Below are 115,343 nucleotides of genomic sequence, written 5' to 3'. Positions count from 1 at the left end.
CGCCTGCAGCGGGCCGCCAACGCCGGTCAGTTCACAGCGGGTGCGATCTTCAGACAGGGTATAGCGCACGCCTAACGCGCTGAGTGCGGTAAGCATATGACGCACGTCATCGCTGTCGAGCAGGTTCGTCAGCACCGTGGTGCCGTGGGCCAGTGCCGCCAGCAGCAGCGCGCGGTTAGATACGCTTTTTGAACCGGGAAGATTGATGGTGCCGTCGACCAGCGCGATGGGGTGTAACGTCAGGGATTCCTGCATGAAAAATGTCTCAACTCAACAAAATAACAACCCCGCAGCCGGGCCGCGGGGAGAGAAAAAAGAAAGGGTTTCTTAACCGTGACGGCGTTCGAACTCTTTCATAAAGTCAGTCAGCACCTGCACGCCGGCCAGCGGCATTGCATTGTAGATTGAAGCGCGCATCCCACCGACCACGCGGTGGCCTTTGAGCGCGTGCAAACCCGCCGCAAAAGATTCCTCAAGGAACAGCTTATCGAGGTTGCTGTCCGCCAGCTGGAACGGCACGTTCATCCGCGAGCGGTTAGCCGGGGCCACGTCGTTGCGGTAGAAATCGCTGGTATCAATCACGCCATACAGCAGGTCAGCTTTTTGCTGGTTAATGCGGTTCATCGCTTCCACGCCGCCCTGCGCTTTCAGCCACTTAAACACCAGCCCTGACAGGTACCAGGCGAATGTTGGCGGGGTGTTGAACATCGAATCGTTTTCGCTCAGCACGCTGTAATCAAGAACTGACGGACAGGCAGTATGTGCCTTGCCGAGCAGGTCGTCGCGCACGATCACCAGCGTCAGACCGGCCGGGCCGATATTCTTCTGCGCGCCGGCGTAAATGACGCCGAAACGGCTGATATCAAGCGGGCCGGAAAGAATGGTGGAGGAGAAGTCAGCCGCAACAATGGCGTCGCCAAAATCCGGGGTTTCGTCGATAGCGATACCATCGATGGTTTCGTTCGGGCAGTAGTGAACGTAGGCGGCGTTATCAGAGAGCTGCCACTCGCGCATCGGTTTCAGCGCTCGCAGGCCATCTACCGTCACTTTGGCGTCAATTACGTTCGGCTGGCAATATTTTTTGGCTTCTTTAACTGCGCTCGCCGCCCAGTAGCCGCCGTCAACGTAATCGGCAGTCGTACGATCGCCAAGCAGGTTCAGGGGCAACGCCGAGAACTGGCCGCGTCCGCCACCGTGGCAGAACAGCACCTTATAGTTGGATGGGATCTGCAGCAGGTCGCGGAAATCTTTTTCCGCCTCTTCGGCAACGTGGATAAACTCTTTGCTACGGTGACTGATTTCCATCACCGAGGTGCCGAGCCCCTGCCAGTTGACTAACTCTTCCTGAGCCTGACGGAGCACATCCGTCGGTAACATTGCCGGACCAGAACTGAAATTGTAGACCTGAGTCATTTCCCCTCACCACGCTTGAAGCAATAAGTTTTTTCTGTGGCTATCGGTTTTATCATTGCCTGGCAGAGCAAGCAACGGGTAATCCTGCCCGGCGCGAAAATGTGCGTAAAATCACACAACAGATTGTTCCGGCTACGCTGCGCCGGGGGCGTTAAATACGCTGTCAGGTGATGCGCTTCGCCACGCTTGCTTTCACCCACACGTGGTTTCCGCAGCGCGGACAAGGCTCTTTCGCCCCTGCGCGTAGCATCAGCACTTCGCTACAGCGGATGCAGGCGTAGTGACCATCCACCGGCGCGACCCGGAAACGCTCATTGCAGTACTCAGGCAGAATCGACAGCCCGGGTCGCACTTCGTCGTCAGGGTAATAGTAAACGCTTATCTGTCCGCTTGTTTCCAGAATGGCCAGCCGCACCTGCCCGAGATGCTCTACCCCGCAGCCGCGCATCTCCATGAAGAACTCAAATTCGGTAAGATTTTCCGCGTTAAGCTTGTCCCAGGCCAGTTCACCCTCTTCGACGATAATGACGGGTTTACCCTCAAAGAAATTTTCCATGCGCTCGCTGTGGGTCATCAACCAGATCACTAACCGGTAGAGCAAGGCCAGGGTCATAAATACGACAAACACCGGGATCATCGGCACGTCGTCATAAAACGCCACGTCCCCCGCCGCCGAGCCGAGCGTCAGAATGATCAGCACCTCAAACAGCGACATCTGACGCACGCTGCGCCGACCGGTCAGTTTCAGAAACGCGAAAACGAGGATGAAGGTATACAGACTGCGGGTTGCCACTTCCCATAAAAAGTCCGGCGGCGCCTTGTCGAAGGCCATGCGCTGGAGGTCGAACGTTTTCATATTTTTAGCTGCCATTACAGTAGGTTATTCAGCTTAATAATAGCCTGAAGATTTATTTTCGCCTGTACGGCCGGGAGGATAGCGCCTGTCAGCTAAAACCCGTATCATTGCGCACTTTGCGTACGACTAAAGTGAAACCCTCATGAATCAAACTTTCATCCCTGGCAAAGATGCCGCCCTGGAAGACTCCATAGCTCGCTTTCAGCAACAGCTGAGCGATCTCGGTTTCAACATTGAAGAGGCGTCCTGGCTGAACCCGGTGCCGAACGTCTGGTCGGTTCATATTCGCGATAAAGAGTGCGCCTTGTGCTTTACCAATGGTAAAGGCGCAACCAAAAAAGCGGCGCTGGCTTCAGCGCTGGGCGAATACTTTGAGCGTCTTTCCACTAACTATTTCTTTGCTGATTTCTGGCTGGGCGACGCCATCGCCAATGGCCCGTTCGTGCACTACCCGAACGAGAAATGGTTCCCGCTGACCGAGGATGATTCACTGCCCGAGGGGATCCTCGACGCCCGTCTGCGTGCGTTTTACGATCCGGAGAACGAGCTGGCTGCCAGCATGCTGATCGACCTGCAGTCCGGAAATGAAGAGCGTGGCATCTGCGCCCTGCCCTTCACCCGTCAGTCTGACGAGCAGACCGTCTATATTCCGATGAACATCGTCGGTAATCTCTACGTCTCTAACGGCATGTCGGCGGGCAACACCCGCAATGAAGCGCGCGTGCAGGGGTTATCTGAAGTATTCGAACGCCACATCAAAAACCGCATTATCGCGGAAAGCATCAGCCTGCCGGAAATTCCGCAGGAGGTGCTGGCGCGCTATCCGGGCGTGGTAGAAGCCATTGCGAAGCTCGAAGCGGAAGGCTTCCCGATTTTTGCCTACGACGGCTCGCTGGGCGGCAAATACCCGGTGATCTGCGTGGTGCTGTTCAATCCGGCAAACGGCACCTGTTTCGCTTCTTTCGGTGCTCACCCGGACTTCGGCGTGGCGCTTGAGCGTACCGTTACCGAACTGCTGCAGGGCCGCGGTCTGAAAGACCTCGACGTCTTCACTCCGCCCACCTTCGATGACGAAGAAGTGGCTGAGCACGCCAACCTGGAAACCCACTTTATCGACTCCAGCGGTCTTATCTCCTGGGATCTGTTTAAGCAGGACGCCGACTATACGTTCGTGGACTGGAGCTTTGCCGGCACCACCGAACAAGAGTTCGCGACCCTGATGGCGATCTTCAAAAGTGAAGATAAAGAAGTCTATATCGCCGACTATCAGCATCTGGACGTGTACGCCTGCCGTATCATCGTTCCGGGCATGTCTGATATCTATCCGGCGGAAGATCTGTGGCTGGCAAACAACAGTATGGGTGCGCACCTGCGCGAAACGCTGCTTTCTCTGCCGGGAAGCGAGTGGGAAAAAGAGGACTACCTCAATCTCATTGCCCAGCTGGATGAAGAAGGCCATGACGACTTTACCCGCGTGCGCGAGCTGCTGGGCATTGCTACCGGAAAAGACAACGGCTGGTTTACCCTGCGCATCGGCGAGCTGAAAGCGATGCTGGCGCTGGCGGGCGGCGACCTCGATCAGGCGCTGATCTGGACTGAGTGGACCATGGAGTTCAACGCCTCGCTGTTCAGCCCGGCGCGTGCCAACTACTATCGCTGCCTCCAGACGCTGCTGTTGCTGGCGATGGAAGATGAGCGCGATCCGCTGCAGTACCATCACGCGTTTGTACGCATGTACGGTGCTGACGCGGTCGAAGCGGCAAGCGCGGCCATCAGCGGTGAAGAGCCGTTCTATGGCCTGCAGCCAGCCGACGGCTCGCTGGAAGCCTTCCCGGCGCATCAGGCACTGTTGGCGGCCTACGAAAAATTACAGCGCGCCAAAGCGGCATACTGGAAAACAAACTAAGCGGTAATTAAATAACGTTAATTTCCGTTCATGTTAACGCATCATCAAGGGGCAAAATGTTGCCCCTTTTTTATTAATAAAAATGAAACTAATCTGGTTTGTAATAGATAAGTTAAATGATGGTTGTTGATATTTATTTTATTAGGCTAAATTGCAACTTTCAGTCGTGAATACTCCATTCTAATTAACCAGAACAGACGTATCAAAAGCTATTAATTCAACTCATTTTGTAAATATTAAAATTTATTTTTTATTTATATTACAATTAGTTATCCGAAAAATTACCTATAACCCCACCTGATAAAGGGCTATAAATCTGGCGCTTTATGATCCAAGTCAAATTTTGCCCTATAATGCTTTGTTAGTATCTTCATGCCGACTTAATAAAAGAGAGAGTTAGTGTGAAAGCTGACAACCCTTTTGATCTTTTACTTCCAGCTGCCATGGCAAAAGTTGCCGAAGAAGCGGGAGTTTATAAAGCAACGAAGCATCCGCTGAAAACCTTTTATCTGGCGATTACCGCGGGCGTCTTCATCTCCATAGCCTTTGTTTTTTATATCACGGCCACAACCGGCACTGCCGCAATGCCTTTCGGGATTGCAAAGCTGATTGGCGGCATCTGTTTTTCCCTTGGTTTGATTTTATGCGTTATCTGCGGCGCGGATCTCTTTACCTCAACGGTGTTGATTGTGGTGGCGAAAGCCAGCGGTCGTATCACCTGGGGCCAACTGGGTCGCAACTGGCTTAACGTTTATGTGGGCAACCTGATTGGCGCGCTGCTGTTCGTGCTGCTGATGTGGTTATCCGGCGAGTATATGACGGCCAATGGCGGCTGGGGGATGAACGTCCTGCAGACCGCGGATCACAAGCTACACCATACCTTTATTGAGGCAGTCAGCCTCGGTATCCTGGCGAACCTGATGGTGTGCCTTGCGGTATGGATGAGCTACTCCGGTCGTAGCCTGGTCGACAAAGCATTTATTATGGTCTTGCCAGTGGGCATGTTTGTTGCCAGCGGCTTTGAGCACAGCATCGCAAACATGTTCATGATCCCGATGGGCATCGTGATCCGCCACTTTGCAAGCCCGGAGTTCTGGAGCGCGGTTGGCTCTTCTCCGGAAAGTTTTCCTCATCTGACTATCATGAACTTTATTACCGACAATCTGATACCGGTGACTATCGGCAACATTATCGGCGGCGGTTTGTTAGTTGGGTTGACGTACTGGGTAATTTACCTGCGTGGCGACGATCAACACCGTTAATGTCGCGCAGTAATAAGAAATCCACTTAAGAAGGTAGGTGTTACATGTCCGAGCTTAATGAAAAATTGGCCACAGCCTGGGAAGGTTTTGCGAAAGGCGACTGGCAGAATGAAGTAAACGTCCGTGACTTCATCCAGAAAAACTACACCCCGTATGAGGGCGATGAATCCTTCCTGGCCGGTGCAACCGAGGCAACCACTACCCTGTGGGACAGCGTAATGGAAGGCGTGAAGCTGGAAAACCGCACTCACGCCCCGGTAGACTTCGACACTGACCTCGCCTCCACCATCACCTCTCACGACGCGGGTTATATCAACAAGAAGCTGGAAAAAATTGTTGGTCTGCAGACCGATGCGCCGCTGAAACGCGCCATCATCCCGTTCGGCGGCATCAAAATGGTCGAAGGCTCCTGCAAAGCGTATAACCGCGAGCTGGACCCGTCCCTGAAAAAAATCTTCACCGAATACCGTAAAACTCACAACCAGGGCGTGTTTGACGTTTACACCAAAGACATCCTGAACTGCCGTAAGTCTGGCGTGCTGACCGGCCTGCCGGATGCCTATGGCCGTGGCCGTATCATCGGTGACTACCGTCGCGTGGCGCTGTACGGTATCGACTTCCTGATGAAAGACAAATACGCCCAGTTCCAGTCCCTGCAGGAAAAACTGGAAAACGGCGAAGATCTGGAAGCAACTATCCGTCTGCGTGAAGAGATTGCCGAGCAGCATCGCGCGCTGGGCCAGATCAAAGAGATGGCTGCTAAATATGGCTGCGACATCTCCGGTCCGGCAACTACTGCGCAGGAAGCGGTACAGTGGACCTACTTCGGCTACCTGGCTGCGGTTAAATCTCAGAACGGTGCAGCGATGTCCTTCGGTCGCGTTTCCACCTTCCTCGACGTGTACATTGAACGCGACCTGAAAGCGGGCAAAATCACCGAGCAAGACGCACAGGAAATGATTGACCACCTGGTCATGAAACTGCGTATGGTGCGCTTCCTGCGTACGCCTGAGTACGATGAGCTGTTCTCCGGCGACCCGATCTGGGCAACCGAATCTATCGCCGGTATGGGCGTAGACGGCCGTACCCTGGTGACCAAAAACAGCTTCCGCTTCCTGAACACCCTATACACCATGGGGCCGTCTCCGGAGCCGAACATCACCATTCTGTGGTCTGAAAAACTGCCGCTGAGCTTCAAGAAATACGCCGCGAAAGTGTCCATCGATACCTCGTCTCTGCAGTACGAGAACGACGACCTGATGCGTCCAGACTTCAACAATGACGACTACGCTATCGCCTGCTGCGTAAGCCCGATGGTTGTGGGCAAACAGATGCAGTTCTTCGGTGCCCGCGCTAACCTCGCGAAAACCATGCTGTATGCTATCAACGGCGGCGTGGACGAAAAACTGAAAATGCAGGTGGGTCCGAAATCTGAACCAATCAAAGGCGATGTCCTGAACTTCGACGAAGTGATGGAACGCATGGATCACTTCATGGACTGGCTGGCTAAACAGTACGTCACCGCACTGAACATCATTCACTACATGCATGATAAATACAGCTACGAAGCGTCTCTTATGGCTCTGCACGACCGTGACGTGGTTCGCACCATGGCTTGCGGTATCGCGGGTCTGTCGGTTGCTGCCGACTCCCTGTCCGCTATCAAATACGCGAAAGTGAAACCGATTCGTGACGAAGATGGCCTGGCTATCGACTTCGAAATCGACGGTGAATACCCGCAGTTTGGTAACAACGATGCCCGCGTCGATGACATGGCGGTTGATCTGGTTGAACGTTTCATGAAGAAAATTCAGAAACTTACTACCTACCGCAACGCTATCCCGACCCAGTCTGTTCTGACCATCACCTCCAACGTGGTGTACGGTAAGAAAACCGGTAACACTCCGGATGGTCGTCGCGCCGGTGCGCCGTTCGGCCCGGGTGCTAACCCAATGCACGGTCGTGACCAGAAAGGTGCGGTTGCCTCTCTGACCTCAGTTGCGAAACTGCCGTTCGCCTACGCGAAAGATGGTATCTCCTATACCTTCTCCATCGTGCCGAACGCGCTGGGTAAAGACGACGAAGTGCGTAAAACCAACCTTGCCGGTCTGATGGATGGTTACTTCCACCATGAAGCCAGCATCGAAGGCGGTCAGCACCTCAACGTTAACGTCATGAACCGCGACATGCTGCTTGACGCGATGGAACACCCGGAAAAATATCCGCAGCTGACCATCCGCGTATCGGGTTATGCCGTGCGTTTCAACTCGCTGACTAAAGAGCAGCAGCAGGACGTTATCACCCGTACCTTCACTCAGACCCTGTAATTCACGGTCTGCCTGAAAAGGCGTACAATAAAGGCTCCACAACCGTGGGGCCTTTTTACCAACCCCTTCTCCATAGCCTGTTTTGCCAGTTATCTACAGTAATGGGTATCCGCCAAAACAGACTCGACACAACCTGTAGCCTCGGGCTAAGAGGCGTTGTGCATATACAAGGTCATGGACGGCCCTTCCTGGAGAACCACCGCAATGTCAGTTATTGGTCGCATACACTCATTCGAATCCTGTGGCACCGTCGATGGCCCCGGCATCCGCTTCATCACCTTCTTCCAGGGCTGCCTGATGCGCTGCCTCTACTGCCACAACCGTGATACCTGGGACACCCACGGCGGTACCGAAATCACCGTGGAAGAACTCATGAAAGAGGTGGTAACCTACCGCCACTTTATGAACGCATCCGGCGGCGGCGTGACCGCGTCCGGGGGCGAAGCCATCCTGCAGGCCGAGTTTGTGCGCGACTGGTTCCGCGCCTGCCGTCAGGAGGGTATTCATACCTGCCTCGACACCAACGGATTTGTCCGCCGCTACGATCCGGTTATCGATGAGCTGCTGGAGGTTACCGACCTGGTAATGCTCGATCTAAAGCAGATCAATGATGAGATCCACCAGAATCTGGTGGGCGTCTCCAACCAGCGCACGCTGGAGTTCGCGAAGTATCTCTCTAAGAAAAATATCCGCGTCTGGATCCGTTATGTGGTGGTGCCGGGCTGGTCAGATGATGATGATTCCGCACATCGCCTTGGCGAGTTCACCCGTGATATGGGCAACGTCGAAAAAATCGAGCTGCTGCCCTATCACGAGCTGGGCAAACATAAATGGGTGGCGATGGGCGAAGAGTACAAGCTTGACGGCGTAAAACCACCGAAAAAAGAGACGATGGAGCGCGTGAAAGACATCCTTGAGCAGTACGGTCACAAAGTAATGTACTAAGCGCTCCGCGTAATAAAAAAGCCTGTCATCGACAGGCTTTTTTTCGTTGGCGCAAAACATTCGTTACGCGTGAGCCACCGGGGTCGGATGCTCACCGGCTTTACGCAGCAGCATCAGCAGGTAGATAAACGACACGCTGGCGATCATGATGAAAAGCAGGTTGTCAGAGTAATTCTGCATCAGCATGGCGGTAAAGGTCGGCCCCAGCAGGCTGCCGATGGTGTAGCTCAGCAGCAGCGCCTGGTTCATGGCGACCAGCTGATGATGTTCAACTTTTTCGCAGGCCCAGGCCATCGCCACCGGATAGAGCGTAAAGCCCGCAGCGCCAAGGATAAACAGCGCCGGCCCCATCGCCGCATTGCTGAGCATTGCCATACAGCCCATGATCACCACGAAGACCTGGACACGTAGCACCAGCAGACGTCCGAAACGATCTGCCAGACGACCAATCGGCCACTGCCCGACGATACCGGCGCTCACCATCACCGCCATCCAGAAACCAATGCCGGAATCGCTGAACCCCTGATGATTGAGATAAAGCGGCATCAGCCCATACAGTGAGCCCAGCACAATTCCGGAAATGATGCAGCCGTTAACCCCGAGACGCGCCTGGCGCAGACGCAGCATCGGCCAGATCTGTACCGCGTCCTGATGTTCGCTGTGTTCGTTAACGATACGCGTAAACAGCAGCGGCAGAATGGCGGCCAGCACCAGGCCCGTTACCCACGGCAGCACGTCCATCAGACCGGTCGGGGCTTTGCTGACCAGCAGCTGGCCCAGCACCGTACCAACGTAGTAGACCATCATATATGCGGCCAGCAGGCGTCCACGGTTGCGCGAGGTGCCGCTGCACATCAATGCGCTCTCCACCACGACCCAAATCATGGCGCAGCCGACGCCAGCGATGAAGCGCCAGGCCAGCCAGCTCCAGAACCCCACAGTAATCCCCAGCCCAACGCAGCCTGCGGCAAAAATCGCCGAAGCAATGTAGTAGCTGTAATTAAACCCGAAGCGCTTAATCAGCGCGCCGGTTAACAGCGTGCCGAGCAGATTGCCGGTGAAATAAGAGGAGCTGACCATCCCCACCTGCCATGTCGGCAGATTTTCATGAGCGAGCCAGAGCGGTACCAGGGTGTTTAGCACCGCGATAGCAAGGGTCAACAAAAGCAGGCCACAGAGCAAAAGCAGCACTGGCCGGGTGTATGTGGTCATGGATAAAAACCGTGAGGAGAGTCAGAATTCGTGCGCATCATGCCACCGCCAAAAACATTGTCAATCCGCCAGAAATCACGCCTGAGGCGTTTTTCTGCTTCACGATTCGATTCATTCATCCTCGTAACGAAGCGCCAGCACAGCGTTACGTTTATCTTATTGATTACATGAATTTTTAAGCGGCAGAGGATGCCAGATATCAGTTGAAAAATTTCATCAATCTTTCAGCGTCTGATAAAGCGATACCAACAGGAAAAGGGCGAGAGATGAAGGGATAACAGGGAAAAGAAAAAGCGCCCGCAGGCGCTTTTTACGATTAACCGATGAACTCAAGCCCTTTCATATAAGGGCGCAGCACGTCGGGGATCTGGATACGGCCATCAGCCTGCTGGTAGTTTTCCAGCACCGCCACTAGAGTACGCCCCACCGCCAGGCCGGAGCCGTTCAGGGTGTGCATCAGGCGCGGCTTCTTATCAGCCTTGCTGCGGCAGCGAGCCTGCATGCGGCGCGCCTGGAAATCCCCTACGTTAGAGCAGGAGGAGATTTCACGGTAGGTGTCCTGCGCCGGTACCCAGACTTCAAGATCGTACGTTTTGCAGGCGCCGAAGCCCATATCGCCGGTGCACAGCAGCACTTTACGATACGGCAGACCGAGCAGCTGCAGGACTTTCTCTGCATGGCCGGTCATCTCTTCCAGCGCATCCATGGAGTCTTCCGGACGCACGATCTGCACCATCTCTACTTTATCGAACTGGTGCATGCGGATCAGGCCGCGGGTATCACGCCCGTAGGATCCCGCTTCAGAGCGGAAGCACGGCGAATGCGCGGTAAACTTCAACGGCAGCGACTCTTCGTCAACGATCTCGTCGCGCACGAGGTTAGTCAGCGGCACTTCAGCGGTTGGGATCAGCGCGTAATTGCTGCTGTCGGACTCTTCTTCCAGCGGACGCGTGTGGAACAGATCGCCGGCAAATTTCGGCAGCTGGCCAGTACCGTACAGGGTGTCGTGGTTAACCAGATACGGAACGTAGGTTTCGCTGTAGCCGTGCTGTTCGGTGTGCAGATCGAGCATGAACTGCGCCAGAGCGCGATGCAGATGGGCAATCTGCCCTTTCATTACCACGAAACGAGAGCCGGTCAGTTTTACGGCGGCGGCAAAATCCAGCCCGCTGTGCATCTCACCGAGGGTAACGTGATCGCGCACGTCGAAGTCAAACTTGCGTGGGGTGCCCCAGCGGCTAACTTCAACGTTGTCATGTTCGTCTTTACCTGGCGGTACGCTGTCGTCCGGCAGGTTGGGGATCGCCAGTGCAATCTCGCGGATGTCCGCCTGCAGGGTTTCCAGCTCCGCTTTCGCGGCATCGAGCTCTTCACCCAGCTTGTTCACTTCCAGACGAAGTGGCTCAATATCCTCGCCGCGCGCTTTCGCCTGGCCGATGGATTTCGATCGTGCGTTGCGCTCCGCCTGCAGATTCTCGGTGTTCACCTGAAGAACCTTGCGACGCTCTTCAAGAGCGCGCAGCTTATCTACGTCCAGCTTAAAGCCCCGGCGTGCCAGTTTTTCAGCGACTGCGTCTGGCTCGGTACGCAGCAGATTGGGATCGAGCATGCTTATCCTGTGCTTATCGAATAAAAGTGAATATGGCCACAGCCTGCGGCCATACAAATGATTGAGTTACGTGTCATCTTCGGGCTGAATGGTTAGCATCCCACGCCGGTTAAGACGCTGATAATCAGGGATACACCGGGAGCAGCGCCGATGAGCGCGCGTCCGGTAACCTTACCGCAAGGCCTGCGCTAACGGTAGCGTTTTGTGGGGCTTTTCTGATCCTGTTCAGCAAGCCAGGCGAGCTTTTCGCCAATTTTGCCTTCAAGACCCCGGTTTGTCGGGCGATAGTAGCGCGTTTGTGCCATTTCAGCGGGGAAATAGTCTTCGCCAGCGGCATAGGCGTTTGGCTCATCATGCGCGTAGCGGTACTCATCGCCATAGCCCATCTCTTTCATTAGCTTCGTCGGCGCATTTCGCAGGTGCACAGGCACATCGTAATCCGGCCGGTCCCGCGCGTCGCGCAGAGCTGCTTTAAAAGCGGTATAGACAGCATTACTTTTTGGGGCACAGGCGAGGTAGACAATCGCCTGCGCAATCGCCCGCTCGCCTTCTGCCGGGCCAACCCGGGTAAAGCAGTCCCAGGCGGAAATCGCTACCTGCATCGCACGGGGGTCGGCGTTGCCGACGTCTTCCGAGGCGATCGCCAGACAGCGGCGCGCCACGTAGAGCGGATCGCCACCGGCGGAGATAATGCGGGCGTACCAGTAGAGCGCGGCATCGGGAGCCGAGCCGCGTACCGATTTATGCAGGGCGGAGATCAGATCGTAGAAACGGTCGCCTTTATTATCGAAACGGGCGCTGCGCTCGCCGGCAATTTCCGTCAGCAAAGCCGGGAGCAGCACGCGCTTGCCACTGTCGTCGGTTTCCGCCATGTCCGCCATCATTTCCAGCGTGTTCAGCGCCCGGCGCGCATCGCCGTTGACCAGCTCAGCGATAGCCAGCCGCGTCTCATCCGGCAGCACGATATCCTGACCGCCGTAGCCGCGCTCTTTATCGTTCATCGCCTGATCCAGCACCTGCTCAATATCCTGCGTGGTAAGTGATTTCAGCAGGTAGACGCGCGCCCGTGAAAGCAGCGCCGAGTTCAGCTCGAATGAGGGGTTTTCGGTGGTCGCGCCAATGAAGGTGATAGTGCCGTCTTCAATATGCGGCAGGAATGCGTCCTGCTGGCTTTTGTTGAAGCGGTGCACTTCGTCGACAAACAGAATGGTGCGGCGACCGGCATTGCGGCTCTGACGCGCGCGCTCAATGGCTTCGCGGATCTCTTTCACCCCGGAGGTCACCGCGGAAATGCGCTCCACGTCGGCATCGGCATAACGGGCGATCACTTCCGCCAGCGTGGTTTTCCCGGTGCCAGGCGGCCCCCAGAGGATCATCGAATGGAGATGCCCTGCTTCGATTGCGCGCGGCAAAGGCTTACCCGGAGCCAGCAGATGCTGTTGCCCGATGTACTGCGCTAAATTTTCTGGCCGCATACGCGCGGCCAGAGGTTGAAAAGTATTGTCGGAAAAATCGAGCGTCAGGTTGCCCACTCAGACCTCTACTTACGTTGATCGTCCACTGTTACGCCCTGCGGCGGGGTAAACGTAAATTTGCTCGCGTCTACGGCGCCGTTCTGCTGGGCTTTCAGCGTATAGCTGCTGCGCTGATCGTCCTGCTCTACGGCGCTGAACTGATTGATGGTGCCGTTGCTGCTCACGTTAATGGTGAACTGCTTCAGGTTACCGCTGCCGGATTTCGGCGTCAGAACAAAGTCATCACCGTTTTGTTTGATGTTGTACTGCTGCCAGTCGCTGCTCTGGTTACGGGCGATCAGCATGAACGGCGTATTGCCGGTGGCGTCTTTCAGCCAGGTGGCGCTCGCCTGCTCAACAAACGGGTTATAGAACCACAGCGTTTTACCATCAGAGATCAGTACGCTCTCATCGGGCTGGGTCATGTGCCAGTTGAACAGGTTCGGGCGTTTCACCCATAAATCGCCCTGTCCTTCCTGTACCGCCGCGCCGCTGCCGTCGGTGACCTTCTGGGTGAAGCTGGCGTGGAAGCTGCCAACTTTATCAAGACGGCTTTTCAGGTCGCTTGCCGCATCTGCCCAGACGCTGGTGGCGACGAAACCGGAAAGCAGTGCGCAGGTCATTACCAGGTTTTTCATTGTTATTCTCCAGTGTTTAACGACCCTGTCGCGGGCCTTCTGTCGGAAACTGTAGACCGTCATGGCCATCGTTCGACAGGAGAAAAGACTGATTTTTCGATTGCTTACCCTTCTTTGCAAAAGGGTAAGCGGCATTATTCAAACGGTGGCGGGGCCAGTACTTCGCGGTTGCCGTTGTGGCCCTGCTCGCTGACGATGCCCTGATTTTCCATCTGTTCGATGATGCGTGCCGCACGGTTGTAACCGATGCGGAACTGACGCTGAACGCCGGAAATGGACGCCTTACGTTTCTCGACCACGAATGCCACGGCCTGATCGAACAGGGCATCAAGCTCTTCACCGCTGTCGAAACCACCGCCGCCGCCTTCGCTATCGCTGTCGGAGGTGATGCCGTCAACATATTGCGGACGTCCGCGCGCTTTCCAGTCCTGCACCACGGCATGTACTTCTTCATCCCGAACAAACGCGCCGTGTACGCGCACCGGCATGGTGGAGTTCGGGCCTGAGAACAGCATGTCACCCATTCCGAGCAGCGATTCAGCACCGCCCTGGTCAAGAATCGTGCGGGAGTCGATTTTGCTCGATACGGTAAAGGCGATACGGGTCGGGATATTCGCTTTGATCAGACCGGTAATAACATCCACCGACGGACGCTGGGTCGCCAGCACCAGGTGAATACCGGCGGCACGCGCTTTCTGCGCCAGGCGGGCAATCAGTTCTTCAACTTTCTTGCCCACTGTCATCATCAGATCGGCGAACTCATCCACCATCACCACGATGTATGGCAGCTTCTGCAGCACCGGATGTTCGGCATCCATGCTGTCACCCGGCTTCCAGTAAGGATCAGGGATCGGGCGGCCCATGCGCTCGGCTTCGAGGATCTTCTCGTTATAGCCCGCAAGGTTACGCACGCCGAGGGCAGACATCAGCTTGTAGCGGCGCTCCATCTCATTCACGCTCCAGCGCAGAGCATTGGCCGCGTCTTTCATATCGGTAACCACTTCGGTTAACAGATGCGGAATGCCTTCATAGACCGACAGTTCAAGCATTTTCGGGTCGATCATGATAAAGCGCACCTCTTCCGGAGTCGCTTTATAGAGCATGCTGAGGATCATGGCATTGACCCCCACCGATTTACCCGAGCCGGTAGTCCCTGCCACTAGCAGGTGCGGCATTTTCGCCAGATCGGCTACTACCGGATCGCCGGCGATATCTTTACCCAGCACCACCGACAGCGGCGATGGACTTTCGGTGAACTTCGGACAGTCGAGAACCTCACGCAGGTAGACGGTCTGGCGCTTCTTGTTCGGCAGCTCCAGCCCGACGTAAGGTTTGCCAGGGATCACTTCCACCACACGCACCGCCACGGTAGAGAGCGAGCGAGCCAGATCCCGGGACAGGTTAGATATGCGCGCCGCTTTGACGCCCGGGGCCAGATTCAGTTCGAAACGGGTAATCACCGGCCCCGGCGAGTAGTTCACCACGTCAGCTTTAATGCGGAAGTCCGCCAGACGCGCTTCAACCAGGCGCGCCATCTGCTGCAGTGCAAAGCTGTCAACCGGTTCCACTTCGGACGGCGGCGAGGTCAGCAGATCCAGCGACGGCAACGGCGTGCTCGGCTTGTGCACCGGGCGGTCATCGCCGTTGCGCATCAGCAGCGGATGGATCAGGCTTTCGCGCGGCTGAGCGGCGTGCTGCGGTGGCGGTGCATACTGCGGTTGCGGTACTGGTTGCTGCGGCTGCGCGTATTGTGGTTGCTGCACCGGCTGCTGCGGCTGTACGTATTGTGGTTGCTGCACCGGTTGCTGCGGCTGTGCGTACTGCGGCTGCTGTACTGGCTGCTGCGGCTGTGCGTATTGTGGTTGCTGCACTGGCGGCGGCTGCGGCGGTGCGTACTGCGGTTGCGGTACTGGTTGCTGCGGCTGCGCGTATTGTGGTTGCTGCACCGGCTGCTGCGGCTGTGCGTATTGTGGTTGCTGCACTGGCTGCGGGGGCGGTGTGTACTGCGGGGTGTCATCCGCATCCGGCATAAACAGCGGGGCAGAAGGCGCGCTGTCGGTCAGTTTTTTCAGACCCGCGTAATCCTCGTCGTCCGCGTGACCTGCATGAGAAGTTGGATGCGCTTCATAACGTTGCTGCTGCTGGCTGGCGAACTGTCGCGCCAGCTCGGCCTGCTCAGCGGCAAATTCCGCATCTTCATCGTGCGCCTGTGGCCCCGGTTCACCGTAGCGCTGGTGCTGCTGGGCGGCAAACTGACGGGCCAGTTCATCCTGCTGGAATACGTCGGCTTCTTCATCGCTGCCCGGCGCATGACGCTCTGCTTCACGCGACTTTTCTTCGGCCATGCGCTGCGATGGCAGTTTAATGCCATAGGAAGCCAGTTCACGACGGGTCGGTACCCGGACCGGATTAGGACGCGGGAGCTGAGGACCTACCCCTTCTTTTACTTGTGGACGCGGTGCGTCGCCCGCCAGCCCGAACACCGGGGTAAAGGCGGCGGCAGTCGCGGCAGCCTGAGCAGCACTTTGCGTGCCCGCAGCAACGGTGCCGGCGTCCGGCATGCCGATGCTGCCAGCGTCTGGCTGAGGTGCAGCTGGTGCGCTACCGACTTCATGCGCAGCGGCAGCGTGAGTCGATACCGGCTGTGCGGCAACCGGACGCGCAGGCGCTTGCTCATCCTGTGGCTCAGGGATCGGGCGATACCAGGCAGCGAGCTGTTCACGCTCGCGAGCACGCTGCGCCTCCACCTCTTCAAAATGCCACAGCGGTGGACGAGCTGGCTTGCTCTCTTCTGCTGGCTGCGCCTCCTGCAGGTCAGCCGCTGGCTGCGCGTAAGGCTGTTGGTATGGCTGTTCGTATGACGGCGCATCGTATGACTGCGCAGACGCAGGCGTCTGATAAGCGGGATCTGCGGCAGGCTGAGGGCGGTTATGCCACTCCTCTTCTGCCGGATGAGCCATGTGGAACGGCTGGAATGCATCGGCCGGTGCTGGCGCAACATAGCTGGCTGGCTCCGGGGCCACAGAAGGCTCCGGTGTATGTACGGTAGGGGCAGCCTGCCACTCTACCGGCGCAACCTGAGGTTGCGGCGCAGCGGTCACGGCAGATGCCTGAGGCATCACCGCTTCTACCGGAGCAGCAAAGGCATTGGATGCCGCCGCGGTGGCTGCACCTGCCGCGGCGATCGGCGCGGCGATGGAACGGCCGCTGAACAGCGGATCGTCCGGGTCAAGTTCAGGTTGTTGCAGGCTATGGCCAGAGAACAGTACGTCATCCGCATCGGCATCAACGCCGCGCGCGCTGAACAGCACGTCATCCGGGTCATCCATACGCTTACCGGAGAACAGCGCTTCGTCGGTTTTGCGCCCCATCGGATTGGCAAACTTTTCGGCCACGCGCTGCTTGCGTGCCAGCGCACCGCGCAGAATACGCGCCCGGCGCGACTCTTTTTTCTCAACCGGAAGATCGTCCTCTTCCTCATCGTCGTACTCGTCTTCTTCATACTCGTCGTCCTGCCAGGTGTCATCCCGGCGGGTACGGTTGCTGGCGAAGGTCAGTACGCTGAGCACGACGCTACCAATTTTTTCCGCGATGCTGACCCAGGACCAGCCGGTGAACAGCGTCAGGCCCGCCGCCCAGATGCAGAGCAGTGCAATGGTGCCGCCAGTACTGTTGAGCAGCGGCATCATAGCGGTACTCAACAGGCTGCCGATGACCCCGCCCGAGGCGAAGTACCAGATATCGTCGGCGTTGATGGCGGCCAGGCCACAGGAGGTCAGGATCAGCGCCAGCACGCCAATCAGACGCAGGGCAACAGCGAAATAGTCGATGTAATCTTCATTGGCGCGGTGGCAATACGCAAACCAGCAGCCGCCGACGATCATCACCGGTATGGTGTAGGCCATCACCCCGAAAATAAAGAACAGGGTATCGGCAAGCCAGGCGCCCGGCATACCACCGAGGTTGTGAATAGGCTCGTGCCACGCGGTTTGCGACCAGCTGGGATCGGACGGATTAAAACTGAGTAAGGCGGCCATCAGCCACACGGCAAACAGCGCCACAAGGATCAGCAACGCTTCTAAAACGCGGCGTCCGCTGCTTAATTTGGTCAGTGTTACTTCTTTGTCTTCAGTGTATTCCTGGCTCAAGACAGGCACTCCAGATCCGTGATGCTAAAATGGCAAACAGCGCCGGGTTGCCCCGGCACTGCTGCTGTATGGATTAACAGGAGTGTAATCAAAATACGGTGATTTTGCACCTGATCCGTCTTAGCGGGTCTTAATAACCAGACGATTACTCTGCTTCACTTCTTCCATCACCACGTAGGTGCGGGTGTCGTTTACGCCCGGCAGGCGCAGCAGGGTTTCGCCCAATAGCTTACGGTAGGCGGACATGTCCGGTACGCGGGTCTTCAACAGGTAGTCGAAATCACCGGATACCAGATGACACTCCTGAATTTCTTCAAGTTTTTGCACTGCAGCGTTGAACTGCTCAAACACATCCGGCGCACCGCGATTCAGAGTAATCTCAACGAACACCAGAAGGGAGGCATCCAGATAATGCGGATTCAGCAGCGCGGTATAGCCCTGAATGAATCCTTGTCTCTCCAGCCTGCGCACACGCTCAAGGCATGGCGTAGGGGAAAGCCCCACTCGTTTTGAAAGCTCGACGTTGGAAATGCGCCCATCCTTTTGCAGCTCATTCAGAATGTTACGATCGATACGGTCGAGATCTTTGCCAGGGCGCTTCTTGCTATCTACCATTATTATTGTCTCTCTGTATTCCTTCCCTACACCTGCCATTACCCTGTTCACATCACTGTTCAGGGTCTATTTTGAGAAGACCGGGGTGCCGGAAGGCGGTATCGATATCACGCATGGCGTCTGTCCACGCCATGCGTAGATGTCAATTACCCGGTAAAAATGCATTGTTCAGCGTGACGTTGCGCCACTCCCGGAGCAAATGCGCTTTTTCTTCATCGAATGTTTTCGCAAAAGCGCAGGGGATTGTCAAAGTAAAACATCGTTTTTTAGTAGAACGTGCCAGTAATTAGTAACCAGTAGCGATTATTCCTCATTTTACCCCCTGAATAGCGCTCTTTTTTCAGCGCAACTTGTTATGCCTGAATGGCTTATCCATTGGCTTACGCTATTACATGTATTGTTAACAAAATCGCTACGCCCTTTTTTTACCGTCACAAATTACCTACAATCCAGCCCATTGTTTGCCAATCAACAATGAGGATCTCATGGGCACGGCGAAACACAGTAAACTGTTAATTCTTGGCTCCGGCCCGGCGGGCTATACCGCTGCGGTCTATGCTGCGCGCGCAAACCTGAATCCGGTACTGATTACCGGTATGGAAAAAGGCGGTCAGCTGACCACAACCACCGAAGTCGAAAACTGGCCGGGCGACCCGCACGATCTGACTGGTCCGCTGTTGATGGAGCGCATGCACGAGCATGCCGCGAAGTTTGAAACGGAAATCCTGTTCGACCATATCACCCGCGTCGATCTGCAAAATCGTCCGTTCCGCCTGATCGGTGACAACGGCGAATACACCTGCGATGCGCTGATTATCGCCACCGGCGCCTCAGCCCGTTATCTGGGTCTGCCGTCTGAAGAAGCGTATAAAGGCCGCGGTGTTTCCGCCTGCGCCACCTGCGACGGATTCTTCTACCGCAACCAGAAAGTCGCGGTCATCGGCGGCGGTAACACCGCGGTGGAAGAAGCGCTGTACCTGGCGAATATCGCTTCGGAAGTGCATCTGATTCACCGTCGCGATAGCTTCCGCGCAGAGAAAATCCTGATTAAGCGTCTGATGGACAAAGTCGAAAGCGGCAATATCGTGCTGCACACCCACCGCACGCTGGAAGAGGTGACCGGCGATCAGATGGGCGTGTCAGGGCTGCGCCTTCGCGATACCGAAAACGCCGACAACGTGGAAACGCTGGAGGTAGCCGGTCTGTTTGTGGCTATCGGCCACAGCCCGAACACGGCGATTTTCGACGGTCAGCTGGAGCTGGAAAACGGCTACATCAAAGTGCAGTCCGGTATCCACGGTAATGCGACTCAGACCAGCATTCCTGGCGTGTTTGCCGCCGGCGACGTGATGGACCATATCTATCGTCAGGCGATCACCTCTGCGGGCACCGGCTGTATGGCGGCGCTCGACGCGGAACGCTATCTTGACGGTCTGGCGCAGGGCATCAAATAAGCGCTGTAAATAAAATACCCTTGTGAGTCAATCACAAGTAAAGAAGGCGACAATGTGTCGCCTTTCTTTTTGGCTCGTTGTAACATTCGGTGCAAATTCACCCCCGGGCAGCCGTTTCCCGTAATTGCATAGCACCCCATGAACAAAACCCGTCAACAAGAACTTACCCGCTGGCTGAAAGCGCAGAGCGCCCTTTCCCGCCGCTGGCTCATGCTTTCTCGTCTGCTTGGTCTTATCAGCGGTCTGCTGATCGTGGCGCAGGCCTGGCTGCTGGCGCACCTGCTGCACAACCTGATTATGGAAGACATTCCACGCGAAGCGATGCTGCTGCCGTTTGCCTTGCTGGTGATGGTGTTCGTGCTGCGCGCCTGGGTGGTGTGGATGCGTGAAAAGGTAGGGTTCCGTGCCGGACAAAAGATCCGCTATGCCATTCGCCGCCAGGTGCTGGATCGCCTGCAACAGGCCGGGCCGGCATGGATCCAGGGTAAACCCGCCGGTAGCTGGGCGACGCTGATCCTTGAGCAAATCGACGATATGCATGACTACTATGCCCGCTACCTGCCGCAGATGGCGCTGGCGGCAATGGTGCCGCTGCTGATCGTGATTACCATTTTCCCGGTCAACTGGACGGCGGCCCTGATCCTGCTGGGCACCGCGCCGTTGATCCCGATGTTTATGGCGATGGTTGGTATGGGCGCTGCGGACGCGAACCGTCGTAACTTCCTCGCACTGGGCCGTCTGAGCGGGCATTTTCTCGATCGCCTGCGCGGCATGGAAACCCTGCGTCTGTTTTACCGGGGCGACGTCGAACGGGAGAATATTCGCCGCGCCTCGCAGGATTTCCGTAAGCGCACCATGGAAGTGCTGCGCCTGGCCTTTTTATCCTCCGGCGTGCTGGAGTTCTTTACCTCGCTGTCCATTGCGCTGGTGGCGGTCTATTTCGGTTTCTCCTATCTGGGCGAGCTTAACTTCGGCCATTACGGCACCGGCGTCACGCTGTTTGCTGGTTTCCTGGCGCTTATCCTTGCGCCGGAATTTTTCCAGCCGCTGCGCGATCTCGGTACCTTCTATCATGCCAAAGCCCAGGCGATTGGTGCTGCCGACAGCCTGAAAACCTTCCTTGAAACCCCGCTTCAGCAGCCGCAGCGCGGCACTGCCATCCTGAGCAATCACGAAGCGCTGGAGATCAGCGCCCGGGATCTGGTGATCCTCTCGCCGGATGGTAAAAAGCTGGCCGGGCCGCTCACCTTTACCCTGCCCGCCGGCAAACGCGTGGTGCTGGTCGGCCAGAGCGGGGCGGGAAAAAGCTCGCTGCTGAATGTGCTGTCAGGTTTTCTGCCGTACGATGGCGAGCTGCGCATCAACGGTATTGAGCTGCGCGAACTGGAGCCGGATCGCTGGCGCGAACAGCTGAGCTGGGTGGGGCAGAATCCACAGCTTCCCGGCGCGACTATTCGTGAAAACCTGCTGCTGGCTGGCGGCGATCCCGGGGAAGCCCAGCTCCAGGCGGTACTCGACCAGGCCGGCGTCAGTGAATTCCTGCCGCTACTGGATAACGGTCTCGATACGCCGCTCGGTGATAACGCCGCGCGTCTCTCTGTCGGCCAGGCGCAGCGCGTGGCGGTGGCTCGCGCCCTGCTCTATCGCTGCCGCCTGCTGCTGCTTGACGAGCCGGGTGCCAGCCTGGATGCCAGCAGTGAACAGCACGTGATGCAGGCGCTGACCGATGCATCCACCCGGCAGACCACGCTGATGGTCACCCACCAGCTGGATTACATTGCCGACTGGGATGAAATCTGGGTAATGCGTGACGGCGCTCTGGTTGAACGGGGTAATTTCACCACTCTGAGTCAGACGAAGGGCCATTTTGCCGCCCTGCTTGCCCATCGTCAGGAGGAGATTTAAATGCGCGCACTGCTTCCTTATCTCGCGCTCTGGCGCCGCCACTTCTGGCTGCTGACCCTGGGCGTGGTGCTGGCGATCGTCACGCTGCTGGCCAGTATCGGCCTGCTGACACTCTCCGGCTGGTTCCTCTCCGCCTCGGCGCTGGTCGGCTTTGCCGGTATCTACAGCTTTAACTTTATGCTGCCTGCGGCAGGCGTGCGCGGGTCGGCGATCACCCGTACCGCCGGGCGTTACTTTGAACGACTGGTGAGTCACGATGCCACCTTCCGCGTACTGCAACACCTGCGGGTGAGCACCTTCAGCAAGCTGCTGCCGCTCTCGCCGGCGGGTCTGGCGCGCTTCCGGCAGGGCGAACTGCTTAACCGCATGGTGGCCGATGTCGATACCCTCGATCACCTTTATCTGCGCGTCATCTCCCCGCTGGTGGGAGCGCTGGTTGTGATCCTGGTGGTGACCTTTGGCCTGAGCCTGCTGGATGTCACCCTGGCGCTGACGCTGGGTGGCATTATGCTGCTCACGCTGCTGCTGCTCCCGCCGCTGTTTTACCGCGCGGGCAAACCCGGCGGGGAAGCCCTGACCCGGCTGCGCGGCCAGTGGCGTCAGCAGCTCACCGCATGGTTGCAGGGCCAGGCAGAGCTGACCATTTTCGGGGCCAGCACCCGCTATCGTGAGGCGATGGATGATACCGAGCAGGCGTGGCACGACGCCCAGCGCCAGCAGTCATCCCTGACCGCGCTCTCCCAGGCGGCGATGCAGCTTATCAGCGGCGCGGCGGTGGTGATTGTGCTGTGGATGGCAGCCGGCAGCGTCGGCGGCGACACCTCTCCCGGCGCGCTGATTGCCTTGTTTGTATTCTGCGCTCTGGCCGCATTTGAAGCGCTGGCGCCGGTCACCGGCGCGTTCCAGCATCTCGGCCAGGTGATCGCCTCCGCGACCCGGGTGTCGCAGATCACCGAGCAGCAGCCTGACGTGACCTTCCCTGCTAACACACAGCCGGTGCCGCCCCAGGTGGCGCTCAGCCTGCAGAATGTCAGCTTCAGCTATCCACACCAGCCGCAGCAGGCGCTGTCGGATATCACCCTGACGGTGGAGCCAGGCGAGCATATCGCAATCCTTGGTCGCACCGGCTGCGGGAAATCGACGCTGCTGCAGCTCATCACCCGCGCCTGGAACCCAGCTGCCGGCACGCTGCAGATCAACGGAACACCCATCGAGAGCTTCGACGAAGCGGCCCTGCGCGCCACCATGAGCGTGGTCACGCAGCGCGTACACCTGTTCAGCGCCACGCTGCGCGACAACCTGCTGCTGGCGCGCCCTGAGGCGAGCGATGCGCAGTTGAGTGATGCCCTCACCCGCACCGGGCTTGAGAAATTACTCGATGATGCCGGGCTGAACGCCTGGCTCGGCGAGGGTGGCCGCCAGCTCTCCGGCGGCGAACTGCGCCGTCTGGCGATTGCCCGCGCGCTGCTGCACGATGCGCCGCTGATGCTGCTGGATGAACCCACCGAAGGGCTGGATGCGGAAACCGAAGGGCAAATTCTTGATTTGCTGGCTGACGTCGCCCAGGGGAAAACGGTTCTGCTGGTCACGCATCGCCTGAAGGGGCTGTCGCGCTTCAACCGCATAATTGTAATGGACAACGGTCAGATTATTGAGCAAGGTACTCACGCTACTCTGATGGCGAACCAGGGGCGTTATTATCAGTTCCATCGCCGTGTTTAAACTATGATTGAACGGTTACTTGCCGCGTAGTGGAGCATTGTCGTCATGCGCCTGGTTCAGCTTTCTCGTCACTCTATTGCCTTTCCGTCGCCCGACGTGGCGCTACGCGAGCCTAACGGACTGCTGGCGCTGGGCGGCGATCTCAGCCCGGCGCGGCTGCTGATGGCCTACCAGCGCGGCATTTTCCCCTGGTTTTCTCCCGGCGATCCCATTTTATGGTGGTCGCCCGACCCGCGTGCGGTGCTGTGGCCCGAAGCTTTTCACCTCAGCCGCAGCATGAAGCGCTTTCATCAGCGCTCGCCTTATCGCGTCACGCTTAATCACGCCTTCAGCCAGGTGATCGCCGGCTGCGCTGCCGATCGTGATGAAGGCACCTGGATCACCCAGGATATCGTGTTGGCCTATCTTCGTCTCCACGAGCTGGGTCACGCTCACTCAATTGAGGTATGGGAAGGCGATGCGCTGGTAGGAGGCATGTACGGCGTTGCTCAGGGCGGACTGTTCTGCGGTGAGTCGATGTTCAGCCGCCGCGTTAACGCCTCAAAAACCGCCCTGCTGGTATTTTGTGACTATTTTGCGCGCAGCGGCGGCAAGCTCATCGACTGCCAAGTGTTAAATCCGCATACGGCGACCCTGGGCGCGGTAGAAATTCCGCGCCGTGAATATCTTCATCACCTTGATTCAATGAGACATTTACAGCTAAACAGCCACTGTTGGGTGCCGCAAGTGCTGTTTAAGCGAAGCGAGTGAATGTTTTCGGCACATTTTTTATCAGGGTGTTATAATTATGCGCGCAGAGAATAGTCTGCTGATTGCCCGCCGCCGTCTGGGACTGATCGAATCCGGTAACGCCCATCGTTTATCTCATCGTTCCCCCCATACACTGCTTGTGCTGCACTGCGGTTTAACGACGTGCGCCGGGTAATGCGCAGACAAACTTTGTTGTGATTTCAACCCGAAATCTTTACTTAACAGACAAATTTCGGCATTATCTTGCCGGTTCAAAACTACGGTAGTGATACCCCAGAGGATTAGATGGCCAAAGAAGACAATATTGAAATGCAGGGTACCGTTCTTGAAACGCTGCCTAACACCATGTTCCGCGTTGAGCTGGAAAACGGTCACGTGGTAACTGCTCACATTTCCGGTAAAATGCGCAAAAACTACATCCGCATTCTGACGGGTGACAAGGTGACGGTGGAACTGACCCCGTACGACCTGAGCAAAGGCCGCATTGTCTTCCGTAGCCGATAAGCTTTTTTCATCGCGCCTGCGTGGGGCGACCTGATTGTAAAGGCCGGGTAATTCCCGGCCTTTTCTTTGCTTATCGCGCGGGATGCTGAGTTAACGCTTAAGCGGCGCAAAAAAAAACCGGGCACTGCCCGGTTTTTTATTTAAGATTTGCACTCAGTGCGCCGCTTCCGGCTTGTGCTTCTGGGCGCTCTGGAAGCTATAGGTGAGCTTGTCACCCTCTTTATCCAGCGCGACGGTCACCTGTCCACCATCCACCAGCGAACCAAACAGCAGTTCGTTGGCCAGCGGTTTCTTCAGGTTGTCCTGAATCACACGCGACATCGGGCGAGCGCCCATTGCGCGGTCATAGCCTTTCCCGGCCAGCCAGTCGCGTGCTTCCTGACTGACTTCCAGCGACACGCCTTTCTGATCCAGCTGCACCTGCAGTTCGACAATAAACTTGTCCACGACCTGGTGAATCACGTCGGTTGACAGATGGTTGAACCAGATAATGTTGTCGAGACGGTTGCGGAACTCCGGCGTAAACACCTTCTTGATCTCTTCCATCGCGTCGGTGCTGTTGTCCTGACGGATCAGGCCAATCGACTTACGTTCGGTCTCGCGCACCCCGGCGTTGGTGGTCATCACCAGCACCACGTTGCGGAAGTCCGCCTTGCGGCCGTTGTTATCGGTCAGTGTACCGTTGTCCATCACCTGCAGCAGCAGGTTAAAGACGTCCGGATGCGCCTTTTCGATTTCATCGAGCAGCAGCACCGCGTGCGGATGCTTGATCACCGCATCGGTCAGCAGCCCGCCCTGGTCGAAGCCGACGTAGCCCGGAGGCGCACCAATCAGGCGGCTGACGGTATGACGCTCCATATACTCGGACATATCAAAGCGCAGCAGTTCGATACCCAGCGCTTTCGCCAGCTGTACCGTTACCTCGGTTTTCCCGACGCCGGTCGGACCGGCAAACAGGAAGGAGCCTACCGGCTTGTGATCCTGACCCAGCCCTGCCCGGCTCATCTTGATGGCTTCGGTTAACGCCTCAATGGCTTTATCCTGGCCAAACACCAGCATTTTCAGGCGATCGCCGAGGTTTTTCAGGGTATCGCGATCGCTCTGGGAGACGCTTTTCTCCGGGATACGCGCAATGCGCGCTACCACGGATTCGATGTCTGCCACATTGACCGTTTTCTTACGTTTGCTGACCGGCATCAGACGCGCGCGCGCGCCCGCTTCGTCGATAACGTCAATCGCCTTATCCGGCAGGTGACGATCGTTGATGTATTTCACCGCCAGCTCCACCGCCGCACGCACCGCTTTCGCGGTATAACGCACGTCGTGATGCGCTTCGTATTTGGTTTTCAGGCCGTTGATGATCTGTACCGTTTCGTCAACGCTCGGCTCGGTGATATCGATCTTCTGGAAGCGACGCGCCAGAGCGCGATCTTTTTCGAAGATGTTGCTGAACTCCTGATAGGTGGTGGAGCCCATCACCCGGATCTTGCCGCTGGAGAGCAGCGGTTTGATCAGGTTCGCGGCATCCACCTGCCCACCAGACGCAGCCCCCGCACCAATGATGGTGTGGATCTCATCGATAAACAGAATGCTGTCGGTGTCCTGCTCAAGCTGTTTCAGCAGCGCCTTGAAGCGTTTTTCAAAATCGCCGCGGTATTTAGTCCCAGCCAGCAACGAGCCGATATCCAGCGAGTAAATGGTGCAGTTGGCGATCACTTCCGGGACGTCGCCCTGCACGATACGCCAGGCCAGGCCTTCGGCGATGGCTGTTTTACCCACGCCAGATTCACCCACCAGCAGCGGGTTGTTTTTACGACGGCGGCACAGCACCTGAATGGCGCGCTCCAGCTCTTTATCGCGACCGATCAGCGGGTCGATTCCGCCCACGCGCGCAAGCTGGTTAAGATTGGTGGTGAAGTTCTCCATACGCTCCTCCCCGCCTGCTGCCTGCTCATCGTTGACCTGACTGCTGGAGTCAGAGGATGGATTCGATTCTTCTTTGCGCGTGCCGTGCGAAATAAAGTTCACCACGTCAAGGCGGCTGACTTCATGCTTACGCAGCAGATAGGCGGCCTGCGATTCCTGCTCGCTGAAAATCGCCACCAGCACGTTAGCACCGGTCACTTCGCTGCGACCGGACGACTGGACATGAAACACCGCGCGCTGCAGAACGCGCTGGAAGCTGAGCGTCGGCTGAGTGTCGCGCTCCTCTTCGCTGGCTGGCAGCACAGGTGTGGTTTGTTCGATGAAGGCTTCAAGTTCCTGACGCAGCGCCACCAGGTCTACGGAGCACGCCTCAAGCGCCTCGCGTGCCGATGGGTTACTGAGCAGAGCCAGTAACAGATGCTCGACGGTCATAAACTCGTGTCGGTGCTCGCGCGCTCTGGCGAAAGCCATGTTTAAACTGAGTTCCAGTTCCTGATTGAGCATAGGGCACCCCCCTCAAAAGTTTGCCTGTATTCAGGCTTTTTCCAGCGTACACAGCAACGGATGCTCGTTCTCCTTTGCATACTCGTTCACCATGGCGACTTTCGTCTCGGCAACCTCGGCGGTAAAGACACCGCAGATGGCCTTGCCCTGATAGTGAACCGTGAGCATCAGTTGCGTTGCACGTTCAACATCATAAGAAAAGAACTTTTGTAGCACGTCAATAACAAATTCCATTGGCGTGTAATCATCGTTCATTAATATAACTTTATACATAGATGGCGGTTTTAGCGCTTCGTGAAGCTTATCTTCCGCCATTTGGTCAAAATCGAACCAGCTGTTTGTCTTACCCATTGCCCGTCATCATCATTGGTTAACGTTACGTGAGATCCCTGACCCGCCTCATGGATGAGCAAATTGCCATCCTGAATCTACCCGATAAGCGCTATAACTATCATCTATTGCTGCCATACGCGAGCCTCGTCACAACTTCGCCCAATAGCGTTAACTGCTTCAAAATTTGATTCATCCAACCCCGTCTGCGCCCGACGATTGCTTGACGACCTGCCTGATTTCTCTAAATTGTACAAGCGTGAGCTGGCGAGGTTTTGAACAGCCCGGGCTCACTTCCGGTTGATTCCATCTCACTTAATAAGAGTTACGAAGGATGTCGAAGCATGGAAACGGGTACAGTTAAATGGTTCAACAACGCTAAAGGGTTTGGATTTATCTGCCCTGAAGGCGGCGGCGAAGATATTTTCGCTCACTATTCCACTATCCAGATGGATGGTTACAGAACGCTTAAAGCCGGACAACTCGTCAGGTTTGATGTACATCAGGGGCCAAAAGGCAACCATGCGAGTCTCATTGTGCCTCTGGTTGAGGTCGAGACCGTCGCCTGACGCGCTTTTTTATTGTGTACATCCCCTCGTCAAAATGCCAGCCCTCGTGACTGGCATTTTTATTAGCCCGCCGTTATTCCCGCGCCAGCGCATCCACCGGATTTAGCCGTGCGGCGTTGCGCGCCGGCAGCCAGCCAAAGACAACGCCGGTCACCGTGGAGCAGATAAACGCGGTCGCCAGCGCCACCGGCGAGAAACCAATCTCCCAGCCCGGTAAAAACAGCTGCAGCGTGAAGGCGATAAGCAGCGACAGGGTAATGCCTAACGCGCCCCCCACCAGACACACCAGCACCGCTTCAATCAGGAACTGCTGCAGCACATCGCTGGCCCGCGCCCCGACCGCCATGCGGATACCGATCTCCCGGGTGCGCTCGGTCACCGACACCAGCATGATGTTCATCACGCCAATCCCGCCGACCAGCAGCGAGATCACCGCCACCAGAGTAAGAAACAGCTGAAGAGTACGTGTGGTCTTTTCCGCCGTTTTCAAGACGCCGTCCATATTCCAGGTGAAGAAATCCTGCTTGCCGTGGCGCAGCGTCAGCAGGCGCGTGATCTGCTGCTCCGCCTCGGCGCTCTGGTAACCGTCCTTAACGCGCACGGTGATGGAGTTGAGCCACGACTGGCCCATAATGCGCCCGGACATAGTGGTATAAGGCAACCAGACGCGCAGCACCTTGCTGCTGCCAAACATCGACTGCTTCTCCTCGGCCACCCCGATGACCGTGGCTGGCATATTCCCCACCAGCACCACTTCCCCTACCACCGACGGCTTGTCTTTGAACAGCTGGCGGCGGCTGTTGCTGTCGAGGATCACCACCTGGGCGCGCCCGGCAAGCTGGCTGTCGTTGAAGGTGCTGCCTTCGCTGAAGGTCATGCCGTAAACGTTAAAATACTGGCCGCTGACGCCGTTGGCGCTGGCGGCGACATCCACGTTGCCGTAGCGCAGACGCAGATTCTGGGAAACCGCCGGCGTGGCGGATTCAACCCACGGCTGCTTCTGAATCGCCGTCAGATCGTCATATTTCAGCGACTGCTGATACTGCGGATCGTCATCGCCGAAATCTTTACCGGGGTAGACGTCGATGGTGTTGGTGCCGATGGAGCGGATATCCGCCAGCACCAGCTGTTTTGCCGCATCGCCGACCACCACAATCGACACCACCGATGCGATGCCGATGATGATGCCCAGCATGGTCAGCAGAGTGCGCATTTTGTTGGCGATCATCGCCAGCCAGGCCATAGTGAGCGCTTCCTTAAAGCCGCCGATAAACTGCTGCCAGGCCGAACTGTCCTGTGGCTTATCAGCAATCGGCTGGGCGTTCACCGCCGTTGCGGTGGGCGGTGGATTGGCGATGATCTCACCGTCGCGGATCTCAATCACCCGCTCGGCCTGGGCGGCGACGTTAAGATCGTGCGTGACGATAATAATGGTGTGGCCGCGATCGCGCAGCTGCTTAAGCGTCGCCATCACCTCTTCGCCGGAGTGGGTATCCAGCGCCCCGGTGGGTTCATCGGCGAGGATCACCTGGCCGCCGTTCATCAGGGCGCGGGCGATACTTACGCGCTGCTGCTGGCCGCCCGAGAGCTGCGAGGGCGAATAGTCGACGCGCTCCGCCAGCCCCAGCCGGGTCAACAGTTCGGTGGCGCGCTGGCGGCGTGCTTTCGGGCTGACCCCGGCATAGACGGCGGGAACTTCCACGTTCTGCGCCGCGCTGAGGTGCGACAGCAAATGGTAGCGCTGAAAAATAAAGCCGAAGTGCTCGCGGCGCAGCTGTGCGAGGGCATCGCCATCCAGCGTCGCCACATCGGTGCCCGCCACGTGATAGCTGCCGCTGCTGGGCTTATCGAGACAGCCGAGAATATTCATCAGCGTCGATTTCCCGGAGCCGGATGCGCCGACGATGGCCACCATCTCACCGGCGTGGATCGCAAGGTTGATGCCCTTCAGCACCTCAACCTGCTCCTCGCCGGAGGGATAGCTGCGGCGAATATCCTTCAGCTCAAGCAGCACGGTCATTGTTCGCCTCCGGCGAGTTTCTGACCGGTTACCACCTCTTCACCCTCTTCCAGCCCTTTTACCACCTGCACCTGGGTATCGTTGCGCGCGCCGATAACGATCTCACGCTCGCGCACTTCCCCATTGCGCAGCACGCGAATTTTGTAGCGGTTCTCCCCCACCGGATCGCCCAGCGCCGACAGCGGTATGGTCAGGACGCCCTTCACATTGCTGAGCTGGATGTGCACCTGAGCGGTCATATCAAGACGCAGCACCCGCTTCGGGTTCGGCACTTCAAAACGCGCGTAATAGAAGATGGCATCGTTCACCTTCTCTGGAGTCGGCAGAATGTCTTTCAGGGTGCCTTCGTAGCGGGTGAGCGGATCGCCTAACACCGTAAACCACGCCTGCAAACCCGGTTTCAGGTGGATAACGTCGGCCTCTGACACCTGGGCTTTCACCAGCATGGTGCCGAGATCCGCCAGCGTCAGAATGTTGGGTGCCTGCTGCGCGGCAATCACCGTCTGGCCCTGCAGGGTGGTGATCTGCGTTACCTCCCCGGCCATCGGGGCAATAATTTTGGTGTAATCGAGGTTGGTTCTGGCGGTATCCAGCGAGGCCTGATTGCGCTGAATTTGCGCCTCGATGGTGCCAGTCTGCGCCTCTTTCACCGCCAGCTCGGTGGCTGCGGTATCCAGATCCTGGCGCGACACCGCCTGGGTTTTCGCCAGCTGCTGCTGGCGCTGTAAGGTGACGCGGGCCAGCGCCGCCTCTGCCAGAGCCTGACGCCGCTGGGCGCGCAGCTCCATCAGCGTCGCCTCAACCTCTTTGATCTGGTTCTCGGCCTGCTCGGGATCGATAACCCCCAGCAGCTGATCTTTTTTCACCCGGTCGCCGATATTTACCGACAGCGTTTTCAGCTGCCCGCTGACCTGGGCACCCACGTCCACCTTACGCAGCGCATCGAGCTTGCCGGTCGCCAGCACGCTCTGCTGCAGGTCATTTTTACGCACGATCATCGTCTGGTACTGCGGCGGTGGGGCATTCAGCGTGGACCAGATCCAGGCCCCCGCCAGCAGCACGATAACCAGCAGCAACAGATAGCGCTTTTTAAATTTTCCCTTGGTTAACATGAGATTCCTGTGTCGTTCGACGATAAGTTCGGCATTGGGGCAAAGCTAAACGTCAGCTCAACAAACGGCAGATAGCCCGCGAGGTGACGGCGTGATTGACGTGCCGTTGAGTTTACCGGTGATGAAATGCCAGGGTCTATTTTCACCTGAGTAAACATCATGTCGCACGTCATTGAAAACAACACCCCGCAGGCGCTGGACCGCAGTAGCTGGCAGCTCTTTGTAGCGCTGACAACGGGGGCATGGCAACCTGCTAAATTCTGGCGTAAGGCCAGCTTTCGCCGCAAGTTTATGCTGCGCTCGCTGCTGATGCCATTTTCTACACGCAAACTGCTCAACGTGCTGACAGCGCATCCAGACTCGCAAAGCCTGCTGATGCGCCAGCCGCGCCTGCCGTGCCGTCTGCATCGCCCCTATATGGCCGCTAATCTTAACCGCAAAGCCGCGCTCGACGCGCTCTGTTTTCACTATCAGACGCTTTCTGCGGCCTTAACCCCGGCGCAGTTCGCCGCGCACCTCAGCCAGTATGGAATGCGGCTGGCGACCCTGGAAGGCCGCGACGGTGCACACTACTTTATTGATTTTGTGACGCTGGTATCACTGGATAAAGAGGGTGAAAGCACGCTGGTACTGCGCGATGAGAGCCAGACGATCATTGCCGAACTGACGTTTACCTTCTGTCAGATGCAGGGCCGCAAAACGTTGTTTATCGGCGGCCTGCAGGGACCAAAACCCGAGGTGCCGCACAGCGTTATTCAGCAGGCGACCAAATCCTGCCACGGCCTGTTTCCCAAGCGGCTGGTGGTGGAAGCGGCCTGCGCGCTGGCGCAGCACTTCGGGATGGAAGCGCTGCTGGCAGTCAGCAACGAGGCCCACGTTTACCGCAGCCTGCGCTATCGCGATAAAAAGGCGCAGCTGCATGCCGACTACGACAGCTTCTGGGAATCTACCGGCGGCGTGCGGACACCGGAGGGATACTATCGCCTGCCCCGGGCCATTGCCCGCAAGCCGATGGAGGAGATCGCCAGCAAGAAGCGCGCCGAGTACCGTCGTCGCTATGACCTGCTGGATGGGATGCTGACAAAGGTACAGGACGCGCTGTAGAGCGTCAGTCGGCGCGTCCGCGCGCCAGCCACAGCACCCGGGAGAACATGCTGCGCAGCAGCGGCGGGATCGACTCCACACCGCGCCGTCCGGCTTCCAGCGCCACCTCAATCTCCAGATCGGGCTTTGAGGAGCGGTGGATCGCCTTGCCGATGATGCGCCGCATGTTCATCGGCACCTTGTCCGGGAGCTGGGCGACGCGATGAAACACGTCGGCGAAGCCTTGCCGGTACATAAAATGCTCCATATCGAGTGCCGGCAGCGCCGTGAGACGATCGCGCTCGTGGTCGTTATGCAGCAGTCCGCGCACCGTGGCGGCATATTTTTTCCCCGCCTCGTCGCCGTCCACCAGCACGTGCCACTCAATACCCATGCGGCGGGCGAACTTGATCAACGGTTTTAACCCCGACTGAGCAAACTCAATCACCTTCACCCCTTCCGCATCAAAATGATACCCGCACTGACGCGCCAGCTCGTTCATCACCCACACTTCGGTTTCACCTTCCACCAGCAGCCAGCAGCGCGCAAACAGCGAGGCGGGGCGATTGGTGCGGATATGAAAGGCGATACGGCGGCTGTCCTCGGCATTCATCCCCCCGGTCCGAGACGCCAGGCCGCCACTTTCGACGACTCGCGCACCAGCCGGCACACCTGCTCAACCGGGGTCATCGACAGCAGCTCCCCGGAGTTGGTGGTGGTGATCTTTTGCAGCGGCAATAGGTTGAGCAGGTTCCAGGCCACCGACAGCATTATCGGGTGCAGGCGCGTCTCGGGATCTTCCACCAGTAGCAGCGGGCGGGCATCCGGGTCGAGGCGCAGCGTGCCTTTGGCCTGCAACAGCGTGGAAAACAGGCCGAGGAGGATCATGCGGTACGAGCGGCCGCCGGGGATGTCAATCATGCGATTAATGACGTCAAGATAGCGCCAGCTGCGCTGTTCATCGTGTGAGCGCCGACGCAGCAGCCGGGTGCGCGCCTCGCCGCTGCCCTGCTCGGCGAAGTAATGCTCCAGTAGCTGCACCATAGCGGTCAGTCCCTGGCGGATTTGCGCATCGGTCAACTGCTGCGGGCGCGCCACCAGCTCCCGCGCCAGGTAATCCAGTTCGCGAGCGGTGACCTCAACGTCCGGGGTTTCCGGCACCGTGCCGTTGCGGATACGGCGCATAAAACGCGCATCGCGCAGCCGCAGCACCGGGTGCAGGCGGATGAGTTGCCGGGCCAGGCGTTCACTCTCCTCCATCGGCCGCGATTCACCCCGGGCATCAAGAAAACTACGCCGGGTGGTTACCTGACCGCTATCGTCGCTCTCGCCTTCCAGCCGGTAAAACAGACGCGCATGACCGTCGTCGCTCTTTACCCAGCCCTCCGCCAGGCTGCGATAGCGTGGCGCCTGATGCTCACCCGGCACGGACTCGCGAAAGGTCAGAATAATATGCAGATGACGCTCGCGCCCGTTCACCTGTCCGGGCGGAAACCAGAAGTCGTTGCGGGTAAACTGATACAGATCGGGCTGCGGAGAGAGCAGCAGCGTCAGGGCATCCAGCAGGCTCGACTTTCCCCAGGCATTTTCGCCGATAAGCACGTTGTTATGCTCAAGCATGAGCGACAGGCGGTTAATTCCACGAAAGCCAACGATCTCAACGCGCTCAAGAAACATCACTCCTCCGGACTGAAACTGGCAGGTATTTGCCAGGCAAGTATAACGCCAGCTGTCGGCGCCCGCGGTGAATACGGTAAAAATTCCCACTTGCCGCACCGGGCGCCCTTAATTCCAGGAATATTCAGCGATAAATAATCTATTTTTATCGCTTATTTTGCATCGCTTGTTTTAAATCAATAAATACCCTTATGGCTATAGCAATACCGCTGCCTGAAAACTAGAATCGCCGCGCTAAAAATACCGGGGCATTTATTCACCCCGGCATAAAAATATGATGGATTATTTGAGGTTGTTATGTTCAGAAAATTAGCAGCAGAGTGTTTCGGTACTTTCTGGTTAGTCTTTGGCGGCTGCGGCAGCGCGGTACTGGCAGCGGCTTACCCGGCGCTGGGCATTGGTTTTGCCGGTGTGGCGCTGGCCTTCGGCCTGACGGTATTAACCATGGCTTATGCCGTGGGGCATATTTCCGGCGGCCACTTTAATCCGGCGGTCACGCTGGGATTATGGGCCGGCGGTCGTTTTCCAGCCCGGGAAATTATCGGGTATATCGTCTCTCAGCTTATCGGCGGTATTATCGCCGCTGCCGTATTATGGGTGATTGCCAGCGGGAAAAATGGCTTTGACGCAGCCCTGGGGTTTGCCGCAAATGGTTACGGCGAACATTCCCCGGATCATTATTCCATGCTGTCGGCTATCGTCATTGAAATAGTATTAACCGGCTTTTTCCTGATTATTATTCTGGGCGCCACCGATCGTAAAGCGCCGGCGGGTTTTGCGCCGCTTGCCATTGGCCTGGCGTTAACCCTGATCCACTTAATCAGCATTCCGGTAACCAATACCTCGGTCAACCCGGCGCGCAGTACTGCGGTCGCGCTGTTCCAGGGTAGCTGGGCGCTGGAGCAGCTGTGGCTGTTCTGGGTCATGCCGCTCATCGGTGGCCTTGCCGGCGGGGTAATCTACCGCACGCTGCTGGAAAAGCGTTATTGATTGCTTATGGCCCGCTAACCCGGGCCATTGACTTTATTGCCTTGCATAAACACCCCTTTTTTTTGCAGCTTTACTCACCGTCGCGCTTTCGGTAGTGTGTTAATGCTTTGTTTCTTTGCAAGGATTTCCTGATTTCATGCTGTCCGGACTGCTTATTATTCTCGCTCCGCTTATCGTCGGCTACCTCATCCCCCTGCGTCACACTGGCGCGCTCAGGCTGATCAATCGTCTTTTAAGCTATATCGTCTATCTGATCCTGTTTTTTATGGGTATCAGCCTCGCGTTTCTCGATAACCTGGCGGAGAACCTCGTCGCGATTGCCCATTACAGTGCGGTCAGCGTGGTAGTGATCCTGCTGTGCAACTGCGCCGCCCTGCTGTGGCTGGAGCGCAGCATGCCGTGGCGGCACAACCACCATCAGGAAGCGCTGCCTTCCCGGCTGGCGATGGCGCTGGAGTCGCTAAAGCTGTGCGGGGTAGTGGTGCTCGGTTTTCTGCTGGGCCTGAGCGGGCTGGGCTGGCTGCAGCACGCCACCGCCGCCAGTGAGTACACGCTCATCTTCCTGCTGTTCCTGATTGGTATTCAGCTGCGCAATAACGGCATGACCCTGCGTCAGATTGTGCTGAACCGCCGCGGTATGATTGTTGCGGTGGTGGTGGTTGCCAGTTCGCTGGCGGCCGGGGTGATTAACGCCTTCCTGCTTAATCTGCCGCTGAAAACCGGGCTGGCGATGGCCTCCGGGTTCGGCTGGTACTCGCTCTCCGGCATCCTGCTGACCGACGCTTACGGCCCGGTGATCGGCAGTGCGACCTTCTTTAACGATCTGGCGCGCGAGCTTATCGCCATCATGCTGATCCCGGGCCTGGTTCGCCGCAGCCGCAGTTCCGCGCTGGGCCTGTGCGGTGCCACCTCGATGGACTTCACCCTGCCGGTGCTGCAGCGCAGCGGCGGGATTGAGATGGTGCCTGCCGCTATCGTGCATGGTTTTATTCTTAGCCTGCTGGTGCCCATTCTGATGGCGATTTTCACTGCCTGATACTCCTCTGGCGGTAGCCCGGCTGCCGCCAAAATTGCGCTAAATCAATTCCGATTTAACTAGCCGGTAAATCCTCTTTTCATCCCCCGGACCCTGCCTTAACCTTAAACATGCATATTAAATACAACTTATAAGGCATCAACATGTTCTGTGTGCAATGTGAACAAACTATTCGTACTCCGGCAGGCGACGGCTGCGCGTATGCGCAGGGCATGTGCGGGAAAACCGCGGAAACCTCAGATCTGCAGGATCTGCTGATCGCTGCGCTGCAGGGGCTGTCAGCCTGGGCGGTGAAGGCGCGTGAGTATGACATCATCGATCACGACGTGGACAGCTTCGCGCCGCGCGCGTTCTTCTCCACCCTCACCAACGTTAACTTCGACTCGACGCGCATCGTTGGCTATGCGCGTCAGGCGATTGCCCTGCGCGAGCAGCTGAAAGCCCGCTGCCTCACGGCTGATGCCAGCGCCCGGGTAGAAAACCCGATGGCAGAACTGCAGCTTATCAGCGACGACCTCGGCGACCTGCAGCGGCAGGCGGCAGCATTTGCCCCCAATATCGATAAAGCGACCATCGGCGACAACATTCTTGGCCTGCGCCTGCTCTGCCTCTACGGCCTGAAGGGCGCAGCGGCCTATATGGAACACGCCCACGTGCTGGGCCAGTATGACAATGACCTTTACGCGCGCTATCACCAGATTATGGCGTGGCTCGGCACCTGGCCGGCAGACATGAATGCGCTGCTGGAGTGCGCGATGGGTATTGGTCAGATGAACTTCAGCGTGATGAGCATTCTTGATGCAGGCGAAACCTCGCTCTACGGCCACCCAACCCCGACACAGGTCAACGTCAAACCGGTGGCGGGAAAGTGCATCCTGATTTCCGGTCACGATCTGAAAGATCTCTACAACCTGCTGCAACAGACCGAGGGCACCGGGGTAAACGTCTACACCCACGGCGAGATGCTGCCGGCGCACGGTTATCCGGAACTGCGCAAGTTTAAACACCTGGTGGGGAACTACGGCAGCGGCTGGCAGAACCAGCAGACCGAGTTCGCCCGCTTCCCCGGCCCGATTGTCATGACCTCCAACTGCATCATTGACCCGCACGTCGGCAGCTACAACGATCGCATCTGGACCCGCAGCATCGTCGGCTGGCCGGGGGTGAATCACCTTGAAGGCGACGACTTCGCCCCGGTGATTACCCAGGCGCAGCAGCTGGGCGGTTTCCCCTGGAGCGAAATTGAGCATCTGATCACCGTCGGCTTCGGGCGTCAGACCCTGCTTGGCGCGGCGGATACCCTGATCGATCTGGTGAGCCGCGAGAAGCTGCGCCACATCTTCCTGGTCGGCGGCTGCGACGGCGCGCGCGGGGAGCGTAGCTACTTCACCGATTTTGCCACCAGCGTGCCGGATGACTGCCTGATCCTGACGCTGGCCTGCGGTAAGTACCGCTTCAACAAGCTGGAGTTTGGCGATATCGAAGGCCTGCCGCGTCTGGTGGATGCCGGACAGTGCAACGACGCCTACTCGGCGATAATCCTCGCGGTGACGCTGGCCGAGAAACTCGGCTGTGGCGTAAACGATCTGCCGCTGAGCCTGGTGCTCTCCTGGTTCGAACAGAAAGCGATCGTCATTCTGCTGACCCTGCTGTCGCTCGGCGTGACCAACATCATTACCGGCCCGACCGCGCCCGGCTTCCTGACCCCGGACCTGCTGGCGATCCTGAATGAGAAGTTCGGCCTGCGTCAGGTCACCACGGTCGAGCAGGACATGCGTGAATTACTGAGCGCGTAAGGAGCAGAACATGACAATGCCAACCCCCCTCTGCCCGTGGCGGATGCAGGTGCACCACATTACCCAGGAGACGCCCGATGTCTGGACGCTGGCGCTGCTGTGCCACGACCAGTACCGCTGGCGTGCCGGGCAGTACGCGCTGGTGAGCATCAATAACAGCCCGGATATCCTGCGCGCCTACACTATTTCCGCCACGCCGGGCATCAGCCCGTTTATCACCCTGACCGTACGGCGCATTGATGACGGCGTGGGCTCTGGCTGGCTGACGCAGCAGGTCAAACGCGGGGATTATCTCTGGCTTTCGGATGCTCAGGGCGACTTCACCTGCGATACGGAAGCGAACGACCGCTTCCTGCTGCTGGCGGCGGGCTGCGGCGTGACGCCGATTATGTCGATGCGCCGCTGGCTGGCAAAACACCGCCCCGCCGCCGACGTAGCCGTGATCTATAACGTGCGCACGCCGCAGGATGTGATTTTCGCCGACGAGTGGCGCGACTACCCGGTGACGCTGATGGCGGAGCAGCAGGCCACCCTCGGTTTTATCGAGGGGCGTATCACGCCGGAGATACTGGCCGCGGTGCCGGACATCGCCGCGCGCACCGTCATGGTCTGCGGCCCGGCGCCCTATATGGACGCGGTTGAACAGCATGTGAAAGCGCTGGGCGTGACGCGCTTCCATAAAGAGAAGTTCTTTACGCCGGTGGCGGCCCCGGTCGCCTCCGGGCTGAAATTTACCACCCTGAGTCCGGCGCGGGAGTTCTATGGCCCGGTGGGCACCACGCTGCTGGAGGCGCTGGAAAGTAATAAGGTAGCGGTTAACGCCGCATGCCGCGCCGGGGTGTGCGGTAGCTGTAAAACGCGGGTGCTTTCCGGAGAGTACACCACCACCAGCACCATGACCCTGACGGAGCGCGAGGTGGCTGACGGCTACGTGCTGGCCTGCTCCTGCCATCCGCAGAGCGATCTGGTCCTGGCGTGATCGTCATTCGGGAAAAAAAGGGCGGTAATCACCGCCCTTTTTTATTATCGCCACGCCCCTTTGCCGAAGGCGTAGCGCCCGGCACCCAGGCAGGCCACTGCCAGCGCGCCGATGAAGAAGTACATCAGATTTTCAATCGCCCAGGCGCCGGTTTTATCCAGCAGCCAGGTTTTTCCAGTGCCCACCATCAGCCAGGCCACCACCATGGTAAACGCCAGTACCAGCGCCGCCGGCCGGGTGACGATACCGAGAATAATCAGGCACGGCGCGACCACTTCCCCCACCAGCACACCGTAGGCAATAAAGCCCGGCAGTCCCTGCGCGGTGAGCATCCCGACGATGCCGTCCACCCCGTCGATAAGCTTGTGTACGCCGTGAAACAGCATCAGCCCGCCGACGGCAAGTCGTAACAAAAGCTTTCCGAAGTCCTCATGGGCGAGCGCCCGGTTAATTGCAGCCAACATCGATGTAACCATCTGATTGATTTCCTTTTTGCCCAGAAAAAAACGCAACGATGCGTCGAAAAAAAGCAGCCTGAAACCCGCATAAACTACGGGGTTAAACGCGGGGCGTCACGGAAATTGGACTAAGCTTGTAAGCGTTATCACAAACAGGGTATGGAGGACCGATGAAACAGACCGTTGCCGCTTATATTGCAAAAACGCTGGAACAGGCCGGGGTGAAACGCATCTGGGGAGTCACCGGCGACTCCCTGAATGGCCTGAGTGACAGCCTGAATCGCATGGGCACCGTTGCGTGGATGCCGACGCGACATGAAGAGGTTGCGGCCTTTGCTGCAGGCGCTGAGGCGCAGCTTACCGGCGAACTGGCGGTTTGCGCCGGCTCCTGTGGGCCGGGCAATCTGCACCTGATTAACGGTCTGTTTGACTGCCATCGCAATCGCGTGCCGGTGGTCGCCATTGCGGCGCACATTCCGTCGAGCGAGATTGGCAGCGGTTATTTCCAGGAGACGCACCCGCAGGAGCTGTTCCGCGAGTGCAGCCACTATTGCGAACTGGTTTCCACCCCGGAACAGATCCCGCAGGTGCTGGCTATCGCCATGCACAAAGCCATTCTTAACCGCGGCGTATCGGTGATTGTCCTGCCGGGTGATGTGGCGTTAAAACCCGCCCCGGAAGAGGCAACCACCAGCTGGTACGCCCCTTCCGCGCCGGTGGTGACCCCTAATGATGAAGAGCTGAAAAAGCTGGCGCAGGTGCTGCGCTACTCCAGCAATATCGCCCTGATGTGCGGCAGCGGCTGCGCCGGCGCGCACGAGGAACTGGTCCAGTTCGCCGCGACGCTGAAAGCGCCCATCGTCCACGCCCTGCGCGGGAAAGAGCACGTTGAGTATGACAACCCGTATGACGTCGGTATGACCGGGCTGATTGGCTTCTCGTCCGGGTATCACACCATGATGAATGCCGACACCCTGCTCCTGCTCGGCACCCAGTTCCCGTATCGTGCTTTCTACCCAACCGATGCAAAGATCATCCAGATCGACATCAATCCCGCCAGCCTCGGCTCGCACAGCAAAGTCGATATGGCGATGGTGGGCGATATCAAAGCCACCCTGCGCGCCCTGCTGCCGCTGCTGGAGGAGAAAACCGACCGTCGCTTCCTCGACAAGGCGCTGGACGATTATCGCGAGGCACGTAAAGGGCTGGACGACCTCGCTAAACCGGGCAAAGAAATTATTCACCCGCAGTATCTGGCGCAGCAGATCAGCCACTATGCCGATGAGGACGCGGTGTTTACCTGCGATGTCGGTACCCCGACCGTCTGGGCGGCGCGCTACCTGAAAATGAACGGCAAGCGTCGTCTTATCGGCTCGTTTAACCACGGCTCAATGGCGAACGCCATGCCGCAGGCGCTGGGCGCGAAAGCTGCCGATCCGTCGCGCCAGGTGATTGCTATGTGCGGCGACGGCGGCTTTAGCATGCTGATGGGGGATTTCCTCACCATCGCGCAGATGAAGCTGCCGGTAAAAATCGTGGTGTTTAACAACAGCACGCTGGGCTTCGTGGCGATGGAGATGAAAGCCGGAGGCTATCTGACCGACGGCACCGAGCTGGGAGAAAATAATTTTGCCCGCATCGCCGAGGCCTGCGGCATTACCGGGATCCGCGTTGAGAAATCAGAGGATCTGGATGCCGCCCTGCAGCGCGCCTTTACCATCGACGGGCCGGTGCTGATCGACGCGGTGGTCGCGAAGGAAGAGCTGGCGATGCCGCCGCAGATCAAGATGGAGCAGGCCAAAGGCTTCAGCCTCTATATGCTGCGCGCCATCATCAACGGGCGCGGCGATGAGGTGATGGAGCTGGCGAAAACCAACTGGTTCAGGTAAATAAGGAGCAAACCCACTCACGACAGGAACGCCCGTGATCGATTTGCGCAGTGATACCGTAACCCGCCCGAGTGCGGCGATGAAAGCGGCAATGATGGATGCCCCGGTTGGGGACGATGTGTATGGTGACGACCCGACGGTCAATGCGCTGCAGGAGTACGCTGCAGCGCTGGCCGGCAAAGAGGCGGCGCTGTTTTTACCTACCGGCACCCAGGCCAATCTGGTGGCGTTGCTCAGCCACTGCGAACGCGGGGAAGAGTACATTGTGGGTCAGCTGGCCCACAACTATCTCTACGAAGCCGGCGGCGCGGCGGTGCTGGGCAGTATCCAGCCGCAGCCGATTGAAGCCAGCCGTGACGGCACCCTGCCGCTTGATAAGGTGGCGGAGAAGATCAAGCCCGACGATATTCACTTCGCCCGCACCCGCCTGCTCAGCCTCGAAAACACCCATAACGGCAAAGTGCTGCCGCAGGGCTACCTGCGCCAGGCGTGGGAGTTCACCCGGGAACGTGGGCTGGGGCTGCACGTTGACGGAGCGCGCATCTTTAATGCGGTGGTGGAGTACGGCTGCTCGCTGAAAGAGGTGGTCCAGTACTGCGACACCTTCACCATCTGCCTGTCGAAAGGGCTGGGTACGCCGGTGGGCTCGCTGCTGGTGGGTAGCGCGGCGTATATCCGTCGCGCCAACCGCTGGCGCAAGATGACCGGCGGCGGTATGCGCCAGGCGGGCATGCTGGCGGCTGCCGGGCAGTACGCGCTGGAGCACAACGTTCAGCGCCTGAAAGACGACCACGACAACGCCGCCTGGCTGGCCGCGCAACTGCGCGAGATCGGTGCCGACGTGATGCGTCAGGACACCAACATGGTGTTCGTGCGCGCCCCGGAAGGAGCCGCTGGCGCACTGGGCGAGCATATGAAGGCAGCAGGCGTGCTGATCAACGCCTCGCCGGTGGTGCGTCTGGTGACTCACCTCGACGTCAGCCGTGCGCAGCTTGAACAGGTCGTTGCCCACTGGCAGCGCTTTCTGACGCGCTGAGTGCTGCCTCATAGCGCGCTTCGGGCGCGCTATTCCCCTTCCTGCCGCTTTCCCGGCACGGTTTATTCTCTTTAGCCCTCCCCACCCATTGCATCCGCATTGATTTCACGAAAGAATGCGCAGCGACATGTCACCACCACAGCGGGTTGTTATGAAGGTACTGGTAACGGGTGCCACCAGCGGCTTAGGCCGGAACGCAGTCGAGTATTTGTTAAAGCGCGGGGTCCGCGTGCGCGCCACCGGGCGCAACGAAGCCATGGGCCGCCTGCTGCAAAAAATGGGTGCGGAGTTTATTCCTGCGGATCTTACCGAGCTGGTGTCATCCCAGGCGAAGGTGCTGCTGGCGGATATCGACACGCTGTGGCACTGCTCCAGCCTGACGTCGCCCTGGGGCAAGCAGGAGGCGTTCGACCTCGCGAACGTGCGCGCCACCCGCCGCCTCGGCGAGTGGGCCGTGGCCTGGGGGGTGCGCAACGTGGTGCATATCTCGTCGCCCTCGCTCTATTTTGATTTCCATCACCATCGCGATATCGACGAAAACTTTCGTCCGCCGCGCTTCGCCAATGAGTTCGCTCGCAGCAAAGCCGCCAGCGAAGAGGTGATCGGTCTGCTGGCGCAGGCCAACCCTAATACCCGCTTCACCATTCTGCGTCCGCAAAGCCTGTTCGGGCAGCACGATACGGTGTTTTTCCCGCGCCTGATGCACCTGATGCGTCACTACGGCAACGTGCCGCTGCCGCGCGGCGGCGAGGCGGTGGTGGACATGACCTACCATGAGAACGCGGTGCACGCCATGTGGCTGGCCAGCTCCAGCGCCTGCGACGCGCTGCCTTCCGGCCGGGCCTATAACATCACCAACGGCGAGCCGCGCCCGCTGCGCACCATCGTGCAGAAGCTGATCGACGAGCTGGAGATGCCCTGCCGCATTCGCTCCGTGCCCTACCCAATGCTGGATATGATAGCGCGCAGCATGGAGCGGCTGGCGAATAAGTCTGACAAGGAGCCGGTGCTGACGCATTTCAGCGTCTCGAAGCTGCATTTTGATTTTACGCTGGACATCACCCGCGCCCGGACAGAGCTGGGCTACGAACCGGTGATATCGCTCGACGAAGGCATCGAGCGCACCGCGCTATGGCTGCGCGATCACGGCACCTGGCACTGCTAGCCAATTGCGGATGCGCGGTAAACGGTGGGTGCACTTCGTTTACCCACCCTACAAAATTCTGCCATCCCGTAGGGTAGGTAAGCGCAGCGCACCCACCACAAAACCAAATAACCCATGCCAGAGAGATGGCCCCGTCCGGCATCAAAACCGCCGCGGCGCAGGCGTTGAGTCCGGGCTGGCGGTCGGGAACCGCCAGAGGGCGCGAGCCCCGGGATGGGGTATCGCGCCCGACCGGAAGCGAAACGCCGGAGGCAAGGGCAGCCCGTAGGGCCGGTTTTACTGGCCGGGAGCCGGGATGGTGAAGGGGGTGGCGGCGAACCCCCTTCACCCGTTCACGTGCGGCGGCATTCCCATGTAAGCGCGGTGCCCCGGTGAACGGAACCCTTGCCGAATTCACATAGACGTGATGTAAAAACGGCGAATGCGCGGTAAACGGTGGGCGCCCCCCGTTCACCCCTGCCCATACTTCTCCAGCAACGCATTCGCGATAGCCAGACTTTCGGCATCGGCAATTCCGTTCCACAGCGCCGGGCGGAAATGCATCTGGAACACCTGAATCACCCGCTTTTGCTGGGCCGGGGTCATCTCCGGCGTGACCGGATAGCCATAGCGCGCCAACGCATCCAGCAGCAGCGCGCTGTCTACCGGCGCAAACGGGTCGCGGCCATTCAGGTAGAACGCCACCCGCGGCGCATCAGGCCAGGCGCCAATGCCCTGGGCAGCCAGCTGCTGCCACGGGAACAGCGGGCCGGGGTCATCCTTGCGCTGCGGTGCGATGTCCGCGTGGGCCACCACGTTTTGCGGTTTGATGTCGTAGCGGGTAATGATGTCGCGGGCCAGCTTCGCCAGCACCTGAATCTGCGCCGGGTTGAACGGTGCAAACTGCTTCGCGCCGTTGACCTTGATCCAGCCACGGTTCTCCAGCTCAATACCAATTGAGGTGTCATTGATGCGGCTCGCCCCGCGCCAGAAACTGGCCCCGGCATGCCAGGCCAGCTCCCGCTCCGGTACCAGCTGCCAGATAAGCGGTTTTCCGCCCGACTGCGGCGGGTTGTCAGGGATCAGATAGTGGGAACTGACGTGCTTATCGGTGAGGGTCGCCAGCGAGGTGTCGAAGTCGTCGGCGGTATAGTGAATCACCAGCACCTTCACGCGCGGATACGCCGCCTGCGCCTGGCGGCGGGTATCCACTTTATAGTCGCCCTTATCAACGATGCCCTTTTCACCCGCGCACCCGGCCAGCAGAGCCACCAGCGCGCACAGCCACAGCAGGCGCTTCATCGGCGGGTTTTCACCGCGGTACCGGTGACGCTCACCATCAGCATGCTGCTCTCTTTGCCGACGGTTTCGTAGTCGATATCAATGCCGACCACCGCATCGGCGCCGAGGGCTTTTGCCTGATCGCCCAGCTCGCGAAACGCGATTTCACGCGCCTTACGCAGCTCCTTTTCATAGGCGCCGGAGCGGCCACCGACGATGTCGCGAATGCCGGCAAAGAAATCACGGAAGATGTTTGCCCCGAGAATCGCTTCCCCGGTGACAACGCCGCAGTACTCAACAATCACCTGCCCTTCGAGCGTTGGGGTGGTAGAAAATTGCATAAAACCTTCTCCTTCTTTGGCTATCAATGCGTTAGCGCACAATATCACAGCCATATTCCTGTGCTATACGCTATGCTGAAAAAGTCCTCTGACAAGAACCGTAGTAGACAAATAAGGAAATAAAAATGCGCCACTTCGCGAAGACTTTACTTTTACCCTGCGCGCTGGCTCTCAGCGCCTGTACCACTGTGACGCCTGCCTTTAAGGATATCGGCACCCGCAGCGGTCCATGCGTGGACGGCGGCCCGGACAGCGTGGCACAGCAATTTTATGACTACCGTATCGAGCATCGCGGCCAGAACGCGGGCGATGTCGCGGCGCTGCGCCCTTATCTCAGCGACTCCCTGTGGCAGACGCTGCAGAAAGCGCAGCAGACGCATCCTGAGCAGGCGGTATTCCTGAAAGGCGATATCTTCTCCAGCCGCACCACCACCGCCGATAACGCCGTGGTTGCCAGCAGCTCGCGCATCCCGAACACCGACGCGCGTAACATTCCGCTGCGCGTTGAACTGTCTCAGGGCGAACAGCGCTGGCAGGATGAAGTGCTGATGATCCGGGAAGGCCAGTGCTGGGTAGTGGACGATGTGCGCTACCTCGGCGATGCCACCCATGCGCCCGCCGGCACCCTGCGTCAGTCGCTGGAAAAACGCGGTAGCTAAGCAAAGCGCCGCAGCGGAAGAGGGTAACCCCCGTAAATAGTCTGGCATTTACCTTCATATGCCGATATTTATTCTTACCTCCCTTCCGCTGCACTATTTTGTGCTAAGTTTAAGAGCTGACAGGCGTTGTTTTTAGGTTTTGACGCAGAAATATTGCATAACTATTCTGCCAACGTTACTATTTGCGGCCTCAATAGCTATTCGACTGTTTCGCATGAGTATTCAATTAAACGGCATTAACTGCTTCTACGGCGCGCATCAGGCGCTGTTTGATATCAACCTCGAATGCCCTCAGGGCGAAACGCTGGTGCTGCTTGGTCCGAGCGGCGCGGGTAAAAGCTCCCTGCTGCGGGTACTCAACCTGCTGGAGATGCCGCGCTCCGGTACGCTGGGCATCGCCGGTACCCGGTTCGACTTTGCAAAAGCCCCCTCCGACAGCGCGATCCGCGAGCTGCGCCAGAACGTCGGTATGGTGTTTCAGCAGTACAATCTCTGGCCGCACCTGACGGTGCTGCAAAACCTTATCGAAGCGCCCTGCCGTGTACTCGGCCTGACGAAAGACGCGGCGCGCGAGCGTGCCGGCAAGCTGCTGGAGCGCCTGCGCCTGACGCCGTTCAGCGACCGCTTCCCGCTGCACCTTTCCGGTGGCCAGCAGCAGCGCGTGGCGATTGCCCGCGCCCTGATGATGGAGCCGCAGGTTCTGCTGTTCGATGAGCCAACCGCGGCACTGGATCCTGAAATCACCGCCCAGGTGGTGAGCATTATTCGCGAACTTTCGCAAACCGGTATTACCCAGGTCATCGTGACACATGAAGTGGAAGTGGCGCGCAAAACCGCGAGCCGCGTGGTGTATATGGAAAACGGCCATATCGTTGAACAGGGTTCCGCGAGCTGCTTTGCCAGCCCGCAGACCGACGCGTTTAAAAACTACTTATCTCACTGATGTCTATCGGGAAATGACAATGAAAAAAATTCTGATTGCCGCGCTGCTTGCCAGCGTCAGCCTGTCCGCTACCGCCGCGCAGACCATCCGTTTTGCCACCGAGGCTTCCTACCCTCCGTTTGAATCGATGGACGCCAACAATAAAATCGTCGGCTTCGACGTGGATCTGGCTAACGCGCTGTGTAAAGAGATCGACGCTACCTGCACCTTCACCAATCAGGCGTTCGACAGCCTGATCCCGAGCCTGAAATTCCGCCGTTTCGATGCGGTGATGGCCGGCATGGACATCACGCCGGAGCGTGAAAAACAGGTGCTGTTCTCCAAGCCTTACTACGACAACTCAGCGCTGTTCATCGGCCAGAAAGGCAAGTTCACCAGCATCGAGGCGCTGAAAGGCAAGAAAGTGGGCGTGCAGAACGGGACGACCCATCAGAAATTCATTACCGATAAGCACCCGGAAATCACCACCGTCTCCTACGACAGCTACCAGAACGCGCGTCTCGACCTGCAGAATGGCCGTATCGATGCCGTGTTTGGCGACACCGCCGTGGTCACCGAGTGGCTGAAAGCTAACGACAAGCTGGCCGCTGTGGGCGATAAAGTCACTGACAAAGCCTACTTCGGTACCGGCCTCGGCATCGCCGTGCGTCAGGGCAACACCGATCTGCAGCAGAAGTTCAACACCGCGCTGGAGAAGGTAAAACAGGACGGCACTTACGATGCCATCTACAAAAAATGGTTCCAGAAGTAAGCGCCTGAATGAACGATATGTTTCCCTTAGCAAGCGCCGCCGGGATGACCGTCGGCCTTGCCGTTTGTGCACTGGTCATCGGGCTGGCGCTGGCGATGCTGTTTGCCGTCTGGGAGTCTGCAAAATGGCGCCCGGTCGCCTGGCTCGGCACCGGTATCGTCACATTGCTACGCGGCCTGCCGGAAATTCTGGTAGTGCTGTTTATCTATTTTGGCGCATCGCAGCTGCTGCTCCTGCTCTCTGACGGCTTCAGCATTAATCTCGGCGTTATTCAGATCCCGGTGCAGATGCAGATCGACAACTTCGACGTCAGCCCGTTTCTGTGCGGGGTGATTGCGCTGTCGCTGCTCTATGCCGCCTACGCGTCCCAGACTCTGCGCGGCGCGCTTAAAGCCGTGCCGCTCGGCCAGTGGGAATCCGGCCAGGCGCTGGGCCTGTCGAAAACGGTGATTTTTTTCCGCCTGGTGATGCCCCAGATGTGGCGTCATGCCCTGCCGGGGCTGGGCAATCAGTGGCTGGTGCTGCTGAAAGATACCGCGCTGGTCTCGCTTATCAGCGTTAACGACCTGATGTTGCAGACCCGCAGCATCGCGACCCGCACCCAGGAGCCGTTTACCTGGTACATTATCGCGGCGGCGATTTACCTGGTGATCACCCTGCTCAGCCAGTACGTCCTGAAACGCATTGACCAGCGCGCCACGCGTTTTGAACGGAGACCCGGCTGATGCTCGACTATTTACCCGAACTGCTGAAAGGCCTCCATACCAGCCTGACGTTGACCGCTGCGTCTATTGCCGTGGCGCTGGTGCTGTCGCTGCTGTTCACCATTGTGCTGACCCTGAAAACGCCGGTGCTGGTGTGGATTGTGCGCGGTTACATTACGCTGTTTACCGGTACGCCGCTGCTGGTGCAGATCTTCCTTATCTATTACGGTCCGGGGCAGTTCCCGGCGCTGCAGCAGGTGCCGTGGCTGTGGAGTTTGCTCTCTGAGCCCTGGCTGTGTGCGCTGATTGCGCTCTCGCTGAACAGCGCGGCCTATACCACCCAGCTGTTTTACGGCGCGATCCGCGCCATCCCGGAAGGGCAGTGGCAGTCGTGCGGCGCACTGGGTATGAGCAAGAAGGATACGCTGGCGATCCTGCTGCCTTACGCCTTCAAGCGCGCGCTCTCCTCCTACTCCAACGAAGTGGTGCTGGTGTTCAAAAGTACCTCGCTGGCCTACACCATCACGCTGATGGAAGTGATGGGCCACGGGCAACTGCTCTACGGACGCACCTACGACGTGATGGTGTTCGGTGCCGCCGGGTTGATCTATCTGGTGGTCAACGGTCTGCTGACGCTGATGATGCGCCTGATCGAGCGCCGCGCGCTGGCATTCGAACACCGCAGTTAATCCCCCTGAAGATGCGCACCTGCTCACTGGCGGGTGCGCTGTAAACGGTGGGTGGGTGGTAAACGGTGGGTGCACTTCGTTTACCCACCCTACAAACTTCCGCCATCCCGTAGGGTGGGTAAGCAACGCGCACCCACCATGAACGCATAAGCCGAGGCGTGGCCTTATCCGGCATCAAAACCGCCGCGCCGCAGGCGTTGAGTCCGGGCTGGCGGTCGGGAACCGCCAGAGGGCGCGAGCCCCGGGATGGGGTATCGCGCCCGACCGGAAGCGAAACGCCGGAGGCAAGGGTAGCCCGCAGGGCCGGTTTTACTGGCCGGGAGCCGGGATGGTGAAGGGGGTGGCGGCGAACCCCCTTCACCCGTTCACGAACGGCTGTGTTTGCATGTGAGCGCGGTGCCACAGTGAACGGAACCTTCACCGCAATCCCATAGACTTCATGCCCTAACGGTGGGTGCACTGCGTTTACCCACCCTAAAAACCCACCCTGACACTGCCACAAAACATATATTTATACATTTTTATTGAATATAAATTCACTTAATGGCAAAGTCACTCCCACGCAACAGCACATCTATAATAACAAAATTGACAGACGGGAGTTCAGAAATGAAAAAGTTATTACTGGTCGCTTTACTCGCCAGCGCCTTCAGCGCCACGGCTGCAGAAAAAATCAGCTTTGCGTCATCCGCGACCTATCCGCCGTTCGAATCCCTGGATGCCAACAATCAGATCGTCGGTTTTGATATCGATCTGGCGAAAGCGTTATGCAAACAGATGCAGGCCGAGTGCACCTTTACCAACCAGGCATTCGACAGCCTGATCCCGGCCCTGAAATTCAAAAAATATGACGCGGTGATCTCGGGTATGGACATCACCCCGGAGCGCAGCAAGCAGGTGGCGTTCAGCGCCCCCTATTACGCCAACTCGGCGGTGGTGATCGCCAAAAAAGGCGCGTTCAGCTCCTTCGACCAGCTGAAAGGCAAGCGCATCGGCATGGAAAACGGCACCACGCACCAGAAATACCTTCAGGACAAGCATCCGGAAGTGAAAACCGTCGCCTATGACAGCTACCAGAATGCGATTATCGATCTGAAAAATGGCCGTCTCGATGGCGTGTTCGGCGACACCGCCGTGGTGAATGAGTGGCTGAAAACCAACCCGCAGCTGGGGACCGCCACCGATAAAGTGACCGATCCGCAGTACTTCGGCACCGGCCTCGGCATTGCCGTGCGCCCGGATAACATTGCGCTGTTGAAAAAACTGAATGATGCACTGGAAGCCATCAAAGCTGACGGTACCTATCAGAAAATCAACGACCAGTGGTTCCCGCAGTAATCGCTTTTCCGGCGGCGCGCCCGGCGTGCCGCCCCGCTGTTACCCCTTCCCCGTTACCTCCTCCCCCGACAGCTGCTTGCGGTACTGCAGCGGCGTTTCCCCTATTCGTTTCTTAAAGCAGCTAATGAAGTAGGTGGTATCCGAGAAGCCAACGCGTTGCGCGATGTCGCTGATGCTTAAGGCATGGTGGCGCAGCAGCTCGCAGGCTTTTCGCAGGCGAAAGCTGGTGAGGTAGTCGTGGATCTGCTCCCCGGTCTCCTGCTGAAAGCGCCGCGACAGGTAGCTCGCCGAGCGATTCAGCTCGTTAGCCATCTCGGCCAGCCTGAATTTGCGCCCGTAGTGCTCCTCGACCCAGAACATCACCTGGGTTGACAGCGCAGCGCTGGTGCGCGGCGGCCGGGAGGCGCTCTCCGGCATAAAGCGCAGCAGCTGCAGCATAAAGCAGACGACATCCTCATGGTCGCACTGACCGCGATTGAGCAGTGGCTCGTAGTCGGCAAAAAAGTGGTCGAGGTGCGGGTGGCTGTCAGCCAGATCGTACACCTGCGCCCGGCTGCCGCGCTGGCTCAGGGCCGCGAACCGCGCCTGACGGCGGGCAAACGGAGCCAGCAGACGATCCACCGCCCAGGGATCGAGATGGATCACCGTGCGCCGGTAGCTATCGCGCACGCTCTCCTCCACCATCACCTTATGCAGCGACAGCGGCGGAAACAGAAACAGCCGGCCCGGCCGCATGGTGTAGTGCTGGTTATCCACGATCACCACCCCGTAGCCCTCTTCCACATACAGCAGCTCCATACATTGATGCCAGTGATGGTAGCGAATCGAATTAGCGTACAGGCGACTGAACGACAGAATGGTGTCATTCAGGGGGATCAGCTCCAGCAGGGATTTTTCGCAGTCGTTTTTCACAGGACAACCGTTTTCAATTTTTGTCTCTACCCGACGAGTTATAAACCATAGTTTTAAATTTTCCTGAACAACGTGCTGGCAAATGTGTCGCCCTGTGACCCAGCTAACGTTTGCCGTACGGCTCCGTTGCCTATTCTCAATGCCATTCGTCGTCCCGCGTCCCCGGTGCAAGGAACAGAGAGGCATATAAGATGGCTTACGGAGAGTGGCAAAACGCAAATCCATTGACCACCCGCCAGCAGGTGGCAGACCTGGTAAAAGGACTGCTGCAGGCGCTGGATACGCAGTTCGCTGCCGGGGAAACCGGCATCACGCTCGGGAATACCTGCGCCCACTACGGGCCGGATATTGCCCGCATGGAGGGCCTGTCGCGTGCGCTGTGGGGCGTGTTTCCTCTGCTGGCCGGGGGCGATACGCTACCGGAAGCGGAGAAGTACCTGAACGCGATCCGTTACGGCACCGACCCGCAGCATCCGGGCTACTGGGGCGATACCGGGCCGTACGATCAGCGCTTAGTAGAGATGGCGGCCTATGGCTACGGGCTGGCACTGCTGGACGGCAGGCTGACGCGTCATTTTTCCGCCCGCGAGCTGGAAAACCTGATTAACTGGCTGAGCCAGATCGACGACGCGCAGATGCCGGACAGCAACTGGAACTACTTCGCCATTCTGGTGCAGATGGGCTTTAAGTGCGCCGGGCTGCCGTGGCAGCGAGAAGCGGTGGAGCGCCGCTTTGCGATGATGGAGGCGTACTACCTGGGCGACGGCTGGTATTCCGACGGGCCGGGTCGGCCAAAGGATTACTACATCTCGATGGCATTTCACTTCTACGGCCTGCTCTACGCCACTCTGATGGCCGACGACGATCCGCAGCGCGCCGCCCTGCTGCGCAGCCGCGCCAGCCTGTTTGCCGCCGACTTTATTCACTTCTCCGCCGCCGACGGCGCGTCGATCCCGTTCGGGCGCAGCCTGACTTACCGTTTCGCTATGGTGGCGTTCTGGAGCGCGGCGGCGTTTGCCGGGCTGGACACCTTTGCTCCCGGCGTGATGAAAGGCATTGTGCTGCGTCACCTGCGCTGGTGGTTCGATAAGCCGATCCTCGATCGCGACGGTATTCTGACGCTCGGCTATGCGTACCCAAACCTGGCGATGTGCGAGGACTATAACTCCCCCGGCTCGCCCTACTGGGCGCTGAAAACGTTTCTCATCCTCGCCCTGCCGGACACGCACCCGTTCTGGCAGGCCGATGAGCTGCCGCTGCCTGCCCTGCCCGCTGTCCGGGCCATAACGCCCGCCGATCAGCTGCTGGTTCACAGCGAAGGCTCCCGCCACGCCTGGCTGCTGACGTCCGGGCAGCTGGAGCTGAACAACTACGTCAATACCGAGGCGAAATACACCAAATTTGCCTACTCCTCGGCCTTCGGTTTCACCATCGAGCGCGGGCGCTACGGGATCAAGCACGCCGCCTGCGACTCAATGCTGCTGCTGAGCGAAGGGGACGGCTACTATCGCGGCCGCCGCGGCTGCGACAGCGTGCAGACCAGCGACACGCACATCTTTTCGCGCTGGTCGCCGTGGCGGGACGTACAGATCTCAACCTGGCTTATCCCCTGCGGGGCCTGGCATCTGCGGGTACACCACATCGACAGCGCCCGGGCGCTGCATGCGGTTGAAGGCGGGTTTGCGGTGATGCACCAGCCGGGGATCACCGCCGTTGACGAACGCGACGGTGCCACGCTGATCGCCAGCGCTGTCGGCAGCAGCTGCATCGTTGAGCGCTCGCCGCGGGCGCGCCTGGCGGGCCACGTCATCACCCCGCCGAACAGCAGCATCATGTTTGCCGAATGCGCGGCCATTCCGCAGCTGAGCGGCGAGTTGCCACCCGGCGAGCACTGGCTGTGCTGCGCGGTGGCTGCCGGGGTCAGCGAACCGCTGTCACCCGATAACGCCCCGCGCCTGACCCTGACTGCCACCAGCCTGCACGTGTCCGGGGCCGACGGCGAAACGACGATTCTCATTTAATAACAAACACAACATCTTCCCTGTCGAGGCTTGTATGAAAAACATTACTGCCGCCAACAAAAAAGAGTACGTCAAGATCAGTAGTTTTATCTTCCTCTACTTCTTCACCTGGTCCGCCAGTATCGGCCTGCTGGCGATCTGGCTCGGGCAAAAAACTAACCTCAGCGGCTCGGTGATCGGGACGGTCTTCGCGGTCAACGGCATCTTCTCGGTGATCCTGAAGCCGGTCTACGGCTACATTCTCGACAAGATCGGCATGAGCAAATATCTGCTCTACTTCGTGGTCGGCATGTCCGCCCTGATGGCACCGTTCTTCATCTACGTCTACCAGCCGCTGCTGATCTCCCACACCATGCTGGGGATTATCGTCGGGGCTATCTATCTCAGCTTCGCCTGGTACGCCGGCGTGGCGGCCTGCGAATCCTATACCGATCGCTACAGCCGTCTGAACGGGATGGAGTTCGGCCAGATCCGCATGTGGGGTTCGCTCGGCTGGGCGGTGGCGTCGTCGTTCTCCGGCCTGCTGTTTAACCTCTCGCCGTCGTGGAACTTTATTCTCGGCAGCGTCACCTCAGTGGTGATGCTGATTGTGCTGCTGAGCCTCAAAGTCAATGCCAACACCGGCAACGCCGATGAAGTGCTGTCGAAGCAGAAAATTGTATTCAGCGATGTGGTGGAGCTGATGCGCAGCCGCAAATTCTGGGCCTTCTGCCTCTATGTGGCAGGCGTGGCCTGGATGATGTTTATCGCCGAACAGCAGTTCTCGCGCTACTTCGTCACCTTCTTCGATGACGTCCAGCAGGGCAACGCGGTGTTTGGCTACCTCGGTACGGTGCAGTCCGGGATGGAATTCCTGATGTACATGGTGATCCCGCTGTTTGTGAACTACGTCGGGGCGAAAAAGGGGCTGCTGATTGTCGGGCTGGTGGTTGGCGCGCGCCTGATCATCTCCGGGCTGTGCGATTCGCATCTGCTGATCTCAATCCTCAAGCCGCTTTACGGGCTGGAGATCTGTCTGCTGCTGGTGTCGGTATTCAAGTACATCGCTGAGCATTTCGACAAGCGCGTCAATGCCACCATGTACCTGCTCGGCTACCAGGCGATGCTCTACGTCGGCAACGTGGTGGTCTCCTCCCCGGCGGGCTACCTGTATGACCGCATCGGCTTTGAGCAGACCTATATCCTGATGGGGGCTATCGCGCTCACCTTTACCCTGATTTCGGCCTTTACCCTGTCGGCATGCCAGAGCAAGCGCGACGGGAGCTACGTCGAACCTGAACACGCCGAACCGGTGAAGAACTAACCCTGCCAGCAAAAGGAGTGAACTATGCTGCATGATATCGCGTATGAACCGCTGTCCCGCCCGCCCGTTGCCCCCACCGGACGCGAGCCGCTGAAGACCGCGCTTCTTGATACCCGCCACTATGTGCTGGAGCGCCTGAAAGGGAATCTGGCGCAGTTCGGGGATAAATTCCCGGCAGAGACCTGCAAGGAGGGGCGTTACCCGCTAACCGACAACGTGGAGTGGACCACCAGTTTCTGGACCGGGCAGATGTGGCTGGCCTGGGAGATGTCCGGGGATGAGACCTTCCTGCAGGCGGCGCAGAAACAGGTGCGCTCCTTCGGGCTGCGCATCGCCGGACGCCACGATACCAACACCCACGATCTCGGGTTCCTCTATACCCTCTCCTGCGTGGCGGACTGGCGTCTCACCGGCAACCGCGAAGCGCGCGGCTTTGCGCTGCTGGCCGCCGAGGCGCTGCTGGAGCGCTATCACCCGAAGGCGCAGATCATCCAGGCCTGGGGCAATCTTGACGATCCGGAACAGGCCGGACGCATGATCATCGACTGCAATATGAACCTGCCGCTGCTCTACTGGGCCAGCGAGCAGACCGGCGATGCGCGCTACGCCGAGGTGGCGAAAGCGCACGTGCGCCAGGCCGCACGCTATCTGGTACGCCCGGACGCCTCGTCGTGGCACACCTATTACATGGACCCGGTCAGCGGTGAGCCGCGCTTCGGCAAGACCCAGCAGGGTTACGCCGATGACTCGTGCTGGTCGCGCGGCCAGGCGTGGGGTATTTACGGTTTCCTGCTGAGCTTTATCTACACCGGCGATAAAGAGATGGTGACGCTGTCGAAGAAGGTCGCGAACTATTTCCTTAACCGCCTGCCGGACGATGGGGTCTGCCACTGGGATCTGGCGCTGCTGGGCAGCGACGCGCTGCGCGACTCATCGTCAGCGGCCATTGCGGTGTGCGGTTTGCTGGAGCTGGTAAACCATCTGCCGGTGACCGATCCGGATCGCGACACCTACCAGCAGTGGGCCGAGCACATCATGAGCTCCCTGAACCGGGACTATCTGGTACAGCCTGACGACAACGGCACCGGGCTGCTGAAGCATAGCGTCTACCATCTGGCGAGCAACAAAGGGGTGGACGAGTGTTGCAGCTGGGGAGACTACTTCTACGTCGAAGCGCTGATGCGTATGACGGGGGTGTGGAAGCGGTACTGGTGAGCGGGCCACGCTTCGGCTTATGTGTTTATGGTGGGTGCGCTTCGCTTACCCACCCTACGGGTCCAGGGCGGGTCCAGGGCGGGTGTAGGGCGGGTAAGCTTGCGCACCCGCCGTTTACCTTGCGCACCCGCCGTTTAACTTGCGCACCTACGGATTAGCGGCGTACCAGCAGCGTCAGAACTTCGTAATGCGCGGTGTGGGGGAACATATCGAACAGCTGAACGCGGGTTGCCTGGTAATCCGGTAACTGCTGAATATCTTTTGCCATGCTCTGCGCATTGCAACTGGAATAGAGGATGTACGGCGGTGCCATCTGGTTGAGATAGTCGCACAGCGCGCTGCCAATGCCCCGACGCGGTGGGTTAACCACCACCAGATCCGGCGTCGCCTGCTGGCCGGTAGCAAACTGCGTGGAATCCAGCGCCTGAAAATGCACGTCACGCAGCCCCAGCATCTCCGCTGACTGCGTCGCACTGGCGATGGCTTCAGGCGCAATCTCAATCCCGGTCAGCTTCATCTCAGGCGTTGCGCAGTGCAGGCCAAACCCCCCCACCCCGCAAAACAGATCCCACATGTGCTGTACCGGCAGCGCCCGTACCCAGTCACGCGCCGTGGCGTACAGCCTGGCGGCAACCACCGGGTTGGTCTGAAAGAAGCTCTGCGGCCGGATCCACAGCGGCACGCCATTAAAGTTTTCCGCCAGCGCGCGCTGTTCCGTCAGCCAGATCTCCCGCTCGCCCTCCATGATCGCCATGTGCACCGGCTGGATATTGGCAGTGATCACCTTCAGCTGCGGCAGCGCCGCCTGCAGATCCGGCAACACCGCGCGCAGCCGGTCGAGTTTTTCCTCCGAGCGCAGCACTATGCGCAGCATCATGCCGCCGTCGAGCTGGCTTTCGGTAAGCAGCAGGTACTTCAGCTCACCGCGCTTGCGCGCCACGTTGTAGGGCGTCAGGCCTGCACGAGCAATAACGGGTTTCAGCGCCTCAAAAACCGGGGCAAAGGAGGCGGGATAGAGCGGGCAATCGGTGAGATCTACCGGGGTGCCGTCGCGGTGCAGCATACCCAGCAGCGGTTTTTCCACGCTGCCGCTGACCACCATCTTCGCCTTGTTGCGAAACGCCTGCTCCGGCCCGCTGACCGGCGCGCACCACTCCGCCACCGGGATCTCCGCCAGCAGCTGGTGCAGGTCGTTCATTTTTGCGGTGAGCTGGTTATCCATCGGCTGTTCGATCCACTGACAGGAACGGCAGCGCCCGGCGTCATAGAGTGCGCAGTGCATAGCTAAAACCTAAAGGAAAATGCGGACCGGGATTTTAGCACGTCAGAAGATTACTGCAGCCGGAAATAGCGTCGGCTGACGGCAGGCATAAACAGCAGCAGCAGTACCAGCATGTCGGGGAGTTTTTGCATCATCAGCGAGGTGAAGATATCGCGCGGCGTCTCACCCGAGATGCTGAACAGCTCCGGGTAGCCGAAGCCGAGCGAGGCGGCGCCCAGATAGCTGGCGGCGATCACCTGAGTGGCCAGATAGACCCAGCGCCCCCAGTTGCGGCCCTGCATAATCACGAACGCGCAGCGAAACTCCACGCACAGCAGCACCAGGCTTGCGAGAAACACCAGCGTCAGGCTCCAGGTCTGGACGCTGCGATGGACAAAGTCGGCGACGCCACGCATGCCCATCAGGTTGAACAGCATAAAGAGATCGAGGCAGCGGGTTGAGATAATAGCGATAGCCGCCACCTGCACCAGCGCAGGAGCGTTAATACGGGCGTGTGACTGACGTTGTTTGCTGAACCATTCCACTGTTGTGCATTCCCTGAAGCCAGGCCGGAACTAACCCCACTCGGTTCTTCTCCCTCCGGTGAAGAACCGGGGCGCTGTCACGCCCCGATTGCACATCATTGCAGACTTTCTGACTTTCAGCCAAGTTTTGCACGCTGGATATCACGCAGGCGCTGCTTTTCTGCGCGCGCCATGATGATCCACGCGATGAATCCGATAATGCCAACCACACCAAGGATAATCGACGCCAGGGCGTTGATCTCCGGGTTAACCCCCATGCGCACGCTCGAGAACACCAGCATCGGCAGCGTGGTGGCTCCCGGCCCCGAGACGAAGCTTGCGATCACCAGGTCATCCAGCGACAGGGTAAAGGCCAGCAGCCAGCCGGAGACGATCGCTGGCATGATCATCGGCAGGGTGATGACAAAGAATACCTTCACCGGCGTGGCACCGAGATCCATTGCCGCCTCTTCAATGGAGCGATCCAGCTCGCGCAGGCGCGAGTTAATCACCACCGCCACATAAGCGGTACAGAAGGTGACGTGCGCCAGCCAGATGGTGAGCATCCCACGCTCTGCCGGCCAGCCGATGGCGTGACCCAGCGCGACAAACAGCAGCAGCAGCGACAGGCCGGTGATCACATCCGGCATTACCAGCGGGGCAGTCAGCATAAAGGCGAAGCCGTTAGCACCGCGAAAACGCCCGAAGCGCACCATCACCACCGCCGCAATGGTGCCGAGCACCACCGCCATGGTTGCCGCGCAGGCTGCAATGGTGAGGCTCAGCCCCACCGCGCTCATCATCGCGCTGTCGTGGAACAGCTCAACGTACCAGCGGGTTGACCATCCGGCCCACACCGTCACCAGCTTCGAGCTGTTAAAGGAGTAGACCACCAGCATCAGCATCGGCGCGTAGAGGAAGGTGAAGCCGATAATCAGGATCAGAATGCGCCACGGGGAGCGCACGACCGGTAAGTTGTTCATCCGTTTTCCCCCATGGTTTTATTCTGATGCTTGTGGAACCACATGATCGGCACAATCAGCAGCAGCAGCATGACGATGGCGACCGCCGAGGCCACCGGCCAGTCGCGGTTGTTAAAGAACTCCTGCCACAGCACGCGGCCAATCATGATGCTGTCCGGGCCGCCAAGCAGTTCCGGAATAACAAATTCCCCAACCGCCGGGATAAACACCAGCATCGACCCGGCGATAATCCCACCTTTGGTCAGCGGCACGATAACGCTGAAAAAGGTTTTCAGCGGGCGCGCGCCCAGATCCAGCGAGGCTTCCACCAGCGAGTAGTCGATACGCGTCAGGGCGGTGTAGATCGGCAGCACCATAAACGGCAGATAGGCATACACAATGCCGATGTAGACCGCGAGATTGGTGTGCAGAATGGTCAGCGGCTGGTCAATCACCCCGAGCCACAGCAGCACGTTATTCAGCACGCCGTTATTTTTCAGAATGCCCATCCACGCGTAGACGCGGATCAGGAACGAGGTCCAGGAGGGCAGGATCACCAGCAGCAGCAGAATATTGCGGGTAGACGGCTTGCTGTGCGCCACCGCCCAGGCCAGCGGATAGCCGAGCGCCAGACAGCAGAGCGTGGAGATCCCCGCTACCTGCAAGGATTGCAGATAGGCTTCAACATAGAGCGGATCGTCAGTCAGCTGAATAAAGTTGCCGAGGTTGAGCATGATGCTCAGCTGCCCGTCGGCCCACTCCACCAGGTCGGTATACGGCGGGATCGCCCGCGCCATCTCCGCCAGGCTTATCTTAAAGACGATCAGAAACGGCAGCAGGAACAGCAGGATCAGCCACAGGTACGGGAAAGCGATCACCAGCTTGCGCCCGTGGGCCATCTGCAGGCGCGCCAGCCAGAGCTTAAAACCGCGCGGCTGATGGGCGACAGGCGGCGCGTCGTGACGTTCAAAGATACTCATCGCGCCCCCTTAAACGGTGAGAACCACACAGCTGTCGGCATCCCAGCACAGGCGCACTTCGTCGCCCCATGTCGGCTGCCCTTTGCGGTAGCGGTGATCGTTCTGCAACTGAGCGCTGATCATCTGCCCGCCCTTGAGGCGCACGTGGTAGATCGACAGATCGCCGAGATAAGCGATGTGCACCACCTCACCCACGGCAAAGTTGTAGCCATCGGCCGGCGGCTCGTCGCACAGCATCACTTTTTCCGGGCGCAGCGCCACGTATACCGGCACGTTGTCCATCACCGACGCGTCCGGGTCGACTTTCAGCGGGTGGATCAGCCCCGGCGCGTCAATTACCAGGCCATCCTCCTCGCGCGCTTTCAGCAGCCCTTCGAACACGTTCACCGAGCCGATAAACTCCGCGCTGTAGCGGGTGGTCGGGTGCTCGTAGATCTCCTCCGGCTCGCCAATCTGCACAAACTTGCCGCGGTTCATGATAGCGATGCGCCCGGCCATGGTCATGGCCTCTTCCTGATCGTGGGTCACCATGACGCAGGTTGCGCCGACGCGCTCCAGAATATCCACCACTTCAAGCTGCATGCGGTCGCGCAGTTTTTTATCCAGCGCGCCCATCGGCTCGTCGAGCAGCAGCAGCTTCGGACGTTTGGCGAGGCTGCGCGCCAGCGCCACGCGCTGACGCTGGCCGCCGGAGAGCTGGTGCGGCTTACGCTTCGCAAACTCCTGCATGTGCACCAGGCTCAACATCTCGGCGACGCGGCTGTTGATTTCCGCTTTCGGCAGCCGATCCTGCTTCAGACCAAAGGCGATATTCTGCTCCACGGTCATGTGCGGAAACAGCGCGTAGGACTGGAACATCATGTTCACCGGACGCTGATAAGGCGGGACGTGCGCCAGATCGACGCCGTCGAGCACAATCTGCCCGGCGGTTGGCTGCTCAAAGCCCGCCAGCATGCGCAGCAGCGTGGATTTACCACAGCCTGAGGCGCCCAGCAGGGCAAAGATTTCACCTTTATAGATAGTGAGGCTGACGTCGTCCACGGCGTGCTGGCCGTCGAAGGATTTCGTCAGGTTACGGATTTCCAGCAGCGGGGTCAGCGCTTTCGGGGTTTTCGCCTGTGGGCGGGGAATAGCGTCGTTCACTCAGAGTGATCTCCGGCAAAAGCAGTAAACCTGTGCGGCCCGGTTGCCGCACAAATGAGAGGACAGAGACCGCTGGCCTCTGTCCATTGTGGGGCAGGCTGCCCTGCCCCGGTGCACGTGACGAACTGAAAATGCTTAGTTATTTGCCACTTTTAACTTTAGTCCACGCGCGGGTTCTGACGCGGTCAATTTTCGGCTCCTGCACCTTCAGCGTAAACATTTTGGCGCGCACGTCTTCCGGCGGATAGATGCCCGGATTGTCACGCACCTCGGCGCTCACCAGCTCGGTAGCGGCCTTGTTGCCGCTGGCGTAATAAACGTGATCGCTGATGTGGGCGATAACGTCCGGACGCAGCAGGTAGTTGAGGAACTGATAGGCCTCTTCTTTGTTTTTGGCATCCGCCGGCATGGCGAAGACGTCAAAGAACGCCAGCGCCCCCTCTTTCGGGATGCTGTAGGCGACGTTAACGCCGTTCTTCGCCTCTTTCGCACGGTTCGCCGCCTGCAGCACGTCGCCCGCCCAGCCTACCGCGACGCAGATGTCGCCGTTGGCCAGGTCGTTGATGTACTGGGACGAGTGGAAGTAGCGAATGTTCGGACGCAGCTTGAGCAGCAGCTCGGTGGCCGGGCCGGTGTAGTCATCCGCCTTCATGCTGTTCGGATCTTTACCCAGGTAGTTCAGCACGGTCGAGAAAATCTCTTCCGGGGCATCAAGGAAGGAGACGCCGCAGCTCTTCAGCTTTTCAAGGTTTTCCGGTTTGAGCACCAGATCCCAGCTGTTAACCGGCGCGTCGGCCCCGAGGGCCGCTTTCACTTTATCGACGTTGTAACCGATGCCGGTGGTGGCCCACAGGTACGGCATCGCATATTTGTTATCCGGGTCGTGACGGGCAATCAGCTTCAGCAGTTCCGGATCGAGGTTTTTCCAGTTCGGCAGCTTGCTCTTGTCCAGCGGCTGGAACACGCCCGCCGTAAGCTGGCGCTCCAGGAAGCTGGCGGACGGCACCACCAGATCGAAACCGGTGCTGCCGGCCATCAGTTTGCCTTCCAGCACTTCGTTGGAGTCGAACACGTCGTAGACCACTTTAATGCCGGTCTCTTTGGTGAAGTTCTCCACCGTGTCCGGCGCAATATAGTCAGACCAGTTATACACGTGCAGCGTCTTTTGTTCGGCAGCAAACGAGCTGGCAGAGACGGCCATCAGTGCGCCAGCAACCACACCCGACAACCATTTTTTACCTTGGGTGGACATATCTCTTTCCTTCTTATAAGGGTAAAAACTCGCCCCGGGCGAGCTAACACAACGCGTTGGTGATATGCAATTTCCGTGCATATCTGGTCACTGCAGCGCAAAAAAGATATCGCGTATCTCCGGCAGACGTTGCACGCTTTTTGCAGCCCGGCAAGAATAACTGTAGCCAGTGTTCGAGGCTATAGCCCGGATTAAAAAACGCCTTTTATCAATTTTTTATGCAGGTTTTGTCTATGTGATAAGCCGAAACGGCAAAATGACCGGTGATTTATGCTGGGGAAAGAGGCGGAGAGCAGAATTATCGGGTGTATTACGCAGCCGCGCTGGCAGCGACTGCGCTTATTTTACAGCGGATCAGTGAAGAAAATGGTTATGCACTTCTCCCACCGCCGCGTCCTCTTCTTCGGCGGTATAGAGCAGGTGATGGGCGCTGGCCTCAAGGATGACCATAGAGATCTGCTCTTCACTCTGCTGCAGGAAGGCGGCAAACTGCTCCTGAGTGACGCCAACCGAAACGGATAATGACTGGCAAACCACAAGCTTCGGCAGATTATCATCCTGAATATCGAGAAACGCTTTAACCGTCAGCGACCCGGCATTGATGGCTGAGAGATCGCAGGAGAGCGGCAGCAGCGCCGAGGGCTTCACTTCCGCCAGCGCCGAGAACAGGATCACGTTGTCCACCAGGTCTATCTTGGCATCAAAGATACCGTCAAAATTTTGCATGTGCGGCAGGTGCAGCGCCTGACAGGTATCGCACTCAAAAAAACTCACGCCGAGCGCGTCGAGCCAGCTACGCAGGGTGTCCAGAGAAGGGACGACAAGTGAGTGCATAACGCGGGATACCTCTACAACGGATGTCAATAATCGGCATAGCTTACGCAAAAAGGCCGCGACATACCACGCCGATGCTACGATTCGCCGGTCAGCCGCCGGTTTTCAGGCAAAAACCGGGCTGCGCCTGGCGCTCTGCCCACTTGATCATCAGGGTCGCGATATCAATCCCGGTGGTTTTCTCTATGCCTTCCAGCCCCGGCGAGGCGTTAACTTCCATCACCAGCGGCCCGCGGCTGGCGCGCAGAATGTCCACGCCCGCCACGTCCAGCCCGAGAACCTGCGCGGCTTTGATGGCGATGGCACGCTCCTGCGGGGTGATGTTGGCAATACGCGCCACGCCGCCGCGGTGCAGGTTGGAGCGGAAATCGCCCTCCTTCGCCTGGCGCTCAATGGCGGCGACCACTTCATCGCCCACCACCAGGCAGCGCACATCGCAGCCCTTCGCTTCCTGGATATACTCCTGCACCAGAATCCAGGCGTTGAGGCCGCGAAACGCGTCGATGACGCTCTCGGCTGCCTGCCGGGTTTCCGCCAGCACCACGCCGATGCCCTGGGTGCCCTCCACCAGCTTCACCACCAGCGGCGCGCCGCCCACCATCTCGATCAGATCGCTGGTGTCATCCGGAGAGTGCGCGATGCCGGTCACCGGCATATCAATCCCCTCTCGCGCCAGCAGCTGCAGCGAACGCAGCTTGTCGCGCGCGCGGGTGATCGCCACCGACTCGTTGAGCGGATAGCTGCCCATCCCTTCGAACTGACGCAGCACCGCCGTGCCGTAAAAGGTAATCGCGGAACCGATGCGCGGAATGACGATGTCGTAATGGGGAAGCTGCCGCCCTTTGTAGTGCATGGAAGGCGAAAGCGGATTGATGTTCATGTAGCAGGAAGCGGGATCGAGGATGTCTACCAGATGGCCGCGCCGGGTGGCGGCTTCACGCAGACGTTTGCAGGACCAGAGTGTACCGTCCCTGGATAAGATCGCGATTTTCACCCTCTACCTCACTGTAAAAGACCGGGAAACGCTGCGTATCATACACCCCCCGCCGCGACGGGCGAAGGGCGTTTTCAGCGTGACCTGACGTGCATAAGGTGGGATTAGCGGGTGGCCCAGCCCTGCTTGTGCAGGTAGTCGAGAATAAACGGTCGGCTCTCTTTCACAATGGTGCGGCGGATGTGGTCGCTCCAGGTATCGCGGCGGGTATTGCTCCCGCGCGTGAGGTAGTACTCCGCCAGCGTATCGTCGTACTCTGCCAGCTGCTGCGCATCCAGCGGCTGATAGTGGTTCTCGTGCACCAGCATCGCGGCTGGCATACGCGGCTTCACGTCCGGGTTATCCGCCGGCCATCCCAGACACAGCCCGAACAGCGGCAGCACGTGCTTCGGCAGCTTCAGCAGTTGGGTGACCTCTTCAATGCTGTTACGAATCCCGCCGATATAAACCCCGCCCAGGCCCAGCGACTCGGCGGCGGCCAGCGCGTTCTGACCGAGCATCGCGGTATCGACCACGCCGAGTAACAGCTGTTCGGCCAGCCCCAGCTGCGCTTCCGGGCAGATCTGCTGGTTACGGTTGAAGTCGGCGCAGAACACCCAGAACTCGGCGGCCTTCGCCACGTGCTCCTGCCCGCCGGTTAAGGTGACAAGGGCTTTACGCATGTCCGGGTCGGTAATGCGAATAATGGAGCTGGCCTGCAGGAAGCTTGAGCTGGAAGCCGATTGTGCTGCGGCGATAATCGCCTCGCGCTGTGCCTCTGTTATCGGCTCGTCGGTGTAATGGCGAATAGAGCGGTGGGCGCGTAGCAGATCGATAGTCGGCGTCATCTCATCTTTCCTTTGTGGTTCTGTCATAACGTGTTGTGGTGTACTGCGGTCGTGCAAAAACGCGACCGCTGTCACAAACATAGCAGCAGCCAGTATAGCCCGCTTCCCGCGGGGAGTGACTGGCGATACGTATTCTGAAACAGAAACACACCGCGCTTTACAGGGTGCGTGGAGGAAGGATTAGCCGTGCTGGCGCCGTCTGGCGCTGCGGTGAAAACGCCTGAGCGCACGGAAGAAGAGGAAGCTTAATGCGCCGAGCGCGCACCAGAACACGCCGCTGAACAGCCACGCCAGCTGCTGCCACACCGAACGCAGCGGTACGTTCCACAGGTGCATCATCACCAGGCAGACCGGCAGCGCCAGAATAGCGCCGATAAGCGGGGCGCTGAGGCGGCGATGTCGGGAAAAGTAGCTCGCTACCGCACCTGGCACCGCGAACAGCAGCAGACCCAGCTCGGGAACATCAGGGGTATTGAATACCTCATGACCTTCGAGGTGGAGCGAAACGCAGACCACAATAAAGAGTACGAAACAGCAAACAATACCTCCCCACCCTTTCATTCGCATTACTCTGCTCCTTCTGCATATTCTCGATGGCACACCCGGGTGCTGGCCGGGAGAATAGATCTCCCGATCGGATAAAGCGTGGCGGCACTCCGTGCCTGGAAAAGGATTCAATTTGTTACGCTATTCTCACTGGCTGTTGATCGTGGTTACGATTAAACTAGCGGCGCTCGTCAGTGTTGGCAGACGATATATTTCCTGATAGAGGATTTTCTTATTTGGATCTATTGACCGGCAAAACATTAGCGTAAAAAACCACACCTTTCAACAGCTTACTAGTAAACAAGAAGTTAGCCTCCGTGAATATAAACGTCGCAGAATTGTTAAACGGGAATTACATACTGTTATTATTCGTGGTGCTGACCTTAGGTCTGTGCCTGGGTAAATTACGCCTCGGCTCAGTGCAACTGGGTAATTCCATTGGTGTTTTAGTTGTTTCTTTATTGCTCGGTCAGCAGCACTTTGCGATTAACACCGATGCCCTGAATCTGGGCTTTATGCTGTTTATTTTTTGTGTGGGCGTGGAAGCCGGTCCGAACTTTTTTTCGATTTTCTTTCGCGACGGGAAAAACTATTTAATGCTGGCGCTGGTGATGGTCTCCAGCGCGCTGCTGATCGCCCTAGGGCTGGGCAAGCTGTTTGGCTGGGACATCGGCCTGACCGCCGGGATGCTTGCCGGCTCGATGACCTCTACGCCGGTGCTGGTGGGCGCGGGCGACACGCTGCGTCACTCCGGCATGAACGAAACCCAGCTGGCGCTGGCGCTGGATCACCTCAGCCTCGGCTATGCCCTCACCTACCTGATTGGTCTGGTCAGCCTGATCTTCGGCGCGCGCTATCTGCCGAAACTGCAGCATCAGGATCTGCAGACCAGCGCCCAGCAGATCGCTCGTGAGCGCGGTCTTGATACCGACGCCAGCCGCAAAGTCTTTCTGCCGGTGATCCGCGCTTACCGCGTCGGCCCGGAGCTGGTGGCCTGGGCGGACGGCAAAAATCTGCGCGAGCTGGGTATCTATCGCCAGACCGGGTGCTATATCGAACGTATCCGCCGCAACGGCATTCTCGCGAACCCGGACGGCGACGCGGTGCTGCAGATGGGGGATGACATCTCCCTCGTCGGCTACCCGGACGCCCATGCGCGCCTCGACCCGAGCTTCCGCAACGGCAAAGAGGTCTTCGACCGCGACCTGCTGGATATGCGCATCGTCACCGAAGAGATCGTGGTGAAAAACCACAATGCCGTAGGCCGCCGCCTCGGCCAGCTCAAACTCACCGACCACGGCTGCTTCTTAAACCGCGTGATCAGAAGCCAGATTGAGATGCCGATCGATGACAACATCGTGCTCAACAAAGGGGACGTGCTGCAGGTGAGTGGCGAAGCGCGCCGCGTGAAAACCGTCGCCGACCGCATCGGCTTTATCTCGATTCACAGCCAGGTCACCGATCTGCTGGCGTTTTGCGCCTTCTTTATTGTCGGCCTGATGATCGGCATGATCACCTTCGAGTTCAGCTCGTTCAGCTTCGGCATCGGTAACGCCGCCGGTCTGCTGTTCGCCGGCATCATGCTCGGCTTCCTGCGCGCCAACCACCCCACCTTCGGCTACATCCCGCAGGGCGCGCTGAATATGGTGAAAGAGTTTGGCCTGATGGTGTTTATGGCGGGCGTCGGCCTCAGCGCGGGCGCGGGCATCAACCACAGCCTGGGCGCGGTGGGCGGGCAGATGCTGATCGCCGGACTGATCGTCAGTCTGCTGCCGGTGGTGATCTGCTTCCTGTTCGGTGCCTGGGTGCTGCGCATGAACCGCGCCATGCTGTTCGGGGCCATAATGGGTGCCCGCACCTGCGCCCCGGCGATGGAGATCATCAGCGACGCCTCACGCAGCAACATCCCGGCGCTGGGCTATGCCGGTACCTACGCTATCGCCAACGTACTGCTGACCCTGGCGGGGAGCCTGATCGTCATCATCTGGCCAGGGCTTGGGTTGTGATCGCGGTCACTGAAAATTTATAAGAAATTATTTTTCAAAAACCGCGAACTTTTTGCGGGGACGTCAGTCTGAATTAGTGCCACTGCTTTTCTTTGATGTCCCCAATTTGTGGAGCCCATCAACCCCGCCGTTTTGGTTCAAGGTTGATGGGTTTTTTGTTGGGTGAAATTTATAATCCATTAAATCAACCCTTTATAACCACCCTTTCCCATGCACGGCGACAAAGTGGCGCAGCGCGAAGTTCCGGCAGGCTTCATTGAAATAGGGATGTTTTGACATGCGATAGCCAAACATACTCAGTTGCTCCGTGAAGTCTCAAAATGGAACTAATTGATAGTCACATTACATTCTCAGAGTGCATCGACGGTTTAAGCAACGATGTTAATCATTACCTTTTCACGCTTCTTATCTTTGCACAGGCGGTGACGAGGCAACCGACCATCTGCAAGCATGTCGTTTATGGTGTCAACAGGCAGCCGAGTTAGCTCGCTATAGGGAGCAATTGTGACGTGCGATGTTTTCAGAGTGATTGAAATATAAGGGGTCATGATGCAACATTTCCTATTAGCTTGTGGTGAGCCGTTTGTAATCGTGATAAGTCCCCAAATGAGAACAGAACAGATACCAGGATCGCATAAGAGACATGCCATTCTCAAAGCACCCAAATGAGATCAAAATAAATCCCACTCAGGGTGGCAAAGCTGCGATTGAACGATTGGTAGAGGCTTATGGGTTTACAACACGACAGGCATTAGCCGATCACCTGGATGTCTCAAAGAGCACTTTGGCTAACAGGTATATGCGGGACACGTTCCCTGCCGACTGGATAATCCAGTGCGCCCTCGAAACTGGTATCTTTCTGAATTGGTTAACCTTTAGGCAAGGTGTAAAGCAAAGCTCGAAAACATCGACTACTGAAGAACTAGCGCAGTTTTCTTTCAATGCTGGCAAAATGATTGAAGATGGTTCTTGCGTTTTTGACACATCATTTCTTCCTACCAATCTTTCATCCCCGATTGTTGTAGGTGATGGCCGTACCATATACATCTGTGATCGAAAATTCACGGAGGTGTTAGATGGGCACTTGTTGATCAATGTTGATGGGAGCTATTCCGTTAGTCTGATTACGAGGCTGCCTAAAGGCATGATTAAAATCCCTACTGCAAAAAATAGTTTTGAGTGTGCTTTTTCAGATATAGAAGTTATTGTATCTATAAGAAGCACAACAGTTTCATACTTATTCAATAAAAGGATTTAACAATGGATTTGTTTCTTATCGTAGTTTTGCTGTTAGCCTTACTCGCCCCCATCCTGGCTGTCATTTTGCTAAAAAAGAGCAAACAACATAAGATCGAGATCGAGACAGTTAATGATCGCAACATAGCTCTTTCGAATGAATTGAGTGAAAGCCAAGAACATTTAGCTAACGCTATTCGAGAGCACTCTGAACTCGAAGGAAGAGCTGCTCCTTTGTGGCAATATGAAGAACTGCATAGTGCGGTTCTGGATGCAGAAAAGACGATAAAAACAGCAGACTCGATTGCTAAAAGCACAGTGAGTGAAGCACAACTTAAAGCCTCCAGCATCGTTTTAGAAGCAAATAACCAAGCACGACTAACGATAAGTAATGCCAACAACGAAGCAGTTGTGATAACTAAAGATGCTCGCGATGCTCGCTTAAAAGCCAAGGAACGATTGGATAACGCCAATAGTAGGGCCGATGAGCTAATCTCCATTGCTAATGATAACGCAATGAAAATAGTCGCTGATGCACAGAGCAGAGCAAAAGACATCGCTGGCTCTGCATATGAAGCGAAAGAATTTGCAGAAACCTACCAAGCTGTAGCCAAGTCAATGAAAAATAAAATTGAAGGTTACGGTGATGAATGGATTGTTCCAAACCGAAGCGTTCTGGATGAACTTGCAGAGAATTATGAGTTTACTGATGCAGGAAGAGAACTGCAAAAGGCCAGAGAGTTAACAAAATCTCTAATCAAAACAAGCAAAGCGGCAAACTGTGATTATGTTGAACCTAATAGACGTAATACTGCAATAAAATTTGTATTAGATGCATTCAATGGAAAAGTTGATAGTACACTCTCTAAAATAAAACATAACAATTACGGTAAGCTTTCCCAAGAAATTAAAGACGCATTTCAGCTTGTGAATTACAACGGCTCAGCTTTTAGGTCGGCTAAGATCACAGATATATACTTACAGGCCCGACTCAATGAACTGAAATGGGGCGTTGCCGTTAATGAAATTATGCTCGAAGAAAAAGAAGAACAAAGGCGCATCAAAGAGCAGTTGCGCGAAGAAGAAAAAGCACGTCGAGAATACGAAAGAGCGATAAAAGAAGCTGAGAAAGAAGAGAAAACAATTCAGCAGGCTATAGACAAGGCTACTAAAGAGCTGATGCTTGCAGGTAAAGAGCAACGACTCGCTCTTGAGCAAAAACTGGCTGAATTACAAATTAAATTCGAAGAGGCTGAGGCCAAAAACCAGCGTGCGATTTCGATGGCTCAACAAACACGTTCAGGTCATGTCTATGTAATTAGTAATATAGGTTCGTTCGGCGAAAATGTTTATAAAATTGGCATGACGCGACGCCTTGAACCTCTAGACCGTGTTCGTGAACTTGGTGATGCTAGTGTTCCATTCGCCTTTGATGTACATGCAATGATCTACAGTGATGATGCACCATCATTAGAGAGTCACTTGCATAAAGTATTCAATGAAAACCAGGTTAACAAGGTTAATTCTCGGAAAGAATTCTTTAATGTCGGCATTAAAGATATTAAATCAGCAGTAGCCAATATGAATATCGATGCACATTGGACGATGTTTGCAGATGCTAAAGAATATAGAGAGTCTCTCGCAATTGAGAATGAACGCTCAGCCGCGGAGGTTGCAAACAAAGAACTCGTTGTTGCCTGACATAGGTGACTTCACGGAATCATACAATGACCACTGTTTTTATATACAGTTACATTTAGCCCTCAGAAATGAGGGCTTTTTATGGCAGCACGAAAACTCGACACATGAAAATGGATTTGTGAATGCTACCCTGCTGGGCGTAGCGGTTGCCGCGTGCGTAAGCAGTTCGCCACCAAAGGCGAAGCAATAGCTACAATGGTTACATGAACTATTTTGTAGGGTAGTAAATTGTTCCCAATAGAATCATCATGTTAACATACTGAGCCATCTTGTAGATTAGCTGGTCGATTCTCTCGGGGAGGGTACTTCCATCCCAAGTTTGCAAGCTCCAACCGCCTCTTCCGATAGTGACTGTCAGCGCAATGTATGCTGAGGCTGCTTTGATGGTGTTCATCATTGAAAATTCGAACCGCCATAATGACCAAATCACAACCATTGCGGCGGCGAAAAACAAGAAATTAAATTTTGCAGCGGAACGTAGTTTTTTTCTTAAGTGGCATGAGGATTTGCTGAAGCCAGGGACAAGATACTCATTTGGGAAAAATTTCCTGACGAACCATTCAAACCCATTGCGAGGGGAAAATAGCATCAGTATTGAGGCAATAAAGAGTTTCATGGCTCACTCCAGTAGCCCTGTAGAAGGAAAGCCATTATAAACTTCACCGAAAGCAGTGGCTAAGTAACAAATGCCAAGTGGCGACAAAGTGGCGGCAGCGGTTGGCCTTGCCCCGTAATCGCCACTCCTTACCACTAACCTATTTACATAAATGTTTTTTTGTTGCCTCAAATCCATAATCTCTGAACTAAGGTTCAACATGACCTTACATCCTGCAGGCTCTCAACCAGTGCAGCTCAGCCTTGCATGCGAGCGCTCATCAACCAGCCCCAACCCGGCTAAACTGCTGCTCCGTCATCATCATTCCCCACTGGTCGCCCTGCCACTCTTTCGTTAGCGTAAAGCCAAAAGATTCATACAGACGGCGGGCGGCATTCAGGCCGCTGAAGGTCCAGAGCTGGACGGTGCTGAAACCCTGCGCGTCGCTAAACGCCATCGCTTCATTTAACAGACGCTTGCCGGTTCCGGTCCCGCGGCACCCTTCATCGAGGATAAACCAGCGTAAATACGCGTCGTTATTGCCCTGGTCCTGGCCGTCAATCTGATTGCATACCTCATGCAGCCGCCCTGCAAATTCCGCCAGCCCGGCGGCGCTCCTTGCTATCGAGATCCTGTCAACTACCAAAAAAATGGCTGACTTTTGGCTTTAGCTTTCCAGTAGACTATCGCCCATATCTGCGCTTTTTGTGCCTTCATCCGCAATATCACCCTATATGTCTAACCCTCAGATGCCATGCGGGGCATGATATCCGGCGCTACACCCACCTTGAGATTTCGGATTTAACCTGGCTGTAAAAAAGATGAATATCAGAGAGACTCCAGCGGCTCACGCGCAGGCCCGCGCTGATAAAGCGAGAGGACATTAAAATCAGTTACTTATTTGGATTACTGTTTGCGTTTTCCGACAAGGGCGCGGCGCTGAGAGAGTTCTGGCGCATTGAAGTTACCCGCAAAACGCATTTCAGCTGGCATCAGCTCTGGACCCACAGCCGCAACCGTCGGCGTAATTTTCTGCTGTGGTGGCGCCTGGCCAGCGAGATGTACGCCCACGGCAATAAGCAGCAGCGTAAAATGGCGAAGCGTATTAACGACGCGCTCAAGGATCGCTTCACTACTGATATCGGGTTGGGTGCGCGTATCGGCGCGGGTCTGCACATACCGCACCACACCGGGGTGGTTATCTCTGACAAAGCGCGCATAGGTAAAAATCTGGTGATCCGCCAGAACACCACCATCGGCGTGGTGAGTTCCATGGGGCCGGATGAGTACATTACGCTCGGGGATAACGTCGATATCGGGGCCAACAGCTGCATCATCGGGGCCATCACTATCGGCGATAACGTCACGCTGGGGGCGATGTCGTTCGTGAACCGCGATATCCCGGCAAACTGCACTTACATCACCCGTAAAACCTCAGACGCGATCATTAAGCCTGCGCACTAGCAGAGACCGGCCGCCCCGCTATTCTCCCCACCATTTCGCGTATCGCCGCATGGCTTAGCGGCGTCGGGTCCATCACGTAATGCAGCGTCATTCCTTCAATAAACGCGTCCAGCGCTCTGGCCGTTGGCACATCGAACCACTGCTCCAGCGTCTGCTGGCTGCGGTGCATCCAGCGCTGCATGATGGCGGTCAACGCCGGACGGCGGCTGGCGAAGGCGTACAGCTGGTACATCAGCTCCATATTGCGCGCGGTGGTCACCTGCCCTGCGGCGATTAACGCCGCAATGGCATCGCAGGCCTGGTCGGCATCCTCTACCCCCGCAAAGCTCGCCTGATACTGCCCGGACATGGCGAGCGTGAAGCGGGTAAACGCCTCTTCAAGCAGCGCATCCAGCCCCGAAAAATAGTAGGTCAGTGAGCCAAGCGGTACCCCGGCGCAGGCGGCGATTTTGCGGTGGGTGATGTTACCGATCCCGTGTTCCGCCACGGCGTCCAGCGTGCGCTCAAGAATAAGGTCCCGTCTCGTCAGGGGGTTATCGTGTTTTTTCGCCATACTTAACGACTGCAATCTCTTGTTGAGTTGTGTACAAATGTACACATCGTTGCTAGTGTTGTGTCAACTTTTTCTGCAGGTGGTATCGCTATGACGTCAAAGGATATGTCCGCTCATGCGCTGCGGCGTCGCTGTTGGGCGCTGTTTGCTTTCTTCTTTCTTCCCGGTCTGCTGCTGGCATCCTGGGCCAGCCGCACCCCGGCGATCCGCGATCTGCTCGGGGTCTCTACCGCCGGGATGGGGATCGTGCTGTTTGGCCTGTCGGTCGGGTCGATGAGCGGCGTGCTTTGCTCGGGCAAGCTGGTCAAACGCTTCGGCACAAAAAAAGTGATCCGTACCGGCATGCTGATGTCGGTGGCGGGGATGCTGGTGATGAGCCTGGCGCTGTGGCCCGGCTCGCCGCTGCTGTTCGCGCTCGGGCTGGCGCTGTTTGGCGGCGGGCTGGGGTCGGCGGAAGTGGCGATGAACGTCGAAGGGGCCATCGTGGAAAAAGAGATGGGCAAAACCCTGCTGCCGATGATGCACGGCTTCTTCAGCCTCGGCACCCTGGCCGGGGCCGGTATTGGCATGACCCTCAGCGCGCTGCAGTTCAGCGCCGTATGGCACGTCGGGCTGGCGGCGCTGGTCGCTATCGTTCCTCTTTTTATCGCCATCACCGCCATCCCGCAGGGCGTCGGGAAAAGCGGGAGCGAGGAGAGCACCGGCCACAGCGAGCATACCCGCCCCTTCTGGCGCGACGGGCAGTTGATGCTGATCGGTCTTATCGTGCTGGCGATGGCGTTCGCTGAAGGTTCGGCCAACGACTGGCTGCCGCTGTTGATGGTGGACGGACACGGCTTCAGCCCGACCTCCGGCTCGCTCATCTACACCGGCTTTACGCTGGGCATGACGCTCGGGCGCTTCTGCGGCGGCTGGTTTATCGACCGCTACAGCCGCGTATCGGTGGTACGTGCCAGCGCGCTGATGGGGGCGTTGGGCATTGGGCTGATTATCTTCGTCGACAGCGCCTGGGTGGCCGGCGTCTCGGTGATCCTCTGGGGGCTTGGCGCGTCGCTCGGCTTCCCGCTCACCATCTCGGCGGCGAGCGATACCGGCCCGGACGCGGCAACCCGCGTCAGCGTGGTGGCGACTACCGGCTACGTGGCCTTCCTGGTCGGGCCGCCGTTGCTCGGCTTCCTCGGCGAACACTTCGGGCTGCGCAGCGCCATGCTGGTGGTGCTGGCCTTTGTTATCTGCGCGGCGCTGGTGGCGAAAGCCGTGGCGCGTAAACCTGATTCGGAACATAACCCTTCAACGGAGGCTTGCTGATGGCCGTGAAAATGATCGCTGTCGACATGGATGGCACCTTTCTCAACGATGATAAAAGCTATAACCGCGCGCGTTTTCTGGCGCAGTACGCGCGCATGAAGGAGCAGGAGATCCGCTTCGTGGTCGCCAGCGGCAACCAGTACTACCAGCTCATCTCCTTCTTCCCGGAGATCGCCCATGAGATCTCATTTGTGGCGGAGAACGGCGGCTGGGTGGTGAGCGAGGGCCGGGATATCTTCAACGGCGAGCTGAGCGGCGAAGAGGTGCAGACCGTGCTCGATCATCTCCAGACGCTGCCCTGGGTCCAGGTGATCACCTGCGGCAAAAACAGCGGCTATACCCTCGCCAGCTATGATGATGCGTTTAAGCGTATGGCGGCGCGCTACTACCACCGGCTGGAGCTGGTGGAGAGCTTCAACAATATCGACGACATTTTCTTTAAGTTTGCGCTGAACCTGCCGGACAACGAATTGCTGAAAACTATGGATGACCTGACCACCGCGCTGGAAGGCATTGTGGTGCCGGTGTCCAGTGGGCACGGCTCCATCGATCTGATCATCCCCGGCGTGCACAAGGCCAACGGCCTGCGCCTGTTGCAGCAGCAGTGGGATATTAAGGATGAGGAAGTGGTGACCTTCGGCGACGGCGGGAATGATGTCGAGATGCTGCGTCAGGCGGGATACGGCTTTGCGATGCGCAATGCGCCAGACCGCATCAAGGCGGTAGCGCCCTATCAGGCACCGGCTAATAACGAAGAGGGCGTGCTGGAGATTATCGACCAGATCCTCGACGGCAAGCCGCCGTTTGATCGGTAAACTGCGCCCCGGCAGCAGCCGTGAAAACGCTACCGTGGCGTCATTTTAGGGGAAACACCGGGATTTGGTCCCCGGAGGGGCGCCGAACCCGGTGGTCGCCCCGTGTATCTCGATCTGAACGGAGCTGCGTTGCAACGAACCCGGCGCCTTACTGCGGCTGTAACCCGCTGCCCACGCGCTTATCGCGCAGAAAAATCACCATCAGCCCGAGCCACAGAATGCCGCAGGCGAGGTTGAACAGGCTGAACAGCCCGTTGCCGCCGCCAACCCACGCGTGCTTGCTCACCTCAATGCCGACGGTGAAGATCAGCATCTGCAACATGCCCATGGCTGCCGACACCGTGCCTTTACTCATGTCGCTGGCGAACAGCGTCAGGCGCACCAGCCCGGCGTTAGCAAGACCAATGCCGAAGGCATAGACGCTCAGCCCGGCGGTCATCCACAGATAAGCGTGCGCCGAGAACACCGTGGCGAACGCCGCCAGCACCAGCCCGAACACAATCGGCCCGCCGCCAAGAATAATCAGCGCGCGCACCGTGCGACGTGCCGTCAGCTTCGCCAGCACCAGGTTACCCACGATCAGCGCCCCGAAAATCGGTACCTGCAACAGCCCGTATTCATAAGTGCTCAACCCTTCCCCGCTGATGATGATCACCGGCGACTGAGCAATCCACGCCAGCAGCGGCAGGCTGACAAAGCCAATCCCCAGCGACCCGGCCACGAAGCGCACGTTTTTCAGCACCAGCTTATAGTCGCGCCACAGCTCTTTTATGGAGAGCTTCTCGCCGAGCCGGGTCGCGGTTTCCGGCATCGCCTTCGCCAGCCCGAAGAAGGAGATTGCCGCCAGCACCGCGAACAGCACAAACATCATCTCCCACGGCGCGACGTGTATCCAGGCGGCCCCCACCAGCGGCCCGAGCAGCGGCGCAATCAGCGCCACGTTCGCCATCAGCGCCGTGATCTTGATGCACACCGCCTCCTCGAACGACTCCTGGATGGCCGCATAGCCCACCGCACCGATAAAGCAGAGGCTGATGCCCTGCAGGAAACGCAGCGCGGTAAACTGCTCGATGTTTTGCGCCAGCAGCGTGGCAAGGCAGGTGACCATAAACCAGATCACCCCGGCCAGCATCACCGGACGACGCCCGATGCGGTCCGACAGCGGCCCGAGCAGCCACTGCAGGAACATGCCGCCAGCAAGGTAAGCCGTCATTGACGTTGGCACCCACTCAACGCTGGCCTGATACTGCTCGACCACCGTCAGCATGCCGGGTTGGATCATATCGTTGCCGATATAGGTTGAGAACTCATACAGCACCAGACACAGCGGGAACAGCAGCGCCTGACGCCCAAGGCGTTTAGCAGACAGGTGATTGTTTTCCATACCGACTCTTTATCCACGATTTTCGCGCAGAGTGTAATGAAATGGCCGACACAGCGATACTACATTCTGGTCGATTTTCCCGTTTCGCGCCGCCGTTTCATTCCCGTTAAGGATCCTTTAAGCCAGTGGCGTTACGCTGGCCCTGCATGACCTCAGCGTTTAGCTGCAACTGTCTGATTTTCCCTGTCCTCAGGGCAAACCAGGAGTATGCCGCTGTTAGCTGTCGCGCGTAGCTTTTATGCTGTGCGACTTTTCCTTCGTGCTGCGCTGACAGCGCGTTTCACCCGTAAGGGCTGGCGGGTACGGCTGGAGCCGTATCCGGTGGTGGGCATCCGCTCGCTGCCTGTTTTATCTGGAGAGTGTTTCACGATGATGGAAGACCTTAACCACACGCTGTTTTATCTGCTGAATGCCACGCCAGCCTCCCCACAGTGGCTGATCCACTTCGCCACCTGGGCGGCAAAGGATCTGATTGTCGTTGCCCCGCTGCTGGTGGTGGCGCTCTGGCTGTGGGGGCCGCGCCGCCACGTCGGGCAACAGCGGGTGATGGTAATGAAAACTGCGCTGGCGCTGATTTTCAGCGTGGCGCTCTCCTGGACGCTCGGTCAGCTGTTCCCGCACGATCGGCCCTTTGTCGAAGGCGTGGGCTATAACTTTCTGCATCACGCCCCCGACTACTCTTACCCCAGCGATCACGGCACGGTTATCTTCACCTTCGCACTGGCGTTCCTGTGCTGGCACCGTCTGTGGTCCGGCGTGCTGATGGGCGCTGTGGCGCTGCTGGTCGCCTGGTCGCGGGTCTATCTTGGCGTGCACTGGCCGCTGGATATGCTGGGCGGTCTGCTGGTGGGTATGGTGGCCTGTCTGGCGGCGCAGATGTGCTGGCATCACGCCGGGGCATTTATTGCTCAGATGGCGCTGCGCGCGTATCGCATCTGCTTTGCTCTGCCGATCCGCAAGGGCTGGGTGCGTGACTAACCCCGTTGCGCCGGGTAACATGATCGGCTGAAACATTCAGCGTGAGGCATCATGGAAACACGGCGCGACGAGCGAATCAGCCAGCTCATTCAGGCATTAAAACGCCGCGACAAACTGCATCTTAAAGAGGCCGCCGCCCTGCTGGGGGTATCTGAGATGACTATTCGTCGCGATCTCAATGCCCACAGCGCGCCGGTGGTGCTGCTCGGTGGCTATATTGTGCTGGAGCCGCGCAGCGCATCCAGCCACTATCTGCTGAGCGATCAAAAAACCCGTTTTGTCGACGAGAAGCGCAAGGCCGCCGCCCGCGCCGCCGCACTGGTGCGCCCGCATCAGACGCTGTTCTTTGACTGCGGCACCACCACACCGTGGATCATCGCCGCGCTGGATGACGACCTGCCGTTTACCGGCATCTGCTATTCCCTTAACACCTTTATGGCGCTGCAGGAGAAACCCCATTGCCGGGTGATCCTCTGCGGCGGCGAGTTTCACGCCAGCAACGCCATCTTCAGGCCGCTCAACTTTAACGAAACCCTGCGCAACCTCTGCCCGGACATCGCTTTTTTCTCTGCCGCCGGGATAACCCCACGCCAGGGCGTGACCTGCTTTAATCTTGATGAGCTGCCGGTTAAACACTGGGCGCTGGAGCACGCGCAGCAGCACGTGCTGGTGGTGGACAGCAGTAAATTTGGCGAGATTCGCCCGGCCTGCATGGGGCCGGTCAACGCGTTCAGCCTCATTGTCACGGACCAGCGTCCGGACAATGAGTTTGTGGCGTTCGCCAGAGACGAAAACGTAGAGTTGCTGTGGTAGGAGAGTGGATCAGGAGAAAAGATCGCCGAACCACTGATTAAGCTTGAGCTGTACCATATCCCAGATCCGGCTGAAGAAGCCGCCCTCTTCCACCGCTTCCATCACCATCAGCGGATGCTGCTCGACGGTTTTGCCGTCGAGCTGATAATCGATGCGCCCTACGACCTGGCCTTTTTTCAGCGGCGCGGTGAGCTGCGGCTCGTTTAAGGTAAAGCTGGCTTTCAGGTTACTGAGCTGACCGCGTGGAATGGTGATGGCGGTGTTATCTCCGGTACCGAGCTTCACCTCCGGGGTATTACCGAACCAGACGCGCTGGGACACAAAGGTGCTGCCGGGTTTGATCGGATTGACGGTTTCGAAGAAGCGGAAGCCCCAGGTCAGAAGCGACTCCGACTCGCGGAAGCGAATCGCATCGGTTTTAGTACCCAGCACCACGGAAATCAGGCGCATATCGCCCTGGGTTGCCGAGGCCACAAGGTTATAGCCTGCCCCGGCGGTGGTGCCGGTTTTCATGCCGTCGACGTTGAGGTTGCTGCTCCACAGCAGGCGGTTGCGGTTCGGCTGGCGGATATTGTTGAAGGTGAACGATTTCTCTTTGTGGATGGCGTACTCTTCCGGCACGTCGCGGATCATCGCCTGAGCAAGCTTCGCCATATCGCGCGCGGTGCTGAACTGCCCCGGCGCATCAAGGCCATGCACGGTTTTAAAGGTGGTGCTGGTGAGTCCTAGCTGGCGCGCGTAGCCGTTCATCAGGCCGATGAACGAATCCTGACTGCCCGCCACGTAATCGGCGATGGCAATGCTGGCGTCGTTACCTGACTGGATGATGACGCCTTTATTCAGGTCCGCCACCGAAACCTGATCCCCCGGCTTGAGGAACATCAGCGAGGAGCCGCGCAGCGCCGGATTACCCGTCGCCCAGGCGTCTTTCCCCACGGTTACCATATCACTCAGCTGAATCTTTCCCGACTTCAGCGCGTGGCCTACCACGTAGCTGGTCATCAGTTTTGTCAGGCTCGCCGGATCGAGTTTTTCATCGGCGTTGCCTTCGGCCAGCACTTTACCGCTGGCGTAATCCATCAAAATCCAGGCACGGGCTTCCAGCTGCGGTGGTGCCGGTGGTTCGGCGGCGTGCGCCGCTGGCATCATGCATAACAGCAGCGCGCCCGACGCTGCCACACCCCTGAACGTTGATAAAAAAGAGAAAAAGGTCATAGGTCTCACCCGAGGTCCGTTCCAAAAATCATTACAAATCACCTGATTAGGCTAAGCGGTGAGTAAACCGCACAAATAGCCCCAGGGAAACAGCATGGAAGTAAAGTTTTTAAAGTTTATGCGAGGGCGCTTAAACAAAAGCGCAAGCGGGGCAAATTCCCGGCAACTGTTGCGTATTTGTTATGATTAGCAGACGATGGGTTAAGCCAAAAAAACCTCACAGGAGATGCGCATGATTACCATCTGGGGCCGGGGCAACTCGACCAACGTAAAGAAAGTGCTGTGGTGTCTGGAAGAGCTGGAGCTCCCCCACAACGTGATCCCCGCCGGCGGCGCCTTCGGCATCAATAACACAGCTGAATACCTTGAGATGAACCCGAACGGTCTGGTGCCCTGCCTGCGCGATGATGAGTCCGGGCTGGTGCTATGGGAGTCCAACGCTATCGTGCGCTACCTGGCGGCAAAATATGGCCAGAATCGCCTGTGGATCGACGATCCGGCTGCCCGCGCCCAGGCGGAAAAATGGATGGACTGGACGGCGGCCACCCTTGCCCCGTCGCACCGCAAAATTCTCATGGGGCTGGTGCGAACGCCGCCGGAGCAGCGCAATCAGCAGGAGATCGATCGCGGGATTGAGGAGTGCAAGGCGCTGTTCACCCTGCTGGATCGCGAGCTGGCCCGCCAGCCGTGGTTCTCCGGCGAGGCGTTTGGCATCGGGGATATCGCGGTCGCGCCGTACATCTGGAACCTGTTCAACTGCGGGGTGAGCTGGCCGTCATATCCGCACCTTGAGCGCTGGCGCGAGCAGCTTGCAGAACGTCCGACGTATCAAAAGGTGGTGATGATCCCGGTGACGTGAGTGGGGCATCCGCCGTTTGGGGTGTGGGATCTATGGGATTGCGGTGCCGGTTCCGTTCACCGTGGCACCGCGCTTACATGGAAACACCGCCGCTCGTGAACGGGTGAAGGGGGCTCGCCGCCGCCCCCTTCACCATCCCGGCTCCCGGCCACTAAAACCGGCCCTGGGGGCTGCCCTTGCCTCCGGCGTTTCGCTTCCGGTCGGGCGCGATACCCCATCCCGGGGCTCGCGCCCTCTGGCGGTTCCCGACCGCCAGCCCGGACTCAACGCCTGCGGCGCGGCGGTTTTGATGCCGGATGGAGCCATCCCTCCGGCATGGGTGATTTGTTTTTATGGTGGGTGCGCGTTGCTTACCCACCCTACCACTGCTGCCATCCCGTAGGATGGGTAAACGCAGTGCACCCACCGTTTGCCTGCACCCACCTTTTACTGCGGGCTGACCCGCAGCAGTTCGCCGTCGGACTCATCGGTTAACACGTACAGGTAGCCGTCCGGGCCAACGCGCACGTCGCGAATACGCTGGCCGCGATCGTCGAGAATGCGCCCATCCTCGGTGACCTTATTGCCGTTCACCGTCATCTGAATCACGTTCTTATCCTTGAGCGCGCCGATAAACAGCTTATTTTTCCACTGCGAGAAGCGGTCGGCATGGTAGAACGCCATACCGCTTACCGCCGGAGAGTGCTTCCAGTAATAGACCGGCTGTTCGGTTCCGGCGACGATCTCCCCTTTCGCTTCGGGAATAGCGAACCCGCTGTAGTTGATGCCCCAGGTTGCGATCGGCCAGCCGTAGTTTTTCCCCTTCTCGGGAATGTTGATCTCATCCCCGCCGCGCGGCCCATGCTCGTTGAGCCACAGCGCATTGCTCCACGGGTTAATCGCCATCCCCTGCGGGTTACGAATGCCGTACGACCAGATCTCCGGCCGGTGATTCGCCTTGCCCACATAAGGGTTGTCGTCGGGAATACCGCCCGCTTCGGTCAGGCGCACCAGTTTACCCTGCAGTTTATCCAGCTCCTGCGCGGTGGGCCGCTGGTTGTTCTCACCCAGCGCAATATAGAGGTAGCCTTTGCCGTCAAACACCATACGGCCGCCGAAGTGGTTGCCGGTCGAGAGCTTCGGTTGCTGGCGGAACATCACCTTAAAATCCTCCAGCCGGGAGAGATCGTCACTCAGCCGTCCCACCCCGGCGGCAGTTCCCGCCTTGCCGTCGGCATCCGCCTCCGAGAAGCTGAGCCACACCTTACGGCTCTGGGCAAAATCCGGGGCCAGCACCACATCCAGCAGGCCGCCCTGGCCGTTGGCCCACACGGTCGGCACGCCGCTAATCGGGTCAGATAAGCCTTTGCCCGCCTGCCAGTGGCGCAGCTGGCCGCCGCGCAGGGTGATCAGCATTCCTTTATCTTCAGGCAAAAATGCCAGCGACCAGGGGTAATCAAGTTTGGTTTGCAGCACTTCAACCTTCTCTCCGGCGGCGCTGGCCTGCCAGGTCAGGGTGAGCAGCAGCGTGGAAAGCAGTAAACGGCGGGCGGGGATCGGCATCATAGTCTCCTTTGCGATATCACCCGATAAGGGTAGCCAGCCAGCCGGGAGAGAGAACAATTTTTACACAATCTTAATCTTAGCCGCCGGGGCCATTAACCATCAGTGGAGCCTTGTGCTAAACCCGTGTAGAATCTGCCGGTTTTTTCTTTTCTGTTTACTTTGTGAGCGTATAAGCATGCAACAACCGCGAATTGGGTTTGTCTCCCTCGGCTGCCCGAAAAACCTCGTCGACTCCGAGCGCATCCTGACGGAACTGCGCACCGAAGGCTATGACGTGGTGCCCCGCTACGACGATGCCGACATGGTGATCGTTAACACCTGCGGCTTTATCGACAGCGCGGTGCAGGAGTCGCTGGAAGCCATCGGCGAAGCGTTGAATGAAAACGGCAAGGTGATTGTGACCGGCTGCCTGGGTGCTAAAGAAGATCAAATTCGCGAAGTGCATCCTAAAGTGCTGGAGATCACCGGGCCACACAGCTACGAGCAGGTGCTCAAGCACGTGCATCACTACGTGCCGAAGCCGCAGCACAACCCGTTCCTGAGCCTGGTGCCGGAACAGGGCGTGAAACTGACGCCGCGTCATTACGCCTACCTGAAAATCTCTGAAGGCTGCAACCACCGCTGCACCTTCTGCATCATCCCGTCGATGCGCGGCGATCTCGACAGCCGTCCGATTGGCGACGTACTGGCCGAAGCCAAACGTCTGGTCGAAGCTGGCGTAAAAGAGCTGCTGGTGATCTCCCAGGATACCTCCGCCTACGGCGTGGACGTGAAGCACCGCACCGGCTTCTGGAACGGCGCGCCGGTGAAAACCAGCATGGTCAGCCTGTGTGAGCAGCTGGCGAAGCTCGGCGTCTGGGTGCGTCTGCACTACGTTTACCCTTACCCGCACGTGGATGACGTGATCCCGCTGATGGCGGAAGGCAAAATCCTGCCCTACCTCGACATCCCGCTGCAGCACGCCAGCCCGCGTATCCTGAAGCTGATGAAGCGTCCTGGCTCCGTTGACCGCCAGCTGGCGCGCATCAAGCAGTGGCGCGAGGTGTGCCCGGAACTGACCCTGCGCTCCACCTTTATCGTCGGCTTCCCCGGTGAAACCGAGGACGATTTCCAGATGCTGCTCGACTTCCTGAAGGAAGCGCGTCTGGATCGCGTGGGCTGCTTCAAGTACAGCCCGGTGGAAGGCGCAGGTGCTAACGATCTGCCGGACCAGGTGCCGGAAGCGATCAAAGAGGAGCGCTGGAACCGCTTTATGCAGCTGCAGCAGCAGATCTCTGCTGAGCGCCTGCAGGAGAAAGTGGGCCGCGAGATCCTCGTCATCATCGATGAAGTGGACGAAGAAGGTGCCATTGGCCGCAGCATGGCCGATGCGCCGGAAATCGACGGCGCGGTCTATCTCAACGGTGAAACTAACGTTAAACCCGGCGACGTGGTGCGCGTGAAGGTTGAGAACGCCGACGAGTACGATCTGTGGGGCACGCGCGTATAAGCGTGTGAACCGGAAAAAGGCTGCCACTGGCAGCCTTTTTTATGGGTCGTATAAGCCCGCTCGGCGGAAAATTACCCTTTTATCTTCGGATCGAGTGCGTCACGCAGGCCATCGCCGAGCAGGTTAAACGCCAGTACGGTAAGGAAGATCGCCAGGCTCGGGAACAGGGCCACGTGCGGTGCCATCACCATATCGGCCCGCGCCTCGTTGAGCATCGCGCCCCACTCCGGCGTTGGCGGCTGTGCGCCGAGGCCAAGAAACGACAGGCTGGCGGCGGAGATGATCGAGGTGCCGATGCGCATGGTGAAGTAGACCACGATCGAGGAGACCGTACCCGGCAGAATATGCCGGAACAGGATGGTACGATCGGATGCCCCGATGCTGCGCGCCGACTCGATAAAGGTCTGGTGTTTCAGCACCAGCGTGTTGCCGCGCACCAGACGGGCGAAGGCGGGAATGCTGAAGATCGCCACCGCGATAATCACGTTCGCCATGCCGCTACCCATCACCGCCACCACCGCAATCGCCAGCAGGATGCCGGGAAAAGCAAACAGCACGTCGCAGATGCGCATAATGATGCGATCCCACCAGCCTTCGTAATAACCCGCCACCAGTCCCAGCACGGTGCCGATCAGCGCGCCAATCAGCACGGCAAACACCCCGGCCGCCAGCGAGATTTGTGCGCCGACCAGTACCCGGCTGAAAATATCCCGCCCCAGCGAATCCACGCCAAACCAGTGCACCAGCGACGGGCCTTCGTTCAGCCGGTCGTAGTCGAAGTAGTTGGCAACATCGTAGGGCACAATCCAGGGCGCGACGATCGCCACCAGAATCAGTATCAGCACAAACGCGCCGGCAACCAGCGCGGTCGGTTGACGTTTGAGCCGCCGCCAGAACTCCCGTCCTGGGGTGCGCACGCTGTCGGGGCGCAGGCCGGGCATCGCGTTGAGGATCGCCTGTCGACGCCAGTTAAAAAGTCGCATCCTTATTTGTACCTGATAGCCGGGTTAATGGCGGCGTAGAGCACGTCCACCACTAAGTTGATAAGTATAAACTCCAGCGAAAACAGCAGGACTTCTGCCTGAATCACCGGATAGTCGCGCATCTCTACCGAGGCCACCAGCAGACGCCCCAGCCCCGGCCAGTTGAACACCTGTTCGACGATAATCGAGCCGCCGAGCAGAAAGCCGAACTGCAACCCCATCATAGTGACGACCGGGATCATGGCGTTGCGCAGCCCGTGCTTGAGGATCACCCAGCGCTCGCTCAGCCCTTTGGCGCGCGCGGTGCGCATGTAATCTTCGCTCAGCACGTCAACAAACGAGGCGCGGGTAAAGCGCGCCATCACCGCGGCCACCCCCGCACCCAGCGTCAGCGACGGCAGAATGTAGTGCTGCCAGCTGTCGGCGCCTACCGTGGGCAGCCAGCCGAGCTGCACCGAAAACACCTGCATCAGCAGCATCCCGAGGGCAAACGCCGGGAAAGAGATCCCGGTGACCGCCACCGTCATGCTCAGCCGATCCGGCCAGCGGTTGCGCCAGACGGCGGCGATAATGCCGGTGATAAGACCAAACAGCATCGCCCATGCCATGCTGGTCAGCGTCAGCCACAGGGTGGGCATAAAGCGGCTGGCGATCTCCTCGGACACCGGACGGCGCGACACCATCGAAAGGCCGAAGTCGCCCTGCAGTACCGAGGTCATGTAGTGCCAGAACTGATACCACAGCGGCTGATCCAGCCCCAGCTGCTGGCGTACCAGGGCAATCACTTCTGCGTCCGCTTCCGGCCCGGCAATCAGCCGCGCCGGGTCACCGGGCAGCATATGAACAAATAAAAATACCAGCACCATCACGATGAACAGCGTCGGTATCAGCCCCAACAGGCGCTTTATGACGTAATTAACCATGCATAACCTTTGTTGCGCCTCGTGTTTACCGATCATGGCGGGTGCGCGATGCTTACCCGCCCTACGGGGTTATGTTTTACCTGTGGTCGTGGGATTTTCCGGGATGGGTACGCAAAGCGCACCCACCGTCAATCACCCAGCCAGCTGCTACTTCAGATCCGCATCCTCGAAGCTGAACCCGGTATCCGGCATCACGTAAAACCCGGTGAGGTTTTTGCTGTGCGCAGACACCAGTTTCTCCACCACCAGCGGCGCCCAGGGCGCTTCTTTCCAGATGGTATCCTGCGCATCCTTATACAGCTTCGCCTTGTCGGCGTCGTTAGTGGTTTTCAGCGCGTTCGCCAGATCCGCATCCACCTGTTTGTTGCTGTAGAAGGCGGTGTTGAACAGCGTCGGCGGCCAGTTCTGGGAGGCAAACAGCGGTGACAGAGCCCAGTCAGCTTCGCCGGTGGAGGCGGTCCAGCCGGTATAGAACATCCGCACGCCGCTCTCTTTCTGCCCCTTGCCTTCAACTTCCGCCGCGCGCTGGCCGGCATCCATCGCCGTGATCTGCACCTTAATGCCCACCTGCGCCAGCTGCTGCTGGGTGAACTGCAACACCTTCTGCGCCGTGCTGTGGTTGTGGGAGGACCAGAGCGTGGTGGTAAAGCCGTTCGGGTAACCTGCCTCTTTCAGCAGCTCGCGCGCTTTTGCCGGATCGTAAGGCCAGGGCTGGTAACGCTGCGACCAGGCGATAGCCGGCGGCAGTACGCCGGTGGCCGGGGTGGCATACCCGGAGAACGCGACCTTCACCAGCGCCTGGCGATTAATCGCGTAGTTGATGGCCTCGCGCACCTTCGGGTTATCAAACGGCTTCTGGGTGACGTTCATGCTGATATAGCGCTGCATGATGGACGGGCTGGCCACCAGCGCCAGCTTGTCGTTTTTCTCCAGCCGCGGTGCCTGTTCGTAAGGAATCGGATAGGCGAAGTTCGCCTCGCCGGTTTGCAGCATCGCGGCGCGGGTATTGTTGTCCACGACCGGACGCCAGGTGATGGTGTCGAGCTTCGGCAGCCCCTGCTGCCAGTAGCCAGCAAACTTTTTCACCTTCACAAAGTCGGTTTGATTCCAGGTCACCAGCTCATACGGGCCGGTGCCCACCGGATGGAAACCGATCTCTTTCTTGAAATCCTTCAGCGCTTTCGGCGAGATCATCGCCGTTGCCGGATGGGCGAGAATATTGATAAAAGCGGAGAACGGCTGCTTCAGCACGATATTCACCGTGTGGTCGTCCACCACCTCGGTTTTGCTGATGTTTTTATACAGGTTGTAACGCTTGAGGCGGTTGTCCGGATTACTGGCGCGATCGAGGTTCACCTTGACCGCCTGCGCGTTAAAGTCGGTGCCATCCTGGAATTTCACCCCTTTACGCAGGGCGATGGTCCAGGTCAGCCCGTCATCGGACACCTTATAGCTCTCCGCCAGCACGTTTTTCAGTTTCATGTCCTTATCAAGGCCAAACAGCCCCTGATAGAACGACTTCGCCACCGCCTGCGAAAGGGTATCGTTGGCATCATAGGGATCGAGCGTGGTGAAGTTAGACCCCACCGCCACCACGACATCTTTGGCCGCCAGGGCCGGGGTGGCGCAGAGCATAGCAGCGAAGCCAAGCCCCAGTGCTGCTGCCAGCGTAGGTATTTTTTGTTGTGTCATTATTTTCTCCTGAGTGTCCCTGTCTGTAATTGTTTAATAAGGGCTTTGTCGCACACCGACGGGATGCCGCGCCACGAAGTGGCCGGGGCCAACGGCCACCAGCGGTAACACCTCTGGCTCCTCCCCCACCTTGCGCGTTGCGCTGGGTATCTCGTCGGAGAGCAATACTGGTTTGGTGCGACGGTGCGCCGGGTCTGCCACCGGTACGGCAGCCATCAGCTTGCGGGTATAGGGGTGCTGCGGATTCTCGAACACCGCCTGACGCGGGCCGATCTCCACAATTTGCCCCAGATACATCACCGCCACGCGGTGGCTGATGCGCTCCACCACCGCCATGTCGTGGGAAATAAACAGAAACGCGATGCCAAACTCCTGCTGCAGATCGAGCAGCAGGTTGATGATCTGGGCGCGAATCGAAACGTCGAGGGCGGAGACCGATTCGTCGGCAATCACCACCTGCGGATTGAGTGCCAGCGCGCGGGCAATGCAGATACGCTGGCGCTGGCCGCCGGAAAACTCGTGCGGATAGCGCCAGGCGTGTTCCGGCTTTAAGCCTACGCGCTCCAGCAGCCAGGCAACGCGGCGCTTCGCCCCGGCCTCGTCCAGCACGCCGTGCACCAGCAGCGGCTCCATAATGGAGTACCCCACCGTCAGGCGCGGATCGAGCGATGCCCAGGGGTCCTGGAAGATAAACTGAATATCGCGCCGCACCGCCTGCATTCTGGCTCCCTTAAGGGTGTCGATGCGTTCGCCTTTGAAGGTGATGCTCCCGCCCTGAATATCCACCAGCCGCAGCAGCGAGCGGCCAATGGTGGATTTTCCGCAGCCGGACTCCCCGACCAGCGACAGCGTCTCGCCAGGCCAGAGATCGAAGCTGACCTTTTCTACCGCATGAACTTCACTGGTCACGCGGTTCAAAATCCCGCTGCGAATGGGGTAGCGGGTCACCAGGTCGCGCACTTCGAGGATCGGGCCGGCGTCGTCGATAACCGTGTTGCGGCTCGGCTCCGGAATACTCTCCCCCGCCGTCGGCACCGGGAATTTGCGCGGCGCGGCGCTGCCTTTCATCGCCCCGAGCCGCGGCACGGCGGCCAGCAATGCGCGGGTGTAGGGGTGTTTCGGCGCGGCAAAAATCTCCTCCACCGTGCCGGTTTCAACCGCCTCGCCCTGGTACATCACCAGCACCCGGTCGGCCATATCCGCCACCACGCCCATATCGTGGGTGATAAACATCACCCCCATTGCCATCTCCTGCTGTAGCACGCGAATGAGGTGCAGGATCTGGGCCTGAATGGTGACGTCGAGCGCGGTCGTCGGCTCATCGGCAATCAGCACCGCCGGGCGGCACGACAGCGCCATCGCAATCATCACGCGCTGGCGCATCCCCCCGGAGAGCTGGTGCGGGAACTGCGACAGCATGCGTTCCGACTCCGGAATACGCACCAGGTCGAGCATGCGCCGCGCCTCTTTCATCGCCGCATCGCGGCTCAGCCCCTGGTGCAGGCGAATCGACTCGGCAATCTGCTCGCCCACCGGAAACACCGGATTCAGCGAGGTCATTGGCTCCTGAAAAATCATCGCCATGTCTGCGCCGCGCACGTCGCGCATCTGCTTGCGGTTCAGCCCGCGCAGATCGACCACCTGACCGCTGCGCCGACGCAGCAGCATCGCATCGCTGGAGACATCGCCACCAGACTGTTCAAGCAGGCGCATCAGCGACAGCGCGGTCACGGATTTCCCCGAGCCGGATTCGCCGACGATGGCCAGCGTTTCGCCGCGATGCAGCGTGAAGGACACCCCACGGACCGCTTCGGTTATCTGCGCGTCATGCTGAAAACGCACCGCAAGATTGCGCACGTTCAGCACCTGGTCGTTGGGTAATTCCTGGTGTTCTGGCACCCGTGCTCCTTATTCCTGATAAATGCCGATGTTGGGCGCATCGCCCACGTAGCCGTAGCCACGATACATACCTTCACTGTTGAACGGCAGCGCGACGTTGCCCTCGCGGTCGATGGCAATAACGCCGCCGCTGCCGCCCAGCGCCGGGATCTTGTCCATCACCACCCCGGCGCACGCCTCCTGCAGACTCATGCCGCCGTACTCCATCAGCGCGGCGATGTCGTAGGCGGCCAGCGTGCGCATAAACACTTCGCCGGTGCCGGTGCAGGAAACCGCCACGTTAGCGTTATTAGCGTAGCAGCCCGCGCCCACCAGCGGGGTATCGCCTACCCGACCCGGCAGCTTGTTGGTCATGCCGCCGGTTGAGGTCGCCGCGGCAAGATTACCCTCAACGTCCAGCGCCACAGCACCGACGGTTCCGAATTTACGATCCGGGTCGAGCGGCGCGTCATGATCCAGCACCACGCGGTCGCCCGCCTGGGCGCGTTCCAGCTGCTCGCGGCGCTCCGGCGTCGAGAACAGCGTGGGGTCCACCAGCGGCATGCCCTGCGCGGCGACAAAGGCATGCGCCCCCTCGCCGACCAGCAGCACGTGCGGGCTGTGCTCCATCACCAGCCGCGCTGCCAGCACCGGATTTTCAATGCGGCTGACGCCCGCTACCGCCCCGGCTTTCAGGGAGTAGCCGTCCATCACGCAGGCATCCAGCTCGTGGGTGCCGGCATGGGTAAACACCGCGCCTTTCCCGGCGTTAAACAGCGGACACTCTTCCAGCAGCCGCACTGCTTCCGTTACCGCATCCAGCGCGCTGCCACCGGCAGCGAGGATCGCCTGTCCGGCTTCCACCACCGCCGACAGGGCCGCGATATAGCGCTGCTCCTGCTCCGGCGTCATCTGCGCCCGGTTTATCGCCCCGGCACCGCCATGAATGGCAATCACTGCTTTTCCCATCGTTGCTCGCTCAGTGTGATGTAACCCGCGGCGGTTTTTCTATAAATATCATTACCGTGACCGCATTCTCATACGAATTTTGAATATAGAAAGATGTAAAAGTACTGTAAAGGCGTTCCCGCCCGTGAAGCTCAAATCGCTACCTACAGCCGGAGGGGGTTTTCTGCCATAATGTGCCCTTTGTCATTCCCCGCTGGAGCAACTCATGGAACAGACCGCAGGCCTTCTCCCCCTCGATATCGCCCTTAACCAGATGCTGTCCGGCCTCACGCCGGTAAGCGGAAGCGAAACGCTGCCGCTGGTGCAGGCGTTTGGCCGCGTGCTGGCCCGCAGCGTCACCTCGCCGCTTAACGTGCCGGGCTTTGATAATGCGGCGATGGATGGCTATGCGGTGCGCCTGAGCGATCTCGCCGCGCAAAACCCGCTGGCGGTGGCAGGCAAAGCCTTCGCCGGGCAGCCGTTCCACGGTGACTGGCCGGCCGGCACCTGCATCCGCATTATGACCGGCGCGCCGGTGCCCGAGGGCTGTGACGCGGTGGTGATGCAGGAAGAGACCACGGTGAGCGAAGCAGGCGTGCAGTTTACCGCTCCGGTGCGCGCCGGGCAGAACGTGCGCCTGCGCGGGGAAGATATTCGTGAAGGCGCGGTGGTCTTCGAGGCCGGGCAAACGCTGAGCGCGGCGGAGCTGCCGGTGCTGGCCTCGCTCGGCATTCCTGAAGTGGATGTGGTGCGCCGCCTGCGCGTGGCGGTGTTCTCCACCGGCGATGAGCTGGTGCTGCCGGGGCAGCCGCTCGGCGACGGGCAGATCTACGACACCAACCGCCTGGCGGTGCACGTGATGCTTGAACAGCTCGGCTGCGAGGTGCTCAACCTCGGTATTATTCCTGACTCCCCGGATGCGCTGCGTGCCGCCTTCATTGAGGCTGACCGCCAGGCCGACGTGGTGATCAGCTCCGGCGGCGTGTCGGTGGGGGAAGCGGACTACACCAAAACCATCCTCGAAGAGATGGGCGATATTCATTTCTGGAAGCTGGCGATCAAGCCGGGCAAGCCCTTTGCGTTTGGCCGCCTGCAAAACAGCTGGTTCTGCGGCCTGCCGGGCAACCCGGTGTCGGCAGCGCTGACGTTTTATCAGCTGGTGCGTCCGCTGCTCACCGCGTTACGCGGTGCGGAAAACGCAGCCCCGGTGCGCCTGCGCGCCCGCGCAGCCACGCGGCTGAAAAAATCCCCGGGCCGCCTCGACTTCCAGCGCGGCATCTACCGCCAGGATGAAAACGGCGTGCTGGAAGTGGTGACCACCGGCCATCAGGGTTCGCATATTTTTAGCTCCTTCAGCCAGGGAAACTGCTTTATCGTGCTGGAGCGCGAGCGCGGCAACGTCGAAGCCGGTGAGATGGTAGAGATCGAGCCGTTCAATGCCCTGTTTGGAGGCTGAGATGGAGCTGACCGACCAGGAGATGATGCGCTATAACCGCCAGATCGTGCTGCGCGGCTTCGACTTCGAGGGCCAGGAGGCGCTGAAGGCGGCGCGCGTACTGGTGGTCGGTCTGGGTGGCCTGGGCTGTGCGGCCTCGGCCTATATGGCCGCAGCGGGCACCGGGGCGATGACGCTGCTGGATTTCGATACCGTGTCGGTGTCGAACCTGCAGCGGCAGATCCTGCACAGCGACGCTACGATCGGACAGGCGAAAGTGCAGTCGGCCCGCGAGGCGCTTGCCGCGCTGAACCCGCACTGCCACTTCACGACCCTTGATAGCTTACTCGACGACGAAGCTATCGCTGCGCTGGTGGCAGAGCACACCCTGGTGCTGGACTGCACCGATAACGTGGCGGTGCGTAACCAGCTCAACGCCGCCTGTTTTCGGGCGCGGGTGCCGCTGGTGTCCGGCGCGGCAATCCGCATGGAGGGGCAGATCATGGTCTTCACCTGGGCGGAGGGAACGCCCTGCTACCGCTGCCTGAGCCGTCTGTTTGGTGATGCCACGCTGAGCTGCGTCGAGGCTGGCGTCATGGCCCCGCTGGTGGGCGTCATCGGTTCGCTGCAGGCAATGGAAGCGATAAAAGTGATTGCCCATTACGGCACGCCGCCGCTGGGGAAAATCGTCATGTACGATGCCATGACCTGCCAGTTCCGCGAGATGGCGCTGCCGCGAAATCCGCAGTGTGATATTTGCGGCGACGCGGCGAAATAATGTTTCCTTCCCGGCTGATAATTGCGCTTCAGGATTTACCTGGAGCGTGATAATAACTCTCTTATTCCCCGCTTCTTTTTTATCCTCTTGATTAAGTTCAGATAATTTCTGCTTTTCCGCTTTACGCTTGTAATCGTAACGCTGCTCACTAGAATGTTTCGCATTGCCGTAATCTTTCCAGGAGTTTCAGGTATGACTATTAAAGCTGTCGTCGTCGATATGGACGGAACCTTTCTTGATGACAACAAGCAGTACAACCGCGAGCGTTTTATGGCGCTGTATCAGCAGCTAAAAGCGCAGAATATTGAGTTCGTCGTCGCCAGCGGCAACCAGTATTACCAGCTGATCTCCTTCTTCCCGACGCTGAAAGATGACATCTCCTTCGTAGCCGAAAACGGCGCGCTGGTGTACGAGCACGGCAAGGAAATTTTCCACGGCGAGCTGACGAAGAACGAAGCGCGCACCGTGCTCGGCGAACTGAGCAGCGATCCGACGCTGAAGTTTGTCGCCTGCGGCCTGAAGAGCGCGTACATCAGCGACAGCGCCCCGGCGGCGTTGGTGGAGCTGATGTCGAAGCACTATCACCGCCTGCAGCCGGTGAAGGACTACAGCGAGATCGACGACACGCTGTTTAAGTTCTCGCTGAACCTGAGCGACGAGGCGATCCCGCAGCTTATTGATGTGCTGCATGAACGTCTGGACGGCATCATGAAGCCGGTAACCAGCGGCTACGGCTTTGTGGATTTGATCATCCCCGGTCTGCACAAGGCCAGCGGCCTGGGCCGTCTGCTGCAACGCTGGGGCATCTCGCCGCAGGAGTGCGTGGCCATCGGCGACAGCGCCAACGATGTGGAGATGCTGGAGCTGGTGAAATGGTCCTTCGCGATGGGCAATGCCTCCCCGGCGGTGCGTCAGGTGGCGCGTTTCCAGACCGACAGCAACAATAACGAAGGCGTGCTCAACGTCATGGAAGCGGTGCTGAACCGCAGCGCGCCGTTCGACCAGTAATTACCTTTTCACGCCGAAGCGTCCGCTTCGGCCTCCTCTCTTTTCATATTTGTGCGCTCGTGCAGTTTTTTAAACTTGCATTAACCAATCATTAACTTAAATTGTCATGTGTAATCACAATTACTTTCGAATGAAAGTTACAGCGAGGTTGCCATGCCCTTTACTTTCGAACACGCCACCCTTCCTGCCGACCACCACGCCGCTATCCGTCAGATGAAGCGCGAGCTGCGCGCTCACATCGGCGATGTGCAGGCCGTATGGGACCGGCTCAGCGATCGTCTCGCCTCGCGCGTGGCGGAGATCAAACAGCGTCAGGCCCAGGGCGATCCCATCTGGCCGGTTATTCCTTATGCCCAGTTACAGGCGGGCAGCATCACGCCGGCGCAGATCGCCGACATCAAAAAGCACGGCTGCGCGGTGATCAAAGGCCACTTCCCGCGCGACGAGGCGCTGGCGTGGGATCAGTCGATGCTCGACTACCTGGCGAAAAACGATTTTGACGCGCAGTACCGCGGGCCGGGCGACAGCTTCTTTGGCACGCTGGAAGCCTCGCGCCCGGAGATCTACCCCATTTACTGGTCAAAAGCGCAGATGGAGGCCCGCCAGAGCGATCGCATGGCGACGGTACAGTCGTTTTTGAACCGGCTGTGGCGCTTCGAGGACGGCGATACCCGCTGGTTTGACCCGGACGTCAGCGTTATCTATCCGGACCGTATCCGCCGCCGCCCGCCGGGCACCACCTCGAAAGGTCTTGGGGCGCACACCGACTCCGGGGCGCTGGAGCGCTGGCTGCTCCCGGCTTATCAGCAGGTGTTCCGCCACGTCTTCAGCGGCGACATTGACCGCTACGACCCGTGGGACGCCGCACACCGCACCGACGTGGATGAGTACAGCGTGGACAACACCACCAAATGCTCGGTATTTCGTACCTTCCAGGGTTGGACCGCGCTGTCGGATATGCTGCCGGGTCAGGGACTGCTGCACGTTATTCCCATCCCGGAAGCGATGGCGATGATCCTGCTGCGCCCGCTGCTGGACGACGTGCCGGAAGAGGAGCTGTGCGGCGTCGCGCCAGGGCGCGTGCTGCCGGTGTCGGAGAAGTGGCACCCGCTTCTGATGGAGGCGCTGACGTCAATTCCGGCGCTGGAAGCGGGTGATTCAGTATGGTGGCACTGCGATGTGGTGCATGCGGTGGCACCGGTTGAGGATCAGCAGGGCTGGGGCAACGTGATGTATATCCCCGCCGCGCCGCTGTGTGCTAAAAATCTCGCTTACGCGAAGCAGGTAGAGCAGGCGCTGGCCGCCGGTCAGTCACCGGGCGACTTCCCGCGCGAGGACTACGAGGTGAACTGGCAGGATCGCTTTACCACTGCGGATCTGAACCACAACGGGCGGCGCAGTCTCGGCATGGAGAGCTGATTGCGCTAGTCGTAAAGCCCGTCGCCCTGCACCAGGGTGCGGGTTTTTCCCGGTCGGATACGCCGCACCGACTCGCGTACCACCAGCTTGCCATTGAGCAGCAGCGTGCCGGTCGGCGCATCCGGGCGAATCAGGCGCTGCTGCAGCATCTGCACCGCTTCAGTGCCCAGCTCGTCACGCGGCACCTGCAACGCCGTCAACGGTACATCGTGGATCGCCGCCAGGTTAAAACCGTCAATGCTCATCACCGACATATCCGCTGGCACGCGCAGGCCGTGCTTCTGCAACGCCGTCACCACTCCGGACGCCATAAAATCACCGCCCACCAGCATAGCGCTCGGCAGCTCGCGCGCCGGCGTCTGCTCCAGGTAGGTCCGCATCAGGGTTTCACTTTCGCTGGCGCTGAAGTTACGGGCCACCAGCAGGTGCTGATCGTCGCTGAACGGCATATTCGCCGCCTCCCACGCATCGCGGATCCCCGCCAGCCGCAGCTCCATGGTGTAACGCCGCAGGCACAGCAGGTTCAGCACCCGCTTGTGGCCCATCTCAAACAGGTAGCGGGCAGCAAACTCCCCCAACAGCCGGTGATCCGGGGCCACGCCGGACAGGCGCATCTTGCTGTCCCGGCAGTTGATCAGCACGCAGGGTTTGCCCAGATCCGCCGCCAGATCGTGAATGTGCGCATCATCAATGCCGATCAGGATCGCCGCCTGGGCCTGGGGATCGCTGATGCGCGTCAGAAACTGGTTGGCATCGCTGTCGTTCTCCTCCAGCGCGCAGTAGCGCAGCCGCACCTCGTGGGGGGCCAGCGCCTGATTGATGCTCTGGATAACGCGGTAGTAGAAGATGTCGGAGCGCTCATCAAACGCACGCTGCGGTGCGAACACCACCAGACTGTTGAGCAGCATCCGCCCTGCCGCCATGCCCTGCAGCACGCCGAGCTGTTCCGCACAGGCCATCACGCGCTGACGCGCCGCCTCGCTGGTGTTGGCTTTACCAGCCAGCACCCGGGAAACCGTGCTGATTGACAGGCCGGTTTGCGCTGCGATTTGCGCGATTTTTAGCTTTTTACTCATTCTGTGATCCATCTCCGTTTGTGAAATGAAAAAAATTTCACAGGGTGCGCAGGCAGTTTTATCAGGCAGTAGCACCATACTGCCATACCAGAATGGCGCTGCGATGAAAATTTTTGCATATTTTTCGCTACAGCCGCCTGCGGGCCTCGCCTACTCTCGGGTTGTCGGACAGCTTTACCCGTACCCTCCGGCAATTTTAACAATAACCCCCTTTATATCAGGGGGATGAAATCTCTCTGCTGCTGTCCCTGCTTTGCAGGTAGCAGGTTGTTATACCAATTAATCAATCAACCGGGATGTGGAGAAGCGTTATGAGTCAAGGCATTAACGAGGGCGTAAGCGCCAGTAAAACCCGGCGCGTGGTGCGCCACCTGCGCTGGTGGGTGCTGTGCCTGTTTCTGATGGGCGTGACGGTGAACTACATCACCCGTAACTCGCTGGGGATCCTCGCCCCGGAACTGAAAACCAGCCTCGGTATCACCACCGAGCAGTATTCATGGATTGTCAGCGCGTTCCAGCTCGCCTATACCCTGTTCCAGCCCATCTGCGGCTGGCTGATCGACGTCATCGGCCTGAAGCTCGGGTTTATGATCTGCGCCACGCTGTGGGCGCTGATGTGCATTTTCCACGCCGGGGCCGGGAGCTGGATCCAGCTGGCGATCCTGCGCTTCTTTATGGGCAGCGCCGAGGCCGCCGCTACGCCTGCCAACGCCAAAACCATTGGCGAGTGGTTCCCGAAGAAGGAGCGTCCGGTCGCCGCAGGCTGGGCGGGCGTTGGTTTTTCCATTGGTGCCATGCTTGCGCCGCCGATTATCTACTTCGCCCACGCCTCCTTCGGCTGGCAGGGGGCATTTATGTTTACCGGCGTGCTGGCGCTGGTCTGGGTGGTGCTGTGGTGGCTGTTTTACCAGTCGCCGGAGAAGCACCCTAACCTCAGCGCCGACGAACTGGCTTACATTCAGCAGGATAACGAGCCGCCGCCGGTGAAGCTCCCCTTCTTCACCGCCCTGAAAACCGTGGGTAAAAACAAACGCTTCTACGGCATCGCCATCCCGGCATTTATGGCAGAGCCAGCCTGGGCGGTGATGAGTTTCTGGGTGCCGCTCTATCTGGCGAAAGAGCACGGCATGGATCTCAAACAGATTGCCATGTTCGCCTGGCTGCCGTTCCTCGCCGCCGACCTGGGTTCCGTCGCCAGCGGCTACCTCACGAAGCTGTACGTGCGCCTTTTCGGCTGCACCCGCGTTAACTCCATCGTCGCCAGCTCGGTCACCGGCGCGTTTCTGATGGTGTCGCTGGCTATCGTGACCCTGACCCGCGACCCGTACATCACCATTGCACTGATCTCCATCGGCGGCTTCGGGCATCAGATCATCTCCTGCATGCTCAGCGCGCTGGTGGTGGAGTCATTCGATAAGGGCCAGATGGCGACGGTGAACGGCATGCGCGGCTCCTGCGCCTGGATCGCCAGCTTCCTGTTCTCGCTCATCATCGGCGTCACCGCCGACCAGATCGGCTTTAACCCGCTGTTTATCGCCATGGGGCTGTTTGACCTCATCGGTGCCGTTTTCCTGATTGCTTTTATTGCTGAACGCCGCGCCTCGCGCGCCTGACAAGGGACGAGTGGAATGAAAACCCTGAAGAACTGGACCACAGAACACACCGATGCGCACCGGGTGGTGCTTAACGTGGACGGGCAACACCAGCTCTGCCTCTACGTGCTGGAGCCAAACCTGTTTCGCGTGCTGATTAAACGCAAAGGCGAACTGGCGCTGGATCGCACCTGGAGCATCGCCACGCAACAGGACGTGCCCTGGGAGGGGCGTCCGCGCGAGGATCTCTCCGGCTTCAGCCTGCCGGCCTGGCAGCTGGAGCAGGAGGCGCACCAGCTGACGGTATCCACCGACCGTCTGCGCGTCACCATCCACCAGCCGCTGTGGCTGGAGTGGCATTACCGCAATGGCGCGGACGAGTGGCAGCCGCTGGTCAGCGACCGTCCGACCAGCGCCTATCTGCTCAACGCCCACGGCGACGGGGTGGCGCACTACCAGCGCCGGGCGGCGGATGACCGCTACTACGGCCTCGGCGAAAAAGCCGGCCCGCTGCTGCGCAACGGCAAACGCTACGAGATGCGCAATCTGGATGCGATGGGCTACAACGCGTTCAGCACCGACCCGCTCTACAAACACATTCCCTTCACCCTGACGCGCCGCGACGCGGTGAGCTTCGGGCTGTTCTACGACAACCTCAGCAGCTGCTGGCTGGATCTCGGGAATGAGATCGACAACTACCATGCTCCCTACCGCCGCTGGCAGGCGGAAGCCGGGGATATTGATTACTACCTGTTTACCGGCGAGCGCGCGCTCGACGTCACCAAAGCCTTTGTGCGGCTGACCGGGAAAACCCTGTTCGGCCCGAAGTGGAGCCTCGGCTACAGCGGCTCCACCATGCACTACACCGACGCGCCGGACGCTCAGGTGCAGCTCGGAAACTTTATCCGGCTGTGCCAGGAGCACGCTATCCCCTGCGACTCGTTCCAGCTCTCGTCCGGGTATACCTCCATCAACAACAAGCGCTACGTGTTCAACTGGAACTACGACAAGGTGCCGCAGCCGCAGCAGATGACCGCCGCGTTCCACGATGCCGGGCTGAAGCTGGCGGCCAACATCAAGCCGTGCCTGCTGCACGATCACCCGCGTTATCAGGAAGTGGCGCAGCAGGGGCTGTTTATTCGTGATTCTGAGCGTGACGGGCCGGAGATCTCCAGCTTCTGGGACGACGAAGGATCGCACCTCGACTTCACCAATCCGGCGACCATCGCCTGGTGGCAGACCGGGGTTACCACGCAGCTGCTGGAGATGGGTATCGATTCCACCTGGAACGACAACAACGAGTATGAAGTCTGGGATGGCGAAGCGCGCTGTCACGGCTTTGGCACTCCGGTTGCCATCAAGCATATTCGCCCGGTGATGCCGCTGCTGATGATGCGCGCCTCGCTGGAAGCGCAGCAGCGTTTCGCGCCGGATAAACGCCCCTACCTGATTTCACGCTCCGGCTGCGCCGGGATGCAGCGCTACGTTCAGACCTGGAGCGGCGACAACCGCACCAGCTGGCAGACCCTGCGCTACAACATCCAGATGGGTCTGGGGATGAGCCTGTCCGGGCTGTACAACGTTGGTCACGACGTCGGGGGCTTCTCCGGCGACAAGCCCGACGCCGAGCTGTTTGTGCGCTGGGTGCAGAACGGCGTGATGCATCCGCGCTTTACCATTCACTCGTGGAATGATGACCAGACGGTCAACGAGCCGTGGATGTATCCGGCAGTAACCCCGGCGATCCGCAGCGCCATCGAACTGCGCTACCGCCTGCTGCCCTACCTGTATACCCTGCTGTGGCAGGCGCACGCCGATGATGAGCCGATGCTGCGCCCGACCTTCCTTGACCACGAGCAGGATGCGCAGACCTTCGAGGAGTGCGACGACTTTATGCTGGGCCGCGACCTGCTGGTGGCGAGTGTGGTGGAGCCGGGTGCCCGCACGCGCCGCGTCTGGCTGCCGGACAATGCCAGCGGCTGGTACGACTTTTACACCGGGACCTGGTACAGCGGTGGCCAGTGGGTCACGCTTGATGCACCGCTGGAAACCCTGCCGTTGCTGGTGCGCGCCGGGGCCGGGCTGCCGCTCAGCAAGCGTATCAGCCATGTGAGCGCTGAACGGGACGATACCCGCGAACTGAAGCTGTTCCCGGTGAAAGGCAACGGGTGCAGCAAAGGGCTGCTGTTTGAAGACGACGGCGAAAGCTGGGGCTATAAAGACGGCAACGCGCTGTGGGTGGAGTGGGAGATGCAATGCACCGCCGATGCAATTCACCTGACGGTCTCCGCCACGGGCGATTACCGCCCGGCGTGGCAGGCGATGACGGTGTCATTACCCTCGGGGGAAACCCGCCGGCTGGTGATTAACGGCGAAGAAACCGACCGCTGGGTGCGGTAAGCCTGCTGCAAAAGAAAAAGGCGAGCCAGCGGCTCGCCTTTTTTGCATGGGGTCTGGACGGCGGGAATTAACCGTCGATGCCTTTGCTGCGCAGGTAATCTTCGTAGCCGCCGGAGAAGTCCATCACGCGCTGCGGGGTGATCTCAATGATGCGGGTCGCCAGCGAGCTGACGAACTCACGGTCGTGGGAGACGAAGATCAGGGTGCCCTGATAGTGCTCCAGCGCCATGTTCAGCGACTCGATGGATTCCATATCCAGGTGGTTGGTCGGCTCATCCATAACCAGAATATTCGGGCGCTCCATCATCAGCTTACCGAACAGCATACGACCCTTTTCACCACCGGACAGCACTTTGGCCGGCTTCTTGATGTCGTCCTGGCTGAACAGCAGACGTCCAAGGATGCTGCGCACCGCCTGCTCGTCATCGCCTTCCTGCTTCCACTGGCTCATCCAGTCAAATACCGTCAGGTCGTTTTCGAATTCGTATTCGTGATCCTGGGCGTAATAGCCAATACGCACATTCTCAGACCACTTCACGGTGCCGCTGTCGGCGTCGAGATCGCCCACCAGGGTTTTCAGCAGCGTGGATTTACCGACGCCGTTGGTGCCGATAACCGCGACTTTCTCGCCTACTTCCACCAGCATGTTGACGTTTTTAAACAGCGGGCCGTCTTCGAAGCCTTTGGTGAGGGCTTCCACTTCCAGCGCGTTACGGAACAGCTTTTTGTCCTGCTCGAAACGGATGAACGGGTTCTGGCGGCTGGAGGCCTTCACCTCTTCCAGCTTGATCTTATCAATCTGGCGGGCGCGAGAGGTCGCCTGACGCGATTTAGAAGCGTTGGCGCTGAAGCGGCTGACGAAGGACTGCAGATCGGCAATCTGCGCCTTTTTCTTAGCGTTGTCGGCCAGCAGACGCTCGCGCGCCTGGGTGGCAGCGGTCATGTACTCGTCGTAGTTGCCCGGATAAACGCGCAGCTCGCCGTAGTCGAGATCCGCCATGTGGGTGCAGACCATATTCAGGAAGTGACGGTCATGCGAGATGATGATCATGGTGCTGTCGCGCTCGTTCAGCACCTGCTCCAGCCAGCGAATGGTATCGATGTCCAGGTTGTTGGTCGGTTCGTCGAGCAGCAGAATTTCCGGGTTGGAGAACAGCGCCTGGGCCAGCAGCACACGCAGCTTCCAGCCGGGGGCCACTTCGCTCATCGGGCCGTAGTGCTGCTCAACCGGGATGCCAACGCCAAGCAGCAGTTCACCGGCGCGGGCTTCAGCAGAGTAGCCGTCCATTTCGCCGTACAGCACTTCAAGGTCGGCCACTTTATAGCCGTCTTCTTCGCTCATCTCGGCGAGGCCGTAAATGCGGTCGCGCTCCTGCTTCACTTCCCACAGCTCGCCGTGGCCCATGATCACGGTGTCGAGCACGGTGAAGGCTTCAAAGGCGAACTGATCCTGGCGCAGCTTACCGATACGCTCGTTAGGATCGAGGGAGACGTTGCCCAGCGTCGGCTCTAAATCGCCACCCAGGATCTTCATAAATGTGGATTTACCGCTGCCGTTGGCGCCAATCAGGCCGTAGCGGTTGCCGCCGCCAAACTTGACGGAAATGTTCTCGAACAGCGGCTTACTGCCGAACTGCATGGTGACGTTGCTGCTAACTAACACGGTATTGTCCTGGGTAGAAATGTGATAAACGGCGCATTATGCCATAATTAAGATTACAGATCGCCCCGAGATTCCCCTGGGCGGCGTCGGGCAATTAAAGAAGGAAAATTGTGATTTCATCCACATCTGAATTCCCTGCGCTCAGGAATGCACATATAATGCGCTCCCGGACTGTCACCCCCTTTACTCAACAACTGGTCTGTGTGGCACAGACACTGAATCTAAAAACATAAATGACTATGAAAATACGCGCTCTTTTACTGGCAGCATTTGCGGTGGTTGGTTTTTGCAAAACCGCCTCAGCCGTAACCTATCCCCTGCCGACAGATGGTAGCCGTCTGATAGGCCAGAACCAGGTGATCACCATTCCGGAAGGCGCGTCGCAGCCGCTGGAATACTACGCCGCTGAGTATCAGATGGGGCTGTCCAACATGATGGAAGCCAACCCGGGTGTGGACCCGTACCTGCCGAAGCCTGGCTCCATCCTCACCATTCCGCAGCAGCTGATCCTGCCGGATACCCCGCACGAAGGCATCGTGATCAACAGTGCCGAAATGCGCCTTTACTACTACCCGAAAGGCACCGACACGGTGATCGTGCTGCCTATCGGTATCGGCCAGCTCGGCAAAGACACGCCGATCAACTGGGTAACCAAGGTTGAGCGTAAGAAAGCCGGCCCGACCTGGACGCCGACCGCCAAGATGCACGCCGAATACGCGGCCGCGGGCGAACCGCTGCCAGCGGTAGTGCCGGCCGGTCCGGATAACCCGATGGGCCTGTACGCGCTCTACATTGGCCGCCTGTATGCTATTCACGGCACCAACGCCAACTTCGGTATCGGCCTGCGCGTGAGCCACGGCTGCGTGCGTCTGCGTAACGAAGACATCAAGTTCCTGTTCCAGAACGTACCGGTTGGTACCCGCGTGCAGTTTATCGATGAGCCGGTGAAAGCCACTACCGAGCCGGACGGCAGCCGCTATATCGAGGTGCATAACCCGCTCTCTACCACCGAAGATCAGTTCAACGGTAAAGAGATTGTGCCGGTCACCCTGACCAAAGCGGTGCAGACCATCACCGGTCAGACCGACGTCGATCAGAACGTGGTTGAGCAGGCGGTGCAGAACCGTTCCGGTATGCCGGTACGCCTGAACTAACACAGGCTGGCGGCGCAGGTCGTCAGCAGTAAAAACGGGCGGTGAGAAATCACCGCCCGTTTTTTTATGCCTGGAAAAACTTACCCGTGCGGCGCATCGCCAAACACGCTGTAATCCGGCATGCGCACCTGCTGGTATGGCTCCCAGCCGCCGCCGAGCGCCTTGTAGAGCGCCACCAGATCGAGGCTGCTCTGCACCCGCGCCTGGGCGCGCTGCTGCTCTGCCTGCGAGAGCTGACGCTGGGCGTCCAGCACATCGATAAAGGTTGCCATGCCCTGCCGGTAGCTGTCGCTTGCAAGGTTGAACGCGGTTTGCAGCGCCTCGATGGTCTTATCCAGCCCCGCTTCACGCTGCTGGTCGGTGCGATAGCTGACCAGCGCGTTCTCCACATCGCCCAGCGCGGTCAGTACCGTCTGGCGATATTGCAGCACCGCCGCGCCCTGCTGCGCCCGCGCCACTTTCACGCTGGAGACCAGCCGTCCGCCCTGGAAAATCGGGATCGACAGCTGGGGACCCACGCTATAGAAGTGGCTGCTCCAGTCATCCAGCCAGTCCACTTCGCTGTTGCGCATCCCAAACTGGCCGCGCAGCGTCAGATCCGGGAACAGCTGCGCCACCGACACGCCAATCTGAGCGGTGGCAGCGTGCAGGTTGGCCTCGGCTTCACGCACGTCCGGGCGACGGCGCGCCAGAGTGGCGGGAATACCGGTTGCGACGATGTCCGGCAGTGTTGGCAGCGGCTGAACGCTGCGCAGTTCGCTGTCCAGTGCGCCGGGGGTTTTACCCAGCAGGATCGCCAGGCCGTTCATCGCCTGACGCTCCTGGGCCTGGTACTGCGGCAGCTGCGCTTCGAGATTCCCCAGCTGCGCCCGGGCATTTTCCACATCCAGCTGCGGCGACAGGCCGCCCTGCTGGCGGTTCTGTGTCAGTTCCAGCGTCTGCTGCGCCGACGCAATCTGGGCGCTGAGCGTCGCGATAATGCTTTGCGCCCCGCGCAGCTGCAGCCAGGCGCGGGCCACTTCCGCCTCCAGCGACACCAGCGCATCATTACGCTGCTCAATGGCGGCCTGGCGCTGGGCGTCGGCGGCTTCCACCTGACGTCGCACCTTGCCCCACAGATCCAGCTCCCACTGGGCATCAAAGCTGCCCTGATAGAGGTTAATCGGCTGGGTCAGCGGGCCGAGCGCGCCGCGCAGTTCAGGATCAACCTGGTCAAGCTGGTCATAAACATCATGAGATTCCAGCTCCCCTTTCAGGCCGAGCTGCTGGCGGGTGGCCTGCAGATTACCGTTCACCGCCGGGAAGAAAGCGCCCCGCGCCTGATTGATCTGCTCGCGTGCGCCCGCAATGCGCAGCACCGTCTGTTGCAGCGACAGATTGCCGGCGATAGCGCGCTCGATCAGGCTGTTGAGCTGCGGTGAATTAAAGGTGGTCCACCAGCGCGGATTGATGGCGTCGCTGCGGGTGCGCGACGCGACGCCATTATCGGCGCTGTCGTGCCAGCTGCCCGGCGTCTGCGGTGCCGGGGGCTGGTAGTCAGGCCCGACGGCGCAGCCGGTGAGCAGCGCAATCAGGGTCAGCGTGGGCGTAAAGCTCCTCTTCATTTAATGTGCTCCTGCGCTGCCTTCGCTCTTGACCGGCGAAAGCAGTAAACAAAACGGAATAAGGATGACCGCCACCAGGCTCAGCAGCGTAAAGACATCCACGTAGGCCAGGAACCGCGACTGCTCGATCATCGTCTGGTACATCTGCCCGGTCGCGATGCTGGTTGGGTCGCCCACCTGAGAGGTGAAGTCGCGGATCGCCTGCGCCGAGCTGCGAATCGCCTGCTGGAACTGCTCGTTAAACGGCGACGCGTGAGTACTCAGATACGCGCTGTGCGCCTGGGAGCGTTCGGTGATGGCGGCGGTGGAGAGCGAGATGCCAATTGAGCCGGCGACGTTACGGAACATGGTAAACAGCGCCGAGGCGTCGGCGTTAAGCTGGCGCGGGATGGTGATAAAAGCGATGGTGGTCAGCGGCACGAACAGGAAACCGAGGCCGATGGACTGGGCGCTGCGGAACAGCACCAGGGTTTCGAAATCGATGTCCGGCGTCAGGTTACGCGACCAGAAAAACGCCGCCGCAAGACAGAAGAAGCCGAAGGCGATGATAAAGCGCGTCTGGACAACCGGCATCAGTTTCAGCACCAGCGGGATAGTCAGCACGATCAGCACCGCCCCCGGGGACAGCACCATCCCGGACCAGGTCGCGGTGTAGCCGAGATCCTGCTGCGCCAGCTGGGGGATCACTACCGAGCTGCCGTAAAGGATCATCGCCATGCCCGCCATCAACAGGCTGGAGACGGCAAAGTTTTTATCCTTCATGCAGCGCAGATCCACCACCGGCTTTCTGGCGTACAGCAGCCAGTAAATGGCGCCGATAATGCCGATCAGCGTCAGCACCGCGAACAGGCGGATGAAGTTCGAGTAAAACCAGTCGTCATCCTCGCCGCGGTCGAGCATTACCTGCAGGCAGCCCAGCCCGAGGGCGATAAGCCCGATGCCACTCCAGTCGATGGAGAGTTTTTCCTTTGATTTGCGCTCCCAGGGCGGATCTTCCAGCAGCTGGTAGATCGCCAGTACCGTGACAATGCCCACCGGGATATTGATGAAAAACACCCAGCGCCAGGAGTAGTTATCGGTGATCCAGCCGCCCAACGTCGGGCCGAGCACCGGCGCGACGATAATGGCAATAGATGACAGACCAAACGCCTTACCGCGATCTTCCGGTTTGAAGTAGTCGAGCAATACCGACTGCTGGGTCGGCTGCAGCCCGCCGCCGAAAAACCCCTGCAGGATGCGGAACAGGATCATCTGCCACAGCTCAGTGGCGATGCCGCACAGGAAGGAGCAGACGGTAAACATCACAATGCAGATCAAAAAGAACTGCTTGCGGCCAAACACCCGGCTGAGAAAGGCGGAGATCGGCAGCACGATGCCGTTTGCCACCAGATAGCTGGTCAGTACCCAGGTGGATTCGTCGTAGCTTGAGGAGAGCGACCCCGCCACATGCGGCAGGGCAACGTTAACGATGGTGGTATCGAGGATCTCCATAAATACCGCGAGGGTGACCACAATGGCCACCGCCCACGGATTACTGGCAGGCCGCCAGTTTTCATGGTGCGCGTCGGTCATTCGAGCGTCACCTTCGGTTCAACCGACAACCCCAGCGGCAACGGACGGCTCTCATCCAGCCCCTTATCGATGACAATTTTCACCGGCACGCGCTGCACAATTTTCACGAAGTTGCCGGTGGCGTTTTCCGCCGGGAACGCGGAGAAGCGCGACCCGCTGCCCTGCTGGATGCTGTCGATGTGCCCGGACAGCTCCATGTCCGGCCAGGCATCGACCTTAATACTCACCGGGTTGCCGGGCTTCATGCGCTCCAGCTGCGACTCCTTGAAGTTCGCCACTACCCACACCTGCGGTGAAACCAGCGAGAACAGCGCGCTGCCCGCCTGCACCAGGGTGCCGGGCTGCACGTTGCGCTTCGTGACGAAACCGTCAAACGGGGCGCGCACTTCGGTATACGAAAGATTCAGCTCGGCGGTCTCCAGCTGGGCCTGAGCCTGCTCAACCTGACGCTGACGCGCTTCGACGTTGGTCTCCTGCTGGCGGATTTGCAGCGGGATCTGGTCGGCGACCTCAAGCTGCGCTTTGGCGCTGGCGAGCTGGGCCTCGGCGCTGCGCAGCTGGGCGCTGGCGGTATCGATGTTTTGCTGTGTGGTGGCGCGCGGATCGACGCCGCGCTGGCGACGGTACTGCGCCTGGGCGTTGGCGTAATCCGCCTGGGCTTTCAGCACCTGCGCCCGGGCTTCATCGCGCTGGGCCGGGTACTGCACTTTTGACAGCGCCAGCTGGGCCTGCGCCTGATGCAGCTGCGCGGTGGCAAGGCCAAGCTGCGCCCGGGCCTGATCGCGCTGGGCGCTGGCATCACGCGGGTCGATGACCACCAGCAGATCGCCCTTCTTCACGCGCTGGTTGTCTTTCACCCGCAGGTCGGTGACGTAGCCCGCGACTTTCGGCGCCACGGTGACCACGTCGCCATCGGTGAAGGCGTCGTCGGTGGTTTCTTCATTGCGGGTCATAAACCACCACACCACGGCGACGATAATCATCACCACCACGACCACACCTAAAATGATCAGCGGTTTTTTACCGGGGCGCTTACGGGCGCCCGGCTTGTTATTCTCCTGCTCGTTGTCAGGAGTGGAGTTATTTTCAGCCATAGATAAGCAACGTTCCTGTCAGATAACGGCGTCACAATGACACCGTTATCTAAAATTAGGACGTTGCTATACATTTGCCAGGAAAAACTGACAATTGCGCATTAACTGATAAGGAACAGTCCGAAGCCGACCAGCGCCGCCCACAGCAGCATGGGAAGGGAATAAAGGTGAAAACGCCACCAGATGCGGCGATCGCCCGCCATTCGCAGGGCAATCAGGTTTGCCAGCGAGCCGGGCAGCAGCCCGAAACCGCCGATATTCACCGCCCAGGCCAGCAGCCGGTCAGGCGGCACGTAGTTCAGCAGCAGAATGGTAGCGGGCACGTTACTGATCGCCTGCGACAGGCCCACCGCGCTGGCAAACAGCGCCATCTGCGAGGCCTGGCTGAGCGGCGTCAGCAGCGTATTCAGCGCCGGCAGGCTGACCAGCAGATGCACGTCGATAAACATCACCATAAATACCGCCAGCAGGCTCCAGTCGATGCCGGTCAGTACCCGACGCGCCATCACCAGAAAGCCCAGCGCCACCACACCCAGCCCCCACAGCGCCAGCTTCTGCTCCAGCGCGGCTAAAAATACCAGGTACAGCACCAGGCTGCACCAGATCAGGCGCGGCTGCCAGGGATGGGCCTTCTCATGCGCCTGATAGACCAGCGGTGCAGACGTAAAACTGAACCAGCACACCACCAGCAGACTGGCGAACAGCACCAGCGCCAGCGGCGTCATCTGCCAGGTAAAATCGAGGAACGACAGGCCGGAGCGGCCCCATAACAGGATGTTTTGCGGATTGCCGATGGGCGTCAGCAGCGACCCGGCGTTAACTGCCAGCGCTTCAAAGATGATGATGCGGCTTACCGGAATGGCGCAGAGCTTTTTCAACGTCAGGGTGAGCGGCACTACGATGAACAGCGCCACATCGTTAGTGAGGAAGGTCGAGAGCAGCGCTACGGCGCATACCAGAAACAGCGCCAGCTGGCGCTCGCTGGCAAAGCGCTTCACCATGCGCATCCCCAGCACGTCGAAACAGCCGCTCAGCTCGATGCCTTTGGTGAGCATCATCAGCCCGGCGAGCGTAATGATGGTGTGCCAGTCGATAGCGGAGGGCAGATCGGCAAAATGAAACGGCGCAATACCCATCAGTATCGCGCCGGTAATTAACAGCAGGTGTAGAAAGCGGTCCCGCAGGAAGGGCCGCAGCAGATTCAGCATGATTAACGCTTCCCGTGCTCGTCGCTGAAGCGGCGGAACAGCGCCAGCGTCTCTTCGCTGACGTGATGCTCCATACCTTCGGCATCGCGGCGGGCGGTGTCCGGGCTGACGCCCAGCGCCAGCAGGAAACTTTCAACAATCTGGTGACGTTCGCGACTCTCCTGGGCCAGCTTCTCGCCTTCGGCGGTCAGAAACACGCCGCGCCACGGGATCTGCTCGATAAGCCCGACGCTCGCCAGCCGCTTGAGCATTTTCGCCACCGTGGGCTGAGACACGCCCAGCCGTGCCGCCATATCCACCTGCCGCGCTTCACCCGACTCGTGGATCAAATCGGAAATCAGTTCAACGTAGTCATCAATCAGCTCGCGGCGGTGCGCTTCGCGAACCTGACGAAATCCTTCAACGTGCTCTTCAACATTGACCAGCTGCGTCACTTTTTTCTGACGGCTCATAGCACTTCCTCATCTCGTGGCGCGTTGATTCTTATTGTCATCGGGGCGTCATTGTAAACCAGGCGCGGTGCGGCACAAATAAATTCCGAAATAGCCGTAGCTAACTAATATAGCCTGTGCTATATCTGTATGTATTGCAGTCAACAGTTCATGGATTGAGCAGGTGCCTTGTCAGTAAGGAGATCCCCGATGAACGAGTTTACGAGGTGTATGCGCGTGTTTTCCCACTCCCCGTTCCAGGTCCGGTTACGCCTGGTCACTATGCTGTGCGATATGCTGAGCAGCAAACCGCAGCAGGACGACAAGCCGCGCCGCTAATTTTCATCACACATGGCGCGCGGTTCACTTTTTCATTTCCTTTTTTCTGTTTTCCCTTTCCTTATATTTCAACGTTCACCCGCTTTTATTCTTCATTTTGCTGGATTTGTAATCCGTCTCGCAAAAGCATCGCAACACAGCAGTTGACCTTATTCCAGGCCGGCATTATCTTCTCGCAGCCCGCACAGGTTGCGGCGCACGGATGCGAGCCTCCCTCCTCTTCGCTGTGAATTTCAGGCAGGATTGTGACCCTTGACGCCAGGGTTTACGCATGGCGTTTTTCTGATGTTGGTATATGAACGTAACGGTTAAAGAGACCTCTGCCGCCCGTGGCTTCGCCCTCACCCCGTGGACCGGTTTTTACTTTTTACACGCCCTGCTGATAAACCTTGCGCTCGGCTATCCGTTTAGCCTGCTCTACGCGCTGGCGTTCAGCGCCATCCTGATGCTGCTCTGGCAGGTGACGCCGCGCGGGCAGAAAGCGCTGCTGGCCCTGTGCTCACTGGTGGCCGGGCTCTATTTCCCGTTCGGTCAGGCCTATGGCGCGCCCAACTTCAATACCGTGCTGGCGCTGTACGCCACCAATATGGAAGAGTCGAAAGAGCTGCTGACCATTTTTCCCTGGTACAGCTATCTGGTATCGCTGCTGATATTCGGGCTGGGTATTATCGCCGTGCGCCGTCGCTCCTCTCCCGCCCGCGGCTGGCAGTGGCACGATCATCTGTGCCTCGCGATTGCGGTTGCCGCCTGCTTTGTTACCCCGGTGCAAAACCTGCTGCACGGCGGCGTGTTCGCGCTGAAGGATACCGGCTATCCGGTGTTTCGCTTTGTGAAGGACGTGGTGGTAAATAACGCCGAGGTGCTGGACGAACAGGCGCGCATGGCGCAGCTGTCACAGATGAAGGATACCTGGCAGGTGCTAAGCGTTGCGCCGCGCTACCACACCTATGTGGTGGTGATCGGCGAGAGCGCGCGTCGCGATGCGCTCGGCGCGTTTGGTGGGCACTGGAACAATACGCCTTTCGCCAGCAGCGTTAACGGCACGCTGTTTATGGATTACGTGGCAGCCAGCGGCTCCACACAAAAATCCCTCGGGCTGACGCTCAACCGGGTGGTGGATGATAAGCCGCAGTACCAGGATAATTTTGTCACCCTCGCCAACCGCGCCGGTTTCCAGACCTGGTGGTTCTCGAACCAGGGGCAGATTGGCGAATACGACACCGCCATCGCCAGTATCGCGAAGCGCGCTGACGAAGTGCAGTTTCTGAAAAGCGGCGATTTCGAAGCGGATAAAAACAGCAGCGATGACGCGCTGCTGAAGATGACGGCGCAGGTGCTGTCGACTAAACGTAGCCCGCCGCAGCTGATCGTCTTGCATCTGATGGGTTCACATCCGCAGGCCTGCGACCGCACGGGGGGAAAATACACCACCTTCGTGCAGTCGAAAGAGACCTCGTGCTACCTGCATACCATGACCCGGACGGACGATCTGCTGGCGCGTCTTTACCAGCAGCTGCGCAGCGCCGGGGAGAGTTTTTCGCTGGCATACTTTTCGGATCACGGTCTGGCGTTTAAAGAGCGCGGCACCCGCGTGCAGTATCTGGCCCATGACGATCGGTTCCAGCAAAACTTTCAGGTGCCGTTTATGGTGATCTCCAGCGACGATAAAACCCATCGCCGGATAAAAGCTCGCCGCTCGGCCAATGACTTTCTGATGTTCTTCTCCCAGTGGACCGGCATCAAAACCAAAGAGATCGTGAACCGCTATCGCTTTACTTCAGAACAAAAAGCCGGGCCGGTGTACATCACCAGCTTCAAACTTAAAAAAGTCGATTACACTCATCTGGGCAGCGATCTTTTTGATGTCGGCACCCGGTAAGGAATGCAGGCAAAAAAAAATCCGCCCGAGGGCGGATTTTTATTATCGCGCGGAGGCGATTAGAAGCGGTAGCCGACGCCTGCGATCCAGGTGCCAACGTCCACGTTACGGATGCGGCTCTGCTCGTAGGAGAAGTCCAGAGCGACGTTCTCGATCGGGTTGAACTGCATACCCGCACCGTAAGAGAAGCCGTAGTCGCTGGTGGTGTCGCTGTACGGGTAGTCATGGCTCTGATATTTGCCGTAGCCAACACCGACAACACCGTAGATGCTTGCCCAGTCGTTCAGACGGTAAGCCGGACCTGCAGTCAGACCGTAATACTGAGACTTGTTGCTGCTGTCAAAGCGATCGTCGGTTTTCTGGGTGTAGGTGAAAGAACCGATTACGCCCAGCGGGCTGTTATCTTCTTCGTAGCGGTATTTCAGGTTGAAACCGCCAGCTTTGTTAGCAACACCCTGGTAATCGCTCTGCGCGTAGCCGCCAGAAACGGTGGAAGTAGCTGCTACTGCAGTACCTGCGGAAACAGCCAGTACGGCTGCCAGTGCTGAAAGACATGCAATTTTTTTCATAACCACCTCAAATGTGCTTCAACTAAGTCCTAAGTTTTAAATATATCAAAACCCCGGAAGAAACTCTTTGTGATTCACGTTGTCTAACGGGTCTTTTGCTGTAACAAAACATTTCCATTTCGTTATATCCCGTTAAAAGTAAAGCATAAATTCGTAAATCCGCCAGATTATCTACTGCAATCTCAGGTTCATCTATCCAGATAATTCCTAATCCGGATACTGCCTGAATAACAGTAATGCTGGTATTGTAAGACCTTCCGCCACACTTTTTTCAATGCTTCATCAACGGACGCAACGAATCATATGCCGTCCCGGCGGTTACTGCCGTGTTAACTCCGTAAAGAAAAGAAAGGATGCGTAATGCCCGTTTTATCTCGTCAGACGCCGGTCTGGCTGCCCGTAGTGATTCTTCTCATCGCCATGACCTCCATTCAGAGCGGCGCCTCCCTCGCTAAATCGCTGTTTCCGCTCGTGGGTGCGCCAGGCGTAACGGCATTGCGTCTGGCGCTGGGGACGCTGATCCTCGCGGTGGTGTTTAAACCCTGGCGTCTGCGTTTTACCCGGGCGCAGCGCGTGCCGCTGTTGATGTACGGGCTGTCGCTCGGGGCGATGAACTATCTGTTCTACTTATCGATCCAGACCGTGCCGTTGGGAATTGCTGTTGCCCTGGAGTTTACCGGCCCGCTGGCGGTGGCGCTGTTTGGCTCGCGCCGCGCGGTGGATTTCGTCTGGGTGCTGCTGGCGGTGCTGGGCCTGTGGTTCCTGCTGCCGCTCGGTAAAGACGTGGCGCATGTTGATTTAACCGGCGCGGCCTGCGCGCTGGGAGCCGGTGCCTGCTGGGCGCTCTACATTATTACCGGCCAGCGCGCCGGGGCCGATCATGGCCCGGCCACGGTGGCGCTGGGTTCACTGATTGCCGCCGTGATTTTTGTTCCGCTCGGTGCGGTTCAGGCCGGCGAGGCGCTATGGCACTGGTCAATTCTGCCGCTGGGCCTCGGTATCGCCATTCTCTCTACCGCCCTGCCCTATTCGCTGGAGATGATAGCGCTCACCCGCATGCCCACCCGCACCTTCGGCACGCTGATGAGTATGGAGCCGGCGCTGGCGGCCGTGTCGGGTATGCTGTTCCTGAATGAAACCCTGAGCCTGGTGCAGTGGCTGGCGCTGCTCTCCATTATTGCCGCCTCGATGGGGTCAACCTTAACGCTGCGGCGCGAAGCGCAGATTACCCGCGTCGATATCGATAAATAATCTTGCGTCCGGCACCCCGAATCCGGTGCCGGAAACAAATTGTTATAGAATCAGCCCGGTTATTTTTTGCGTATTAATCCGAATAAGCCAGACGGTAAAAATAAGGCATATTTTTGCGCGCAATATGCACCTGAGCGCAAATACGCGCTGACTATACGAATAACTATGCACCGAAAGAACTATTTCTCGTTTTACACCCCGAAACGCTGCAATCATAAGTTATGTTGCTGATGTCAATAGAAAAACCTCACAAGAGGCGCGCGCTTCGCTATTTATCCGATAGGCAATACCAACCCGGCACGCGCCATATCCGGTGCTATACTTATTTCCGGTAATTGATTGGGACACTAACATCAAGAGGATATGAGATTATGAGTACCGCTAAACTGGTAAAATCAAAAGCATCCGATCTGCTTTATACCCGTAACGATGTGGCTGATGCCGATAAGAAAGCGACCATTGAGTTGCTGAACCGTCAGGTTGTTCAGTTTATTGACCTGTCTCTTATCACTAAGCAAGCCCACTGGAATATGCGCGGTGCGAACTTCATTGGTGTTCATGAAATGCTCGATGGCTTCCGTACTGCTCTGACCGATCACCTGGATACCATGGCCGAACGTGCCGTACAGCTGGGTGGCGTTGCACTGGGTACCACCCAGGTAGTGAACAGCAAAACCGCGCTGAAAAGCTACCCGCTGGATATCCACACCGTTCAGGATCACCTGAAAGAACTGGCCGACCGCTATGCGGTTGTGGCGAACGACGTGCGTAAAGCAGTGAGCGAAGCGCAGGATGAAGACACCGCGGATATCTTTACCGCTGCATCCCGCGATCTGGACAAATTCCTGTGGTTTATCGAGTCTAACATCGAATAATTTTCGCAGAATTGTTCTTCCCCCTCCGCCCGGAGGGGGATCGTTGCACCACCATAGCGCATGCTTCCCCGGTCATACTCCCGTTTTCGTTACCAGCTTGTAATAATCACTTCACACAACCGTTAAAGAAAGATTGTTTTTGCAGCATATTCTGCGTAAAAACGATCTCAGCGGTTGTCAATGCCTTTCCTGCACCAAAATAGCGCACCACTCTGGTGCAATGCGCCTGACTTGCAACCGCCATTGTGCAATGTTACAAAATGCTCCCTTAGCAAAAACAGCAAGTTGTAAAACTGGCACGTTTTTTTCATGCTACGTTGCGTTCCCGCTGGGGATAGCCCCGTGGATTAAAAAAGGAAATGCTATGAAGTCGATTTTTAAAGTTTCCCTGGCCGCGCTGACGCTGGCTTTTGCGGTTTCCTCTCAGGCAGCCGATAAGAAACTGATCGTTGCAACCGATACCGCGTTCGTCCCTTTTGAATTCAAGCAGGATGGTAAATACGTTGGTTTCGACATTGACCTGTGGGCCGCTGTCGCCAAAGAGCTGAAGCTGGATTACACCCTGAAGCCGATGGATTTCAGCGGCATTATCCCGGCGCTGCAGACCAAAAACGTAGACCTGGCGCTGGCGGGAATTACCATCACCGACGAACGTAAAAAAGCGATCGACTTCTCCGACGGCTACTACAAAAGCGGCCTGCTGGTGATGGTGAAAGCCAACAACAACGACGTTAAAAGCGTAAAAGATCTCGACGGCAAAGTGGTGGCAGTTAAAGGCGGCACCGGCTCCGTGGATTACGCGAAAGCCAACATCAAAACCAAAGACCTGCGTCAGTTCCCGAACATCGATAACGCCTATATGGAACTTGGCACTAACCGCGCAGACGCGGTACTGCACGACACGCCAAACATCCTGTACTTCATCAAAACCGCAGGTAAAGGCCAGTTCAAAGCGGTAGGCGATTCTCTGGAAGCCCAGCAGTACGGCATTGCCTTCCCGAAAGGCAGCGACGATCTGCGTGAAAAAGTGAACGGCGCGCTGAAAACGCTGAAAGAGAACGGCACCTACAACGAAATCTACAAAAAATGGTTCGGAACCGAACCTAAATAATGACAGTTCTTTTTTGAAGGGTGTTTCAGGCGCGGCTGGCTGGCACGCCTGACGCCCTTCTTCTCGGGGGCGCTCTGCCCCTGCTTTTATGTTTCAACCACGGTATACAGGAAATCATCATGCAGTTTGACTGGAGTGCCATCTGGCCCGCCATTCCGCTTTTAATTGAAGGCGCCAAAATGACTCTGTGGATTTCGGTCCTCGGTCTGGTTGGCGGCCTGGTCATCGGCCTCATCGCCGGTTTCGCCCGCAGCTTTGGCGGCTGGATCGCCAACCACATCGCCCTCGTATTTATCGAAGTGATCCGCGGTACGCCGATTGTGGTACAGGTGATGTTTATCTACTTCGCCCTGCCGATGGCATTCAACGATCTGCGCATCGACCCGTTCTCTGCGGCGGTAGTGACCATCATGATCAACTCCGGTGCTTATATCGCTGAAATCACCCGCGGCGCGGTGCTGTCGATTCACAAAGGGTTCCGCGAAGCGGGTCTGGCGCTGGGTTTATCGCGCATGGACACCATCCGTCACGTGATCCTGCCGCTGGCGCTGCGCCGTATGCTGCCGCCGCTGGGTAACCAGTGGATCATCAGCATCAAGGACACCTCGCTGTTTATCGTTATCGGCGTAGCCGAGCTGACCCGTCAGGGCCAGGAGATCATCGCCGGTAACTTCCGCGCGCTGGAAATCTGGAGCGCCGTTGCGGTGTTCTACCTCATCATTACCCTGGTTCTGAGCTTTGTTCTGCGCCTTATTGAAAGAAGGATGAAAATCCTGTGATTGAATTTAAAAATGTCTCCAAGCACTTCGGTCCGACCCAGGTGCTGCACAACATCGACCTGAACATTAAGCAGGGTGAAGTGGTCGTGATTATCGGGCCGTCCGGCTCCGGTAAATCCACGCTGCTGCGCTGCATCAACAAGCTCGAAGAGATCACCAGCGGCGATCTGGTCGTCGATGGCCTCAAGGTCAACGACCCGAAAGTGGACGAGCGCCTGATCCGTCAGGAAGCCGGCATGGTGTTCCAGCAGTTCTATCTGTTCCCGCACCTGACGGCGCTGGAAAACGTGATGTTCGGCCCCACCCGCGTGCGCGGAGCTAAGAAAGCCGAAGCGGAAGCGCTGGCGAAATCGCTGCTGGCAAAAGTGGGCCTCGCTGAGCGTGCGCATCACTATCCGTCCGAGCTCTCCGGTGGCCAGCAGCAGCGCGTCGCCATTGCCCGCGCGCTGGCAGTGAAGCCGAAGATGATGCTGTTCGACGAGCCAACCTCCGCCCTCGACCCCGAATTGCGCCACGAAGTACTGAAGGTGATGCAGGACCTGGCCGAGGAAGGGATGACGATGGTCATCGTTACCCACGAGATTGGCTTTGCCGAGAAAGTGGCCTCGCGCCTGATCTTCATCGACAAAGGCCGTATCGCTGAAGACGGTAACCCGCAGACGCTGATCGCGAACCCGCCGAGCCAGCGCCTGCAGGAGTTTCTGCAGCACGTTTCCTGAGTCAGCGCGTCACGATAAGCCCCTTGCGAGGGGCTTTTTTTTGCTCAACCGCACCGGAAAACTCCCTCTTTTCAGACGCCTTCAGCCCAGCGGCTATACTTACCCCTTCGCTGACGTTCTCAATCCGGAGGAGCCCGTGCCGTGGATCATTCTGCTGCTGTGTAGCCTGTTTCTTGCCCCCGTTCAGGCCGCC

Annotated in this window: 98 protein-coding genes and 2 pseudogenes (2 of these 100 running past the window's edge); 52 read left to right on the top strand and 48 right to left on the bottom strand. The window is 58.5% G+C overall.

Annotated elements, in window-relative coordinates; all coding sequences use genetic code 11:
* The 3 genes from aroA to KFZ77_RS06590 all read right to left on the bottom strand — a co-directional run.
* Positions 1–255 carry the 5' end (the start) of a 3-phosphoshikimate 1-carboxyvinyltransferase gene (gene aroA, locus KFZ77_RS06600; protein WP_264385792.1) on the bottom strand. It extends 1,032 nt beyond the left edge of the window, so 255 of the gene's 1,287 nt are visible here — the first part of the coding sequence; its start codon is at positions 253–255; its stop codon lies beyond the left edge, outside the window.
* A 72-nt stretch (positions 256–327) separates the two neighbouring features.
* Positions 328–1,413, bottom strand: a complete 1,086-nt coding sequence (gene serC, locus KFZ77_RS06595; protein ID WP_264385791.1) for a 3-phosphoserine/phosphohydroxythreonine transaminase — start codon at positions 1,411–1,413, stop codon at positions 328–330.
* Positions 1,414–1,576: 163 nt separating this feature from the next.
* Positions 1,577–2,269, bottom strand: coding sequence for a DUF421 domain-containing protein (locus tag KFZ77_RS06590; RefSeq protein ID WP_031520209.1), 693 nt, complete (start codon positions 2,267–2,269; stop codon positions 1,577–1,579).
* A gap of 142 nt (positions 2,270–2,411) precedes the next feature.
* Here KFZ77_RS06590 and ycaO point away from each other — a divergent pair, with 142 nt between their 5' ends.
* The 4 genes from ycaO (at position 2,412) to pflA (ending at position 8,709) form a co-directional block, all read left to right on the top strand.
* On the top strand, positions 2,412–4,175 hold the full coding sequence (gene ycaO / locus KFZ77_RS06585; RefSeq protein WP_031520211.1) for a 30S ribosomal protein S12 methylthiotransferase accessory factor YcaO: 1,764 nt from the start codon (positions 2,412–2,414) through the stop codon (positions 4,173–4,175).
* 401 nt (positions 4,176–4,576) lie between these two features.
* Complete coding sequence (focA, locus tag KFZ77_RS06580; protein ID WP_031525242.1) at positions 4,577–5,437, top strand: formate transporter FocA; 861 nt, start codon at positions 4,577–4,579, stop codon at positions 5,435–5,437.
* 44 nt (positions 5,438–5,481) lie between these two features.
* Positions 5,482–7,764: a formate C-acetyltransferase gene (pflB, locus tag KFZ77_RS06575; RefSeq protein WP_031525239.1), complete on the top strand. Its 2,283-nt coding sequence runs from the start codon at positions 5,482–5,484 to the stop codon at positions 7,762–7,764.
* Positions 7,765–7,968: 204 nt separating this feature from the next.
* The gene (gene pflA, locus KFZ77_RS06570) at positions 7,969–8,709 is read left to right on the top strand and encodes a pyruvate formate lyase 1-activating protein (RefSeq protein WP_264385790.1); all 741 of its coding nucleotides are present in this window, start codon (positions 7,969–7,971) and stop codon (positions 8,707–8,709) included.
* Positions 8,710–8,772: 63 nt separating this feature from the next.
* Here pflA and KFZ77_RS06565 read toward each other — a convergent pair whose 3' ends face one another.
* From KFZ77_RS06565 to lrp, 6 genes are all read right to left on the bottom strand, one after another.
* Positions 8,773–9,921, bottom strand: a complete 1,149-nt coding sequence (locus tag KFZ77_RS06565; protein ID WP_031525234.1) for an MFS transporter — start codon at positions 9,919–9,921, stop codon at positions 8,773–8,775.
* A gap of 316 nt (positions 9,922–10,237) precedes the next feature.
* Positions 10,238–11,530, bottom strand: a complete 1,293-nt coding sequence (gene serS / locus KFZ77_RS06560; RefSeq protein ID WP_264385789.1) for a serine--tRNA ligase — start codon at positions 11,528–11,530, stop codon at positions 10,238–10,240.
* A gap of 188 nt (positions 11,531–11,718) precedes the next feature.
* A complete protein-coding gene (gene rarA / locus KFZ77_RS06555) occupies positions 11,719–13,062 on the bottom strand; it encodes a replication-associated recombination protein RarA (RefSeq protein ID WP_264385788.1) in 1,344 nt (447 codons plus the stop codon).
* A gap of 8 nt (positions 13,063–13,070) precedes the next feature.
* On the bottom strand, positions 13,071–13,682 hold the full coding sequence (lolA, locus tag KFZ77_RS06550) for an outer membrane lipoprotein chaperone LolA (protein ID WP_031525229.1): 612 nt from the start codon (positions 13,680–13,682) through the stop codon (positions 13,071–13,073).
* 134 nt (positions 13,683–13,816) lie between these two features.
* Positions 13,817–17,830: a DNA translocase FtsK 4TM domain-containing protein gene (locus KFZ77_RS06545; protein WP_264385787.1), complete on the bottom strand. Its 4,014-nt coding sequence runs from the start codon at positions 17,828–17,830 to the stop codon at positions 13,817–13,819.
* Between the two features lie 120 nt (positions 17,831–17,950).
* Positions 17,951–18,445 (bottom strand): leucine-responsive transcriptional regulator Lrp, encoded by a 495-nt coding sequence (gene lrp, locus KFZ77_RS06540; RefSeq protein ID WP_000228469.1) that lies wholly within the window; start codon positions 18,443–18,445, stop codon positions 17,951–17,953.
* A 485-nt stretch (positions 18,446–18,930) separates the two neighbouring features.
* Between lrp and trxB the strand changes: the two genes are divergently transcribed.
* The 5 genes from trxB (at position 18,931) to infA (ending at position 24,780) form a co-directional block, all read left to right on the top strand.
* Positions 18,931–19,899: a thioredoxin-disulfide reductase gene (gene trxB, locus KFZ77_RS06535; protein ID WP_031525222.1), complete on the top strand. Its 969-nt coding sequence runs from the start codon at positions 18,931–18,933 to the stop codon at positions 19,897–19,899.
* Positions 19,900–20,037: 138 nt separating this feature from the next.
* Positions 20,038–21,804 (top strand): heme ABC transporter permease/ATP-binding protein CydD, encoded by a 1,767-nt coding sequence (cydD, locus tag KFZ77_RS06530; RefSeq protein ID WP_264385786.1) that lies wholly within the window; start codon positions 20,038–20,040, stop codon positions 21,802–21,804.
* Positions 21,805–23,526 carry a heme ABC transporter ATP-binding protein/permease CydC gene (gene cydC / locus KFZ77_RS06525; protein ID WP_264385785.1) on the top strand — a complete coding sequence of 574 codons (1,722 nt, stop codon included), beginning with the start codon at positions 21,805–21,807 and terminating at the stop codon, positions 23,524–23,526. It abuts the gene before it with no gap.
* 45 nt (positions 23,527–23,571) lie between these two features.
* Positions 23,572–24,276: a leucyl/phenylalanyl-tRNA--protein transferase gene (gene aat, locus KFZ77_RS06520; protein WP_264385784.1), complete on the top strand. Its 705-nt coding sequence runs from the start codon at positions 23,572–23,574 to the stop codon at positions 24,274–24,276.
* A gap of 285 nt (positions 24,277–24,561) precedes the next feature.
* Positions 24,562–24,780 (top strand): translation initiation factor IF-1, encoded by a 219-nt coding sequence (gene infA / locus KFZ77_RS06515; RefSeq protein WP_001040187.1) that lies wholly within the window; start codon positions 24,562–24,564, stop codon positions 24,778–24,780.
* Positions 24,781–24,933: 153 nt separating this feature from the next.
* Here the strand turns inward: infA and clpA are convergent, their stop codons facing one another.
* On the bottom strand, positions 24,934–27,210 hold the full coding sequence (clpA, locus tag KFZ77_RS06510; RefSeq protein ID WP_264385783.1) for an ATP-dependent Clp protease ATP-binding subunit ClpA: 2,277 nt from the start codon (positions 27,208–27,210) through the stop codon (positions 24,934–24,936).
* A 30-nt stretch (positions 27,211–27,240) separates the two neighbouring features.
* Positions 27,241–27,561, bottom strand: a complete 321-nt coding sequence (clpS, locus tag KFZ77_RS06505; protein ID WP_031525213.1) for an ATP-dependent Clp protease adapter ClpS — start codon at positions 27,559–27,561, stop codon at positions 27,241–27,243.
* A gap of 323 nt (positions 27,562–27,884) precedes the next feature.
* On the opposite strand from clpS, the gene cspD reads away from it, so the two are divergent.
* Positions 27,885–28,109 (top strand): cold shock-like protein CspD, encoded by a 225-nt coding sequence (gene cspD / locus KFZ77_RS06500; RefSeq protein WP_024547785.1) that lies wholly within the window; start codon positions 27,885–27,887, stop codon positions 28,107–28,109.
* 73 nt (positions 28,110–28,182) lie between these two features.
* On the opposite strand, the gene macB is transcribed toward cspD, so the two are convergent.
* Positions 28,183–30,129, bottom strand: a complete 1,947-nt coding sequence (gene macB / locus KFZ77_RS06495; RefSeq protein WP_264385782.1) for a macrolide ABC transporter ATP-binding protein/permease MacB — start codon at positions 30,127–30,129, stop codon at positions 28,183–28,185.
* Positions 30,126–31,241, bottom strand: a complete 1,116-nt coding sequence (gene macA / locus KFZ77_RS06490) for a macrolide transporter subunit MacA (RefSeq protein ID WP_264385781.1) — start codon at positions 31,239–31,241, stop codon at positions 30,126–30,128. The genes macB and macA overlap by 4 nt, the downstream gene beginning before the upstream one ends.
* A gap of 159 nt (positions 31,242–31,400) precedes the next feature.
* Here macA and KFZ77_RS06485 point away from each other — a divergent pair, with 159 nt between their 5' ends.
* On the top strand, positions 31,401–32,345 hold the full coding sequence (locus tag KFZ77_RS06485; protein ID WP_264385780.1) for a VirK/YbjX family protein: 945 nt from the start codon (positions 31,401–31,403) through the stop codon (positions 32,343–32,345).
* Between the two features lie 4 nt (positions 32,346–32,349).
* Here KFZ77_RS06485 and KFZ77_RS06480 read toward each other — a convergent pair.
* Positions 32,350–34,001 (bottom strand): annotated as a pseudogene (locus KFZ77_RS06480) (ATP-dependent endonuclease).
* Between the two features lie 297 nt (positions 34,002–34,298).
* On the opposite strand from KFZ77_RS06480, the gene aqpZ reads away from it, so the two are divergent.
* From aqpZ to hcr, 4 genes are all read left to right on the top strand, one after another.
* Positions 34,299–34,991: an aquaporin Z gene (aqpZ, locus tag KFZ77_RS06475; RefSeq protein ID WP_264385779.1), complete on the top strand. Its 693-nt coding sequence runs from the start codon at positions 34,299–34,301 to the stop codon at positions 34,989–34,991.
* A gap of 136 nt (positions 34,992–35,127) precedes the next feature.
* Complete coding sequence (locus KFZ77_RS06470; RefSeq protein WP_031525204.1) at positions 35,128–36,027, top strand: lysine exporter LysO family protein; 900 nt, start codon at positions 35,128–35,130, stop codon at positions 36,025–36,027.
* Between the two features lie 143 nt (positions 36,028–36,170).
* Positions 36,171–37,823: a hydroxylamine reductase gene (gene hcp / locus KFZ77_RS06465; protein WP_264385778.1), complete on the top strand. Its 1,653-nt coding sequence runs from the start codon at positions 36,171–36,173 to the stop codon at positions 37,821–37,823.
* Between the two features lie 10 nt (positions 37,824–37,833).
* The gene (gene hcr, locus KFZ77_RS06460) at positions 37,834–38,802 is read left to right on the top strand and encodes an NADH oxidoreductase (protein WP_264385777.1); all 969 of its coding nucleotides are present in this window, start codon (positions 37,834–37,836) and stop codon (positions 38,800–38,802) included.
* A gap of 44 nt (positions 38,803–38,846) precedes the next feature.
* Here hcr and KFZ77_RS06455 read toward each other — a convergent pair whose 3' ends face one another.
* Entirely contained in the window at positions 38,847–39,278 is a 432-nt protein-coding gene (locus KFZ77_RS06455) for a DoxX family protein (protein ID WP_264385776.1), read from the bottom strand.
* Between the two features lie 152 nt (positions 39,279–39,430).
* Here KFZ77_RS06455 and poxB point away from each other — a divergent pair, with 152 nt between their 5' ends.
* The 3 genes from poxB to KFZ77_RS06440 all read left to right on the top strand — a co-directional run bounded on the left by poxB (position 39,431) and on the right by KFZ77_RS06440 (position 43,350).
* The gene (gene poxB / locus KFZ77_RS06450; RefSeq protein ID WP_264385775.1) at positions 39,431–41,149 is read left to right on the top strand and encodes a ubiquinone-dependent pyruvate dehydrogenase; all 1,719 of its coding nucleotides are present in this window, start codon (positions 39,431–39,433) and stop codon (positions 41,147–41,149) included.
* 34 nt (positions 41,150–41,183) lie between these two features.
* The gene (gene ltaE / locus KFZ77_RS06445; RefSeq protein ID WP_264385774.1) at positions 41,184–42,185 is read left to right on the top strand and encodes a low-specificity L-threonine aldolase; all 1,002 of its coding nucleotides are present in this window, start codon (positions 41,184–41,186) and stop codon (positions 42,183–42,185) included.
* 151 nt (positions 42,186–42,336) lie between these two features.
* Complete coding sequence (locus tag KFZ77_RS06440; RefSeq protein WP_264385773.1) at positions 42,337–43,350, top strand: NAD-dependent epimerase/dehydratase family protein; 1,014 nt, start codon at positions 42,337–42,339, stop codon at positions 43,348–43,350.
* A gap of 450 nt (positions 43,351–43,800) precedes the next feature.
* Here the strand turns inward: KFZ77_RS06440 and KFZ77_RS06435 are convergent, their stop codons facing one another.
* Both KFZ77_RS06435 and KFZ77_RS06430 read right to left on the bottom strand, forming a co-directional pair.
* On the bottom strand, positions 43,801–44,631 hold the full coding sequence (locus KFZ77_RS06435) for an N-acetylmuramoyl-L-alanine amidase (protein WP_264385772.1): 831 nt from the start codon (positions 44,629–44,631) through the stop codon (positions 43,801–43,803).
* Positions 44,628–44,951, bottom strand: a complete 324-nt coding sequence (locus KFZ77_RS06430; protein WP_031525184.1) for a heavy metal-binding domain-containing protein — start codon at positions 44,949–44,951, stop codon at positions 44,628–44,630. The genes KFZ77_RS06435 and KFZ77_RS06430 overlap by 4 nt, the downstream gene beginning before the upstream one ends.
* A gap of 125 nt (positions 44,952–45,076) precedes the next feature.
* On the opposite strand from KFZ77_RS06430, the gene KFZ77_RS06425 reads away from it, so the two are divergent.
* The 6 genes from KFZ77_RS06425 to artJ all read left to right on the top strand — a co-directional run bounded on the left by KFZ77_RS06425 (position 45,077) and on the right by artJ (position 50,035).
* Complete coding sequence (locus tag KFZ77_RS06425) at positions 45,077–45,610, top strand: lipoprotein (RefSeq protein ID WP_031525182.1); 534 nt, start codon at positions 45,077–45,079, stop codon at positions 45,608–45,610.
* 214 nt (positions 45,611–45,824) lie between these two features.
* Positions 45,825–46,553 carry an arginine ABC transporter ATP-binding protein ArtP gene (artP, locus tag KFZ77_RS06420; protein ID WP_031525180.1) on the top strand — a complete coding sequence of 243 codons (729 nt, stop codon included), beginning with the start codon at positions 45,825–45,827 and terminating at the stop codon, positions 46,551–46,553.
* A gap of 19 nt (positions 46,554–46,572) precedes the next feature.
* The gene (gene artI / locus KFZ77_RS06415) at positions 46,573–47,304 is read left to right on the top strand and encodes an arginine ABC transporter substrate-binding protein ArtI (RefSeq protein WP_264385771.1); all 732 of its coding nucleotides are present in this window, start codon (positions 46,573–46,575) and stop codon (positions 47,302–47,304) included.
* Positions 47,305–47,312: 8 nt separating this feature from the next.
* The gene (artQ, locus tag KFZ77_RS06410; RefSeq protein ID WP_031525178.1) at positions 47,313–48,029 is read left to right on the top strand and encodes an arginine ABC transporter permease ArtQ; all 717 of its coding nucleotides are present in this window, start codon (positions 47,313–47,315) and stop codon (positions 48,027–48,029) included.
* A complete protein-coding gene (gene artM, locus KFZ77_RS06405; protein ID WP_031525177.1) occupies positions 48,029–48,697 on the top strand; it encodes an arginine ABC transporter permease ArtM in 669 nt (222 codons plus the stop codon). The genes artQ and artM overlap by 1 nt, the downstream gene beginning before the upstream one ends.
* Before the next feature lie 609 nt (positions 48,698–49,306).
* The gene (gene artJ / locus KFZ77_RS06400) at positions 49,307–50,035 is read left to right on the top strand and encodes an arginine ABC transporter substrate-binding protein ArtJ (protein WP_031525176.1); all 729 of its coding nucleotides are present in this window, start codon (positions 49,307–49,309) and stop codon (positions 50,033–50,035) included.
* Positions 50,036–50,074: 39 nt separating this feature from the next.
* Here the strand turns inward: artJ and KFZ77_RS06395 are convergent, their stop codons facing one another.
* On the bottom strand, positions 50,075–50,947 hold the full coding sequence (locus KFZ77_RS06395; RefSeq protein ID WP_031525174.1) for a helix-turn-helix transcriptional regulator: 873 nt from the start codon (positions 50,945–50,947) through the stop codon (positions 50,075–50,077).
* A 191-nt stretch (positions 50,948–51,138) separates the two neighbouring features.
* On the opposite strand from KFZ77_RS06395, the gene KFZ77_RS06390 reads away from it, so the two are divergent.
* Genes KFZ77_RS06390 through KFZ77_RS06380 form a run of 3 tightly spaced genes read left to right on the top strand, consistent with a single transcriptional unit; the run spans position 51,139 to position 55,486 of the window.
* Positions 51,139–52,968 (top strand): DUF2264 domain-containing protein, encoded by a 1,830-nt coding sequence (locus KFZ77_RS06390; protein WP_264385770.1) that lies wholly within the window; start codon positions 51,139–51,141, stop codon positions 52,966–52,968.
* A 34-nt stretch (positions 52,969–53,002) separates the two neighbouring features.
* A complete protein-coding gene (locus KFZ77_RS06385; protein ID WP_264385769.1) occupies positions 53,003–54,271 on the top strand; it encodes an oligosaccharide MFS transporter in 1,269 nt (422 codons plus the stop codon).
* 24 nt (positions 54,272–54,295) lie between these two features.
* Positions 54,296–55,486 (top strand): glycoside hydrolase family 88 protein, encoded by a 1,191-nt coding sequence (locus tag KFZ77_RS06380; RefSeq protein WP_264385768.1) that lies wholly within the window; start codon positions 54,296–54,298, stop codon positions 55,484–55,486.
* Positions 55,487–55,640: 154 nt separating this feature from the next.
* On the opposite strand, the gene rlmC is transcribed toward KFZ77_RS06380, so the two are convergent.
* The 10 genes from rlmC to KFZ77_RS06330 form a co-directional block, all read right to left on the bottom strand.
* Positions 55,641–56,768, bottom strand: coding sequence for a 23S rRNA (uracil(747)-C(5))-methyltransferase RlmC (gene rlmC, locus KFZ77_RS06375; RefSeq protein ID WP_264385767.1), 1,128 nt, complete (start codon positions 56,766–56,768; stop codon positions 55,641–55,643).
* Positions 56,769–56,818: 50 nt separating this feature from the next.
* Entirely contained in the window at positions 56,819–57,292 is a 474-nt protein-coding gene (locus tag KFZ77_RS06370; protein WP_031525165.1) for a YbjO family protein, read from the bottom strand.
* Between the two features lie 116 nt (positions 57,293–57,408).
* Positions 57,409–58,254, bottom strand: coding sequence for a putrescine ABC transporter permease PotI (gene potI, locus KFZ77_RS06365; protein ID WP_264385766.1), 846 nt, complete (start codon positions 58,252–58,254; stop codon positions 57,409–57,411).
* Positions 58,251–59,213: a putrescine ABC transporter permease PotH gene (gene potH, locus KFZ77_RS06360; RefSeq protein WP_031525162.1), complete on the bottom strand. Its 963-nt coding sequence runs from the start codon at positions 59,211–59,213 to the stop codon at positions 58,251–58,253. The genes potI and potH overlap by 4 nt, the downstream gene beginning before the upstream one ends.
* 9 nt (positions 59,214–59,222) lie before the next feature.
* Positions 59,223–60,356 (bottom strand): putrescine ABC transporter ATP-binding subunit PotG, encoded by a 1,134-nt coding sequence (gene potG, locus KFZ77_RS06355; protein ID WP_031525160.1) that lies wholly within the window; start codon positions 60,354–60,356, stop codon positions 59,223–59,225.
* Positions 60,357–60,495: 139 nt separating this feature from the next.
* Positions 60,496–61,608 carry a spermidine/putrescine ABC transporter substrate-binding protein PotF gene (gene potF / locus KFZ77_RS06350; protein ID WP_264385765.1) on the bottom strand — a complete coding sequence of 371 codons (1,113 nt, stop codon included), beginning with the start codon at positions 61,606–61,608 and terminating at the stop codon, positions 60,496–60,498.
* A 354-nt stretch (positions 61,609–61,962) separates the two neighbouring features.
* Positions 61,963–62,442, bottom strand: a complete 480-nt coding sequence (locus KFZ77_RS06345; protein WP_264385764.1) for a type III secretion system chaperone family protein — start codon at positions 62,440–62,442, stop codon at positions 61,963–61,965.
* A 91-nt stretch (positions 62,443–62,533) separates the two neighbouring features.
* Positions 62,534–63,436: a 30S ribosomal protein S6--L-glutamate ligase gene (gene rimK, locus KFZ77_RS06340; protein ID WP_031525155.1), complete on the bottom strand. Its 903-nt coding sequence runs from the start codon at positions 63,434–63,436 to the stop codon at positions 62,534–62,536.
* Positions 63,437–63,540: 104 nt separating this feature from the next.
* A complete protein-coding gene (gene nfsA, locus KFZ77_RS06335; RefSeq protein ID WP_264385763.1) occupies positions 63,541–64,263 on the bottom strand; it encodes an oxygen-insensitive NADPH nitroreductase in 723 nt (240 codons plus the stop codon).
* Between the two features lie 180 nt (positions 64,264–64,443).
* Positions 64,444–64,830: an inner membrane protein YbjM gene (locus KFZ77_RS06330; protein ID WP_031525151.1), complete on the bottom strand. Its 387-nt coding sequence runs from the start codon at positions 64,828–64,830 to the stop codon at positions 64,444–64,446.
* Between the two features lie 296 nt (positions 64,831–65,126).
* On the opposite strand from KFZ77_RS06330, the gene KFZ77_RS06325 reads away from it, so the two are divergent.
* Positions 65,127–66,815 (top strand): aspartate:alanine antiporter, encoded by a 1,689-nt coding sequence (locus KFZ77_RS06325; protein ID WP_031525149.1) that lies wholly within the window; start codon positions 65,127–65,129, stop codon positions 66,813–66,815.
* A gap of 368 nt (positions 66,816–67,183) precedes the next feature.
* Here KFZ77_RS06325 and KFZ77_RS06320 read toward each other — a convergent pair whose 3' ends face one another.
* Positions 67,184–67,363 carry a regulator gene (locus tag KFZ77_RS06320; protein ID WP_264385762.1) on the bottom strand — a complete coding sequence of 60 codons (180 nt, stop codon included), beginning with the start codon at positions 67,361–67,363 and terminating at the stop codon, positions 67,184–67,186.
* Positions 67,364–67,458: 95 nt separating this feature from the next.
* On the opposite strand from KFZ77_RS06320, the gene KFZ77_RS06315 reads away from it, so the two are divergent.
* Positions 67,459–68,073 (top strand): phage repressor protein CI, encoded by a 615-nt coding sequence (locus tag KFZ77_RS06315; protein ID WP_264385761.1) that lies wholly within the window; start codon positions 67,459–67,461, stop codon positions 68,071–68,073.
* Positions 68,074–68,075: 2 nt separating this feature from the next.
* Positions 68,076–69,752: a DUF4041 domain-containing protein gene (locus KFZ77_RS06310; RefSeq protein WP_264385760.1), complete on the top strand. Its 1,677-nt coding sequence runs from the start codon at positions 68,076–68,078 to the stop codon at positions 69,750–69,752.
* Between the two features lie 208 nt (positions 69,753–69,960).
* Here KFZ77_RS06310 and KFZ77_RS06300 read toward each other — a convergent pair whose 3' ends face one another.
* Together KFZ77_RS06300 and KFZ77_RS06295 are read right to left on the bottom strand one after the other, a co-directional pair.
* Positions 69,961–70,368, bottom strand: coding sequence for a hypothetical protein (locus KFZ77_RS06300; RefSeq protein ID WP_264385759.1), 408 nt, complete (start codon positions 70,366–70,368; stop codon positions 69,961–69,963).
* 259 nt (positions 70,369–70,627) lie between these two features.
* Positions 70,628–70,969: pseudogene (locus KFZ77_RS06295) on the bottom strand (GNAT family N-acetyltransferase); the annotation flags it as partial.
* A gap of 470 nt (positions 70,970–71,439) precedes the next feature.
* On the opposite strand from KFZ77_RS06295, the gene KFZ77_RS06290 reads away from it, so the two are divergent.
* Positions 71,440–71,811 carry a serine acetyltransferase gene (locus KFZ77_RS06290; RefSeq protein ID WP_264385757.1) on the top strand — a complete coding sequence of 124 codons (372 nt, stop codon included), beginning with the start codon at positions 71,440–71,442 and terminating at the stop codon, positions 71,809–71,811.
* On the opposite strand, the gene KFZ77_RS06285 is transcribed toward KFZ77_RS06290, so the two are convergent.
* Positions 71,795–72,364, bottom strand: coding sequence for a TetR/AcrR family transcriptional regulator (locus KFZ77_RS06285; RefSeq protein ID WP_264385756.1), 570 nt, complete (start codon positions 72,362–72,364; stop codon positions 71,795–71,797). The two genes, KFZ77_RS06290 and KFZ77_RS06285, sit on opposite strands and share 17 nt — an antisense overlap.
* 105 nt (positions 72,365–72,469) lie before the next feature.
* Between KFZ77_RS06285 and KFZ77_RS06280 the strand changes: the two genes are divergently transcribed.
* The gene (locus KFZ77_RS06280; protein ID WP_406678805.1) at positions 72,470–73,672 is read left to right on the top strand and encodes an MFS transporter; all 1,203 of its coding nucleotides are present in this window, start codon (positions 72,470–72,472) and stop codon (positions 73,670–73,672) included.
* Positions 73,672–74,487 (top strand): Cof-type HAD-IIB family hydrolase, encoded by an 816-nt coding sequence (locus KFZ77_RS06275; RefSeq protein WP_264385754.1) that lies wholly within the window; start codon positions 73,672–73,674, stop codon positions 74,485–74,487. Before KFZ77_RS06280 ends, KFZ77_RS06275 begins: the two co-directional genes overlap by 1 nt.
* A 148-nt stretch (positions 74,488–74,635) precedes the next feature.
* Here the strand turns inward: KFZ77_RS06275 and KFZ77_RS06270 are convergent, their stop codons facing one another.
* A complete protein-coding gene (locus KFZ77_RS06270) occupies positions 74,636–75,871 on the bottom strand; it encodes an MFS transporter (RefSeq protein ID WP_264385753.1) in 1,236 nt (411 codons plus the stop codon).
* A 369-nt stretch (positions 75,872–76,240) separates the two neighbouring features.
* Between KFZ77_RS06270 and ybjG the strand changes: the two genes are divergently transcribed.
* On the top strand, positions 76,241–76,849 hold the full coding sequence (gene ybjG / locus KFZ77_RS06265; RefSeq protein ID WP_264385752.1) for an undecaprenyl-diphosphate phosphatase: 609 nt from the start codon (positions 76,241–76,243) through the stop codon (positions 76,847–76,849).
* A gap of 51 nt (positions 76,850–76,900) precedes the next feature.
* Positions 76,901–77,662: a DNA-binding transcriptional repressor DeoR gene (deoR, locus tag KFZ77_RS06260; protein ID WP_031525130.1), complete on the top strand. Its 762-nt coding sequence runs from the start codon at positions 76,901–76,903 to the stop codon at positions 77,660–77,662.
* Positions 77,663–77,671: 9 nt separating this feature from the next.
* On the opposite strand, the gene dacC is transcribed toward deoR, so the two are convergent.
* Entirely contained in the window at positions 77,672–78,877 is a 1,206-nt protein-coding gene (gene dacC, locus KFZ77_RS06255) for a serine-type D-Ala-D-Ala carboxypeptidase (protein WP_031525128.1), read from the bottom strand.
* Between the two features lie 232 nt (positions 78,878–79,109).
* Here dacC and KFZ77_RS06250 point away from each other — a divergent pair, with 232 nt between their 5' ends.
* Positions 79,110–79,736 (top strand): glutathione S-transferase family protein, encoded by a 627-nt coding sequence (locus KFZ77_RS06250; RefSeq protein WP_264385751.1) that lies wholly within the window; start codon positions 79,110–79,112, stop codon positions 79,734–79,736.
* Positions 79,737–80,162: 426 nt separating this feature from the next.
* Here the strand turns inward: KFZ77_RS06250 and KFZ77_RS06245 are convergent, their stop codons facing one another.
* Positions 80,163–81,278, bottom strand: coding sequence for a PQQ-dependent sugar dehydrogenase (locus KFZ77_RS06245; protein WP_264385750.1), 1,116 nt, complete (start codon positions 81,276–81,278; stop codon positions 80,163–80,165).
* Positions 81,279–81,456: 178 nt separating this feature from the next.
* Between KFZ77_RS06245 and rimO the strand changes: the two genes are divergently transcribed.
* A complete protein-coding gene (gene rimO, locus KFZ77_RS06240; RefSeq protein WP_264385749.1) occupies positions 81,457–82,770 on the top strand; it encodes a 30S ribosomal protein S12 methylthiotransferase RimO in 1,314 nt (437 codons plus the stop codon).
* A 71-nt stretch (positions 82,771–82,841) separates the two neighbouring features.
* Here the strand turns inward: rimO and gsiD are convergent, their stop codons facing one another.
* From gsiD to KFZ77_RS06215, 5 genes are all read right to left on the bottom strand, one after another.
* A complete protein-coding gene (gene gsiD / locus KFZ77_RS06235; RefSeq protein WP_264385748.1) occupies positions 82,842–83,753 on the bottom strand; it encodes a glutathione ABC transporter permease GsiD in 912 nt (303 codons plus the stop codon).
* Positions 83,754–83,755: 2 nt separating this feature from the next.
* Entirely contained in the window at positions 83,756–84,676 is a 921-nt protein-coding gene (gene gsiC / locus KFZ77_RS06230; protein WP_264385747.1) for a glutathione ABC transporter permease GsiC, read from the bottom strand.
* Between the two features lie 147 nt (positions 84,677–84,823).
* Positions 84,824–86,368 carry a glutathione ABC transporter substrate-binding protein GsiB gene (gene gsiB / locus KFZ77_RS06225; RefSeq protein ID WP_264385746.1) on the bottom strand — a complete coding sequence of 515 codons (1,545 nt, stop codon included), beginning with the start codon at positions 86,366–86,368 and terminating at the stop codon, positions 84,824–84,826.
* A 33-nt stretch (positions 86,369–86,401) separates the two neighbouring features.
* On the bottom strand, positions 86,402–88,267 hold the full coding sequence (gene gsiA, locus KFZ77_RS06220) for a glutathione ABC transporter ATP-binding protein GsiA (RefSeq protein WP_031525116.1): 1,866 nt from the start codon (positions 88,265–88,267) through the stop codon (positions 86,402–86,404).
* A 9-nt stretch (positions 88,268–88,276) separates the two neighbouring features.
* Positions 88,277–89,215 carry an isoaspartyl peptidase/L-asparaginase gene (locus KFZ77_RS06215; protein WP_264385745.1) on the bottom strand — a complete coding sequence of 313 codons (939 nt, stop codon included), beginning with the start codon at positions 89,213–89,215 and terminating at the stop codon, positions 88,277–88,279.
* A 205-nt stretch (positions 89,216–89,420) separates the two neighbouring features.
* Between KFZ77_RS06215 and moeA the strand changes: the two genes are divergently transcribed.
* The 4 genes from moeA to KFZ77_RS06195 all read left to right on the top strand — a co-directional run bounded on the left by moeA (position 89,421) and on the right by KFZ77_RS06195 (position 93,834).
* Positions 89,421–90,650 carry a molybdopterin molybdotransferase MoeA gene (moeA, locus tag KFZ77_RS06210; RefSeq protein WP_264385744.1) on the top strand — a complete coding sequence of 410 codons (1,230 nt, stop codon included), beginning with the start codon at positions 89,421–89,423 and terminating at the stop codon, positions 90,648–90,650.
* A gap of 1 nt (position 90,651) precedes the next feature.
* Positions 90,652–91,407, top strand: coding sequence for a molybdopterin-synthase adenylyltransferase MoeB (gene moeB, locus KFZ77_RS06205; RefSeq protein ID WP_264385743.1), 756 nt, complete (start codon positions 90,652–90,654; stop codon positions 91,405–91,407).
* Between the two features lie 192 nt (positions 91,408–91,599).
* A complete protein-coding gene (locus KFZ77_RS06200; protein ID WP_031525111.1) occupies positions 91,600–92,415 on the top strand; it encodes a Cof-type HAD-IIB family hydrolase in 816 nt (271 codons plus the stop codon).
* A 153-nt stretch (positions 92,416–92,568) separates the two neighbouring features.
* A complete protein-coding gene (locus KFZ77_RS06195; RefSeq protein ID WP_031525110.1) occupies positions 92,569–93,834 on the top strand; it encodes a DUF1479 domain-containing protein in 1,266 nt (421 codons plus the stop codon).
* Between the two features lie 5 nt (positions 93,835–93,839).
* Here the strand turns inward: KFZ77_RS06195 and KFZ77_RS06190 are convergent, their stop codons facing one another.
* On the bottom strand, positions 93,840–94,910 hold the full coding sequence (locus tag KFZ77_RS06190; RefSeq protein ID WP_264385742.1) for a LacI family DNA-binding transcriptional regulator: 1,071 nt from the start codon (positions 94,908–94,910) through the stop codon (positions 93,840–93,842).
* A gap of 311 nt (positions 94,911–95,221) precedes the next feature.
* Here KFZ77_RS06190 and KFZ77_RS06185 point away from each other — a divergent pair, with 311 nt between their 5' ends.
* Together KFZ77_RS06185 and KFZ77_RS06180 are read left to right on the top strand one after the other, a co-directional pair.
* Positions 95,222–96,523: an MFS transporter gene (locus KFZ77_RS06185; RefSeq protein WP_031525108.1), complete on the top strand. Its 1,302-nt coding sequence runs from the start codon at positions 95,222–95,224 to the stop codon at positions 96,521–96,523.
* Between the two features lie 15 nt (positions 96,524–96,538).
* Complete coding sequence (locus KFZ77_RS06180) at positions 96,539–98,902, top strand: glycoside hydrolase family 31 protein (RefSeq protein ID WP_264385741.1); 2,364 nt, start codon at positions 96,539–96,541, stop codon at positions 98,900–98,902.
* 67 nt (positions 98,903–98,969) lie between these two features.
* On the opposite strand, the gene KFZ77_RS06175 is transcribed toward KFZ77_RS06180, so the two are convergent.
* Positions 98,970–100,565, bottom strand: coding sequence for an ABC-F family ATPase (locus KFZ77_RS06175; protein ID WP_264385740.1), 1,596 nt, complete (start codon positions 100,563–100,565; stop codon positions 98,970–98,972).
* A 233-nt stretch (positions 100,566–100,798) separates the two neighbouring features.
* On the opposite strand from KFZ77_RS06175, the gene ldtB reads away from it, so the two are divergent.
* A complete protein-coding gene (gene ldtB, locus KFZ77_RS06170) occupies positions 100,799–101,719 on the top strand; it encodes a L,D-transpeptidase (protein ID WP_264385739.1) in 921 nt (306 codons plus the stop codon).
* 80 nt (positions 101,720–101,799) lie between these two features.
* Here ldtB and KFZ77_RS06165 read toward each other — a convergent pair whose 3' ends face one another.
* From KFZ77_RS06165 to mntR, 5 genes are all read right to left on the bottom strand, one after another.
* A complete protein-coding gene (locus KFZ77_RS06165) occupies positions 101,800–103,323 on the bottom strand; it encodes an efflux transporter outer membrane subunit (RefSeq protein ID WP_264385738.1) in 1,524 nt (507 codons plus the stop codon).
* Entirely contained in the window at positions 103,324–104,895 is a 1,572-nt protein-coding gene (locus KFZ77_RS06160) for a DHA2 family efflux MFS transporter permease subunit (RefSeq protein ID WP_264385737.1), read from the bottom strand.
* Positions 104,892–105,989, bottom strand: a complete 1,098-nt coding sequence (locus tag KFZ77_RS06155; protein WP_264385736.1) for an HlyD family secretion protein — start codon at positions 105,987–105,989, stop codon at positions 104,892–104,894. The genes KFZ77_RS06160 and KFZ77_RS06155 overlap by 4 nt, the downstream gene beginning before the upstream one ends.
* 101 nt (positions 105,990–106,090) lie before the next feature.
* Positions 106,091–107,200: an SLC13 family permease gene (locus KFZ77_RS06150; protein ID WP_264386153.1), complete on the bottom strand. Its 1,110-nt coding sequence runs from the start codon at positions 107,198–107,200 to the stop codon at positions 106,091–106,093.
* Positions 107,200–107,649 (bottom strand): manganese-binding transcriptional regulator MntR, encoded by a 450-nt coding sequence (mntR, locus tag KFZ77_RS06145; RefSeq protein ID WP_031525094.1) that lies wholly within the window; start codon positions 107,647–107,649, stop codon positions 107,200–107,202. The genes KFZ77_RS06150 and mntR overlap by 1 nt, the downstream gene beginning before the upstream one ends.
* Before the next feature lie 189 nt (positions 107,650–107,838).
* Between mntR and mntS the strand changes: the two genes are divergently transcribed.
* Positions 107,839–107,967 carry a manganase accumulation protein MntS gene (gene mntS / locus KFZ77_RS06140; protein ID WP_035891818.1) on the top strand — a complete coding sequence of 43 codons (129 nt, stop codon included), beginning with the start codon at positions 107,839–107,841 and terminating at the stop codon, positions 107,965–107,967.
* A 295-nt stretch (positions 107,968–108,262) separates the two neighbouring features.
* Positions 108,263–109,846: a phosphoethanolamine transferase gene (locus KFZ77_RS06135; protein ID WP_264385735.1), complete on the top strand. Its 1,584-nt coding sequence runs from the start codon at positions 108,263–108,265 to the stop codon at positions 109,844–109,846.
* 59 nt (positions 109,847–109,905) lie between these two features.
* On the opposite strand, the gene ompX is transcribed toward KFZ77_RS06135, so the two are convergent.
* Positions 109,906–110,415, bottom strand: coding sequence for an outer membrane protein OmpX (gene ompX / locus KFZ77_RS06130; RefSeq protein ID WP_031525090.1), 510 nt, complete (start codon positions 110,413–110,415; stop codon positions 109,906–109,908).
* A gap of 360 nt (positions 110,416–110,775) precedes the next feature.
* Between ompX and rhtA the strand changes: the two genes are divergently transcribed.
* The 6 genes from rhtA to ybiO all read left to right on the top strand — a co-directional run.
* Positions 110,776–111,666 carry a threonine/homoserine exporter RhtA gene (gene rhtA / locus KFZ77_RS06125; RefSeq protein ID WP_264385734.1) on the top strand — a complete coding sequence of 297 codons (891 nt, stop codon included), beginning with the start codon at positions 110,776–110,778 and terminating at the stop codon, positions 111,664–111,666.
* 371 nt (positions 111,667–112,037) lie between these two features.
* Complete coding sequence (dps, locus tag KFZ77_RS06120) at positions 112,038–112,541, top strand: DNA starvation/stationary phase protection protein Dps (RefSeq protein WP_031525087.1); 504 nt, start codon at positions 112,038–112,040, stop codon at positions 112,539–112,541.
* A 364-nt stretch (positions 112,542–112,905) separates the two neighbouring features.
* Entirely contained in the window at positions 112,906–113,652 is a 747-nt protein-coding gene (glnH, locus tag KFZ77_RS06115) for a glutamine ABC transporter substrate-binding protein GlnH (RefSeq protein WP_264385733.1), read from the top strand.
* A 119-nt stretch (positions 113,653–113,771) separates the two neighbouring features.
* Entirely contained in the window at positions 113,772–114,431 is a 660-nt protein-coding gene (gene glnP / locus KFZ77_RS06110) for a glutamine ABC transporter permease GlnP (protein ID WP_031525083.1), read from the top strand.
* A complete protein-coding gene (glnQ, locus tag KFZ77_RS06105) occupies positions 114,428–115,150 on the top strand; it encodes a glutamine ABC transporter ATP-binding protein GlnQ (RefSeq protein ID WP_031525081.1) in 723 nt (240 codons plus the stop codon). The genes glnP and glnQ overlap by 4 nt, the downstream gene beginning before the upstream one ends.
* Positions 115,151–115,286: 136 nt before the next feature.
* Positions 115,287–115,343, top strand: the 5' end (the start) of a protein-coding gene (gene ybiO, locus KFZ77_RS06100; protein WP_264385732.1) for a mechanosensitive channel protein. Its footprint extends 2,205 nt past the window's final position; the window shows 57 of its 2,262 coding nt (coding positions 1–57); the start codon lies at positions 115,287–115,289; the stop codon falls past the right edge of the window.

Origin of the sequence: Siccibacter colletis (assembly GCF_025914095.1) — a bacterium.
In the GTDB taxonomy this organism is placed as follows: Bacteria; Pseudomonadota; Gammaproteobacteria; order Enterobacterales; family Enterobacteriaceae; genus Siccibacter; species Siccibacter colletis.
Note: the sequence above shows the minus strand (reverse complement) of the source record. Positions and strands in the feature narration are given on the sequence as shown.

What these genes read in the sequence shown, in the direction of transcription:
- KFZ77_RS06185 (WP_031525108.1), top strand. Translation starts at nt 95,222, where the DNA reads ATGAGTCAAGGCATTAACGAGGGCGTAAGCGCCAGTAAAACCCGGCGC.
- clpA (WP_264385783.1), bottom strand. Translation starts at nt 27,210, where the DNA reads ATGCTCAATCAGGAACTGGAACTCAGTTTAAACATGGCTTTCGCCAGA.
- aat (WP_264385784.1), top strand. Translation starts at nt 23,572, where the DNA reads ATGCGCCTGGTTCAGCTTTCTCGTCACTCTATTGCCTTTCCGTCGCCC.
- KFZ77_RS06430 (WP_031525184.1), bottom strand. Translation starts at nt 44,951, where the DNA reads ATGCAATTTTCTACCACCCCAACGCTCGAAGGGCAGGTGATTGTTGAG.
- KFZ77_RS06345 (WP_264385764.1), bottom strand. Translation starts at nt 62,442, where the DNA reads ATGCACTCACTTGTCGTCCCTTCTCTGGACACCCTGCGTAGCTGGCTC.
- potH (WP_031525162.1), bottom strand. Translation starts at nt 59,213, where the DNA reads ATGAGTATCTTTGAACGTCACGACGCGCCGCCTGTCGCCCATCAGCCG.
- moeA (WP_264385744.1), top strand. Translation starts at nt 89,421, where the DNA reads ATGGAACAGACCGCAGGCCTTCTCCCCCTCGATATCGCCCTTAACCAG.
- ompX (WP_031525090.1), bottom strand. Translation starts at nt 110,415, where the DNA reads ATGAAAAAAATTGCATGTCTTTCAGCACTGGCAGCCGTACTGGCTGTT.
- lolA (WP_031525229.1), bottom strand. Translation starts at nt 13,682, where the DNA reads ATGAAAAACCTGGTAATGACCTGCGCACTGCTTTCCGGTTTCGTCGCC.
- KFZ77_RS06320 (WP_264385762.1), bottom strand. Translation starts at nt 67,363, where the DNA reads ATGACCCCTTATATTTCAATCACTCTGAAAACATCGCACGTCACAATT.
- artM (WP_031525177.1), top strand. Translation starts at nt 48,029, where the DNA reads ATGCTCGACTATTTACCCGAACTGCTGAAAGGCCTCCATACCAGCCTG.
- KFZ77_RS06565 (WP_031525234.1), bottom strand. Translation starts at nt 9,921, where the DNA reads ATGACCACATACACCCGGCCAGTGCTGCTTTTGCTCTGTGGCCTGCTT.
- KFZ77_RS06245 (WP_264385750.1), bottom strand. Translation starts at nt 81,278, where the DNA reads ATGCCGATCCCCGCCCGCCGTTTACTGCTTTCCACGCTGCTGCTCACC.
- serC (WP_264385791.1), bottom strand. Translation starts at nt 1,413, where the DNA reads ATGACTCAGGTCTACAATTTCAGTTCTGGTCCGGCAATGTTACCGACG.
- rhtA (WP_264385734.1), top strand. Translation starts at nt 110,776, where the DNA reads ATGCCCGTTTTATCTCGTCAGACGCCGGTCTGGCTGCCCGTAGTGATT.
- moeB (WP_264385743.1), top strand. Translation starts at nt 90,652, where the DNA reads ATGGAGCTGACCGACCAGGAGATGATGCGCTATAACCGCCAGATCGTG.
- dps (WP_031525087.1), top strand. Translation starts at nt 112,038, where the DNA reads ATGAGTACCGCTAAACTGGTAAAATCAAAAGCATCCGATCTGCTTTAT.
- clpS (WP_031525213.1), bottom strand. Translation starts at nt 27,561, where the DNA reads ATGGGTAAGACAAACAGCTGGTTCGATTTTGACCAAATGGCGGAAGAT.
- potI (WP_264385766.1), bottom strand. Translation starts at nt 58,254, where the DNA reads ATGAACAACTTACCGGTCGTGCGCTCCCCGTGGCGCATTCTGATCCTG.
- hcr (WP_264385777.1), top strand. Translation starts at nt 37,834, where the DNA reads ATGACAATGCCAACCCCCCTCTGCCCGTGGCGGATGCAGGTGCACCAC.
- KFZ77_RS06155 (WP_264385736.1), bottom strand. Translation starts at nt 105,989, where the DNA reads ATGGCTGAAAATAACTCCACTCCTGACAACGAGCAGGAGAATAACAAG.
- gsiC (WP_264385747.1), bottom strand. Translation starts at nt 84,676, where the DNA reads ATGGTTAATTACGTCATAAAGCGCCTGTTGGGGCTGATACCGACGCTG.
- gsiD (WP_264385748.1), bottom strand. Translation starts at nt 83,753, where the DNA reads ATGCGACTTTTTAACTGGCGTCGACAGGCGATCCTCAACGCGATGCCC.
- KFZ77_RS06160 (WP_264385737.1), bottom strand. Translation starts at nt 104,895, where the DNA reads ATGACCGACGCGCACCATGAAAACTGGCGGCCTGCCAGTAATCCGTGG.
- pflB (WP_031525239.1), top strand. Translation starts at nt 5,482, where the DNA reads ATGTCCGAGCTTAATGAAAAATTGGCCACAGCCTGGGAAGGTTTTGCG.
- KFZ77_RS06165 (WP_264385738.1), bottom strand. Translation starts at nt 103,323, where the DNA reads ATGAAGAGGAGCTTTACGCCCACGCTGACCCTGATTGCGCTGCTCACC.
- glnH (WP_264385733.1), top strand. Translation starts at nt 112,906, where the DNA reads ATGAAGTCGATTTTTAAAGTTTCCCTGGCCGCGCTGACGCTGGCTTTT.
- KFZ77_RS06310 (WP_264385760.1), top strand. Translation starts at nt 68,076, where the DNA reads ATGGATTTGTTTCTTATCGTAGTTTTGCTGTTAGCCTTACTCGCCCCC.
- macB (WP_264385782.1), bottom strand. Translation starts at nt 30,129, where the DNA reads ATGACCGTGCTGCTTGAGCTGAAGGATATTCGCCGCAGCTATCCCTCC.
- KFZ77_RS06455 (WP_264385776.1), bottom strand. Translation starts at nt 39,278, where the DNA reads ATGGTTACATCGATGTTGGCTGCAATTAACCGGGCGCTCGCCCATGAG.
- KFZ77_RS06590 (WP_031520209.1), bottom strand. Translation starts at nt 2,269, where the DNA reads ATGAAAACGTTCGACCTCCAGCGCATGGCCTTCGACAAGGCGCCGCCG.
- KFZ77_RS06435 (WP_264385772.1), bottom strand. Translation starts at nt 44,631, where the DNA reads ATGAAGCGCCTGCTGTGGCTGTGCGCGCTGGTGGCTCTGCTGGCCGGG.
- KFZ77_RS06390 (WP_264385770.1), top strand. Translation starts at nt 51,139, where the DNA reads ATGGCTTACGGAGAGTGGCAAAACGCAAATCCATTGACCACCCGCCAG.
- KFZ77_RS06385 (WP_264385769.1), top strand. Translation starts at nt 53,003, where the DNA reads ATGAAAAACATTACTGCCGCCAACAAAAAAGAGTACGTCAAGATCAGT.
- artP (WP_031525180.1), top strand. Translation starts at nt 45,825, where the DNA reads ATGAGTATTCAATTAAACGGCATTAACTGCTTCTACGGCGCGCATCAG.
- cydC (WP_264385785.1), top strand. Translation starts at nt 21,805, where the DNA reads ATGCGCGCACTGCTTCCTTATCTCGCGCTCTGGCGCCGCCACTTCTGG.
- artI (WP_264385771.1), top strand. Translation starts at nt 46,573, where the DNA reads ATGAAAAAAATTCTGATTGCCGCGCTGCTTGCCAGCGTCAGCCTGTCC.
- mntR (WP_031525094.1), bottom strand. Translation starts at nt 107,649, where the DNA reads ATGAGCCGTCAGAAAAAAGTGACGCAGCTGGTCAATGTTGAAGAGCAC.
- hcp (WP_264385778.1), top strand. Translation starts at nt 36,171, where the DNA reads ATGTTCTGTGTGCAATGTGAACAAACTATTCGTACTCCGGCAGGCGAC.
- KFZ77_RS06470 (WP_031525204.1), top strand. Translation starts at nt 35,128, where the DNA reads ATGCTGTCCGGACTGCTTATTATTCTCGCTCCGCTTATCGTCGGCTAC.
- KFZ77_RS06330 (WP_031525151.1), bottom strand. Translation starts at nt 64,830, where the DNA reads ATGCGAATGAAAGGGTGGGGAGGTATTGTTTGCTGTTTCGTACTCTTT.
- macA (WP_264385781.1), bottom strand. Translation starts at nt 31,241, where the DNA reads ATGTTAACCAAGGGAAAATTTAAAAAGCGCTATCTGTTGCTGCTGGTT.
- trxB (WP_031525222.1), top strand. Translation starts at nt 18,931, where the DNA reads ATGGGCACGGCGAAACACAGTAAACTGTTAATTCTTGGCTCCGGCCCG.
- KFZ77_RS06425 (WP_031525182.1), top strand. Translation starts at nt 45,077, where the DNA reads ATGCGCCACTTCGCGAAGACTTTACTTTTACCCTGCGCGCTGGCTCTC.
- KFZ77_RS06195 (WP_031525110.1), top strand. Translation starts at nt 92,569, where the DNA reads ATGCCCTTTACTTTCGAACACGCCACCCTTCCTGCCGACCACCACGCC.
- pflA (WP_264385790.1), top strand. Translation starts at nt 7,969, where the DNA reads ATGTCAGTTATTGGTCGCATACACTCATTCGAATCCTGTGGCACCGTC.
- KFZ77_RS06200 (WP_031525111.1), top strand. Translation starts at nt 91,600, where the DNA reads ATGACTATTAAAGCTGTCGTCGTCGATATGGACGGAACCTTTCTTGAT.
- mntS (WP_035891818.1), top strand. Translation starts at nt 107,839, where the DNA reads ATGAACGAGTTTACGAGGTGTATGCGCGTGTTTTCCCACTCCCCGTTC.
- gsiB (WP_264385746.1), bottom strand. Translation starts at nt 86,368, where the DNA reads ATGACACAACAAAAAATACCTACGCTGGCAGCAGCACTGGGGCTTGGC.
- potF (WP_264385765.1), bottom strand. Translation starts at nt 61,608, where the DNA reads ATGTCCACCCAAGGTAAAAAATGGTTGTCGGGTGTGGTTGCTGGCGCA.
- KFZ77_RS06280 (WP_406678805.1), top strand. Translation starts at nt 72,470, where the DNA reads ATGTCCGCTCATGCGCTGCGGCGTCGCTGTTGGGCGCTGTTTGCTTTC.
- cydD (WP_264385786.1), top strand. Translation starts at nt 20,038, where the DNA reads ATGAACAAAACCCGTCAACAAGAACTTACCCGCTGGCTGAAAGCGCAG.
- rimO (WP_264385749.1), top strand. Translation starts at nt 81,457, where the DNA reads ATGCAACAACCGCGAATTGGGTTTGTCTCCCTCGGCTGCCCGAAAAAC.
- KFZ77_RS06250 (WP_264385751.1), top strand. Translation starts at nt 79,110, where the DNA reads ATGATTACCATCTGGGGCCGGGGCAACTCGACCAACGTAAAGAAAGTG.
- poxB (WP_264385775.1), top strand. Translation starts at nt 39,431, where the DNA reads ATGAAACAGACCGTTGCCGCTTATATTGCAAAAACGCTGGAACAGGCC.
- artJ (WP_031525176.1), top strand. Translation starts at nt 49,307, where the DNA reads ATGAAAAAGTTATTACTGGTCGCTTTACTCGCCAGCGCCTTCAGCGCC.
- cspD (WP_024547785.1), top strand. Translation starts at nt 27,885, where the DNA reads ATGGAAACGGGTACAGTTAAATGGTTCAACAACGCTAAAGGGTTTGGA.
- artQ (WP_031525178.1), top strand. Translation starts at nt 47,313, where the DNA reads ATGAACGATATGTTTCCCTTAGCAAGCGCCGCCGGGATGACCGTCGGC.
- KFZ77_RS06285 (WP_264385756.1), bottom strand. Translation starts at nt 72,364, where the DNA reads ATGGCGAAAAAACACGATAACCCCCTGACGAGACGGGACCTTATTCTT.
- KFZ77_RS06135 (WP_264385735.1), top strand. Translation starts at nt 108,263, where the DNA reads ATGAACGTAACGGTTAAAGAGACCTCTGCCGCCCGTGGCTTCGCCCTC.
- KFZ77_RS06300 (WP_264385759.1), bottom strand. Translation starts at nt 70,368, where the DNA reads ATGAAACTCTTTATTGCCTCAATACTGATGCTATTTTCCCCTCGCAAT.
- KFZ77_RS06290 (WP_264385757.1), top strand. Translation starts at nt 71,440, where the DNA reads ATGGCGAAGCGTATTAACGACGCGCTCAAGGATCGCTTCACTACTGAT.
- glnP (WP_031525083.1), top strand. Translation starts at nt 113,772, where the DNA reads ATGCAGTTTGACTGGAGTGCCATCTGGCCCGCCATTCCGCTTTTAATT.
- infA (WP_001040187.1), top strand. Translation starts at nt 24,562, where the DNA reads ATGGCCAAAGAAGACAATATTGAAATGCAGGGTACCGTTCTTGAAACG.
- KFZ77_RS06380 (WP_264385768.1), top strand. Translation starts at nt 54,296, where the DNA reads ATGCTGCATGATATCGCGTATGAACCGCTGTCCCGCCCGCCCGTTGCC.
- rlmC (WP_264385767.1), bottom strand. Translation starts at nt 56,768, where the DNA reads ATGCACTGCGCACTCTATGACGCCGGGCGCTGCCGTTCCTGTCAGTGG.
- KFZ77_RS06215 (WP_264385745.1), bottom strand. Translation starts at nt 89,215, where the DNA reads ATGGGAAAAGCAGTGATTGCCATTCATGGCGGTGCCGGGGCGATAAAC.
- KFZ77_RS06485 (WP_264385780.1), top strand. Translation starts at nt 31,401, where the DNA reads ATGTCGCACGTCATTGAAAACAACACCCCGCAGGCGCTGGACCGCAGT.
- nfsA (WP_264385763.1), bottom strand. Translation starts at nt 64,263, where the DNA reads ATGACGCCGACTATCGATCTGCTACGCGCCCACCGCTCTATTCGCCAT.
- lrp (WP_000228469.1), bottom strand. Translation starts at nt 18,445, where the DNA reads ATGGTAGATAGCAAGAAGCGCCCTGGCAAAGATCTCGACCGTATCGAT.
- ycaO (WP_031520211.1), top strand. Translation starts at nt 2,412, where the DNA reads ATGAATCAAACTTTCATCCCTGGCAAAGATGCCGCCCTGGAAGACTCC.
- ybjG (WP_264385752.1), top strand. Translation starts at nt 76,241, where the DNA reads ATGATGGAAGACCTTAACCACACGCTGTTTTATCTGCTGAATGCCACG.
- KFZ77_RS06180 (WP_264385741.1), top strand. Translation starts at nt 96,539, where the DNA reads ATGAAAACCCTGAAGAACTGGACCACAGAACACACCGATGCGCACCGG.
- KFZ77_RS06270 (WP_264385753.1), bottom strand. Translation starts at nt 75,871, where the DNA reads ATGGAAAACAATCACCTGTCTGCTAAACGCCTTGGGCGTCAGGCGCTG.
- aqpZ (WP_264385779.1), top strand. Translation starts at nt 34,299, where the DNA reads ATGTTCAGAAAATTAGCAGCAGAGTGTTTCGGTACTTTCTGGTTAGTC.
- KFZ77_RS06440 (WP_264385773.1), top strand. Translation starts at nt 42,337, where the DNA reads ATGAAGGTACTGGTAACGGGTGCCACCAGCGGCTTAGGCCGGAACGCA.
- dacC (WP_031525128.1), bottom strand. Translation starts at nt 78,877, where the DNA reads ATGACCTTTTTCTCTTTTTTATCAACGTTCAGGGGTGTGGCAGCGTCG.
- ldtB (WP_264385739.1), top strand. Translation starts at nt 100,799, where the DNA reads ATGACTATGAAAATACGCGCTCTTTTACTGGCAGCATTTGCGGTGGTT.
- KFZ77_RS06315 (WP_264385761.1), top strand. Translation starts at nt 67,459, where the DNA reads ATGCCATTCTCAAAGCACCCAAATGAGATCAAAATAAATCCCACTCAG.
- KFZ77_RS06190 (WP_264385742.1), bottom strand. Translation starts at nt 94,910, where the DNA reads ATGAGTAAAAAGCTAAAAATCGCGCAAATCGCAGCGCAAACCGGCCTG.
- KFZ77_RS06275 (WP_264385754.1), top strand. Translation starts at nt 73,672, where the DNA reads ATGGCCGTGAAAATGATCGCTGTCGACATGGATGGCACCTTTCTCAAC.
- serS (WP_264385789.1), bottom strand. Translation starts at nt 11,530, where the DNA reads ATGCTCGATCCCAATCTGCTGCGTACCGAGCCAGACGCAGTCGCTGAA.
- deoR (WP_031525130.1), top strand. Translation starts at nt 76,901, where the DNA reads ATGGAAACACGGCGCGACGAGCGAATCAGCCAGCTCATTCAGGCATTA.